106 protein-coding genes and 6 pseudogenes (1 of these 112 running past the window's edge) are annotated in these 111740 nt (G+C 71.9%); 46 read left to right on the top strand and 66 right to left on the bottom strand.

The window, feature by feature from the left end:
* Positions 1 to 377, top strand: partial view of a SpoIIE family protein phosphatase gene (locus LE548_RS16370; protein ID WP_225097582.1) — the 3' end only. The gene continues 2002 nt to the left of window position 1, outside the view; 377 of the gene's 2379 nt are visible here — the last part of the coding sequence; its start codon lies beyond the left edge, outside the window; its stop codon occupies positions 375 to 377.
* Positions 378 to 380: 3 nt separating this feature from the next.
* Here the strand turns inward: LE548_RS16370 and LE548_RS16365 are convergent, their stop codons facing one another.
* Positions 381 to 929, bottom strand: a complete 549-nt coding sequence (locus LE548_RS16365) for an RNA polymerase sigma factor (protein ID WP_225097581.1) — start codon at positions 927 to 929, stop codon at positions 381 to 383.
* 47 nt (positions 930 to 976) lie between these two features.
* Here LE548_RS16365 and LE548_RS16360 point away from each other — a divergent pair, with 47 nt between their 5' ends.
* The 5 genes from LE548_RS16360 to LE548_RS16340 all read left to right on the top strand — a co-directional run bounded on the left by LE548_RS16360 (position 977) and on the right by LE548_RS16340 (position 6544).
* Positions 977 to 2374, top strand: a complete 1398-nt coding sequence (locus tag LE548_RS16360; RefSeq protein WP_225097580.1) for a serine/threonine-protein kinase — start codon at positions 977 to 979, stop codon at positions 2372 to 2374.
* 151 nt (positions 2375 to 2525) lie between these two features.
* The gene (locus tag LE548_RS16355; RefSeq protein ID WP_225097579.1) at positions 2526 to 3227 is read left to right on the top strand and encodes a DUF4232 domain-containing protein; all 702 of its coding nucleotides are present in this window, start codon (positions 2526 to 2528) and stop codon (positions 3225 to 3227) included.
* Positions 3228 to 3427: 200 nt separating this feature from the next.
* Entirely contained in the window at positions 3428 to 4669 is a 1242-nt protein-coding gene (locus LE548_RS16350) for a hypothetical protein (protein ID WP_225097578.1), read from the top strand.
* 70 nt (positions 4670 to 4739) lie between these two features.
* Positions 4740 to 5993 carry an arsenic transporter gene (locus LE548_RS16345; protein WP_225097777.1) on the top strand — a complete coding sequence of 418 codons (1254 nt, stop codon included), beginning with the start codon at positions 4740 to 4742 and terminating at the stop codon, positions 5991 to 5993.
* Between the two features lie 32 nt (positions 5994 to 6025).
* Complete coding sequence (locus tag LE548_RS16340) at positions 6026 to 6544, top strand: universal stress protein (RefSeq protein ID WP_225097577.1); 519 nt, start codon at positions 6026 to 6028, stop codon at positions 6542 to 6544.
* 18 nt (positions 6545 to 6562) lie between these two features.
* On the opposite strand, the gene LE548_RS16335 is transcribed toward LE548_RS16340, so the two are convergent.
* Complete coding sequence (locus tag LE548_RS16335) at positions 6563 to 8974, bottom strand: ricin-type beta-trefoil lectin domain protein (protein WP_225097576.1); 2412 nt, start codon at positions 8972 to 8974, stop codon at positions 6563 to 6565.
* Positions 8975 to 9281: 307 nt separating this feature from the next.
* Entirely contained in the window at positions 9282 to 10181 is a 900-nt protein-coding gene (locus tag LE548_RS16330; RefSeq protein WP_225097575.1) for a helix-turn-helix domain-containing protein, read from the bottom strand.
* A gap of 65 nt (positions 10182 to 10246) precedes the next feature.
* Here LE548_RS16330 and LE548_RS16325 point away from each other — a divergent pair, with 65 nt between their 5' ends.
* Positions 10247 to 11056, top strand: coding sequence for a phytanoyl-CoA dioxygenase family protein (locus tag LE548_RS16325; protein WP_225097574.1), 810 nt, complete (start codon positions 10247 to 10249; stop codon positions 11054 to 11056).
* Positions 11057 to 11060: 4 nt separating this feature from the next.
* Here LE548_RS16325 and LE548_RS16320 read toward each other — a convergent pair whose 3' ends face one another.
* Complete coding sequence (locus LE548_RS16320) at positions 11061 to 12029, bottom strand: aldo/keto reductase (RefSeq protein ID WP_225097573.1); 969 nt, start codon at positions 12027 to 12029, stop codon at positions 11061 to 11063.
* A 141-nt stretch (positions 12030 to 12170) separates the two neighbouring features.
* On the opposite strand from LE548_RS16320, the gene LE548_RS16315 reads away from it, so the two are divergent.
* Together LE548_RS16315 and LE548_RS16310 are read left to right on the top strand one after the other, a co-directional pair.
* The gene (locus LE548_RS16315) at positions 12171 to 13040 is read left to right on the top strand and encodes an endo alpha-1,4 polygalactosaminidase (RefSeq protein ID WP_225097572.1); all 870 of its coding nucleotides are present in this window, start codon (positions 12171 to 12173) and stop codon (positions 13038 to 13040) included.
* 240 nt (positions 13041 to 13280) lie between these two features.
* Entirely contained in the window at positions 13281 to 14126 is an 846-nt protein-coding gene (locus tag LE548_RS16310; RefSeq protein WP_225097571.1) for a hypothetical protein, read from the top strand.
* Here LE548_RS16310 and LE548_RS16305 read toward each other — a convergent pair.
* Both LE548_RS16305 and LE548_RS16300 read right to left on the bottom strand, forming a co-directional pair.
* Positions 14123 to 14656 carry a flavoprotein gene (locus LE548_RS16305; RefSeq protein WP_225097570.1) on the bottom strand — a complete coding sequence of 178 codons (534 nt, stop codon included), beginning with the start codon at positions 14654 to 14656 and terminating at the stop codon, positions 14123 to 14125. The genes LE548_RS16310 and LE548_RS16305 overlap by 4 nt on opposite strands.
* Before the next feature lie 9 nt (positions 14657 to 14665).
* Entirely contained in the window at positions 14666 to 15124 is a 459-nt protein-coding gene (locus tag LE548_RS16300; RefSeq protein WP_225097569.1) for a nuclear transport factor 2 family protein, read from the bottom strand.
* 113 nt (positions 15125 to 15237) lie between these two features.
* On the opposite strand from LE548_RS16300, the gene LE548_RS16295 reads away from it, so the two are divergent.
* Complete coding sequence (locus LE548_RS16295) at positions 15238 to 15828, top strand: TetR/AcrR family transcriptional regulator (protein ID WP_225097776.1); 591 nt, start codon at positions 15238 to 15240, stop codon at positions 15826 to 15828.
* Here LE548_RS16295 and LE548_RS16290 read toward each other — a convergent pair.
* From LE548_RS16290 to LE548_RS16280, 3 genes are all read right to left on the bottom strand, one after another.
* Entirely contained in the window at positions 15803 to 16003 is a 201-nt protein-coding gene (locus LE548_RS16290) for a ferredoxin (protein ID WP_225097775.1), read from the bottom strand. The two genes, LE548_RS16295 and LE548_RS16290, sit on opposite strands and share 26 nt — an antisense overlap.
* An 18-nt stretch (positions 16004 to 16021) precedes the next feature.
* Complete coding sequence (locus LE548_RS16285) at positions 16022 to 17251, bottom strand: cytochrome P450 (protein ID WP_225097568.1); 1230 nt, start codon at positions 17249 to 17251, stop codon at positions 16022 to 16024.
* Between the two features lie 199 nt (positions 17252 to 17450).
* Positions 17451 to 17903 (bottom strand): nuclear transport factor 2 family protein, encoded by a 453-nt coding sequence (locus LE548_RS16280; protein ID WP_225097567.1) that lies wholly within the window; start codon positions 17901 to 17903, stop codon positions 17451 to 17453.
* Between the two features lie 192 nt (positions 17904 to 18095).
* Between LE548_RS16280 and LE548_RS16275 the strand changes: the two genes are divergently transcribed.
* Positions 18096 to 18545, top strand: a complete 450-nt coding sequence (locus tag LE548_RS16275) for a nitroreductase family deazaflavin-dependent oxidoreductase (RefSeq protein WP_225097566.1) — start codon at positions 18096 to 18098, stop codon at positions 18543 to 18545.
* A gap of 208 nt (positions 18546 to 18753) precedes the next feature.
* On the top strand, positions 18754 to 19059 hold the full coding sequence (locus LE548_RS16270; protein ID WP_225097565.1) for a DUF4235 domain-containing protein: 306 nt from the start codon (positions 18754 to 18756) through the stop codon (positions 19057 to 19059).
* 103 nt (positions 19060 to 19162) lie between these two features.
* On the opposite strand, the gene LE548_RS16265 is transcribed toward LE548_RS16270, so the two are convergent.
* Both LE548_RS16265 and LE548_RS16260 read right to left on the bottom strand, forming a co-directional pair.
* Positions 19163 to 19627 (bottom strand): pyridoxamine 5'-phosphate oxidase family protein, encoded by a 465-nt coding sequence (locus LE548_RS16265; RefSeq protein ID WP_225097564.1) that lies wholly within the window; start codon positions 19625 to 19627, stop codon positions 19163 to 19165.
* A gap of 44 nt (positions 19628 to 19671) precedes the next feature.
* A complete protein-coding gene (locus LE548_RS16260) occupies positions 19672 to 20391 on the bottom strand; it encodes a TetR/AcrR family transcriptional regulator (RefSeq protein WP_225097563.1) in 720 nt (239 codons plus the stop codon).
* 123 nt (positions 20392 to 20514) lie between these two features.
* Here LE548_RS16260 and LE548_RS16255 point away from each other — a divergent pair, with 123 nt between their 5' ends.
* Positions 20515 to 22017: an APC family permease gene (locus LE548_RS16255; protein ID WP_225097562.1), complete on the top strand. Its 1503-nt coding sequence runs from the start codon at positions 20515 to 20517 to the stop codon at positions 22015 to 22017.
* Between the two features lie 33 nt (positions 22018 to 22050).
* Positions 22051 to 23676 (top strand): amidohydrolase, encoded by a 1626-nt coding sequence (locus LE548_RS16250; RefSeq protein WP_225097561.1) that lies wholly within the window; start codon positions 22051 to 22053, stop codon positions 23674 to 23676.
* A gap of 12 nt (positions 23677 to 23688) precedes the next feature.
* On the opposite strand, the gene LE548_RS16245 is transcribed toward LE548_RS16250, so the two are convergent.
* Positions 23689 to 24657, bottom strand: a complete 969-nt coding sequence (locus LE548_RS16245) for a GlxA family transcriptional regulator (protein ID WP_225097560.1) — start codon at positions 24655 to 24657, stop codon at positions 23689 to 23691.
* Between the two features lie 71 nt (positions 24658 to 24728).
* On the opposite strand from LE548_RS16245, the gene LE548_RS16240 reads away from it, so the two are divergent.
* Positions 24729 to 25679, top strand: a complete 951-nt coding sequence (locus LE548_RS16240; protein WP_225097559.1) for an NADP-dependent oxidoreductase — start codon at positions 24729 to 24731, stop codon at positions 25677 to 25679.
* A 143-nt stretch (positions 25680 to 25822) separates the two neighbouring features.
* Positions 25823 to 26203 (top strand): anti-sigma factor antagonist, encoded by a 381-nt coding sequence (locus LE548_RS16235; RefSeq protein WP_225097558.1) that lies wholly within the window; start codon positions 25823 to 25825, stop codon positions 26201 to 26203.
* Between the two features lie 23 nt (positions 26204 to 26226).
* Here LE548_RS16235 and LE548_RS16230 read toward each other — a convergent pair whose 3' ends face one another.
* The 3 genes from LE548_RS16230 to LE548_RS16220 form a co-directional block, all read right to left on the bottom strand.
* Complete coding sequence (locus LE548_RS16230; RefSeq protein WP_225097557.1) at positions 26227 to 27171, bottom strand: ribose-phosphate pyrophosphokinase; 945 nt, start codon at positions 27169 to 27171, stop codon at positions 26227 to 26229.
* A 42-nt stretch (positions 27172 to 27213) separates the two neighbouring features.
* Entirely contained in the window at positions 27214 to 29562 is a 2349-nt protein-coding gene (locus tag LE548_RS16225; RefSeq protein ID WP_225097556.1) for a glycosyltransferase family 39 protein, read from the bottom strand.
* A 159-nt stretch (positions 29563 to 29721) separates the two neighbouring features.
* Entirely contained in the window at positions 29722 to 29967 is a 246-nt protein-coding gene (locus tag LE548_RS16220) for a hypothetical protein (RefSeq protein ID WP_225097555.1), read from the bottom strand.
* Between the two features lie 65 nt (positions 29968 to 30032).
* On the opposite strand from LE548_RS16220, the gene LE548_RS16215 reads away from it, so the two are divergent.
* Positions 30033 to 31073, top strand: a complete 1041-nt coding sequence (locus tag LE548_RS16215; RefSeq protein ID WP_225097554.1) for a PHP domain-containing protein — start codon at positions 30033 to 30035, stop codon at positions 31071 to 31073.
* Positions 31074 to 31294: 221 nt separating this feature from the next.
* Here the strand turns inward: LE548_RS16215 and LE548_RS16210 are convergent, their stop codons facing one another.
* The 4 genes from LE548_RS16210 to LE548_RS16195 all read right to left on the bottom strand — a co-directional run bounded on the left by LE548_RS16210 (position 31295) and on the right by LE548_RS16195 (position 37938).
* Positions 31295 to 32173, bottom strand: a complete 879-nt coding sequence (locus LE548_RS16210; protein WP_225097553.1) for an alpha/beta fold hydrolase — start codon at positions 32171 to 32173, stop codon at positions 31295 to 31297.
* A gap of 117 nt (positions 32174 to 32290) precedes the next feature.
* A complete protein-coding gene (locus LE548_RS16205; protein WP_225097552.1) occupies positions 32291 to 33580 on the bottom strand; it encodes an ROK family transcriptional regulator in 1290 nt (429 codons plus the stop codon).
* Between the two features lie 109 nt (positions 33581 to 33689).
* Positions 33690 to 34637, bottom strand: a complete 948-nt coding sequence (locus LE548_RS16200) for a phosphotransferase family protein (protein ID WP_225097774.1) — start codon at positions 34635 to 34637, stop codon at positions 33690 to 33692.
* Between the two features lie 124 nt (positions 34638 to 34761).
* On the bottom strand, positions 34762 to 37938 hold the full coding sequence (locus LE548_RS16195) for a cytochrome P450 (RefSeq protein WP_225097551.1): 3177 nt from the start codon (positions 37936 to 37938) through the stop codon (positions 34762 to 34764).
* A 264-nt stretch (positions 37939 to 38202) separates the two neighbouring features.
* Between LE548_RS16195 and LE548_RS16190 the strand changes: the two genes are divergently transcribed.
* The gene (locus LE548_RS16190) at positions 38203 to 38892 is read left to right on the top strand and encodes a PAS domain S-box protein (RefSeq protein ID WP_225097550.1); all 690 of its coding nucleotides are present in this window, start codon (positions 38203 to 38205) and stop codon (positions 38890 to 38892) included.
* Positions 38893 to 38922: 30 nt separating this feature from the next.
* Here LE548_RS16190 and LE548_RS16185 read toward each other — a convergent pair whose 3' ends face one another.
* Positions 38923 to 39834, bottom strand: coding sequence for a DUF3626 domain-containing protein (locus LE548_RS16185; protein WP_225097549.1), 912 nt, complete (start codon positions 39832 to 39834; stop codon positions 38923 to 38925).
* 108 nt (positions 39835 to 39942) lie between these two features.
* Here LE548_RS16185 and LE548_RS16180 point away from each other — a divergent pair, with 108 nt between their 5' ends.
* Positions 39943 to 40437: an FBP domain-containing protein gene (locus LE548_RS16180; protein WP_225097548.1), complete on the top strand. Its 495-nt coding sequence runs from the start codon at positions 39943 to 39945 to the stop codon at positions 40435 to 40437.
* A gap of 9 nt (positions 40438 to 40446) precedes the next feature.
* Here LE548_RS16180 and LE548_RS16175 read toward each other — a convergent pair whose 3' ends face one another.
* Positions 40447 to 41439 carry a zinc-binding dehydrogenase gene (locus LE548_RS16175; RefSeq protein ID WP_225097547.1) on the bottom strand — a complete coding sequence of 331 codons (993 nt, stop codon included), beginning with the start codon at positions 41437 to 41439 and terminating at the stop codon, positions 40447 to 40449.
* A gap of 166 nt (positions 41440 to 41605) precedes the next feature.
* Between LE548_RS16175 and LE548_RS16170 the strand changes: the two genes are divergently transcribed.
* From LE548_RS16170 to LE548_RS16155, 4 genes are all read left to right on the top strand, one after another.
* Positions 41606 to 42184: an ABATE domain-containing protein gene (locus LE548_RS16170; protein ID WP_225097546.1), complete on the top strand. Its 579-nt coding sequence runs from the start codon at positions 41606 to 41608 to the stop codon at positions 42182 to 42184.
* Positions 42185 to 42276: 92 nt separating this feature from the next.
* On the top strand, positions 42277 to 43530 hold the full coding sequence (locus LE548_RS16165) for an aromatic acid exporter family protein (protein ID WP_225097545.1): 1254 nt from the start codon (positions 42277 to 42279) through the stop codon (positions 43528 to 43530).
* A 35-nt stretch (positions 43531 to 43565) separates the two neighbouring features.
* On the top strand, positions 43566 to 44600 hold the full coding sequence (locus LE548_RS16160) for a hypothetical protein (protein ID WP_225097544.1): 1035 nt from the start codon (positions 43566 to 43568) through the stop codon (positions 44598 to 44600).
* Positions 44601 to 44709: 109 nt separating this feature from the next.
* Positions 44710 to 45882: a lactonase family protein gene (locus LE548_RS16155; protein ID WP_225097543.1), complete on the top strand. Its 1173-nt coding sequence runs from the start codon at positions 44710 to 44712 to the stop codon at positions 45880 to 45882.
* Here the strand turns inward: LE548_RS16155 and LE548_RS16150 are convergent.
* Both LE548_RS16150 and LE548_RS16145 read right to left on the bottom strand, forming a co-directional pair.
* Positions 45850 to 46575 (bottom strand): DUF2470 domain-containing protein, encoded by a 726-nt coding sequence (locus tag LE548_RS16150; protein WP_225097773.1) that lies wholly within the window; start codon positions 46573 to 46575, stop codon positions 45850 to 45852. The genes LE548_RS16155 and LE548_RS16150 overlap by 33 nt on opposite strands.
* A gap of 92 nt (positions 46576 to 46667) precedes the next feature.
* Positions 46668 to 47273: a TetR/AcrR family transcriptional regulator gene (locus tag LE548_RS16145; RefSeq protein ID WP_225097542.1), complete on the bottom strand. Its 606-nt coding sequence runs from the start codon at positions 47271 to 47273 to the stop codon at positions 46668 to 46670.
* 122 nt (positions 47274 to 47395) lie between these two features.
* Here LE548_RS16145 and LE548_RS16140 point away from each other — a divergent pair, with 122 nt between their 5' ends.
* A complete protein-coding gene (locus LE548_RS16140) occupies positions 47396 to 48961 on the top strand; it encodes a cytochrome P450 (RefSeq protein ID WP_225097541.1) in 1566 nt (521 codons plus the stop codon).
* Here LE548_RS16140 and LE548_RS16135 read toward each other — a convergent pair.
* The 3 genes and pseudogenes from LE548_RS16135 to LE548_RS16125 form a co-directional block, all read right to left on the bottom strand.
* Positions 48923 to 49756 carry a pentapeptide repeat-containing protein gene (locus LE548_RS16135; protein WP_225097540.1) on the bottom strand — a complete coding sequence of 278 codons (834 nt, stop codon included), beginning with the start codon at positions 49754 to 49756 and terminating at the stop codon, positions 48923 to 48925. The genes LE548_RS16140 and LE548_RS16135 overlap by 39 nt on opposite strands.
* 8 nt (positions 49757 to 49764) lie before the next feature.
* A pseudogene (locus LE548_RS16130) lies at positions 49765 to 49926 on the bottom strand (MerR family DNA-binding transcriptional regulator); the annotation flags it as partial.
* A 32-nt stretch (positions 49927 to 49958) separates the two neighbouring features.
* Positions 49959 to 51239, bottom strand: coding sequence for an RNA-guided endonuclease TnpB family protein (locus tag LE548_RS16125; RefSeq protein WP_225097539.1), 1281 nt, complete (start codon positions 51237 to 51239; stop codon positions 49959 to 49961).
* A 27-nt stretch (positions 51240 to 51266) separates the two neighbouring features.
* On the opposite strand from LE548_RS16125, the gene tnpA reads away from it, so the two are divergent.
* A complete protein-coding gene (gene tnpA, locus LE548_RS16120) occupies positions 51267 to 51683 on the top strand; it encodes an IS200/IS605 family transposase (RefSeq protein ID WP_225097538.1) in 417 nt (138 codons plus the stop codon).
* A gap of 101 nt (positions 51684 to 51784) precedes the next feature.
* Here the strand turns inward: tnpA and LE548_RS16115 are convergent.
* From LE548_RS16115 to LE548_RS16075, 9 genes and pseudogenes are all read right to left on the bottom strand, one after another.
* Positions 51785 to 52527: pseudogene (locus LE548_RS16115) on the bottom strand (PIG-L deacetylase family protein).
* Between the two features lie 135 nt (positions 52528 to 52662).
* On the bottom strand, positions 52663 to 53964 hold the full coding sequence (locus tag LE548_RS16110) for an alpha/beta fold hydrolase (RefSeq protein ID WP_225097537.1): 1302 nt from the start codon (positions 53962 to 53964) through the stop codon (positions 52663 to 52665).
* A gap of 98 nt (positions 53965 to 54062) precedes the next feature.
* Positions 54063 to 55088, bottom strand: a complete 1026-nt coding sequence (locus LE548_RS16105; protein ID WP_225097536.1) for a LacI family DNA-binding transcriptional regulator — start codon at positions 55086 to 55088, stop codon at positions 54063 to 54065.
* Between the two features lie 80 nt (positions 55089 to 55168).
* Positions 55169 to 56581 (bottom strand): BNR repeat-containing protein, encoded by a 1413-nt coding sequence (locus tag LE548_RS16100; protein WP_225097535.1) that lies wholly within the window; start codon positions 56579 to 56581, stop codon positions 55169 to 55171.
* A gap of 15 nt (positions 56582 to 56596) precedes the next feature.
* Entirely contained in the window at positions 56597 to 56917 is a 321-nt protein-coding gene (locus LE548_RS16095; protein WP_225097534.1) for an L-rhamnose mutarotase, read from the bottom strand.
* Between the two features lie 17 nt (positions 56918 to 56934).
* Positions 56935 to 58014 (bottom strand): rhamnose ABC transporter substrate-binding protein, encoded by a 1080-nt coding sequence (rhaS, locus tag LE548_RS16090; RefSeq protein ID WP_225097533.1) that lies wholly within the window; start codon positions 58012 to 58014, stop codon positions 56935 to 56937.
* Between the two features lie 13 nt (positions 58015 to 58027).
* Complete coding sequence (locus LE548_RS16085; protein WP_225097532.1) at positions 58028 to 59029, bottom strand: ABC transporter permease; 1002 nt, start codon at positions 59027 to 59029, stop codon at positions 58028 to 58030.
* Complete coding sequence (locus tag LE548_RS16080; RefSeq protein ID WP_225097531.1) at positions 59022 to 60092, bottom strand: ABC transporter permease; 1071 nt, start codon at positions 60090 to 60092, stop codon at positions 59022 to 59024. The genes LE548_RS16085 and LE548_RS16080 overlap by 8 nt, the downstream gene beginning before the upstream one ends.
* A 172-nt stretch (positions 60093 to 60264) precedes the next feature.
* The gene (locus LE548_RS16075; RefSeq protein ID WP_225097530.1) at positions 60265 to 61779 is read right to left on the bottom strand and encodes a sugar ABC transporter ATP-binding protein; all 1515 of its coding nucleotides are present in this window, start codon (positions 61777 to 61779) and stop codon (positions 60265 to 60267) included.
* Between the two features lie 274 nt (positions 61780 to 62053).
* On the opposite strand from LE548_RS16075, the gene rhaI reads away from it, so the two are divergent.
* The 8 genes from rhaI (at position 62054) to LE548_RS16035 (ending at position 72108) form a co-directional block, all read left to right on the top strand.
* On the top strand, positions 62054 to 63220 hold the full coding sequence (rhaI, locus tag LE548_RS16070) for an L-rhamnose isomerase (protein ID WP_225097529.1): 1167 nt from the start codon (positions 62054 to 62056) through the stop codon (positions 63218 to 63220).
* 137 nt (positions 63221 to 63357) lie between these two features.
* Positions 63358 to 65397: a bifunctional aldolase/short-chain dehydrogenase gene (locus tag LE548_RS16065; RefSeq protein ID WP_225097528.1), complete on the top strand. Its 2040-nt coding sequence runs from the start codon at positions 63358 to 63360 to the stop codon at positions 65395 to 65397.
* A complete protein-coding gene (locus LE548_RS16060; RefSeq protein ID WP_225097527.1) occupies positions 65394 to 66842 on the top strand; it encodes a rhamnulokinase family protein in 1449 nt (482 codons plus the stop codon). Before LE548_RS16065 ends, LE548_RS16060 begins: the two co-directional genes overlap by 4 nt.
* A gap of 88 nt (positions 66843 to 66930) precedes the next feature.
* Positions 66931 to 67686, top strand: a complete 756-nt coding sequence (locus LE548_RS16055) for a (Fe-S)-binding protein (protein WP_225097526.1) — start codon at positions 66931 to 66933, stop codon at positions 67684 to 67686.
* Entirely contained in the window at positions 67683 to 69161 is a 1479-nt protein-coding gene (locus tag LE548_RS16050) for a LutB/LldF family L-lactate oxidation iron-sulfur protein (RefSeq protein ID WP_225097525.1), read from the top strand. The genes LE548_RS16055 and LE548_RS16050 overlap by 4 nt, the downstream gene beginning before the upstream one ends.
* Positions 69158 to 69808, top strand: a complete 651-nt coding sequence (locus tag LE548_RS16045) for a lactate utilization protein C (RefSeq protein ID WP_225097524.1) — start codon at positions 69158 to 69160, stop codon at positions 69806 to 69808. The genes LE548_RS16050 and LE548_RS16045 overlap by 4 nt, the downstream gene beginning before the upstream one ends.
* Positions 69809 to 69896: 88 nt before the next feature.
* Positions 69897 to 70889, top strand: a complete 993-nt coding sequence (locus LE548_RS16040) for a zinc-dependent alcohol dehydrogenase family protein (RefSeq protein ID WP_225097523.1) — start codon at positions 69897 to 69899, stop codon at positions 70887 to 70889.
* A gap of 64 nt (positions 70890 to 70953) precedes the next feature.
* Entirely contained in the window at positions 70954 to 72108 is a 1155-nt protein-coding gene (locus tag LE548_RS16035) for an ABC transporter ATP-binding protein (protein WP_225097522.1), read from the top strand.
* 8 nt (positions 72109 to 72116) lie between these two features.
* Here LE548_RS16035 and LE548_RS16030 read toward each other — a convergent pair whose 3' ends face one another.
* The 4 genes from LE548_RS16030 to LE548_RS16015 all read right to left on the bottom strand — a co-directional run bounded on the left by LE548_RS16030 (position 72117) and on the right by LE548_RS16015 (position 75103).
* Positions 72117 to 73052, bottom strand: a complete 936-nt coding sequence (locus LE548_RS16030) for an ABC transporter substrate-binding protein (protein WP_225097521.1) — start codon at positions 73050 to 73052, stop codon at positions 72117 to 72119.
* Entirely contained in the window at positions 73049 to 73720 is a 672-nt protein-coding gene (locus LE548_RS16025; protein WP_225097520.1) for an ABC transporter permease, read from the bottom strand. The genes LE548_RS16030 and LE548_RS16025 overlap by 4 nt, the downstream gene beginning before the upstream one ends.
* Positions 73717 to 74397: an ABC transporter permease gene (locus LE548_RS16020; RefSeq protein WP_225097519.1), complete on the bottom strand. Its 681-nt coding sequence runs from the start codon at positions 74395 to 74397 to the stop codon at positions 73717 to 73719. Before LE548_RS16020 ends, LE548_RS16025 begins: the two co-directional genes overlap by 4 nt.
* A 127-nt stretch (positions 74398 to 74524) precedes the next feature.
* Positions 74525 to 75103, bottom strand: a complete 579-nt coding sequence (locus tag LE548_RS16015) for a TetR/AcrR family transcriptional regulator (RefSeq protein WP_225097518.1) — start codon at positions 75101 to 75103, stop codon at positions 74525 to 74527.
* Positions 75104 to 75225: 122 nt separating this feature from the next.
* Here LE548_RS16015 and LE548_RS16010 point away from each other — a divergent pair, with 122 nt between their 5' ends.
* The 3 genes from LE548_RS16010 (at position 75226) to LE548_RS16000 (ending at position 78500) form a co-directional block, all read left to right on the top strand.
* Positions 75226 to 76083 (top strand): MoxR family ATPase, encoded by an 858-nt coding sequence (locus LE548_RS16010; protein ID WP_225097517.1) that lies wholly within the window; start codon positions 75226 to 75228, stop codon positions 76081 to 76083.
* Positions 76080 to 77450: a VWA domain-containing protein gene (locus LE548_RS16005; RefSeq protein ID WP_225097516.1), complete on the top strand. Its 1371-nt coding sequence runs from the start codon at positions 76080 to 76082 to the stop codon at positions 77448 to 77450. Before LE548_RS16010 ends, LE548_RS16005 begins: the two co-directional genes overlap by 4 nt.
* A 75-nt stretch (positions 77451 to 77525) precedes the next feature.
* Positions 77526 to 78500 (top strand): pyridoxal-phosphate dependent enzyme, encoded by a 975-nt coding sequence (locus LE548_RS16000; RefSeq protein ID WP_225097515.1) that lies wholly within the window; start codon positions 77526 to 77528, stop codon positions 78498 to 78500.
* Between the two features lie 211 nt (positions 78501 to 78711).
* Here LE548_RS16000 and LE548_RS15995 read toward each other — a convergent pair whose 3' ends face one another.
* A complete protein-coding gene (locus LE548_RS15995) occupies positions 78712 to 79068 on the bottom strand; it encodes a cupin domain-containing protein (RefSeq protein WP_225097514.1) in 357 nt (118 codons plus the stop codon).
* A gap of 261 nt (positions 79069 to 79329) precedes the next feature.
* Between LE548_RS15995 and LE548_RS15990 the strand changes: the two genes are divergently transcribed.
* The 3 genes from LE548_RS15990 (at position 79330) to LE548_RS15980 (ending at position 80906) form a co-directional block, all read left to right on the top strand.
* Complete coding sequence (locus LE548_RS15990) at positions 79330 to 79803, top strand: hypothetical protein (protein ID WP_225097513.1); 474 nt, start codon at positions 79330 to 79332, stop codon at positions 79801 to 79803.
* Between the two features lie 72 nt (positions 79804 to 79875).
* Positions 79876 to 80568: an RNA polymerase sigma factor gene (locus LE548_RS15985; protein WP_225097512.1), complete on the top strand. Its 693-nt coding sequence runs from the start codon at positions 79876 to 79878 to the stop codon at positions 80566 to 80568.
* Positions 80565 to 80906 (top strand): hypothetical protein, encoded by a 342-nt coding sequence (locus tag LE548_RS15980; protein WP_225097511.1) that lies wholly within the window; start codon positions 80565 to 80567, stop codon positions 80904 to 80906. Before LE548_RS15985 ends, LE548_RS15980 begins: the two co-directional genes overlap by 4 nt.
* A 1-nt stretch (position 80907) precedes the next feature.
* On the opposite strand, the pseudogene LE548_RS15975 reads toward LE548_RS15980, so the two are convergent.
* The 7 genes and pseudogenes from LE548_RS15975 to LE548_RS15950 form a co-directional block, all read right to left on the bottom strand.
* Positions 80908 to 81228, bottom strand: a pseudogene (locus LE548_RS15975) (carboxypeptidase-like regulatory domain-containing protein); the annotation flags it as partial.
* Positions 81113 to 81367, bottom strand: a complete 255-nt coding sequence (locus LE548_RS46505; protein WP_374116113.1) for an SDR family NAD(P)-dependent oxidoreductase — start codon at positions 81365 to 81367, stop codon at positions 81113 to 81115. The pseudogene LE548_RS15975 and the gene LE548_RS46505, both read right to left, overlap by 116 nt.
* A gap of 36 nt (positions 81368 to 81403) precedes the next feature.
* Positions 81404 to 82975, bottom strand: coding sequence for a class I adenylate-forming enzyme family protein (locus tag LE548_RS15970; RefSeq protein ID WP_225097510.1), 1572 nt, complete (start codon positions 82973 to 82975; stop codon positions 81404 to 81406).
* A gap of 129 nt (positions 82976 to 83104) precedes the next feature.
* On the bottom strand, positions 83105 to 84406 hold the full coding sequence (locus tag LE548_RS15965) for an acyl-CoA dehydrogenase family protein (protein ID WP_225097509.1): 1302 nt from the start codon (positions 84404 to 84406) through the stop codon (positions 83105 to 83107).
* Positions 84407 to 84447: 41 nt separating this feature from the next.
* Positions 84448 to 85278, bottom strand: coding sequence for an enoyl-CoA hydratase/isomerase family protein (locus tag LE548_RS15960; RefSeq protein ID WP_225097508.1), 831 nt, complete (start codon positions 85276 to 85278; stop codon positions 84448 to 84450).
* A 31-nt stretch (positions 85279 to 85309) separates the two neighbouring features.
* Positions 85310 to 86533: a thiolase family protein gene (locus tag LE548_RS46060; protein ID WP_225097507.1), complete on the bottom strand. Its 1224-nt coding sequence runs from the start codon at positions 86531 to 86533 to the stop codon at positions 85310 to 85312.
* The gene (locus tag LE548_RS15950) at positions 86530 to 87654 is read right to left on the bottom strand and encodes a trans-acting enoyl reductase family protein (protein WP_225097506.1); all 1125 of its coding nucleotides are present in this window, start codon (positions 87652 to 87654) and stop codon (positions 86530 to 86532) included. Before LE548_RS15950 ends, LE548_RS46060 begins: the two co-directional genes overlap by 4 nt.
* 306 nt (positions 87655 to 87960) lie before the next feature.
* On the opposite strand from LE548_RS15950, the gene LE548_RS15945 reads away from it, so the two are divergent.
* Positions 87961 to 88860 (top strand): helix-turn-helix domain-containing protein, encoded by a 900-nt coding sequence (locus tag LE548_RS15945; RefSeq protein ID WP_263636170.1) that lies wholly within the window; start codon positions 87961 to 87963, stop codon positions 88858 to 88860.
* A 134-nt stretch (positions 88861 to 88994) separates the two neighbouring features.
* Here LE548_RS15945 and LE548_RS15940 read toward each other — a convergent pair whose 3' ends face one another.
* From LE548_RS15940 to LE548_RS15910, 7 genes are all read right to left on the bottom strand, one after another.
* Positions 88995 to 90008, bottom strand: a complete 1014-nt coding sequence (locus LE548_RS15940) for a zinc-binding dehydrogenase (RefSeq protein ID WP_225097504.1) — start codon at positions 90006 to 90008, stop codon at positions 88995 to 88997.
* A 235-nt stretch (positions 90009 to 90243) separates the two neighbouring features.
* A complete protein-coding gene (locus LE548_RS15935; protein WP_225097503.1) occupies positions 90244 to 91158 on the bottom strand; it encodes an alpha/beta hydrolase in 915 nt (304 codons plus the stop codon).
* Between the two features lie 21 nt (positions 91159 to 91179).
* Entirely contained in the window at positions 91180 to 92208 is a 1029-nt protein-coding gene (dmpG, locus tag LE548_RS15930; RefSeq protein ID WP_225097502.1) for a 4-hydroxy-2-oxovalerate aldolase, read from the bottom strand.
* The gene (locus LE548_RS15925; RefSeq protein ID WP_225097501.1) at positions 92205 to 93179 is read right to left on the bottom strand and encodes an acetaldehyde dehydrogenase (acetylating); all 975 of its coding nucleotides are present in this window, start codon (positions 93177 to 93179) and stop codon (positions 92205 to 92207) included. Before LE548_RS15925 ends, dmpG begins: the two co-directional genes overlap by 4 nt.
* A complete protein-coding gene (locus tag LE548_RS15920; RefSeq protein WP_225097500.1) occupies positions 93176 to 93973 on the bottom strand; it encodes a 2-keto-4-pentenoate hydratase in 798 nt (265 codons plus the stop codon). The genes LE548_RS15925 and LE548_RS15920 overlap by 4 nt, the downstream gene beginning before the upstream one ends.
* A gap of 5 nt (positions 93974 to 93978) precedes the next feature.
* A complete protein-coding gene (locus tag LE548_RS15915; RefSeq protein WP_225097499.1) occupies positions 93979 to 94917 on the bottom strand; it encodes a 3-carboxyethylcatechol 2,3-dioxygenase in 939 nt (312 codons plus the stop codon).
* A gap of 12 nt (positions 94918 to 94929) precedes the next feature.
* Positions 94930 to 95913 carry a zinc-binding dehydrogenase gene (locus tag LE548_RS15910; protein WP_225097498.1) on the bottom strand — a complete coding sequence of 328 codons (984 nt, stop codon included), beginning with the start codon at positions 95911 to 95913 and terminating at the stop codon, positions 94930 to 94932.
* A gap of 436 nt (positions 95914 to 96349) precedes the next feature.
* Between LE548_RS15910 and LE548_RS46055 the strand changes: the two are divergent.
* The 3 genes and pseudogenes from LE548_RS46055 to LE548_RS46500 all read left to right on the top strand — a co-directional run.
* Positions 96350 to 97570, top strand: a pseudogene (locus LE548_RS46055) (PAS domain-containing protein); the annotation flags it as partial.
* A gap of 77 nt (positions 97571 to 97647) precedes the next feature.
* Positions 97648 to 97740: pseudogene (locus LE548_RS46050) on the top strand (SpoIIE family protein phosphatase); the annotation flags it as partial.
* Positions 97703 to 98263: an ATP-binding protein gene (locus LE548_RS46500; RefSeq protein WP_225097497.1), complete on the top strand. Its 561-nt coding sequence runs from the start codon at positions 97703 to 97705 to the stop codon at positions 98261 to 98263. The pseudogene LE548_RS46050 and the gene LE548_RS46500, both read left to right, overlap by 38 nt.
* Before the next feature lie 8 nt (positions 98264 to 98271).
* Here the strand turns inward: LE548_RS46500 and LE548_RS15895 are convergent, their stop codons facing one another.
* The 9 genes from LE548_RS15895 to LE548_RS15855 form a co-directional block, all read right to left on the bottom strand.
* The gene (locus LE548_RS15895) at positions 98272 to 98772 is read right to left on the bottom strand and encodes a GNAT family N-acetyltransferase (protein WP_225097496.1); all 501 of its coding nucleotides are present in this window, start codon (positions 98770 to 98772) and stop codon (positions 98272 to 98274) included.
* A gap of 7 nt (positions 98773 to 98779) precedes the next feature.
* Positions 98780 to 100357: a long-chain fatty acid--CoA ligase gene (locus tag LE548_RS15890; RefSeq protein WP_225097495.1), complete on the bottom strand. Its 1578-nt coding sequence runs from the start codon at positions 100355 to 100357 to the stop codon at positions 98780 to 98782.
* A 50-nt stretch (positions 100358 to 100407) separates the two neighbouring features.
* Complete coding sequence (gene hcaB, locus LE548_RS15885) at positions 100408 to 101247, bottom strand: 3-(cis-5,6-dihydroxycyclohexa-1,3-dien-1-yl)propanoate dehydrogenase (RefSeq protein ID WP_225097494.1); 840 nt, start codon at positions 101245 to 101247, stop codon at positions 100408 to 100410.
* Between the two features lie 3 nt (positions 101248 to 101250).
* The gene (locus tag LE548_RS15880; protein WP_225097493.1) at positions 101251 to 102117 is read right to left on the bottom strand and encodes an alpha/beta fold hydrolase; all 867 of its coding nucleotides are present in this window, start codon (positions 102115 to 102117) and stop codon (positions 101251 to 101253) included.
* Positions 102118 to 102141: 24 nt separating this feature from the next.
* Positions 102142 to 102705 carry a 3-phenylpropionate/cinnamic acid dioxygenase subunit beta gene (locus LE548_RS15875; protein WP_225097492.1) on the bottom strand — a complete coding sequence of 188 codons (564 nt, stop codon included), beginning with the start codon at positions 102703 to 102705 and terminating at the stop codon, positions 102142 to 102144.
* A 95-nt stretch (positions 102706 to 102800) separates the two neighbouring features.
* A complete protein-coding gene (locus LE548_RS15870; RefSeq protein ID WP_225097491.1) occupies positions 102801 to 104021 on the bottom strand; it encodes an NAD(P)/FAD-dependent oxidoreductase in 1221 nt (406 codons plus the stop codon).
* Positions 104018 to 104365: a bifunctional 3-phenylpropionate/cinnamic acid dioxygenase ferredoxin subunit gene (locus tag LE548_RS15865; protein ID WP_225097490.1), complete on the bottom strand. Its 348-nt coding sequence runs from the start codon at positions 104363 to 104365 to the stop codon at positions 104018 to 104020. Before LE548_RS15865 ends, LE548_RS15870 begins: the two co-directional genes overlap by 4 nt.
* The gene (locus LE548_RS15860) at positions 104362 to 105720 is read right to left on the bottom strand and encodes an aromatic ring-hydroxylating dioxygenase subunit alpha (protein WP_225097489.1); all 1359 of its coding nucleotides are present in this window, start codon (positions 105718 to 105720) and stop codon (positions 104362 to 104364) included. The genes LE548_RS15865 and LE548_RS15860 overlap by 4 nt, the downstream gene beginning before the upstream one ends.
* 148 nt (positions 105721 to 105868) lie before the next feature.
* Positions 105869 to 106717 carry a 2-keto-4-pentenoate hydratase gene (locus LE548_RS15855; protein ID WP_225097488.1) on the bottom strand — a complete coding sequence of 283 codons (849 nt, stop codon included), beginning with the start codon at positions 106715 to 106717 and terminating at the stop codon, positions 105869 to 105871.
* A 173-nt stretch (positions 106718 to 106890) separates the two neighbouring features.
* On the opposite strand from LE548_RS15855, the gene LE548_RS15850 reads away from it, so the two are divergent.
* Complete coding sequence (locus LE548_RS15850; protein WP_225097487.1) at positions 106891 to 107742, top strand: IclR family transcriptional regulator; 852 nt, start codon at positions 106891 to 106893, stop codon at positions 107740 to 107742.
* Between the two features lie 336 nt (positions 107743 to 108078).
* On the opposite strand, the gene LE548_RS46045 is transcribed toward LE548_RS15850, so the two are convergent.
* The 3 genes and pseudogenes from LE548_RS46045 to LE548_RS15835 form a co-directional block, all read right to left on the bottom strand.
* Positions 108079 to 108690, bottom strand: a complete 612-nt coding sequence (locus tag LE548_RS46045; protein WP_225097486.1) for a helix-turn-helix domain-containing protein — start codon at positions 108688 to 108690, stop codon at positions 108079 to 108081.
* Positions 108691 to 108699: 9 nt separating this feature from the next.
* The gene (locus tag LE548_RS15840) at positions 108700 to 109512 is read right to left on the bottom strand and encodes an alpha/beta fold hydrolase (protein WP_225097485.1); all 813 of its coding nucleotides are present in this window, start codon (positions 109510 to 109512) and stop codon (positions 108700 to 108702) included.
* Positions 109513 to 109532: 20 nt separating this feature from the next.
* Positions 109533 to 110000 (bottom strand): annotated as a pseudogene (locus LE548_RS15835) (3-oxoadipyl-CoA thiolase); the annotation flags it as partial.
* A 30-nt stretch (positions 110001 to 110030) separates the two neighbouring features.
* Between LE548_RS15835 and LE548_RS15830 the strand changes: the two are divergent.
* Entirely contained in the window at positions 110031 to 110789 is a 759-nt protein-coding gene (locus LE548_RS15830; protein WP_308030186.1) for an MAB_1171c family putative transporter, read from the top strand.
* Positions 110786 to 111385 (top strand): phosphatase PAP2 family protein, encoded by a 600-nt coding sequence (locus LE548_RS15825; RefSeq protein WP_225097483.1) that lies wholly within the window; start codon positions 110786 to 110788, stop codon positions 111383 to 111385. The genes LE548_RS15830 and LE548_RS15825 overlap by 4 nt, the downstream gene beginning before the upstream one ends.
* Positions 111386 to 111740: the final 355 nt, after the last annotated feature.

Below are 111740 nucleotides of genomic sequence, written 5' to 3'. Positions count from 1 at the left end.
TGGCGACGTGGGACATCCCGGCCGACCCGGCGCTCGTCGCGCCGGTCCGCAAGCAGGTCGTGGAGCAGCTGGACACCTGGCGGCTCAGCGAGGCGTCGTTCACGGCGGAGCTGGTGGTCAGCGAACTGGTCACCAACGCCATCCGGTACGGCTCCCACCCCATCCGGCTCCGGCTGATCCAGGACGCGGGCACGCTGATCTGCGAGGTGTCCGACACCAGCCCCACCGCCCCGCATCTGCGCCGAGCCAAGATCTTCGACGAGGGCGGCCGGGGTCTGCTGCTGGTCGCCCAGCTCACCCAGCGCTGGGGCAGCCGGCACACCCCGGAGGGCAAGACGATCTGGGCGGAGCTGCCGGTGTACGAGGAGGACCGGTAGGGGTCAGGATCCGGCCAGCCAGGGCCGTACCTGCTTGCGGGCCTCGTGCAGACGGGACTTGAGGGTGCCCAGCGGGATGCCGACGCGCTCGGCGACCTCGGCGTACTCCAGCTGGCAGATGTCGCGGTAGACCAGCGGCGCGACCAGGTGCGGGTGGGTGCGCTCCAGGCGGTCCAGGGCCTCCAGCAGATCCACCCGGGAGCCGGCGATGACGCTGGTGGTGCGCGGGTCGACGGCGTACGCGGGCTCGATGGTGGCCGGCTGCTCGGCGGCGCGCCGCTTCAGCTCGCGGTACTTCTGTCGGCAGCAGTTGGCGACCACGGTGTACAGCCAGGTGCCGAAGCGGCTGCGGCCCTGGAAGGCCGCGATGTACCGGGCCACCTGGAGCAGCACGTCCTGGGCGGCCTCCTCGGCGTCCTCCCGGCAGGGCAGGAAGCGCCCGCAGCGCCGCACGACCTCCGGCCGGATCTCGGCCAGCAGACGGTCCAGCGCGGCACTGTCGCCCGCGGCGGCCCACCGGGCGAGGTCTTCCATCGGCGCCTGGTCCTGCACGGACGGGCCCCCCTTCGAGTCGATCTCAGGCCAGGCATGATAGTCGTATGCACTCCCAAGGGCGGATCGGCCGCTACCGCCTCGAACAGCCGCTGGGCAGCGGCGCCTTCGCCACGGTGTGGCTCGCGCACGACGAAGAGCTCCAGGCCCCGGTCGCGGTGAAGGTCCTCGCCGAGAACTGGACCCACCGGCTCGACATCAGGGAGCGCTTCCTGTCCGAGGCCCGGCTGCTGCGCCGGGCCGGCTCCAACCGGGTGGTGCAGGTCTACGACATCGGTCAACTCCCGGACGGCAGGCCGTACTTCGTGATGGAGTACGCCGACGGCGGCACCCTCGCCGATCTGTTGGCCGGCGGCCCGCTGCCGGTGCGGGACGCGCTGGCGCTGACCGCGGAGGCCGCGCGCAGTGCCGCCGCGCTGCACGAGGCGGGCATCGTGCACCGAGACATCAAGCCGACCAACGTGCTGCTGCACACCGCCCCGGACGGCACTCGCCGGGTGCTGCTGGCCGACCTGGGGCTGGCCAAGAGCCTCGCGCAGGCCTCGGTGCTGACGCTGGCCGCGGGCTCGGCGGGCTATCAGCCGCCGGAGCAGGCCGAGCCCGGTGAGGGCATCGACGAGCGGGCGGACGTCTACAGCCTGGGCGCGGTCGGCTACGAGCTGCTCACCGGGACCGTGCCGGGCTCCCCGGGCCGGGTCGTACCGCCCCGCCGGCTGCGGCCGGACCTCGGCGAGGACGTGGAGCGGGCGGTGCTGCGGGCACTGGAGCCGGACCGGGCGCGGCGCTGGCCCGGTGCGCAGGCGTTCGCGCACGAGCTGGACCGGCTCGCGGCGGCCTCGGCGACACCTCACACCACCCGGCGGCTGGACGGGGTGCGCGGACGGCTGAACATCGTGACGATGTCGCTGGCCGCGGTCCTCGCCGCCGCCGCCGCGGCGGCCGCGGTGACCGCCGTCCTCCACCACCGCGGCGGCTCCTCGGACGAGACGCAGGTGAAGGACGCGACCGGGCGGGTGGTCGTACGGGTGCCCGCGGGCTGGGGCCGCGAGCTGCGCGACTCCGGCTGGGACCCGGGTGTGCTGGGGCTGGCCAAGGGACACGAGCCGGGGCTGGTGGTCGCCGACGACCTGACCCGGTGGGCCGATCTGGGCAAGCCGGTGGACGGTGTCTTCGTCGGGGTGAGCGAGCACGGCGACCTCACGGCGAAGGTGTCGGTCCTCGCCCACTCCGGCTGCCGCTACTCCGGCAGCCGTACCTTCTCCGACACGGATTTCCGCGGCCTGGTGCGGGCCTGGAGCGGCTGCCCGGACGGCGGTTCGGTCACGGAGTCCGCGCTGGTTCCGGCGAACGACGGCACCGGTCAGCCGCAGGTGTACGTACAGGTGCGCGAGCGGGGAACCGGTGACGCCACGGACGGCATCCTCCGTTCGCTGCGGGTCGGGTGACGCCACGCCTGCCGGAGGCCGGCGCGGGGAAGGAACCCTGCGTGTGCCGAACTTCTCGGGCGCTGCGCGCATCGGAATGTGATGACGGCGCACTCGGCGCCGCAGGCACGCGTTCCCCGTGTGCCGTGATCATCCAGGAGTGGTGAGCGACATGGTGTACGCACCCCGGTCCACGCGGCACGGGGCCCTGCTCGTCGGTACGTTCGCCGTGCTGGGCCTCCTGACCGCCTGTGGCAGCAGCAGTCACGACGTCCACAGCAATCCGCCTCTCACATCGTCCGGTACGGCCGCGCCCGCGACGGGCGGCGCCGAGAGCCCGGCGCCCGGCACATCCGCGCCCGGGTCCGCCTCCGCCGGCACCGGCGCCGCCCCGTCGTCCGTGCCGCAGGCCACGGCGTCGCAGGGCGGCGGTACGACCACCACGACGGCCACGGGCTCCCGCTGCCACACCGCGCAGCTACGGGCCTCCGTGGGCCGCGACGACCCGGGCGCCGGACAGGAGAACTTCCCGGTCGTCCTCACCAACACCTCCGGGAAGGCCTGCACCCTGCACGGCTATCCGGGCGCGGCCTTCGTCAGCGCCGCCGGCGGACAGCTCGGCCCGAACCCCAAGCGCGAGTCGGGCTCGCCGGTGACCGTCACGCTCCGGCCGGGGCAGAGCGCCTGGGCGGGGCTGACGTTCTCCAATCCGGGGATCAGCGGCGCGAAGACGGCCACCCCGGCCGCGCTGCTGGTCACGCCGCCGGACGAACGCGACTCCCTGAAGGTCGCGTGGACGGGCGGCGCGGTGCCCGTGAGCGGGAACTCCTCGTCCGTCTTCCTGTCCGTGCTCGCCCCAGGAACGGCCCCCTGACCTGCGCAGAATCGGCCCCGAGAACCCCGCTGTGCCCCGCCGGGCCGGCGGGGTTCGTCATGAGCGCGCCACAACTGTCACAGGACGGCAACAGGCGCCGCCGGCCGCGATCTTTCTTCCGGCTCCCGCGATCGAACCCGTCGACCGCACGGTGAGCAGGCCCCGCAGAGGGCCGGGAGACGAAGGAAATCGGGGACAAGATGAGCGGGATCTCACGCAGGCGGATACTGACGGCGGGCGCGGCCGCGGGCGCCCTGGGCACGCTGGCCGCCTGCTCCAACGGCACCGGCCTGTCGGTCAGCGGTCCGGCCTCGGGCGGCAAGGACACCGCGCAGGCCCGGCCGGTGAAGCCGATCGGTGACGGCTCCACCGCCGACACCGGCGCCCAGCCGCACCAGCCGACGCCGGAGCGGCTGACGGCGGGCCAGAAGCCGCCGCAGTTCGTGGTGTTCTCCTGGGACGGGGCGGGCGAGCTGAGCAACCAGCTGTTCTCCCGGTTCCGCAAGGTGGCCGCCGACCACGGTGCCAAGATGACGTTCTTCCTCAGCGGCATCTACGCCCTGCCCGAGTCCAAGAAGCACCTGTACCGTCCGCCGCAGCACCCGGTCGGCGCCTCCGACATCGGCTACCTCGCCGACCGGCACATCCACGCCACCCTCCAGGAGGTCCGCTCGGCCTGGCTGGAGGGCCATGAGATAGGCACCCACTTCAACGGGCACTTCTGCGGGGCGAACGGGGTGCGCAACTGGTCCCCGGCCGAGTGGCGCAGCGAGATCGACCAGGCCATGAGCTTCGTGACGCAGTGGAAGACCAACACCGGCTTCACGGACCTCGAACCGCTGCCCTTCGACTACCACAAGGAGTTGATCGGCGGCCGCACCCCCTGCCTGGAGGGCCAGTCCAACCTGCTGCCCACCGCGGCCGCCCTCGGCTGGAAGTACGACGCCAGCTCCCCCGGCGGTCTGCAGATCTGGCCGGGCAAGGTGCAAGGCGGCAAGATCTGGGACTTCCCCCTGCAGTCCATACCCTTCCCCGGGCACAGCTTCCAGGTCCTGTCGATGGACTACAACATGATGTACAACCAGTCCGGCGGCAACCCGCTCGGCGACCGCACCCAGTTCGACGCCTGGCGCACCCAGGCCCGGGACGCCTATGTCGCCGGCTTCCAGCGGGCGTACACGACCAACCGCGCCCCCTTCTTCATCGGCAACCACTTCGAGCGCTGGAACGGCGGCATCTACATGGACGCCGTCGAGGAGGCGATCGGGAAGATGGCCGCGTACGGCGACGATGTGCGGTTCGTGTCGTTCAAGCAGCTCGTGCACTGGCTGGAGGTGCAGGACCAGGCGGTGCTGCGCAAGCTGCGCACCCTGGTGCCCGGACAGGCTCCGGCGGGCGGCTGGGCGGAGTTCCTGGGCGGGTCGGGCAGTCAGTCGTCCTGAGACGTTCACGATCGTCTGTTTTCATGGGCGGGCGCCATGTGATCGGTGACCGATTCCGGAAGGACCCGCCCTGAACACCCCGCTCGCCGAAGCCCTGTCCGCCCTGCTGCTCGTCGCGGTGCTCGCCTGGGCCGTCGTACGGCCCTTCGGCCTGCCGGAGGCCGTCATGGCCGTACCGGCCGCCGGGATCGCAGTCGCCACCGGCGCGATCTCCCTCGACCACGCCCGGGCGGAGGCGGAGCGGCTCGGGCCGGTGGTCGGGTTCCTGGCGGCGGTGCTGGTGCTCGCTCACTTCTGCGATGTGGAGGGTCTGTTCCAGGCGTGCGGGGCGTGGATGGCGCGGTGGGCGGCGGGCCGTCCGGTGCGGCTGCTGACGGCGGTCTTCGCGCTGGCGTCCGCCATCACCGCCGTGCTCAGCCTGGACGCCACGATCGTGCTGCTGACCCCGGTGGTCTTCGCCACGGCCGCGCGGACCGGCGTACGCCCCAAACCGCATGTCTACGCCTGTACGCACCTGTCGAACACGGCATCGTTGCTGCTCCCGGTCTCCAACCTGACGAACCTGCTGGCGTTCGCGGCGAGCGGGCTGAGCTTCACCCGGTTCGCGGCGCTGATGGCGCTGCCGTGGCTGGTGGCGATCGGCGCCGAGTACCTCGTGTTCCGGCGGTTCTTCGCCCGTGACCTCGCGGCGGCCGCCCCGGTGGGCACGGACTTCGGTGCGGCGCCCCGGCTGCCGCTGTTCGCCCTGGTCACGGTCGGCTGCACGCTGGCCGGGTTCGTGGTGGCATCGGCGTTCGGGGTGGACCCGGCCTGGGTGGCGGCGGCAGGCGCGCTGGTGCTGGCGGGCCGGGCGCTGGTGCGCCGCAAGGCCGGCCCGCTGACCGTCGTACGGGCGGCGGCCCCCGCCTTCCTCGCCTTCGTGCTGGCGCTGGGCATCGTGGTGCGGGCGGTCGTCGACAACGGGCTCGCCGACGTCCTCGGACATGCGATGCCGGGCGGCACGGGCCTGCTCGCCCTCCTGGGCATCGCCGCGCTGGCCGCCGTCCTGGCGAACCTGATCAACAACCTGCCGGCGGTGCTGGTGCTGCTCCCGCTGGCCGTGCCGGGCGGGCCGGGGGCGGTGCTGGCGGTGCTGCTCGGCGTGAACATCGGCCCGAACCTGACCTACGCCGGATCGCTGGCGACGCTGCTGTGGCGGCGGATCGTGCACCAGCACGAACACGAGGTGGACCTCGGGGAGTTCACCCGGCTGGGCCTGATCGCCGTGCCGTCCTCACTCGCGGTCGCGGTGGTGGCACTCTGGGGGTCGCTGCAGATCTTCTGAAAGTCCGTCCCAGGTCTGGGGAGGCCGACCGGATGCGTGTGATCGCCTGGCTCGTCGAGGGCACCTGGCCCGCCTGTGTGGACGCCGTGCACGCCCATGTGCCGCAGGGCGCGGAGGTGGTGCTGCTGCATGTCAGCGGGGCCGAGCTGCCGGGGCTGGCACACGGGGCGTTCGCCGGGCTGCTCGGGCGCGGGCATCCGTGGGGGCACCTCCCGGCCGAAGGCTGGGGGAGGGACCCGGGCGACCGGCTGGAGGCGCTCGGCGGGACGTCGGCGGCCGAACTGCTGGAGGCGGCGGCCGAGCGGCTGGGCCGGCCGTGTGTGCGCGAGGAGCGGTCGGGCCGGGTCGAGCGGGAGGTGGTGGCCGCCTGCGAGAGCGCCGATCTCCTGGTGCTGGCCCGCGACGGCGACCGCTCCCGGCTCGGCCCGCACAGCCTGGGCCCGGCGGTCCGCTTCGCCGTCGACCACGCACCCTGCCCGGTCCTCCTGGTATGGCCGGAACCACCCCCGCCCCTGGGCACGATCCCGCCGCCGCCTCCGCACCGTCCGTGATGCGACGGCGCCACCGGATCAGCGGCGCCACCCGCCTCCCCCGCCATAGCCCCCGCCATACCCCCCTCCGTATCCCCCACCCCAACCGCAGTAGTACGGGTACGCCGAGCAGGGGTCCTGCGGGGCGGTGGGCGTCGGTGTCGGGGTGGCCGTGGGGTGCGTGGGGGCCGGCGTGGGTGACGGGGCGGTCCTGGACGGCTGGGGAGTGGGTACCGGGGGCGTCGGGCGCGGGGTGGCGGGCGGCGAAGGGGCCACGGTGCTGCCCCAGTTGACGTTCTCCATCTGCAGCTCCGGCTTGGCGGTGTCGACGGACCAGCGCTGGTCCGTGCCGGGGGCCCGGTTCTTGGTGACCAGGGCGCCCGACCCGTCGGTGGCGGCCGGAGTGAGCGCCAGCTCCTGGTTCCAGCGCGGCACGAGGACGCCCTGGAGCGTGAAGTCGTAGCGGATGTTCCGGGCGGCCGCGCCGGTGGCCGAACACGGGGCGAGGCGGACCGAGTAGCCGAGGCTGGAGTCCAGACACAGGTCGGGCGCGGCGGAGTTGCGCAAGCGTCCGTCGGTCTCGTACGTCCACTGCTGGCTCGGCGTCGCGCCGCACGTGGCGAGTTCGGTCTCGGCGCCCTTGACGGCCTTGCCGCCGACGACACCGACACAGAGCCCGGAGGCGAGATTGCGCAGCCGGCCCTGCAGCGTGCCCTGCCCCGCGGCGCCCGCACCGGCCCAGGACGCACCGGGGCTCGACGCGCCCTTGCCCGGCGCCCGCGAGGAGGCTCCGTCACCGGCCGGGGCCGGGCCGTCGCCGGAGCCCAGCACCGACCACAGCACCAGGGGCAGCACGACCAGCCCGCTGACGGTCCCCACGGCCAGGGCAAGGGTACGGCGCCGGGCGCGCCGGGCGGCACGGTGGGCCGAGCGGCGGGAAGGGGCGGCGGGCTCGTCGGGACCCGCGGGCCCGTCGGCGGCAGCGGCTTCGGCGGATGCGGTGCCGCGGTGCCGGCGCGGCACCGCGACGGCACCGAGAGGTCTCGTCGACTCGGCGGAGCCGGACCGTCGTGCGGGGCCGGCGGGGCCGCGGCGGCGGACGGCCGGCGCGGGGCGCCGTCGGCTCGGCGGCACGACGTCGTCGTGCCCCGCCGGCCCGGCGACATGCTCGCGCCCGGCGGGCTCGGCGGGACGGGCGTGCCCGGAAGGCTCGGCGGGCCGACCGTATCCGGCGGACGCGGCAGGACCGCCGTACCCACCGCGCTCCCCAGGACCGCCGTACCCCGCAGAGTCGGCAGAACCGCCGCGGCCCGAAGGCTCAGCGAAGCGGCCGCGCCCCGCGGACTCGGCAGCACGGCCGTAGCCCTCGGACTCGGCAGCACGACCACGCCCCGAAGGCTCGGCGGCACGACCGTATCCGGCGGACGCGGCAGAGCTGCCGTATCCCACGGCGTCACCAGAACCGCCGTATCCCGCAGGCCCGGCGGAACCGCCGCGTCCGGAAGGCTGGGCGGAACCGCCGTATCCCCCGCGCTCGGCAGCACGGCCATGCCCCCGGCCCTCGTGCCCCTGGCCGGTGGGCTCGGGGGAGGTGAAGGACTCGCCGGACGGGGGTGCCACGGAGGCGGGGTCCGGGGCCGGGGCGGGGGGCTCCTCGGGGTGGGTTGTGCGGGACTCGACGTAGGCGCGGGCGCCCCAGCCGAGGACCGCCTCGGCGAGGGCGAGACCCAGGCCCGTGTTGAACGCGGCGAGCTGGTCGGCGGTCCGGCGGCAGTGGGTGCAGCGGGCCAGATGCCGGCTCAGGTCCGGGTCCAGGTCGACGCCGCCGCGCCGGAACGTCACGTCGAGCATGCGCAGATAGCGCTGGCACTCCTCCTCGGGGGCGAGCTCCCGGTGGACCTGGAGGCACTCCTCGCGCAGCCGTTCGCGGGCCCGCCGGAGCTCTATGTCTGTCTCCTCCTCGTCCAGCCCCAGCAGGGCCGCGGGCACGGCGAGCGGCTCGGCCTCGACCTCGGTGTGCCACAGCACCGCGCGTGAGATCTGGGGCACCCGCTGGAAGGCACGGGACAGCAGCCGCCGGCCGGGCGGGGGCAGCAGCCGGGCGGACGCGCGCTCACCGGTCTCGGCGGACCGCAGCGCCGGGTGCAGGAGTTCCTGTCGGCCGTCCGCGTCCCATTCGGCCGCGATCCGGCGGACGGTGACCAGCAGGTGGGGCCGCCATGCGGCGGACGGGCCGTTCTGCCGGAGCGAGGCGCCGAAGAGCCGGGTGAAGGCGGCGGTGGTGAGCATGCCGGCGGCGCGCGGGCTCGCCGTGCACAGGCGGGCGTAGGCGAAGGCCGCTTCCCAGTGCCGGTCGAGCAGTTCACCGACGGGATGGAGCGCGGGAGTCGCGCCCGTCCACTTCTTCAGTTCGGCACTGAGTTGCTCGTCCGACAGGCCTGCCTCATTCACGGCCGCATTCCTCCAGACGCGATACGGGAATTAGTCCATACCAACGGGTATGGGGAGGTGATGGGGCAGCTCTGACGTCCACCTGAGGCGGCTCTTTTGAAGCGTGAGGGGTGTACGGGGGAGCGGCCTGACGCATGCAGCGGGGAATGTAATTGTCTGCACGCCGACAGCGCACACTTTTGCACAGCGCGGCACAGAGGAACAAGGGATCTCACGTTCTCGACTATTCCGAACGCAAGACCTTCTGTTGACGATTTGTCAAAAACGCTCGGTCAAGGCAAACGCGATTCCCCCTTACCGCTCCCCCTTACCGCCGTTCACCCGCCCGGTAGGCGCCGGGCGGCACCCCGTGGTGTTCCCGGAAGACCCGGCTGAAGTGGTAAGGGCTCGGGAATCCGGAGGCCGCCGCCACCCGCTCCACCGTCAGGTCGGTGGCCTCCAGGAGCTGGGCCGCGTGCCGCAGCCGGGCCTCGCGCAGGGCCCGCATCGGGGAGCGGCCGGTGCGCAGGGTGAAGAGGTGCGCGAAGCGGGACGGCGACAGGGCGACGCTCTCGGCGAGCGAGCGGACACTGTGCGGGGCGCCGGGGTCGGCGGCGATCAGCTCCTCGGCACGGCACACCCGGTCATCACCCGCCGGCTCGGCGACCGGCTCGCGGGCACCGCGCGCGGCGAGCAGGACGACCTCCTCCAGCGCGCACAGGGCCAGCTCCCTCTCCAGGAAGCCCTCGGCCACGGCGACCGGCTCAGGCCCCCGCGGGGCATCGAGGCCCGGACCCCGGCCGTAGGCGAGCATGCGGGCGAAGGCCGCGTCGATCCGGTCGTGCAGGGCGGCGGGGACGCAGGGTACGGCGTACAGGCCGTCGGCCACGGCGTACGGGGCGAGCCACGGGGTCCAGGAGGGGCGGGCTCCGCAGTGGGTCCACCAGAACCGCCAGTGCGGGGCGCCGGGCGCGACGGTGTAGCGGTGTCCGGTGCCGGGTGCGAGCACCACCAGGTCCCCGGCGCCGGCCTCGGCACCGGCGGTGCCCTGGCGGAGCAGGCCGCGCCCGCCCGTGGTGAAGGTGAACAGCCAGCTGGCGGATCCCCCGGGCCGGTTGACCCCGTAGCCCGGACCCTGGTCGTAGCGGCCGGTCACCACCAGTCCGGGCGGCGGGGACGGAGCGCCGGCCGCAGCCGTCACGGGCAGTTCCTCAGCACGCACGGGCATCCTCCCTTCGGCTGTGCCCGCCTAGCGTGACGGACACAGGAGCACCGGACTTCAGGAGCGCACTCATGACAGCCACGGACAACAACGCCATCCTGCCCGAGACACTCCGGCAGCGGTTCGAGGAGGACGGATTCACCGTCGTACGCGCGCTGTTCGACCGGGCCGAGGCCGAGCGGCTGTGTGACGTCTTCGCGGCGCTGCACGCGGCCGGTCCGGTGCCGGGGCACTTCGAGCCCCGCCCGGCCGACCCCGACCCGCTGCGCCGCCATCCCCGGGTGATGCAGCCGCACGAATTCAGCGCCCCGGCACGGGAGTTGCTGCTGGACGCCCGGCTGCGGACCGTCCTGGAGGTGCTGTTCGGCGAGGAGGTACTGGCCGCGCAGAGCATGTTCTACTTCAAGCCGCCGGGGGCGCGCGGGCAGGCACTGCACCAGGACAACTTCTATCTGCGGGTCGAGCCGGGCACCTGCATCGCGGCCTGGGTGGCCTGCGAGCCGATCGACCGGGAGAACGGCGGCCTCGAAGTCGTCCCGGGCACCCACCGGATGGACCTGTTCTGTCCCGAACTCGCCGACGAGGAGCAGTCGTTCGCCCGCGAGTATGTCCCGCCGCCGCCCGGACTCGTGCCGGTGCCCGTCGATCTGGCGCCGGGGGACGTGCTGTTCTTCAACGGCAGCCTGGTGCACGGCTCCGGGCCCAACCGCTCCGCCGACCGCTTCCGGCGCTCGTTCATCGGACACTACGTGGGACGGTCGGCCGAGCGGATCGGGGCGTACTACCGGACGCTGGCGATGAGCGGGGAGCGGGTGCCGCTGGCGGAGAGCGAGGGGGCCGGTCCGTGCGGCACGGAGTTCGTACCGCACGGACCCCACTGACCGTTCAGTGACCGCTGATCGCCCGCGGCGTGTACGGCTGCTCCAGCTCCGCCAGCTCCTTCTCCGTCAGCTCCAGCTCCACCGCGGCCACGGCATCCTCGATGTGCCGGGGTTTGCCGGCGCCGACGATCGGGGCCGCCACCGTGTCCTGGTGGAGCAGCCAGGCGAGGGCCACCTGGGCGCGGGGGACGCCGCGGGCCTCCGCGACGCGGGTGACGGCCTCGACGATCGAGCGGTCGCTCTCCAGGTACAGCCGGCCGCCGAAGTTGTCGCCCGCGCTGCGCTCGGTGACCGTGCCCCAGTCGCGGGTGAGCCTGCCCCGGGCGAGCGGGCTCCACGGCAGCGCGCTGACACCCTGGTCGGCGCAGAGCGGCAGCATCTCCCGCTCCTCCTCGCGGTAGAGCAGGTTGTAGTGGTTCTGCATGGACACGAACTTCGTCCAGCCGTGCCGCTCGGCCGTGTACTGCGCCTTGGAGAACTCCCACGCGTACATCGAACTCGCCCCGATGTAGCGGACCTTGCCCACCTTGACCAGGTCGTGCAGCGCCTCCATCGTCTCCTCGACCGGGGTGGCGTGGTCGTAGCGGTGGATCTGGTAGAGGTCGACGTAGTCGGTGCCGAGGCGGCGCAGGCTGTGGTCGATCTCGGTCATGACGGCCTTGCGGGACAGTCCGGCCGCGTTGGGGCCCGGCCGCATCCGGCCGTTGACCTTGGTGGCCAGCACGATCTCGTCGCGGTTCGCGAAGTCGCGCAGGGCCTTGCCGACGATCTCCTCGCTGGTGCCGTCGGAGTAGACGTTGGCGGTGTCGAAGAAGTTGATGCCCGCCTCCAGCGCCTGCCGGATCAGCGGGCGGGACGCCTCCTCGTCGAGGGTCCACTCGTGGACGCCGCGGTCGGGCAGACCGTAGGTCATGCAGCCCAGACAGATCCGCGACACGTCCAGGCCCGTGGAACCGAGCTTCACGTACTGCATCGTTGCTGCTCCCGCCGTCGGAAAACGATGGACGTGACCGAGCGTACGACGGGACAGGGCGCCGACTTGACTATGAGAACGCGCGGGCGATTTGATCCTGACACGCGCCGCGCCGCCCGGCGTGGGCAGGATGGAGCGGACTTGCCCCCCACGGGTGTTCTTCGCGCCGCGGGTTCCCGGAGGACCGCGGGCGCCCTGGCAGCAGCCCTGATCGTCACCGTGTCGGCCCTGGCGGGCTGCGGCGAGGGGGGCTCCGGCGGCTCCGCCGACAAGGACACGAGCAGCTCGGCACCGCCGGCAGCCGTACGGCTGCCGCCGCGTCACGCCGGGTTCGACTACCAGATCGGCGGGGCCTATCCCCCGCCGAAGGACGTGCGGATCGTCAGCCGCGACCGCTCCGACTCCCCCGCGCCGGGCCTGTACAACATCTGCTACGTCAACGCCTTCCAGGCCCAGCCCCAGGAGCGTGGCTCGTGGCCGGCCGACCTGCTGCTGCGCGACGCGCACGGCCAGGTCGTCATCGACGAGGACTGGAACGAAGCACTGCTCGACATCGGCACCCCGGCCAAGCGCACCCGGGTCGCCGAGCGGGTGAACCAGTGGATCGACGGGTGCGCGCAGAAGGGCTACGACGCCGTCGAGCCGGACAACTACGACAGCTACACCCGCTCCCACCACCTGCTCACCGCGTCCGACGCGACCGCCTTCATGTCCCTGCTGTCCCGGCACGCCCACGCCCGGCACCTGGCCATCGGGCAGAAGAACACCGCCGACCTGGCCGGTGAGCGGGGGCGGGCCGGGCTGGACTTCGCGGTGACGGAGGAGTGCGGGCAGTACGACGAGTGCGAGGTGTACGCGAAGGCGTTCGACGACCGGGTCGTGGACATCGAGTACACCGACGGCGGTCTGCGCAAGGCGCTCGACCGCTGGGGCCGGCGGATCAGCATCGTGCGGCGAGACCGGGATGTGTCCAAGCCGGGCAGCTCTGAATACGTCCGAAAGACGAGGTAGCGCTGCGCCATCCGGGGTGCCACGAAATGCCGTCGCGCGTGTGCGGCGGCATCGTGGTTTCTCGGGCCCACGCGGCAAAGCCGCATATCGATACGGCCCCGCGCCCCTGACGGGGCGCTGTCGTTGCTGCCGTCAGGTGACCGACCGGCGTGGGACACGATGGATCGTCGTACTGTCGGCTCATTCTCGGCGGCAGACGACCGGCGTTCGGTCGGTCATGGCCGTCTTGGAGGAAACTTGGTGCCGAAACGTTCCACCACGCTCAGAGCCCTGGCCGGGGCAACGCTGCTGCCGCTGGCCCTCGTCACCCCCGCCTGGGGACACTCCGCGGCCGCGCCCGAGACGCCGGGCACGCTGTGCGCGGCCGCGGGCACTCTGCACGGCCCGCACGGCGAGCAGGCTCAGGTCAGCCTGTGTGCGGACACCGGCTCCCCGCGGCTGAACATCACGGCACCGGCCGCCTGTCAGGGCGCCGACACCAAGGTCCGGTACGCCTGCCGTACCGAGGGCATGTGGGAGGTGCGCCGGGCCGGCAAGTCGCTGGGCACCGGATCGCTGCCCGGCTCGCGGCTGTACGCCGGGCCGGGCGCGTACGACCTCTCCGCCACCGTGCGGGTGAGGTCGGTGCCCGCCGGAGTCGACCTGAAGGGCACGGTGCGGGCCACGCTGTCGCTGACCGCTCCGGCGGCGAAGGCCACGCACGTCGTCACCGTCGACAAGGCGGTACTGCGCCGCAACGCCACGACGACGGTGACGTACACGATCCACCGGAACAGCGACCAGGGCGACGGCAACGCGCGGCTGGGCATGATCGGTGAGGAGGGCACCGGCGTGCAGGTCCGCAGCGCCGACCGCCGCTGTGTGAACCCGCTGGTGGGCCGCTACCCGTCGAAGACCCGGCTGGCGCACTCGCTGGACTGCACCGTGACCGAGCTCCAGCCCGGCCACCCGGAGCAGATCACGGTCCGGGTCACCGTCGGCGCGAAGTGCTCCACGGTGGTCTCGAAGCTCGGCTACTGGGTGCCGCAGGGCCAGAGCATGTACACCGGGGCCATGCTGGAGGGGCCGAAGCTGACCTGCCGCTAGAGCGGCTCGATCAGGTCCAGGGCCCGCTCCCACCCGAAGTCCGGCCGGCTGCCATCCGGCCGGGCTTCGCCGTTGTACGGCTCGCCGAAGCGGACGCCCATCCCGCGCAGCCGGGCCACACTGTCCCGGTAGGCGGGGTGGGCGGCCAGGGCGCCGGCCACACAGGGCAGAGCCGCCACGGGTATGCCGAGGCCGGCGGCCTCGCACAGGGTGCCGAGGGCGAGCGTGTCGGCGATGCCGGCCGCCCATTTGTTGACGGTGTTGAAGGTGGCGGGGGCCACCGCGACGGCATCCGGCGGCGGGAACGGGCGCGGGTCGGCGGGGGTGCGCCAGGCCGAGCGGACGGGACGGCCGGTCTGCGCCACCACCGCCTCGGTGTCGAAGAAGCCGCCCGCGGCGACCGGTGTCGCGATGACACCGACCGCCCAGTTCCGTGCCTGCGCGGCCGTGATCAGCCCGCCGACGCCGGAGGCGATGCCGGCCGCGCAGACGACGACGTAGAGGAAGGGTTTCTCGGCCTGTTCGGTCATCCGGGAACCCTACTGAAGCGGGAAGGTCGCCCCTCGTTCGGCCTCGGGGCGGGGGCCGAAGATCCGGCGCTCGTGCTCCTCGATGGCGACGTCGTTGATGCTGGCCTCGCGGCGGGTCATCAGGCCGCGCTCGTCGAACTCCCACAGCTCGTTGCCGTACGAACGCCACCACTGGCCGTCGGCGTCGTGGGACTCGTACCGGAAGCGGACGGCGATGCGGTTGCCGTCGAAGGCCCACAGGTCCTTGCGCAGGGCGTAGTCCAGCTCGCGCTGCCACTTGGCGGTGAGGAACGCGACGATCTCGGCGCGTCCGGTGACGAACGTGCCGCGGTTGCGCCAGACGGAGTCCTCGGAATAGGCGAGCGCCACCTTGTGCGGGTCGCGGGTGTTCCAGGCGTCCTCGGCGGCCTGGACCTTCTGCACGGCGGTCTCGCGGGTGAACGGCGGCAGGGGCGGGCGGTCGGCCATGGTCTCCTCCTTGGCTCGGACACACCGGAGAACGAGCGTTCTCCGTGTGGCTGCTACCGTAGGAGAACGCCCGTTCTCACGTCAAGGATCGTCAAGGAGTGCCGATGCCGCCGATGGACACCGAGGCCGCCCGGGACAAGGCGCTCGACGCCGCGGAGCGGCTGTTCTACGCCCGCGGCATCCAGGCGGTGGGCATGGACGAACTCCGCGGCGCCTCCGGGCTCTCGCTCAAGCGGCTCTACCAGCTGTTCCCCACCAAGGAGCAGTTCGTCGCGGAGTATCTGGCCCGGCGGGACAAGCGCTGGCGGCGGCGGCTGGCCGAGCACGTCGCACGGCAGCGGGACCCTCGCGAGCGGATCCCGGCCGTGTTCGACTGGCTGGAGGAGTGGTTCGCCGAGGACGGCTTCCGCGGCTGCGCCTGGATCAACGCCTACGGCGAACTGGGCGCCACCTCCGCCCCGGTGACGGAGCAGGTGCGCGCACACAAGGAGGCGTTCCGCAGCTACCTGGCCTCACTGGTCGACGCCGCCGCACTGCCCGCCGCACTCACCGGCCCCCTGTTCCTGCTGGCCGAGGGAGCCATGGTCACGGCGGGCATCACCGGTGGCACCCGGCCGGCGGCTGAGGCCCGTGCGGCGGCGCGGGCACTGGTGGCGGCCGCCGGCCGCCCGGAGGGGGTCAGCCGGCCGGCTCCGACACCCTGATCGCGCCGACCGGGCAGGCGCGCGCCGCCTCCCTGACCATCGGGTCCCCCGCGCCGTCCTCTCGGCCGGGGAGCACGGTGCTGAAGCCGTCGTCGTCCTGGGTGAAGACCTTCGGGGCGGTCAGCGCGCACTGCCCCGCACCGATGCAGACGTCCGTGTCGATGTCGATCCTGATGTTCATGAGCTGAGCCTCTTACCAGGTCACGGGGAGTTCCAGCATCCCCTGGATCGTGTCGCCGCGTTTGATCGGGATCTCCTCGGCCGGGACGGCGAGGCGCAGGCCGGGCAGCCGGGACAGCAGACTGCCGAGGGCGATCTCCAGCTCCGCGCGGGCCAGGTTCTGGCCCAGACACTGGTGGATGCCGAAGCCGAACGCCACGTGGTGGCGGGCGGAGCGGTGGAAGTCCAGGGTGTCGGGGTCCGTGTACTGCCCCGGGTCCCGGTTGATGACCGAGGTCGAGAAGACCACGCCCTCCCCCGCCCGGATCGTGGCGCCGGCGATCTCGATGTCCTCCAGCGCCACCCGCATCAGCCCCTCCGCGATGGAGAGCATCCGCATCAGCTCCTCCACGGCGGCGGGCAGCAGGGCCGGGTCGGCGCGCAGCTCGGCCAGCCGGTCGGGGTGCTGGAGCAGGGTGAAGGTGCCCAGGGAGATCATGTTGGCGGTGGTCTCGTGACCCGCGACCAGCAGGATCAGGGCCAGCGACACGACTTCGGCACGGTCCAGGGCGCCGTCGCGCAGCTGATGGCGGACGAGTTCGTCGAGGATGCCGCCGCCGGGCTCGGTCGCCCTGGTCTTCTCGTCGATCAGCCCGCCGAGGTACTCCTCCAGGCGCTCACGGGCGGCCACGCTGTCGGCCGCCGTCGGGCCGCGCAGCAGGGTGCGGGACTGCTCCTCGAAGAACTCGTGGTCGGCGTACGGCACGCCGAGCAGACCGCAGATCACCGTCGACGGCACGGGCAGCGCGAAGGCGGAGACCAGTTCGGCCGGCGGTCCCTGGGCGGTCATCCGGTCCAGCAGCTCGTCCACGACCCGCTGGATCCAGGGCCGCAGCTCGGTGGCGCGCCGGACGGTGAACTCCGGGATCATCATCCGCCGCTGCCGGTTGTGTTCGGGGTCGTCCAGCCCGAGCAGGGCCACCCGGCGGTCCCGGACGCCCTGGAAGCGCTCGGTGGGCACGGGAAAGTCGGGGTGGCGGCGGTCGGAGGACAGCCGGGGGTCGGAGAGCAGGGCCCGGGCGGCGGCGTGTCCGGTGACCGCCCAGACCTCGCGGCCGTCGTAGAGGGTGACGCGGGACAGGGCTCGCCCGTCGCGCAGTGACCCGTATCCGGTGGGCGGGTGGTAGGGGCAGGTGCGGTCCTGCGGGAAGACGACGGGTTCGGCCGGAGTCCCCGGGGTGGTCATGTCCGTCAGTTCCGTCATGGAAAGACCTCGCAGACGAAGAAGTGCGTGGTACCGATCTTCATTAGATGCCCGAGGCACCTATGGGTCCACGCCAAGTTCGGCCACTTCGGTGATCCGCGGGATCTGGCCGAAGAAGGGGGTGCGAGGGAGGGGAACCGGCCGGATCCGGCGGCCTGAAGCCGTGCACCGGCCGACGGAGGTCCGCCCGGTTGGCCGGTCATGACTCCAGGGTACGGCTTGCGTCCGGCGCGAAGGCGCGGGCCACGGCGAGGCTGTCCTCGTACACGTGGTGCCGTACGACGAGGCCGTCCCGGATGGTGAGGTGCAGGGCGAACCGGGCCGTGTACGCGCGGCCGGTGGGTGCCGCCGTCTGCCGGATGACACCGAGGACCACCGCGTCCTCACCCTCGACGAGGATCCGCTCGACGCTCGTGTCCGCCTTCTCCGGCACATGGTGGGCGGCCAGTTCCCGGAAGTGGCCTGCGGCGTCGGCACGGGTGGAGCGGTGCCGGATCCACGGGGTGTCGGCGCGGCCGTGCTCCTCCTCCGGCCAGTCCAGCCGCCAGTCGCAGCCGTCCGCGTACAGCTCGGCGATCCGCTGCGCGTCGCCGGCGCCGATCCGGCTGAGCAGTTCCTGTACGACGGTGCGGGTCGTGAGGGTGGCGGACATGGGTGTTCTCCTCGCGGGGCGGCCTGGGCGGTGGGACGGGGACCACTGTGCCGCCGGCCGGCGGCAGGGGTCGATTACCTGTGAGGTAACGGCCGTTCGGGGGAAGGGATCCGCGGTGCGGATGATCCGTGCGGCCACCGGTGTTGGATCCGGTGGCAGACAGCCGTTGGACCGATGAAGGGGACGGATCCCATGCCTCTTGAGGGTGAGTACGAGCCCAGCCCGACGCAGTGGGTGCGCGAGCAGGTCGAGTTGTACGAGAGCTCCGGCGGGACGAAGGGGACGACGCTCATGGACACCGGGCTGCCGGTGATCGTCCTGACGACGCGGGGCGCGAAGAGCGGGAAGATCCGCAAGACACCGCTGATGCGGGTGGAGCACGACGGGACGTACGCGGTGGTCGCCTCGCAGGGCGGCGCGCCCAAGCACCCGGTGTGGTACTTCAACATCGCCTCCGATCCGCATGTCGAGCTCCAGGACGGGCCGGCCAAGCAGGACATGCGGGCCCGTGAGGTCACCGGCGAGGAGAAGGCGGTGTGGTGGGAGCGGGCCGTGGCCGCGTACCCGCCGTACGCCGACTACCAGAAGAAGACCTCGCGGGAGATCCCGGTGTTCGTGCTGGAGCCCTTCGACGGGAGCTGAATCGCGCCGGGCAGCGGCGGAATTCAGATAAATCTGCGCCGGGCAGGTGTGAACCCTTCTCGGCGCGGGCATTCGTGCCACAGGCCCCGCCGCGTTCCCCCGTCGCGGCGGGGCCCCTTTGTGCCCTCGTCCGCGGGCGTCCCGGCGAACGGGTGGCCCCCGAAGGGCGGCCCGCTAGGAGGGTGGTCCGGCGCGGAAGAAGTCACTCATGGCCAAGAAAAAGAAGAAGAAGCTCCCCTTCGTCTACCAGCCGATCGGTTTCGTGCTCGGCTGGGTGAGCGGCGCGGTGGCCGGGCTCGCCTTCCGGCAGACCTGGAAGGCACTCCGGCACGAGGAGGACACGCCGGACGCGCTGGACCCGGACCGCGGCTGGGGCGAGATCCTGCTGGCCGCGGCGGTGCAGGGGGCGATCTTCGCCGTGGTGCGCAGTGCGGTGGATCGTGCGGGAGCGAAGGCTATTGCGCGGTCCACCGGGGTTTGGCCTGTGGCCTCGGAGGAGGATGGGCGGGGTTGAGCCGCCGGCTCGCCATAGGGGTATCGGCCCTATGCGGCTGCGGCGCCGTCGTGGCCGATCTCGCCCACGCGGCGGCGCCGCATGTCGATACAGCCCCGCGCCCCTACGGGGCGCTGAGCCACTTCCCCTCTCTCATCAGCTCCCGGCCCCTCAGCTCGTTCGCCTCGCGCCAGGCCTGGACGCGCTGTGGGAGGACCTTGAAGTACAGGTAACGGGTGGCCAGTCGGCGGGGGTCGAAGCCGGTCTTGCCTGCGAAGACCTCGGCGTCCTCCTCGGGGAGGTCTTCCGGGGTGACCACCTGGACCGTGGCGTCGATCATGACGACGTCCCGGGTCGGGCCGAGGCCCAGGCGGGCGCGGCCGGTGGCCGCGAGGTTGCGGCCGGTGGGGCTCTCGGCCGGGGTGGCGATCAGCAGGGTGGCGCCGTCCCACACGAAGGACAGCGGTACGAGAAAGGGAGCGCCGCCGTCGGGGGCGGCCGTGGCGACCCAGACGTCGTCGTCGTTCTCCAGCCGGTGGAGGGTGTCTTTCTTGCGCTCTGCCAGGGTGCGGGCGGGCGGTGGGGTCATGGCGTACGGCCTCCTCGGGATAGCCATCCCCGCCAGTGTGACCGTCAGCCCGCCCCTTGCGCACGGTATTGATCAAGGCGTGTCCGTGCCGCCGTCAGGAGCAGGTCGAGGGCGGCCGGGTAGGAACTGGCCCGCATGGTGGCGACGAGGTGGCGGGACGTGGCCGCGATGTGCGGGTGGGTGGCGGCGGGCAGGCGGCCGTAGGTGGTGCGCCACACCTCCGCCTCGGCCTCGCGCGCGGCCCGGGGCAGGGCGGTGCCCGCGGAGTCCAGCGCGCCGAAGGCGAGGGCCTGGTCGACGAACGCGTGGTACAGCCGCGCCGCCTCCGGATCCGGGAACCCGGCCTGCCGCAGCACCCCGAGGATGCCCTCCACGGCCTGGATCTCGTGCGCCCGGCCGGTGACCCGGTGGGCGCTGAGCACCGCCGCCCGGGGGTGCGCGAGGGCGCCGGCGTGCATCCGCAGGCCCAGATCACGCAGGTCGGCCTGCCAGTCGCCGGTGGGCCGCCAGGTGCGCATGGTGTGGCCGATCAGTTCGTCGGCGATGGCCAGCATCAGATCGTCGGTGTGCCGGAAGTACCGGTACAGGGAGCTGGGATCGGCGCCCAGGGCCCGGCCGAGGCGGCGCACGGACAGGGCGTCGGCGCCGTGTTCCTCGATCAGCCGCAGCGCGGTGGCGACGATCAGCTCCTCGGACAGGACGACGCCCTGTTTGGTGGGGCGTCGGCGCTGCCGGCCGGCGGCCGGTACGACGCGTTCGCTCATGGGGCCTCCCTCGGATTGCCCGGCACCTTATGACAACACCGTTGACCTGTGAAGTGCACGGGCGGTTTCATCTCCGGTCACCGGGGCCGACCAGGCCCCCCGGTGCGAGCGGAGAGCCCGGCGATGAACCAGACCCCCTTCGGTGTGGATCCCCCCGCGCAGCCCGAGCTGCGCAAGTCCCTGAGCGTGCTGGACGGTGTCGCCGTGGCCGCGTCCAGTACGGCCGCGACCACGAGCATCGGCATCGGCCTCGGCGTGACGGCCGGGGTCGTCGGCCTGCATCTGCCGGCGATCATGCTGCTGGCGTTCCTGCCGATCCTCGGCATCGCCGGGGCCTACTCCCGGCTCAACCGGGTGGAGCCGAACGCGGGCAACGGCTATGTGTGGGTGGGCCGTTCACTCAGCCCCTGGCTCGGTTTCCTGGTCGGCTGGGTCAACTGCGTGGCGAGCGTGGCCTTCCTCGCCTACACCACCGCGGTCACCGGTTCCGCCCTGCTGCAGCTGGCCGGGGAGGCGGGGGTGCACCGGATCGGCTCGCTCGCGCTCGACCCGGGCTCCACGGCGCAGACGACGGCGCTCGGCATCGTCGTGCTGGCCGCGGTCACCCTGACCGCCGTGACCGGGGTGCGTACGGCGGCCCGGCTGCAGACCGGGCTGCTGCTGTTCGAGTACGCCGTCCTGCTGGGCTTCTGCGGCTACGGCATCGCCGTGGGCCCGCACCCGTTCCGGCTCTCCTGGTTCGACCCCTTCGCGATCCCCTCGGCGTCCGCCCTGGCGCAGGGGCTGCTGCTGTCGGTGTTCTGCTACTGGGGTTTCGAGGCCGCGTTCACCGTCAACGAGGAGGTGCGCGAGCCGCGCGACGCCTCTCGGGCCGGGACGATCACCCTGGTGACCATGCTCGGGCTGTTCCTGCTCGGCTCGGTCGCCTTCCAACGGGTGTTGTCCGGGCCGGAGTTGGCCGGGCACGGCGCCGAGGGCCTGGCGTACTTCGGGGACCGGCTGGCCCAGCAGCCGCTGGCCGCGCTGCCGTTGGTGGCGCTGATGTTCTCGGCGGTGGCCTCGCTCCAGGCGGGGGTCATCCCGACGGCCCGCGGGATGTTCGCGATGAGCCGGGACCGCACTCTCGGGCCGGTGTGGTCCAAGGTCAGCTCCCGGTACGGGACTCCGGCGGCCGGGACGCTGCTGATCGGGGCGGTGTCCGCGGTGGTGGCGTTGCTCGCGCTGGTGATCCCGCGTCTCGCCGACATGATCAACGCCACGGTGAACGCGGTCGGGATCGTCGTCTCGCTGTCGTACGCGCTGACCGCGCTCGCCGCCGCCGTACGCTTCCGGGCCGCGCTGCGCGAGGGCCTGCGCGAAGGACTGAGGGCGGTGGTGCTGCCCGCGCTGAGCGCTCTGGCGCTGCTGGGGCTCGGCGGGTATCTGGGGTGGTCCTTCTACCGATCCGCCGACCATCTGGAACTCCGCGCGGACAACGGCTGGTTCCTGCTGCTCATGCCGGTCGCGATGATCGCCTCCGGGTTCGTCGTGGCCGCGTGGGCGAAGTGGGGGCGCAGATCGCCGTACTTCCGCACCGGGCACGGCACCGACGCCGACGCCCCCGAGCTGCTCCCGAGCTCCAACTGAACTGTCGACACAGACCACTTCAGGAAAGGCATCATGCACGCTGATCTCCTCTTCACCGGCGGCCCCGTCCTCACCCCCGAGGGCCGTACGGCGAGTGCCGTGGCCGTCACCGGTGACCGGATCACCGCCGTCGGGCACGACGAGGTGCGCGAACTCGCCGGGCCCCGCACCGAGGTGGTGGACCTCGCCGGGCGGCTGCTGCTGCCCGGCTTCCAGGACGCGCACGTCCATCCTGTGCCGGCCGGGCTGGAGTTGAGCCAGTGCGATCTGACGGGCGCGCGGACGGCAGAGGAGTCCGTGGCCGCCGTACGCGCCTACGCCGACGCCCATCCGGACCGTGCGTGGATCCTCGGCGGCGGCTGGTCGATGGAGGCATTCGCGGGCGGTACGCCGACCAAGGAGCTGCTGGACGCTGCCGTACCGGACCGGCCGGTGTATCTGCCCAACCGGGACCATCACGGCGCCTGGGTGAACAGCCGGGCGCTTGAGCTGGCGGGCATCGGCCGGGACACACCCGACCCGGCCGACGGGCGGATCGAGCGGCACGCCTCCGGGGAGCCGAGCGGCACTCTCCAGGAGGGCGCGATGCAGCTGGTCGGCCGGCTGGCCCCGCCCGCGACCGCGACCGACCGGCTGGCGGCGCTGCTGCACGCCCAGCGGCATCTGCACGCGCTCGGCATCACCGCCTGGCAGGACGCGCTGGTCGGGGACTTCCTCGGCATGGACGACCCGGCCGAGGCGTACCGCACGGCCGCCCGGGAAGGGACGCTCACCGCGCGGGTGGTGGGCGCGCTGTGGTGGGACCGGGAGCGCGGCGCCGAGCAGATCCCCGAACTCGCGGAGAAGCGGCGGGAGTTCAGCCACGGCCGGTTCCGGGCGGGCACGGTGAAGCTGATGCTGGACGGGGTCGCCGAGAACGGTACGGCCGCCCTCCTCGACCCCTATCTGGACACGTGCGGCTGCGCCACCGCCAACCGCGGCAAGAGCTTCATCGACCCGGGCCTACTGCCGAAGTACGTCACGGAGCTGGACGCACTCGGCTTCCAGTGCCACTTCCACGCCCTCGGCGACCGGGCCGTACGCGACGCACTGGACGCCGTGGAGGCGGCGCGCGCCGCGAACGGGCCGAGTGACACCCGGCCGCATCTCGCGCACCTCCAGGTCGTGCACCCGGACGACGTGCCCCGGTTCGCACGGCTCGGCGCGACCGCCAACATCCAGCCGCTGTGGGCCGCCCACGAACCGCAGATGGACGAGCTGACGATCCCCTTCCTCGGGGCCGAACGGGCTTCCTGGCAGTACCCCTTCGGGGCACTGCTGCGATCCGGGGCGCGGCTCGCGGCGGGCAGCGACTGGCCGGTGAGCAGCCCCGATCCGCTCCAGGGCATCCATGTCGCGGTCAACCGGGTGGAACCGGGCGGCGGTGGACCGGTGTTCCTGCCCGGGGAACGGCTCGGCCTCGCGGACGCGCTGACGGCGTACACGGCCGGATCGGCGTACGTGAACCATCTGGACGACACCGGCCGGGTGGCCGTCGGGGCGCTGGCCGACCTGGTGGTGCTGGACCGGGATCCGTTCGCCGGTCCGCCGGAGGAGATCACGCAGACGGGCGTGGCGCTCACCTATGTGGGCGGGGAGCGGGTGTACGCGGCCGGGTGACCTCGGGGCGGCTCAGCGGGCCTGCTGGAACGTCCTTCGGTAGGCCTGCGGGGACACCCCGATGGCCGCGTGCAGATGCTGGCGCAGCGAGGCGCCGGTGGCGAAGCCGACCTCGGCGGCGATCCGGTCCACCGGAAGGTCGCTGGACTCCAGCAGATGCCGGGCCCGGGCGACGCGCTGCTGGATCAGCCAGCGGCCGGGGCTGAGGCCGACCTCGTCGCTGAAGCGGCGGGCGAAGGTGCGCAGGCTCATCCGGGCGTGGCCGGCGAGGTCGGCCAGGGTGAGCGGCTCGTCCAGGCGCTCCAGGGCCCACAGCCGGGTCCCGGCCGTGCTCGCCGCGCCGCTCTCCGGGACGGGCTGCTCGATGTACTGCGCCTGGCCGCCGTCCCGGAACGGCGGGACGACACAGCAGCGGGCGACGAAGTTGGCCAGCTCGCTGCCGTGGTCGGTGCGCACGATGTGCAGGCAGACGTCGACGCCGGCGGCGGCTCCGGCCGAGGTGAGCATGCGGCCGTCGGCGACGAAGAGGACGTCCGGGTCGAGGTCCACCTGCGGGAAGCGGCGCCGGAACGGCTCGGCACAGTGCCAGTGGGTGGTGGCCTTGCGGCCGTCGAGCAGGCCGGCCTGGGCGAGGACGAACGCGGCCGTGCAGATGGAGACGATCCGGGCGTCCGGGCGGATGCGGGCGAGCGCCGCGGCGACCTCGTCGGTCAGTTCGTCGGGGATGTACGCCGGCGGCATCGAGGTGACGACCACCGTGTCCGCCGTGTCCAGGATCTCCGGGCCGTGCTCGACGCCGATGGTGAAGTCGGCGCTGCTGCGCACCGGCAGGCCGTCGACCGAGCAGGTGAGCACCTCGTAGCGGCCGTCGGCGGCGCCGAGGATCCGGCTGGGGATGCCCAGTTCGAAGGGGTAGACGCCGTCCAGGGCGAGGACGACGACCCGCTCGGGGCGGCGGGTGCGCGGGAGCAGATCAGGCATGGCAGGATCTTATCGAAAGGTGGCCATCATGCCATTTTCCTGCCGCGCGAACCCGGGCAGGCTGGGTGACCATGACAGACGTGAACACGATGCGAGCCATCAGCCAGGACGTCCTCGGCGGTCCCGAGGTGCTGAAGGAAGTGCGGCTGGAGCGGCCGAAGCCGGGGCCGAACCAGGTGCTGGTCCGGGTGCGGGCCGCCGGGGTCAACCCCACCGACTGGAAGCACCGGGCCCTGGGTGTCTTCCTGGGCGAGCCGCCGTTCGTCCTCGGCTGGGACGTCTCCGGCGAGGTCGCCGAGACCGGGATCGGCGTGGCCGCCTTCCGCCCCGGCGACGAGGTCTTCGGCATGCTGCCCTACCCGTACGGGGCCGGCTCGCACGCAGAGTACGTGATCGCCCCGGTGCGTGCCCTCACGCACAAGCCGGCCTCCCTCGACCACACCCAGGCGGGCGCGCTGCCGCTGGTGTCCCTGACCGCCTGGCAGGCGCTGACCGAGCACGCGGACGTCCGGCCGGGGCAGCGGGTGCTGATCCATGCGGCGGCCGGCGGGGTCGGCCATGTGGCCGTGCAGATCGCCAAGGCGCGTGGCGCGTATGTGATCGGCACGGCGAGCGCCGGCAAGCACGGCTTCCTGCGCGAGATCGGCGTGGACGAGCCGGTCGACTACCGGACGACCGACGTCACCGAGGCGGTGCGGGACGTGGACGTCGTCCTGGACACGCTCGGCGGGGACACGTCCGTACAGTCGCTGAAGGTGCTGCGGCCCGGCGGGGTCGTCGTGTCGATCCTGCCCGTCGGCTCCTCGGAGTTCCCCGACGAGGCCGAGCGGCGCGGGGTACGGGCCGTGCGCATGCTGGTGGACGCCGACCGGGCCGGGATGGAGGCGATCGCGGGGCTGGCGGAGTCGGGGAAGCTGACGGCGGCGATCGCCGGGACGTTTCCGCTGGCCGACGCGGCGAAGGCGCACGCGCTGGGCGAGACCGGCCGGACGGCGGGGAAGCTGGTGCTGCTGGTGGACTGAGCGTGGTCGCCGGGCAGCTGACCGACACGCGCGAAACTCGACGACATATGTCAATCGAACATGCTCAAATTCCTTCCATCGAGGGTAACTTGGCGATCGGGGACTGACCCCGTGGCCGGGCGTGGGTGGGAGGTGAAGCGGCCGTGCGGGACGAGCGTGCACCCTTCCACCGCCATCTGCGCGTCTACGAACACCGGGGGCACACGGTGCTGGAGCTGCGCGGCGAGATCGACCTGGTCTCGGCCACGGAGATCGGCCCGCTGCTGGACCGGTTCACCGGCCGGCCCGGCGCCCGGGTGGTGATCGACCTGCGCCCGGTGGAGTTCTTCGACTGCTCGGGGCTGCGGCTGCTGCAGCGGGCCCGCGTCCGGGTGCAGGACGGCGGCGGACGGGTGTTCCTGGTGTGCACGCATCCGCTGACCCTGCGCGTCCTCAAGGTCACCGGGCTGTCCCGGCTGCTGCCCGCCCACCCCAGTCTGGACGCGGCCCTGGCCCGCTCCGAGGCCGCGTCCGGCTCGCTGTAGACTCCCGTTCCCCTCCGGGGCCGCTACGACTGCTCGAACAGGGCGCTCACCGACTCGCCGTCGTGAATGCGCCGTACCGCCTCGGCCAGGGCGGGGGCGATGGACAGCACCCGGAGTTTGTCCGTGTGTTCGTCCGCCGGCACCGGCACGGTGTTGGTGCAGACGATCTCCAGCACGTCCGGCTGCTCGCTCAGCCGCTTGACGGCACCGGCCGCGAACACGCCGTGCGTGCACGCCACCCGGATCGAGCGGGGCGACGACTCCCTGAGTCTGTCGAGGAGTTCGAGCACCGTGCTGCCCTTGGCGATCTCGTCGTCCAGCACGATGACATCCCGGCCGGCGACGTCGCCGATGACGGAGCTGATGGTCACCCGGTCGTCCGCGTACCGCTGTTTGGCGCCGGCCGCCACCTGGGCCCCGATCAGCCGGGCGAAGGCGGCGGCCTGCTTGGCGTTGCCGAGGTCGGGCGAGACGACCGTGGTGCGCGTCAGGTCGTACTGCCGGAAGTGCGCGGCCAGTTCGCGCAGCGCGTGCAGATGGTCCACCGGCACCGAGAAGAAGCCGTGCACCTGCGGGGCGTGCAGGGTCATCGCGAGGACCCGGCGGGCGCCGGCCGCCACCAGCAGATCGGCGACCAGGCGCCCGCCGAGGGAGATGCGCGGCGCGTCCTTCTTGTCCGAGCGGGCGTAGGAGTAGTGCGGCATCACGACCGTGATCCGGGCCGCCGAGGCGCCCCGGGCGGCGTCGCACATCAGCAGCAGCTCCACCAGGTGTTCCTGCACCGGCCGGACCAGTGGCTGGAGCAGGAACACGTCCCGTTCCCGGCAGTTGGACTGAAGCTGCACCTCCAGGCAGTCGTTGGCGAACCGGCTGACCCGGGTCGGGCTCAGCGGCACGCCGAGGTGGGCGCAGACCTCCTGGGCCAGTTCTGGATGGGCACTGCCGCTGAAGACGGCGATGTCTCGCACGATCCGCTCCTCGCATGACCGGCACCGGCTGCCGCGTTCATGCTACTGGGCCGGTCCGCACCGGTAGAGGACCTCCGTGCTCGCCATGGCCCCGGCGAGCCCCGGCAGGGACGAGCCCCCGGCGGCGACGTCCGTGCCGCCGTAGGCCGAGGCCGGCACCCTGGCGCAGGTGGCCCGCACCCAGCCGGTGATCTGCGCGGCGGCGGTCTGCCCGGTGCCGGCCGGTGGCGTCCCGATGGCGCCGCCCGGCTTCCGCGTGCCGTCGGCCGCCGTCCTGGTGCCGCCGGCCGTGAGGCTCGTGCCACGGCCGCCGCTCAGCAGCACGTAGCGCACCTTGCCGGTGGCGACCAGCTGCTGGAACCGGTCCTCGGTCGGGAACGGCACCCGGCCGCTGAAGCCGCCGATCGGCAGGACATGAGCGCCGGCCGCCAGGATGTACGGCGCGGCCGAGCTCCAGCCGGTGGTGGCGAACACATAGGCGGCGGAGCCCTGGTGCGCGCGGGTGTAGGCGAGCAGCCGGTTCTGGGCCGCGCTCAGTCCGCCGCCCGTCGCGGTGCCGCCGAAACCGCCCCCGAATCCGCCCCGGGCGCCGGAGCCGTCCCGGCTCATGCCGCGTGTGCCGCCGCTGATCCCCCGCCCGAACCCCCCTTCGCCGGCCCATGCCGTCCGCCCGAGCCGTGCGGCCCCGGGGCCCGTCGTGCCATGGCTGCGGGGCACGCCGTTCGGGCCGACCGAGCCCATGACGTTGGTGCGGTACGACGGAGCGAAGACCTGCACCGCCCACGCGCTCGGCGCGATGAGCAGGGCGGCCAGACAGGCGGCGAGACCGGCGAGCGCGAGCCTGCCGCCTGCGCGCGGCCGCCCCGGCCGGGCGACGAACAGCAGCGCCAGGCCGGCGAGGCCGAGCACGGCCACGGTGGGCGGCAACCACGGCACGAACGACGGGAACTGGCCGGCCAGGTACGCGGCCCAGACCGCCGTCGCCGCCACCGCGCCCGGCAGGGCCCAGGCGCGCGGCCCGCCGGCCCGGTGGGCGCGCCACATCAGCACGGTCCCTGCGCCGGTGAGCGCGGCGAGCGGCACCGCGATCACGCCCATGTAGTACGTGTGCCCGGCGACACTGCCCGCGCTGAAGACCAGGAAGTACAGGGCGAGCCAGGTGCTCCACAGCACGTACCCGGCGCGCAGCCGGTCGGTGCGCGGCCGGCCCCGGGACCACAGCAGTCCGCACACCGCGGCGATCGCGGCGATCGGGTAGAACCAGCCGGTCTGGGAGGCGAGCGCCGTGTCGAACATCTTCCCCCAGCCGTCCTGGCCACCGCCGGGCCCGCCGGCCGCCTGGGACCTGGCACCCGCCCCGGCGGCCGTGGGCTCAGCAGCCGCTGCCCCCGCGCCGGTCGAGCCGCGCGGGTCCCGGGCCGCCCCGGCGCCCTGCGCACCGCCCGTGCCGAGGTCGCGGTGACCGTCGTACGTACCGGCGCCGCCGTGACCGCCTCCGCCGAACTGGCTGCTGACGCTGCCCGTGGAGGCCGCGTCGATGCCGAGCGAGGAGAAACGGGTCAGGAAGTTGTAGCCGACCACCATGCTGAACGCCGAGTTGTTGGTGGTGCCATCCACATAGGGCCGGTTCTGGGCCGGAGTGAGGGTGACGGCGACCATCCAGGACGCCGACACGGCGGTCATCACCAGGGCGGAGACGCCGAGGTGCGCCAGCCGGCGGCGCAGCGGGAGCGGTGCGGAGAGCAGATGGACCAGCGCGAGTGCGGGCAGGACGACCCACGCCTCCAGCATCTTGGCCTGGAAGCCGACGCCGATCCACACACCGGCCATGACCAGCGGGCGCAGCCGGCCGTCCCGGGCGGCCCGCTGGGTGGCCTCGGCCGCCAGCAGCAGGCACAGCGTGAACATGGGGTCCTCGACCGAGGTGCGGAACAGCCCGATCGCGACGGGCGTCACCAGGAAGGCCGCGCCGGCGATGAGCGCCGCGTGCACCCCGGCCCAGCGGCGCACCAGGCGGTACAGCACCAGCAGGCTCGCCACCCCTTCCAGGACCTGGGGAAGGGTCACCGACCACGGATGGAATCCGAAGATCCGTGCAGAGAGCGCTTGCGGCCACAGGAATCCCGGCAATTTGTCGAGCGTGATGGAATTCCCGGGGTCGAAAGAGCCGTAGAAGAAGGCCTTCCAGCTCTGCGTCATGCTGCGGACCGCGCTCGCGTAGAACGTGTGGTACGTGCTGCGGTCGATGCCCCAGGCGAAGAGCACAGCGGCGAGCACGACGAGGACCAGCAGCACAGGGCGGGCGTATGCGGGCTCGCCGTGGGGTGATCGCCAGGGCGGGCGGCGGACGGCTCCGGTGGGGGCGGCTGTGTCGAGGACGTTCGTGGCCATGCGCAGCAGTCTTCGTCACCGAAGACGTGCGCACCGCCGGTGAAGCTCCCTTTCAAGGAAACTCTCACCGCCCCCAGGCCGATTCTTTAATCGCATGGGAGCGCGCTGACGCCGATCAGGTGAATTCCTTACCCAGGGCAGGGCATCGACGCTCAGTGGTCAGTGCAGCGTCCAGGTGTACTTGCCCCCGCCCACCCAGCGGACCATGTCCGGGTCGTCCAGGTCGTGGATGGTGATGCCGTACGAGGCGGCGGTCTCCAGTACGTCGGTGACGTTCCTGGCCTCACCGATCACCTGACCGTCGATCTCCATGATCCGGAAGGGGGGCTCGCCCGGTTTGCCCGGACACACGCCGAGTACCAGGACCCGCGGATGGGAGATGTGGGGCACTCCTTGTTCGGTCATGGAACAGAGCCTAGAACCGTGCCGTTCCTCGCGCTCCTTTCGTACCTCTGGTCCACCCTGGGTGCATGGAACCCGTCGCCGCCCTCGACCGGATCGCCTTCCTGCTGGAGCGGTCGCTCGCGCCCTCCTACCGGGTGAAAGCCTTCCGTACGGCCGCCCGGACGCTGGCCGCGCTGCCTGCGGGCGAGGTCGCCGAGCGGGCCGCGGCGGGCACGCTGGAGGCGCTGAAGGGGGTCGGGCCGAAGACCGCGCAGGTGGTACGGGAGGCGCTGGCCGGGGAGGTGCCCGGCTATCTGCGCAAGCTGGAGGAGGAGAGCGGGGGCGGGCCCGCCGAGGGCACCGGGGCCGGGCTGCGGGCGCTCATCCGCGGGGACTGCCACACCCACTCGGACTGGTCCGACGGGGGCAGCCCCATCGAGGAGATGGGGCGGGCGGCGGCCGCGCTCGGGCACGAGTGGACCGCCCTGACCGATCACTCACCGCGGCTGACCGTGGCCCGCGGCCTGTCGCCGCAGCGGTTGCGCGAGCAGCTGGAGGTGGTGGCCGGGCTGAACGCGCGCTGGGCGCCGTTCCGGCTGCTCACCGGCATCGAGTGCGACATCCTGGAGGACGGTTCGCTGGACCAGGAGCCCGAGCTGCTGGACCGGCTGGACGTGGTCGTGGTGTCCGTGCACTCCAAGCTGCGGATGGACGCCCGCTCGATGACCCGGCGGATGGTCGCCGCCGTCCGCGATCCGCACGCGGATGTGCTCGGGCACTGTACGGGGCGTCTGGTCACAGGGCGGGGGCGGCCGGAGTCGGAGTTCGACGCGGACGCGGTGTTCGCCGCGTGCGCCGAGTCCGGTACGGCCGTGGAGATCAACAGCAGGCCCGAGCGGCTGGATCCGCCCCGGCGGCTGCTGCGCCGGGCGGTGGCCGCGGGGGTGCTGTTCTCGGTGGACACCGACGCGCACGCGCCGGGCCAGCTGGACTGGCAGATCCTCGGCTGCGCCCGGGCCGAGGAGTGCGGGGTGCCCGCCGAGCGGGTGGTGACCACCTGGTCGGCCGAGGAGCTGCTGGACTGGACCCGGGCCGGCCGGGTCCCGGCCCGCGCGGCGAGCGCGTGAGGCAGGGGAAAGCCCCGGCCGTGACGGGGGAATCACGACCGGGGCGGTCGGGCGGTGGGCGCGGAGGGCGGTCGCCTCTCGGCGAAGGGCTCCACAGGGCTTCAGCCGAACGATCGTCCCTGTGGGCGGATGGTGAGGCCCGGGGACACTGTCCCTCCACACCCACGGTTGGTTCAACAGGCAACCACCCGTGGGTGTTCCGAGAGGGTACGTGACCTGCGTCACCGTCCAGCCGTGTCCGATCCGGCGAGCTCGGCGGTCCGTACGGCGCCTGCCTCGATGAAGTCCCGCAGGTCGGCGGTGAGCCGGGCGGCATGCGTGACGAACATGCCGTGGCCGCCGTGCTCGTACACCTTCAGGGTGCCGTCCGGCACCAGCCGGGCCACCCGCTCCCCGGTGAGGGCCAGCGGCGCCGAGGTGTCGTGGGTGCCGTGCAGGACCAGCACCGGGAGGTGCAGGCCGGGCAGCTCGTCGACGAGGTCCAGCTCGGCGACGGCGGCCCGGATCCCGGTGGCGGCGCGGGCCGAGGCGGACAGGCACAGGTCGATGAGGTAGCGGACGTAGTCCGGGGAGACCTGGTTCTCGGGGAACTGGACCGCGAAGAAGTCGTCCGCGAAGCGGGCGAACCAGGCGGCGCGGTCACTGCGGAAGGACTCCTCGTCGGCGCGCACGAGAGCGGGGTCGATACCCTCCGGCACATTCGGCGAGCGGACGATCCCCGGGCTGACCCCGGCGACCAGGGCGACGCGGTCCACGCGTGCGGTGCCGTGCCGGGTCACGCAGCGGATGACCTCGGCGGTGCCGACGGAGTGCCCGACGAGGGTGACCCCGCTGAGGTCGAGGTGGTCGAGCAGGCCGTACAGGTCGTCGGCGAGGGTGTCGAGGTCGTAGCCGGACCAGGTGTCGTCGGAGCGACCGTGGCCCCGCCGGTCCAGCGCCACGCAGCGGAAGCCCGCCTCCGCGAGCGGCAGGGTCTGGTACTCCCACATGTCATGGCCGAGATAGGCGCTGGCGACGAAGACGGCGACGGGGCCCGTCGCGGGGCCGTGGTCGATGTAGTGCAGGCGGGTACCGTCGACGGGGCTCTCGAAGTACGGCATGGGTGCCTCCTCGGCTGTCCGGACCAGGTGCGACGCTACTCGGTCGCGCTGACGTCACCGATACTCCCGGGATCTCGCGCACGGGTCGATTACTTATGAGGTCATGGCCGCACGCACTCAGCGCGCGGAGCGCTCCCGCAAGGCGGTGCGCCAGGCCGGCCCGGGGTCCTCGGGGACCGGTTCGGGGCGGCGGCCGCCACCGGCGAAGAAGTCGGCCAGCGGCAGGATCGCGGCGCCGACGGTCACCGCGTCGGGGCCGAGCCGGCCCAGGTCGATGGTGACCCGGTCGGCCGGGTGGCGCAGGGCGTACGTCGCCGCGTGCCGGCGTACGGCGGGCAGGAAGCGGCTGCCGAGCTGGAGGCCGGCCCAGCCGCCGACGATGATCCGCTCGGGCTGGAAGAGGTTGATCAGGTCGGACAGGCCCGCGCCGACGTACTCGGCGGTCTCCTCCAGGACGGCACGGGCCACCGGGTCGGGCGCGGTGCCCTCGGGCGGGTAGGCGGCGGCGAGCATCGCGGTGAGCCGGGTCTCCTCGTCGGTGCCCTCCGGCGGCCTGCCGCCCTCCTCGCACCAGCGGGCGAGCAGCGACTCGGCACCCGCGTAGGCCTCCAGGCAGCCCGGCGCCCCGCACCGGCAGCGGCGCCCGCGCACCCGTACCGTCAGATGCCCCCACTCCACGGCCCGCCCGTGCTCCACCTCCGGGGTGACCAGGCAGGCGCCGACGCCGGAGCCGAAGAGCACGACCACGGCGTTGCGGGCGCCACGTCCCGCGCCGAACCACATCTCGGCCTGGCCCAGGGTCTTGGCACCGTTGTCGATGAAGTACGGGATCTCGTCGGGGAGCCGGGAGGCCGAGCGGAGCAGCTGTTCCAGCGGTACGGCGTCCCAGCCGATGGTCTGGCCGTGGACGACGGCACCCCGGTCCGGGGTGTGCTCGACGATGCCGGGGACGCCGACACCGACGCCGAGCAGCCGCTCGGGCGCGGCCCGTTCGTCGCCGAGGACCTCGGCGACGGCGTCGCGGATGTGGCCGGCGATCACCTCGACGTCGTAGCCTTTCGGGGTCAACGGGCGTTCTGAGCGGGCGAGTTCGGTCAGGGTCAGGTCGAACAGCTCGACGCGGATCCGGGTCTCGCCGACGTCGACGCCGATCATCTGTCCGCTGTGCGGGGCGATGCGCAGCAGGGTGCGCGGCCGGCCGCCGTCGGAGTCGACGCTGCCGGCCTCCTCGACCAGGCCGTCGGCGACCAGATCGGCGACCACGTTGCTGACCGAGCCGGAGCTCAGGCCCGTCGCGGGTCCCAGCTCGAACCGGCTCAGCGGGCCCGCGAAATACAGCTTCTGGAGCACGGCCGTGCGGTTGCCCCGTCTGAGGTCGCGTACCGTGCGCCCGCTCCGCCCCGCCATGCCGCTCCCTTCACGAACCCCGCCCGACCTGCAACATACCCTTTCGGGCAGCCGGAACGCGACTTTCCAGCCGCCTTAGTTCACGCTATGAGCTAAGTCGTTGCGCCCGCTATGCGTCACGTGTGAGCCGGGCGATGTCGTCCAGCGCGGCGACGAGTTGCGGCGCGACCGTCTCCCGGACCCACCGGACATGCCCCTCCCCGGCCTGCCGCGGCACCGTCTCGACCAGCATGATCAGGTACAGATAGGCGCGGTACAGGGCGTATCGGATCCGCTCCGCGGGGCCGAAGACGGCCCGGCCGCCGCCCTCCCGGTAGCCGGCGAGAAAGTCCCGGTCCTTCTCGATGTCGTCCAGCAGGGCCAGGGAGACGAAGTCGGCGACCGGGTCGCCCCAGAACATGCGCTCGCCGTCGATGAGTCCGCCGATGCGGGGTCCGCCGGGGGCGCGGTGGACCAGGATGTTGCCCTGCCACAGGTCGAAGTGGACCGGGCGCGGGACGGTGACCTCGTCCAGTGCGCCGTACCCGGCCGCGAGCGCCTTCGCCACCTCGTCGGCGGGGAGCGGCAGTTCGGCGGCATAGCGGCGGGCGTCGTCCAGGACGGCGTCGAGCATCGCGGTGAACGCCGTACGCCAGTCGGGGGCGAGCGGGCCGAGCGCGCCGGACGGGTATCCGAAGGCGGGTCCGGTGATCTCGTGCAGCCGGGCCACCTGGGCGCCCAATTCCCGGCGCAGCGCTGCTCGTTCGGCCCCTGTCAGGGAGTCGTCCCAGGGGGTGCCGGGGCAGCGGGTCTGGAGGGTGTGGCGAACGCCGGGACCGTCGTCGGTGTGGAGGGCGCGCGGGGCGGGGACGCCGGCCTCGGCGGCGGCGCGGCAGAACTCCGTCTCGGCGGCGAGGAGCCGGGACTCGTAGCGGAGCCCCGGCCCGGTCGGCGCGGTCTTGAGAACGTAGCGGCCGCCGTCGGTGAGCCGCAGCTCCTCGACTTTGTTGTAGGTGCCGCCGCCGAGCGGGCGCACCCCGGCCAGCCGGTCCGGCGGCAGGCCCGCCGCGGCCAGGATCCGCCGGGCCCGCTCCTCGGAGACCTCGACCTGCGCGTCCCTGACCTGCGAGTCTCTGACCTGCGCGTCCCCAGCCTGCACACCTCCGGCCTCTGAGTCACCCACCGGGCCCCTCCCCCGCGGCTCAGCCGGCCGCGTACACGTCCTCGACGTAACGCCCGTCCGCCATCAGTGAGTTCAGCCAGTTCTCGGCCGCCGCCTCGTCAGCGTGGGAGCGTTCCCGGTACAGGGTACGGAACGCCTCGCGCACGCCGGGAGCCATCCGGGAGCCGTCGCCGCAGACGTAGACTCGGGCGCCGGAGTTCAGCAGGTCCCAGACTTCGTCGGCCTCTGCGGCGATGCGGTGCTGGACGAACATGGCGCCGTTCTGCGGGGCGGCGCTGAAGGCGGGGCGCAGCGAGACGGCGCCGGCGGTCTCGGCGGCCCGCAGTTCGTCCGCGTGCAGGAAGTCGGCGTCGGGGGCGTCACATCCGAAGTACAGGAGCGCGGGCGGGAGTTCGGCGCCCGCGGCACGGGCCGTGACACGGTCGGCCACGGCGCCGCGGAACGGGGCGAGTCCGGTGCCGGCGGCGATCATCACGACCGGCGCCGAGCCGTCGATCCGGAAGGCCTCGCGGCAGGGCTGGACGCGGGCGTACACGGTGTCGCCGGGCTTCAGGGCAGCCAGGTGGCCGGATCCGGTGCCCTGGTAACGGCCGCGGCCCGAGCGGGCGGGGGCGTCGAGCACGGAGACCATGAGGTCCGCCTGGCCCGGGGCCACGGCCGGCGAGGAGGAGACGGAGTAGTGGCGGGGCTTGAGCGGCGTCAGCAGGTCGAGCAGGAGCGGCCAGCCGAGGGCGCCGCGCAGGGCCGGGTTGTCCTCGACGAGCTCCAGGAGGGTGCGCGGGTCGTCCGGGGTGACGGCGGCGAGGGCGGCGCGCTCGGGCGGGCAGGGGTTGGCCTCGGCCAGCAGGGCCAGCTGCCGGGCGGTCGGCCGCTCCTGCAACTCGACGTGATGCGTGAGGAGTTGACGCACCGTCAGCGGTCGGTCCACGGCGAGGCTGTCGCGGCGCGGGCGGGTGGCCCGGATGTCCAGCACGGCGTCGGCGTCGAGGCCGAACGCGGCGAGCGCGCGGTCCACCAGCTCGGGGGCGTGGGCGGGGAGCACGGTCAGGTGGTCGGCGGTGCGGTAGGTGACGCCCTCGGGCAGGGCGACGCGCAGGAACCGCTTGGTGCGGGGGTGGTCCGGCGCGGTGAGGTCGTAGGCCTCGGTGACCGTCATCGGGACCAGCTCGTGGCGTTCGGCGAGGGCGTCCAGCGGGCCGCCGGTGAGGGTGCGGACCTCGTAGGCGTGGGCGGGCTCGTCCCCGGTCGGCCGCGTGGCGTCGGGGTCGCCGTACTCGGCGAGCAGGGCGGTGCGCAGCCGGGCGGTGAACTCCCGTACGGTGCCGGTGAGATCGCCGGAGGCGTCGGCGGCGGCCCGCTCGGTCAGCCGGATGGCGCCGAGTCCGGCGAGGCGGGCGTCGACCCGGGTGGGGACCTGCTGGTAGGTGGCGGCCCAGTTGCGGTCGCCGACACCGAGGACCGCGTAGGTGACGCCGGTCAGGTCGGGGGTGCTGTCCAGCCAGGCGGTGAAGGCGCCGGCGTCGTCGGTGGGGCGGCCGTTGTAGGAGGCGGCGGTGATGACGACGGGGCGGTCGGTGGGCAGTCCGTCCGCGTACGCGTCCAGGGCGGCGACCTCGGTGGCGCAGCCGACGGCGGCGGCCTCGTCGGCGAGCTGGGCGGCGAAGGCGCGGCAGGTGCCGTAGTTGCTGCCGTGCAGGAACAGGGCGCCGGTGCCGGGGCGGACGCGGGCCGGGAGGGTGTCCGGGTCCGTGGTCTGCTCGGTCCGCGCCGGGAGGGCGCCGGGCAGCGGGGCATGGACGCGGTCGGCGGGGGTGCGCGGGGTGAGCGTGAGGGTGAAGCCCTCGGGCTTGAGGGTGAGGGTCTCCTTGATGTGGAGCCGGTAGTCGGCGTGGTCGTGCAGCCGGTAGCGGTGGACCAGCATGGCGAGCAGCATGGTGGCCTCGTGCAGCGCGAACTGCCGTCCGATGCAGGCGCGTTCGCCGGTACCGAAGGGTTTGAAGGCGTGCACCGGGCGGGCCGCCTCCGCCTCGGCGGTGAACCGCTCGGGGTCGAAGTGCTCCGGGTTGTCGCCCCACACGGGCTGGCGGTGCAGCATCGGGGCCATGACGGTCACGGCCTGTCCGGCGCGCAGCGGGATCCGGCCGCCGAGCAGGGTGTCCTGGCGGGCCTTGCGGGTGAAGGCGGCGGCCGTCGGCCACAGCCTGAGGGCCTCGTTGAGGACCTGGCGGGTGTAGGTGAGCCGGCCGATCTCGTCGTACGTCGGCTCCGGGTCGGGGTCGTCGCCCCACAGGGCGTCGGCCTCGCGCTGCACCAGCCGGAGCACGGCCGGATGCTTGGCGAGGTAGTACAGGGCGAAGGACATCGCGCCGGAGGTCGTCTCGTGGCCGGCGATCAGGAAGGTGATGACCTGGTTGCGGATGTTGGCCGCGTCCAGGGTGGTGCCGTCGGCGGGGTGCGGGGCGCTGAGCATCAGTCCGAGCAGGTCCTCGGCGCCGCTCTGGTCGGTGCCGGCGCGGGAGGCGATGACGTCGTCCACGACCTGGGCGAGGTAGTCCGCGTCCTGCCGGAAGGCCGCGTCGGCGGCGGAGTGGTCCTGGCCCGGGGTGCGGGCCAGACGGGTCATGCTCCACTCCAGGCAGCGGACCATCGACTCCACGAAGGGGTGCGGCTCGGCCCGCTCGAACGACCCGAAGTCGTAGTCGAACCCGGCCAGTCCGATGGTGTCGAGGGTCATGCGGGTCATGTCGTCGGGCACGTTCACGGCCTGCCCGTCCCGGGCCGCGCGGTCCCAGGCGTCGATGAGCCGGCGGGCCACCTTGAGCATGACCGGGTGGTAGGTGCGCATCGAGCCGAGCGCGAAGGCGGGCATCAGGATGTCGTGCGCCTTGGCCCAGTTGGGTTCGTCGTTGTACGCCGTGAACAGGCCGTCGGCGGCGAATGCGCGCACGTTCTCCAGGGCGGGCCCGATGTGCTTGGCGAACCGCTCCTCGTCGGCGAGGTCCGCGACCAGGTCGGCGTCGGCGACGAACGTCACGTCCCGCCCGTGCAGCCGGCGCACCAGCACCGGCCCGTGCGTGCGCATCAGCTCCATGACCTGCTGGATCGGGGTGCGGCCGGGACCGGTGGCGGTGATGTCGACGACGGGGACGCCGGGCAGGGTTCCGGCCGGGTCGGGGTGCGGAGCGGTGGGGGTCATGGCGCGCCAACTGCCTTTCGCGGTAACGGAGTACTCGGGGTAACGGAGTACTGCGTTCCAGGGTGGGTGAGCGGCGGCGCGGGCCCGGGCCCCGGCACTACACGATTCCGCAGTCAAAACTTGGTTGCGGGTCTTGCGCCGGCCGCGCGTCCGGGCTCGCGGTCGCGGTGCAGGGTGCGGGCGGTTTGCCGCTGACCTGGATCTTCGTCTTGGATGAACGATGAACAAGGATGAGGGGGCGGCTCGACACCTCGGGAGGTGGGCATGGACCTGCGGCGGGCCGACGCGGTCGTCTGGCGCAACCGGGCCCTGATGGTCTTCGACCGGGTGTCGGTGCCGGTCGCGGTGTGCGATGTGTACGGCAAGGTGGTGCTGGCGAATCCCGCGATGGCCGCGGAGTGCGGTACGACGCCGGGGCGGCTGCGCGGGCGGGACGTGCTGGAGCTGTTCCGCCCGCAGGAGACCGGCCAGGTGGAGCGGATCGCCGAGGCGCTGCGGCTGCGGCACCGCTCGCGCTACCAGGTGTCGGTGCGCTGGCAGGCGCCCGGCGGGGTGGAGCGGTTCGGGGAGCTGACGGCGGACCCGGTGAGCGACAGCGTGGACGAGACACCGTCCCTGCTGGTGATGCTGCGGGTGCAGGGCGAGTGCGGGCCGCCGCCCACGCCGGAGCCGACCCCCGTCACTCCGGTCGAGGGCCAGGTCCTGGCACTGCTGGCGGGCGGCGCCGACACGGCCGCCGCCGCCCGCGCACTGGGCCTCAGCAAGGACGGTGTCACCTATCACCTGCGCCGCCTGTCGGCCCGCTGGGGTGCGGCGAACCGCACCGAACTGGTGGCCCGCGCCTATGCGTCGGGGGTTCTTGTGCCGGGGTTGTGGCCGCCGGAGGCGAGGGTCCCGGAGGCGAGGATGCCGGAGGGGGAACAGGGCCGGGGCGGAGCGAGCCACCGTTGTTGACTCCGGGTGCGCGGGGGCGCGCCCACGTTGTCAGCCGGCCGCCCCGGAGCCGGCCACCGTCGCGTCACCCGCCGCCGTCGCCGCGTACGCCGTGCCCGCGCCCTCCGATGCCCCGAAGCGGGCCAGGATGTGCCAGACCATCTTCAGGTCCTGGAGTGCGTAGCGTCCGCTGCGGGCCGCGTCGCCGAGGACGCGGGGGGTGAGCAGTCCGCGCTCGGCGACGGACGCGCCGAGGTCGGCGTACTGCGGACCCCGGTATCCGGCGTGGCGGCGCAGTGCGGTGACGGTGAGCCGGTAGCCGGGGTGCCAGTCGAGCGGGAAGGGCAGGCGCCGGGCCGCCGTCTCGACCGGGGTGCCCCGGTAGCTCGCGTCGAGGACGAGTGCCTCGACGTCCCTGGCCAGCAGGACACCGGCGTGGACATGGCTCTCGATGTAGTCGTTCAGCGGGTCCTGCTCGTCGGCCTCGGCGAGCGCGATCAGCGGCATCGCCGCGGCCACCCCGAAGTCGGCGGGCTCGGCCGCGCTGTCCGGATAGCAGAAGGTGGCCCGCTCCAGGACCGCCCCGGTGAGCCGGAGGTGCGAGGAGCCGAAGCGCGGGGCGGCGCCGACGACCTGGTGGCGGAAGTCCAGCGCACCGTACACCGGCCGCTCGGCCGGGGGCGCGTCGTCGTACGCGCCCCCGAAGATCCGGCTCTCCCAGCGTGTGCGGTCGCCGCCCGGGTGCGCGGTGAGGCCGCCGTTGCTGGTGCCCGTGACGTACTGCGAGTGGTACGCGCCGTCCTGGGCGAGCGCCGCCAGGATGGGCAGTCCGGCGGAGATCCGGTCGGGGTGGAAGTTCAGGGTGATGCGCAGTGCGGGGTCGAGCGGTGGGCCGGACACCCCGGCCGCGACATGGTCCAGCGCCCGCCGGGCGCGCGGCGGCAGCCCGCACCGGAAATCCATTGGCCCACCCTCCCCTTGGCTACGTACGCTAGCCGTGAACCTAGACCCCCTAGGTATACGCCCGACGACAATCCATTGTTTCCCCGACGCATCCAGAAGGACTCCCCCATGAAACCGCTCACCGAGCAGGACATCCGCAATTCCTTCGTCAACTGCTCGAAGGGTGAGGCCAAGCGGCTGGCAGTCCCGCGCGATCTCGGTGAACGCCCGTGGGACGACCTGGACTTCCTCGGCTGGCGGGATCCGGGCGCGCCCGACCGCAGCTATCTGGTCATCGAACGGGACGACCGGCTCGTGGGCGTCACCCTGCGCTTCCAGGCCGCGCAGCGCGGTTTTCTGCACCGCAGCATGTGCTCGGTGTGCCTGACCACGCATCCGCGCGGCGGGGTGACGCTGATGACCGCACGGAAGGCGGGACCGGCGGGCCGCGAGGGCAACTCGGCCGGCCTGTACATGTGCACCGACCTGGCGTGTTCCCTGTATGTGCGGGGGCGGAAGATCCCGGAGTCCGGGATCCGGATCGAGGAGAGCCTGACGGTCGATGAGCAGATCGCCCGCGCTACGGCCAACGTGCACGCCTTCCTCGACAAGCTGGACGCGTGACACCGCCGTTCACGCCATGCTGAGCACGATCTTGCCCCGGTTGCCCCGGCTCTCCAGCCGCTCGTGCGCCTCCCGCGCCCGCTCCAGCGGCAGTACCGTCTCGACCGGCACCCGGTAGCGGCCCGCGGCCACGCGCTCGGCGAGTTCGCGCAGGTCGGGGCGGGGATCGTAGCCGTGGATCTGCAGGTTGGTGAGCTGGAAGCCGAGGATCGCGATGTTCTTGGGGTAGAAGTCGCGGGTGTCCAGGGTGGTCGGCGCCAGAGCCACGTTGGCGAGGGAGACGACCCGGCCGCCGTGCGCGGTCTCGCACAGGCTCCGCCGCAGGGACGGGCCGCCCACGGTGTCGAGGACGACGTCGGCGCCGCGCCCGCCGGTCAGCCGCAGCACCTCCTCGACCTCCCCGTCGTCGGTGTGCCGGGACGTGTCGACGACGTCGGCGGCCCCGAACTCCCCTGCCCACGCGGACCGTTCGGCCGAGCCCGCGAGGGCGACGACCCGGGCGCCGGCCTCGGCGGCGATCTGCACGGCCGCGGTGCCGACCCCGCTCGCCGCGGCCTTGACCACGACGGTCTCCCCCGCGGTGACCTGGGCCAGCCTGCGCAGGCAGTACCAGGCGGAGAGCCAGGCGATGGGCAGGGTCGCCGCCTCGACCGGGTCGAGCCCGTCGGGCCGTGCGGCCACCTGCCGGGCGGAGACCGCGGCCGACTCGGCGTAGTAGCCGGGCGATTCGGCGCCGCCGAACGCGATCACCGGCTGCCCGACACGGAATCCGGTCACACCCTCGCCCAGCGCGGCCACCGTGCCGGCCGCCTCCGCGCCCGGGATCAGCGGGGGCCGTCCCGCCCGGTGATAGGAACCTGCGCGCAGCAGCGCGTCCGCGCGGTTCACGCCGGCCGCCGCGATCCGCACCAGCACCTGTCCCGGACCGGGCACCGGGTCCGGCACCTCCACCGGCACCAGCACCTCGGGCCCGCCGAACTCCTCGATCCGCACCGCACGCATGACACACCCACCCTGCTCGGAGGACTCCGGCGCACAGCACGGGCACCGGCGGGCGAGGCCGTCGGCACCGATACTGACACCGGTTGAAGTGGTGTCACTCTGCGACACTGGTTCAACCAGTGTCAAGACACCATATGAAACGGTGTCCCACGCTAGGCTTGCCCGCATGACCCAGCCAGCGGATCCCGCACTCGCCTTTCCCTTCGTCGGCGGCCGTCCCTGCCTCGACTTCGTCGCCACGCTCGGCAAGCGGCACGCCACCCCCGTGGAGCGGATCCCCGACCCCGCCGCTCTGGCCCGCTGGATCACCGAGGCGGGCCTGGCGGTCGCGGACGAGCCGGCCCCGGTCGCCGTACGGGACCTCGCCGAGGCCCGCGCCCTGCGCGAGGCGGTGTACCGCGTGCTGCGGGCGGCCATGGCCGGGCGGGAGCCGGAGACGGCCGACGTGGCGCTGGTCAACGAGGTCGCGGCCCGGCCCGACCTCGCGCCCCAGCTGGGCCGCCGGCGCTGGGCGGCCCGCCGGCCGGCCCGAGCCGCTCTCGCCACCGTGGCCCGCGACGCCGTCCTGCTGGTCGGCGGCCCGCTGCTGGAGCGGGTCAAGGAGTGCGGCAACCCGGACTGCTCCCTGCTCTTCCTCGACGACTCCCAGGCCCGCCGGCGCCGCTGGTGCTCCATGGAGCGCTGCGGCAACCTGGCGAAGATCGCCGGCTACCGCTCACGCAACCGGGCGGCGACCGGGCCGTAGCACCCGGATGCCCGGCCCCGGACGAGCGGCGGCCTCGCGTCACCCCGACCGGGCGCGTTCGACAGGTCCGGGGAACGGGAACAGGCCAAGGGATGTACGTCGTACGGAAGTGGTCCGCGGGGCTGCTGCGTCTGCTGGAGCGTCGCCGGGAGCCGGTGGTCGTCCAGACGCTGCGGTCGGCCGCGGCTGCGACGATCGCCTATGTCATCGCCCTGCGGCTGAGCCCGGAGCCGGCGCCGCTCACCGCGCCGCTGACCGCGCTGCTGGTCGTCCAGGTGACCTTCTACGCCACCCTCACCAACGGCATCCGGCGGGTGAACTCGGTGGTGGCCGGGGTGCTGGTCGCCATCGCCTTCAGCGTGCTGGTGGGGCTGACCTGGTGGAGCCTCGCGCTGCTGATCGTGGCCTCGCTGGCCGTCGGGCACCTGGTGCGGGTCGACGAGTACGTGGCCGAGGTGGCGATCAGCGCCATGCTGGTGCTCGGGGTCACCACCGTCGGCTTCACCGCCTGGGCGCGGATCGTGGAGACGCTGATCGGCGCCGTCGTCGGCACGGCCTGCAATCTGCTGCTGCCACCCCCGGTGTGGGTGGACGAGGCGGGCCGCTCGATCGAGGACCTGGCCCGCCGGCTGCGGCAGCTGATGCTGCGGATGGGTGAGGAGGCCGCGGGCGGCACCCCCTGGCAGCGGGCGGCCGAGCGGCTGCACGAGGCGCGGCGGCTGGATGCGCACATCGCCCAGGTGGACGCCTCGCTGCGGCAGGCCGAGGACAGCCTGCGGCTCAACCCCCGCGTCAAGGAGGGGCTGCTGCACCGGGTGGTGCTGCGCACCGGACTCGACACACTGGAGATCTGCACGGTGGTCCTGCGGGTGCTGGCCCGGTCCTTCACGGATCTGGCGAAGGCCCGCGGGTCGGAGGAACTGTTCCCGTCCGGCATCGGGCCGACCGTGGGGCAGCTGCTGTCCGAGATCGGCGACGCCGTCGTCAGCTTCGCGGTGCTGGTCACCACGCATCTGAGCGAGAACGCCGAGTCGGCCGAGGCGCGCCTGTCGGCCGAGCTGCACACGGCGGCCGGCACCCGGGACCGGCTGGCCGAGCTGCTGCGCGAGGAGGTCCGCCGGGACTGGGCGAACTGGCAGCTGCTGGGCGCCGTGCTGACCGAGGCGAACCGGATCATCGATGAGCTGAACACCGAGCACCGCACCCGCCGCCTGCTGGAGGAGCTGGACCGGGTCTCCCGGGAGCATCGGGCCAAGCTGCCGCGCATGACCCGGCTGCGCGAGCGCCTCGGCGTCCAGGAGGAGCTGTGGCGGAACCGTGCCGGGTTCGGCGAGCGTTCTCGCTGAAAGAGCACGAAGAACACGGCAAGGGGGACGACCGGATGACCGGTTCCGGAGTACGGATCGACGGGAACACGCTGCGCCTGCCGGGCGGGGCGGCGGTGCGGTTCATCCGCACCCTGCGGCTGCCCGAGACGGGCACGCATCCGCTGCCGCCGGGACTGGGCGAGTTCCCCGTCCGGCGGATCGCCGACTACGCCGACCGGGTGCCCGAGCAGTGGCGGGTGCGCGGCGGTGTGATGCTGCCGATGTATCTGCGCGAGGCGATGTGGCTGAGCTTCTCCGGGACGACCGAGCCGGCCGCACTCCAGGTGGGCGTCGGCAAGGTGTGCGCGGTCTCCGGCAAGCCGTGGAGCGACCGTCTCGGCCGGGATCCGCAGAACTACGTCGTGCTGCCCCGCCAGCCCTGGCTGGACGGCCTCAACTCCGGGAAGGGCACCGTCCGGCAGTTCGTCGCCGTGCCGCTGGGGCTCGGCGCGACGGTGGAGGGGCAGGTCAGCGGCGAGGAGGTGTGGGGCGGGGTGCAGCTCCAGTCGTTCCAGCTGCGCGACGACCTGCTCGCCGAGTGGCGGCGCCATGAGCAGGAGAAGGAGGCGGCCCGGCGCAGGGCCCTGGCGGCCGGGCCGTCGGGCGGGTACGGCGCGCCGATGATGATGTCCGCGCCGGGAGCGGCCGCACCCGGTGCTCCCAGGGCCGCCGCCCTGGGGCTGGGCGTCGGCGGTTCGATGCGCCAGGAGGTGTACCGGGACGACCGGCCGCTCACCGACTGGTCCGAGCGGCCCGCCGGGCGCGTGTTCGTGCACCTGGTCACGCCGCCCGACTGGCGGCGCATCACCGGCGAGGCGCCCCCGCCGTCACCGGTGGACCGGGCGGCGTACACGAGCGCGGGCCTGCCCTGGTACGACTACTACGACGACGGTGCCGCGGATCTGGCCCCGGCCGAGAACCTCCAGGAGGTCAAGCCGGTCGGCGACTGGCTCGGCGACGACCTGGACCCGTGGCAGGCGCCGTCCGCCGGTCAGGTGAAGCCGCTGAAGGACGCCCCGGGCAAGCCGGTCGAGGACGGCGAATGGTGACACATCGGCGTGGCACCGTGCGCAACTGCCGTTGCGGTGCTTGCCGTTGGCGGCCGGCCGGGCCAAGGTGGCTGTCACGACCAGGGCGAGCGACGACCTGAGGTGCGGGATGGACACGGAGGCAGCGGCGGGGAGCGGGCGCTGGAGCAGGCGCCGGTTCGTCGGGGCGGTGGCGGGTACGGCGGCCGTGGTGGCGGTGCCCGCTCCGGCGCCGGCCCCCGGGGAACCCGCCCCTGACGGCCCGCCGACCCGGACCCGCCCGCTGTACGTGGGCACCTACACCTCCGTCGACGGCGGCGGCGCCGGCCTCGGCCTGGCCGCGTACGACCCGGTGACCGGCCGGATCTCCGGGTCCGGCACGCTCACCGGGGTCCCCGACCCGTCGTATCTCGCCGTGCATCCGGACCGGCGCACGCTGTACGCGGTGGACGAGCGGGACGACGGCGGCGTGACGGCCGTACGCCTCGCGGACCGGCGGATCCTCGGCACCCGGAGTACGGGCGGCGCGGGCCCCTGCCATCTGTCGGTGCATCCGTCCGGGCGCTGGCTGCTGAGCGCGAACTACGGGTCGGGCAGCGTGGCCGTGCACCCGATCGACGCCTCGGGTGCCCTCGGCGAGCGCACCGACCTGGTCACGCACAGCTCGCCGGCCCCGGGACCGGGTCAGCAGGGGCCGCACGCCCATCAGTTCGTCACGAGCCCGGACGGCGGCCATGTCCTCGCGGTCGATCTCGGCACCGACACCGTCTACACCTATCGTCTGGATCCGGCGCAGGGCACGCTCACGGAGGTGGCCCAGGCGCACACCCGGCCCGGGGCGGGGCCGCGCCATCTGGCCTTCCATCCGGACGGGCGGTACGCGTACCTGGCCAACGAGGTGGACGACACGGCCGCCGTCTGCGCCTACGACCCCGGCTCCGGGCGGCTGACGATCGGCGCGCCGCAGTCCACGGGGTCGGACGGCGGCACCGCCAACCACCCGGCGCAGTTCGTGGTGACGGCGAACGGCCGGTACGCGTTCCTCGCCAACCGGGGCCACAACTCTCTCGCGCGGTACGCGGTCGAGGCCGGCGGGTCCGGGCTGCGCCTGCTCGGCACGGTGCCGGTCGGCGGCGACTTCCCGCGGCAGATCGCCCTCTCGCCGGACGGCGCCCTGCTGTTCGCGGCGAACCAGCGTTCGGGCACGGTCACCGTCTTCCACGTCGACTCCTCGACCGGCGAACTCGGTCCGGCCGGCGAGCCGTTCGCCTCACCGGTCGCCGTCTGCGCGCTGCCGCTGTAGCGCGCGGGGGCAGCCGGCAGCGCTCGCCCGGGCGAGCAGGGCGTGCATGCGCTCGGTGAGCTGGGCGACGTCGTCGGCGGGCGTGTGGAAGGGCAGGCGTACGTCGCCGTGGGCGCGGGTGCGCTCGATGCGCAGGGTCAGTCCGTGCCGGTCGACGGCGAGGGGCAGCACCCGGGTCGCGGCGTGCAGGCTCTCGGGGCGCACCAGACGGGTGAGCCGTTCGACGGCGTCCGGGTGGGCGTCGGCGAGGTGGGTCAGCAGCCGGGCCTCGGCGGTGGCGAGGGGGTCGGGCCGGGCGGCGGCGAACTCGTCGAGGCCGACGACCACGGCCCCGGAGGACTGCCGCAGCACCACCCGGGTGGGCCGGAAGAGCAGCTCGCCGGCGTCGGCGGCGAACCAGCCGGCGAGGTAGAGGCGGGCCCGGATCCGGCCCCGCACCGGGACGGGGGCCACGTCGGCGAACTCCAGCACGGCGGACGGCTCCTGGCGCGGGGCGCAGACGGCTGCGGTGAGCAGGGCGCTGTCGTCGGGCACCGCGAGCCGCACCGCGCCCTCGTCGGTCACGGTGTGCGCGCCGACGTACTCCTCGTGCGCGCCGTCCGCGGTCACCGCGCACGACCAGGCGGCGGCCAGCACCGACCGCGCCCGCTCCGCCGCGCCGGGTGCGGCCGTCCAGTCCTGTGTGTCGCCCATCCCGTCACCCATCCCGAGACCTCCTTAGGTAAGCCTTCCCTAACTTATCGGAGATCAGGGCGTGCGCCAACCACTCCCCGCCGGGGCACGGCTCAGGCGATGACCCCCAGCAGCGCCCGTGCGCACAGATCGCGTACCTGCTCCTGGCTCACCTCCCCCTCGCGCAGCCACTCCAGGCACACTGCCGTGGTGAAGGCGAGCCAGCCGCGCACCGCCAGCCGCACCTGGGGAGCGGCCTCGAAGACGGGCCCGAACTCGGGGTCGGCGGCCAGCGCGGCCAGGATCTGCTCCTCCTGGGCGGCCAGGGCCCGCTGGTAGACCCGGCGCACGGCCTGGTCACCGGCCGCGTCGGCGCGGTGGAAGGCGCGGAAGCCGTGGGCGTGGGCCTGGACATAGCCGAGGTAGGTGTCGAGGCCGGCGGCGAGCTGCTCGCGCACCGGGACGCCCGGCACGGCCGCCGTCATGCGCAGCATCCGCTCGCTCTCGCGCTCCACGACCGCCGCGAAGAAGTCCCGTTTGGTCGGGAAGTAGTGGTACAGCAGCCCACGGGAGACCCCGGCGATCTCGGCGACCTGCTCGATCCACACCTCGTCGTAGGGGCTCTCCGAGAACAGCTTCGCGCCGACCGACAGCAGCTGTTCACGGCGTTCCCCGGTGCTGAGCCGGCGCCGGGCTCGCTCCCCCTGGTTGGCGGACATGCCGTCACTTTACTTGACGTCGGTTCAACAACCGGATCAGACTGGAACCGGCTATTGAACTCACGTATAACACGTGCGCGGAAACGGCTCGGCAGTTCGCTGGATCAAGGGAGATCGGCGTCATGGCGGATACGACGGACACCGGGGAAACCGGTCTGCCAAGGGGTTTCCGGGGTGCCGAGCTGGGCTGGCCGGAGCTGGACCGCATCCCGCATCCGCCGCGCCGGGTGCCGCTGCTCGGCGACGTCCTCGGCGTGAACCGGCGCACGCCCGTGCAGGACTCCATGCGCTTCGCGCGCGAGCTGGGCCCGATCTTCCGGCGGCGGGCCTTCGGCAAGGAGTTCGTGTTCGTGTGGGGAGCCCGGCTCGCCGCCGACATCGCCGACGAGTCCCGGTTCGCCAAGCACGTCGGGCTCGGCGTGGCCAATCTGCGGCCCGTAGCCGGGGACGGGCTGTTCACCGCCTACAACCACGAGCCCAACTGGCAGCTGGCCCACGACGTCCTCGCGCCCGGCTTCAGCCGGGAGGCCATGGCGGGCTACCACGGGATGATGCTGGCGGTCGCCGACCGGCTGACCGCGCACTGGGACCGGGAGGCGGCCGCCGGGCGCACGGTGGACGTGCCCGGGGACATGACCAAGCTGACCCTGGAGACGATCGCGCGCACCGGGTTCGGGCACGACTTCGGCTCCTTCGAGCGGGACCGGCCGCACCCCTTCGTCACCGCGATGGTCGGCACCCTCACCTACGCCCAGCGCCTGAACAGTGTGCCCGCGCCGGTCGCCCCGCTGCTGCTGCGCGCCGCCGCCCGGCGCAACGCGGCCGACATGGCCCATCTCAACCGCACGGTCGACGATCTGGTCGCGGCCCGGCGCCGGTCCGGGCGGGGTGACGGCGACCTGCTGGACCGCATGCTGGAAACGGCCCACCCGGAGACCGGCGAGCGGCTGTCGGCGGAGAACGTCCGCAAGCAGGTGATCACGTTCCTGGTGGCGGGTCACGAGACCACCTCGGGCGTGCTCTCCTTCGCCCTGTACTACCTCGCCCGGCACCCGGAGATCGCCGCCCGTGCCCGTGCCGAGATCGACCGCGTCTGGGGCGACACCGCACACCCTGCCTACGACCAGGTCGCCAAGCTGCGTTACGTCCGCCGGGTCCTGGACGAGTCGCTGCGTCTGTGGCCGACCGCGCCCGCCTTCGCCCGCGAGGCCACGCAGGACACCGTGCTCGCCGGCGAACACCCGATGCGCCGGGGCGCCTGGGCCCTCGTCCTGACCCCGATGCTGCACCGCGACCCGGAGGTGTGGGGCGAGGACCCCGAGCGCTTCGACCCGGACCGCTTCGACGCGGGCGCCGTACGAGCCCGCCCCCCGCACACGTTCAAGCCCTTCGGCACCGGCGCCCGCGCCTGCATCGGCCGCCAGTTCGCCCTGCACGAGGCGACCCTGGTCCTCGGCCTGCTGCTCCGCCGCTACGACCTGAGGGCCGACCCCGCTTACCGATTGAGGGTCACTGAGCGGCTGACGGTGATGCCGGAAGGATTGAGGCTGGGTCTGGATCAGCGCCCCGAAGGCGCGCGGGGCTGTGCTGAATCCGCGGCTGCCGCCGCGCGGGCGCGCGCAACCACGACGACGCCGCAGCCGAACGCCTCACCCGCTGGTTGCCCAGTGCACCGGCCGGCTGACTGACCCCGGCAACCGAGTACCGGCACTGCCCCGCGCAGCATTCACCTGCGGCTGGGTGAGAAAGAACGCACCGGTGAGGTCCGCGTCGGTCAAGTCCGCGTCCCGCAGATCCGCGCCGATCATGTCCGTATCGCGCAGATCCGCACCGGTGAGGTCCGCGGCGATGAGATACGCGCCCCGCAGACTCGCCCCGCGCAGGTCGGCGCCGCGGAGCCGGGCCCCGATGAGGTCCGCGCCCCGCCGGTCCTTCCTCTTGCCCTTCTTGCCGCCCTCGCGGGCCAGTTCGCTGGTGCGCAGCAGGAGCACATTGACCCGCTGCCGGTGCGCGGCCACGTCCAGCGCGGCCAGCTCCTCGGGGGTCTGCCGGGTCAGCCGTTCGGTCTCCTCCAGGGCCTCGCGCAGGTCGGCGTGGACGGGCCGGGCGGCGGGCAGGCCGAGCGCCTCGGTCAGGTACCAGAGCAGCTCGTGCAGCTGCCGTACGACCGGGAAGGTGTCGAACATCCGACGGGTGTGCTCCTTGGAGCCGGTACGCCAGTCCTGACCGGCGAAGGTGACCTGCGAGACCTTCTGGCCGGCGCCGAAGCAGTCGTAGACCGTGCAGCCAGTGAAGCCCTTCGTCCGCAGCTCGGCGTGGATGCCGCAGCGGTGGTCGCCCTGGAGGTTCGGGCACGGCGTGCCCGCAGGCTTGTTCAGGGCGAAGTCGGCGGACGTGGCGAAGGGCAGGGCGACACAGCACAGCCCGAAGCACTGGGCGCAGTCACCGCGCAGATCGGCGAGGTCGGCTATCAGTTCCGGCATGGCAGCAAGCCTACTGACCTGCGGAAGCGCTGCTGGAGCCGGGCCAGGTCGGCGTCGCCGTACGAGCGGTATCCGGCGGGACTGCGGTCGCTCGGCGAGAGCAGCCCCGCCTTGTCGTCGTGGTGCAGCGTCCGCACGGTCACCCCCGCGAACGCGGCGACCTGCGCCACCGAATACCCCGTGTGCCCGCCCTCTCGTCCGCTCACAGCATCGAGCCTGACTTGACGTGCTCCCTGGCCTGAAGTCCAGGGATTCCGGCCCGGGTCGTCTGACCCTTCCGGGGGCTTCCTGCTTCACCGCGCTGTGCGGGCACGTGTGCCCGTCTTACCGGCACTCCACAGGCGTTTAGCGTCTCCACCCGTCCGGTGGCGACGATTCGGCGCCCTTCGAAGAGGACGTTGCGGCTTGCGTTGTGGTCGCGGTCGTGCACGGTGCCGCATGCGCCGCACGTCCACTCGCGGACGTGCAGGGGCTTGGGACCGTCCCGGAATCCGCAGGCCGAGCAGACCTGAGAGGACGGGAAAGCCCGGTCTACCTTGGCGAAGGTGCGGCCGTGTTTGACCGCCTTGTACTCCAGCATGCCGACGAACGCGGACCATCCCGCGTCGTGCACGGCCTTGGCGAGCCGGGTGCGCCCGAGACCGGACACCGCGAGGTCCTCCACGTACACCGCTTGGTTGTCGCGAATGATCTGTGTGGATGCCTTGTGGTGGAAGTCCCGGCGCCGGTCCGCCACCTTGGCGTGCTGGCGTGCGACCTTGATGCGGGCCTTGGCCCGGTTCTTCGATCCCTTGGCCTTGCGGGACAGCTCCCGCTGAAGGCGCTTGAGCTTCTTCTCCGCCCGGCGCAGGAAGCGGGGGCTGTCGATCTTGCGGCCGTCGGACAGGACGGCGAAGGCGGACGGGCCGAGGTCGATACCGGCCTCGGTCTCCACGCCGGGGAGGATGTCCGGCTCGGTGTCCACGACGAAGCTGAGGAAGTACCGGCCGGAGCTGTCTTTCGTGATGGTCAGGGACGTGGGTGCGGCCGGAAGCGGGCGGGACCACTTGACCTTGAGGTTGCCGACCTTGGCCACGTACACCGTGCTGTTGCCCTGGAGGGAGAAGGCGTTGGTGTTCAGGCGGATCGACTGCCGGGTGTCCTTCTTCGATTTGTACCGGGGCGGGCCGACCTTGCGGCCCTGCCGCTTGCCCTTGAGGCTGTCGAAGAAGTTCTTGTAGGCGGTGTCGAGATCCCGAAGGGACTGCTGCAGGACGACGGCCGAAACGTCGGCGAGCCAGGCGCGTTCCTCGGTGCGTTTGGCCTGGGTGATGCGAAGCCGGGACAGCTCGGCCGACTTCACATACGGCAGCCCCGCCGCGTGCGCTTCTTTGCGATCACGCAGGCAGTCGTTCCACACCACCCGTGCGCACCCGAACGCGCTCGCCAGCGCACGGCGCTGGGTGGCATCCGGGTAGGCCCGGTAGTTGTAGCGGAGCTGCATGACAAAGACATTACTACGATTGGTCTCATGGATGGAGAGAATGACTACAGACGTGGCAGGCATGTTGTTTCGGCGATGCATGTGCACTTGGTCTTCGTGACGAAGTACCGGCGCGGGGTGTTCGACGACGAGATGCTGACGCGCTGCGAAGAGATCATGCGTAAGGTCTGCGAGGACTTCGAGGCGGAGCTGAAGGAGTTCAACGGCGAACGCGATCATGTCCACCTTTTGGTGCACTACCCGCCCAAGGTCGCCGTCTCGAAGATGGTCAACAGCCTCAAGGGCGTCTCCGCTCGCCGGATACGGCAGGAGTTCACCGGACGGATCAACCGCGCCCTCATGCACGGGCACCTGTGGTCACCCTCGTATTTCTCGGCATCGTGCGGCGGAGCACCGTTGGCGATCGTGCGCCAGTACATCGAGCAGCAAAAACGTCCGCTCTAAGGTGCACTTCAGAGCTGCCTTGAGATGCATTCATCCCCGGCGTGAACGCCGGGGCTCTCTGCAAGACTACCGATAAGGGGAGGGTCAACTCGGGCCGCGCGCTAGCGGCTGAAGACCTCGAAGACCACCGCGGGTGTGCCGCCGAAGCGTACGGCGTTGGCGGTGGTCCGCGTGGTCAGGAAGTCACGGACGTACGTCTGCGGGTCCTGCGGGGTCAACGCCTCGATGTACGTGCGGTGTTCGAGCAGCGAGCGCACCGCCCGCTCCAGGCCGGGACCCGCGTCGACGGCGTGGGTGGGCCGGCTGGAGCCCGCGATCGCCACCCAGCGCACGCCGTTCCAGGGCTCCAGGCCCTGTTCGGTGAGTTCCGGGAAGATCCACCGGTTTCCCGCGTCCGCCGCGGCGTCGAGGGTGGCCCGGCCGACCGCGACGTGATCCGGTGTGTTCCACTCGACCTCGCCCCAGGTGTCACGGTGGTTGAGGGTGATGACGAGTTCGGGGCGGTGACGGCGGATCGCGGCGGCGATGTCGCGGCGCAGCGGGGGGCCGTACTCGATGACGCCGTCCCGGTGGTCGAGGAACTCCACGGTGCTGACGCCGACCGCCGCCGCACCGGCCCGCTGCTCGCGCTCACGCAGCGCGCCGCAGACGGCGGGGTCGAGGGTGTCGACACCGGCCTCGCCGCGGGTCGCCGGCACATGGGTGACGTCGCGGCCGCCGTCGGTCCAGCCCGCTATGGCGGCGGAGCGGCCGTACTCCAGGTCATCGGGGTGGTCACGACGCAGCGGGCGCGGTGCCGGTCCGTCGGCACGGGCTGGAGTCGGGTGATCTTCGGCTCGGTCATGGGCTGCACCATGTTCGTCTGTCCTCGTCCGCCGTCCGGCAGCTGCGGGTTCCTCGTGCTTTCTCGCCGGCGCGGCGGCAGCCGCACGTCGGACACGGCCCCGCGCCCCTTTGGGGCGCTGCCCCACCCGTCGCTTCACACCTCGTCGCGCGTCAATACCAGCAACCTGTCCAGCACCCTCGGCGCCCCCGTCCGCAGCCCGTCGTGCTCGAACTCATCGGTGACCCACGTCCGCAGACCCCGGATCGCGCGCGCCGTCTCCAGGGAGTGCGCCGTGTCGACGTACATGTCGTCGTGGTAGATCGCGGCCGCCACCGGTACCTCATTGGCGGCGAGGCGGGCCGGGTCGTACAGCGGGTGCCAGTCGGTGCGGGCGGCGAGGAGGCCGGCCGTGTCGCGCAGGGGGCGCAGGGCGGGGTCGGCCTCGAACATCCAGGGGTGGACGGTCTCGCCGGTGAAGAGCACCGGGGCGTCGCCCGCGAGGGCCTTCGCCGCGTCGAACTGGGGGAACTCGGCGCGGATCCGCTCGGCGGCCCAGGCGGTGGGGCGGCCGCCCTGGGCGTAGATCGACTCGTGGACGAGGGCGTAGAGGGGGTGGCCCGCGTACGACAGCAGGGACTGGGCCTGCTCCTGGAAGGCGTCGGACAGCTCCAGGCCGGCCGGGGTGCGCACGAAGGCGTCCTCCAGGAGGTGGTGCAGGCGGTGGCTGCCGTCGCTGGTGCCGAGCATCAGGCCCAGGGACTGGAAGGCCTCGGCCGTGAACCGGTAGCCGTTCGGGAGGACCACGTCGTGGGTGAGGAGGTGGTCGGCGATCCGGCGGGCCCGCTCGACGTCCTGCGGGTAGCGGGCGTAGTGCGCGGTGACCTTGCGCTCGACGCGCGGGTAGGCGGCGCGGTACACGTCGTCGGCGTGGGCGTGCAGGGAGGGCAGGCCACCGGTGATGACGGCGGCGGCGAGACCCTCGGGGGCGAGGGAGAGATACGACACCGTGCAGAAGCCGCCGAAGCTCTGGCCGAGCACGGTCCAGGGGGCGCCGCCGGTGACCTCGGGGCGGATGGCCTCGCAGTCTCGGACGATGGAGTCGGCGCGGAAGTGGGTGAGGTAGGCGGCCTGCTCGGCGGGGCCGCCGCGCAGCGGGAGCGTCTGCCGGGTGGCGGGCGTGGAGCTGCCGGTGCCGCGCTGGTCGAGGAGGAGGACGCGGTAGTCCTTCAGGGCCCGGTCGAGCCAGGCCTGACGTCCGACGAAACGATTCGCCCCGAAGCCGGGACCGCCCTGGAGATAGAGGAGCCAGGGCAGGTCCTGCCCGGCCTTGTCGCTCGCGACCGCCTCACGGGCGTACAGCTCGATGGTCTCGCCGCCCGGGTCGGCATGGTCGAGGGGCACGGCGAAGCGGCGGTCGGTGAGGACGACACCAGGCTGGCGGTAGCTGAGGCTCAACGGGGCTCCCGGGACGGACGGTACGGACGCGACCCAGTTCAGCACATGACCGGGCGCGAGCCGAGTCCGGGGATCACCGTTTCTTACTGACCCTCGGGTCAGCGCGCGGCGAGGCTGGAGCGGCGCACGACCAGCTCCGGCTGGAGCACCACGCGCCGGTGCTCGTGCGCCCGCTTGCCCTCGCCCTCCTCGGTCTCCTCCAGCAGCAGCTCGGCGGCGAGCGCGCCCATGGTGACGGCAGGCTGCCGTACGGAGGTCAGTGGTACGGCCGCCGCCGCCGCGAACTCGATGTCGTCGTAGCCGACGATCGCCAGGTCGTCCGGGACGGTCACGCCCGCCGCGTACATGGCCTGGAGCACACCGAGGGCGAGCAGGTCGTTGGCGCAGAACACGGCGGTGGGGCGGTCGGCGAGGCCGAGCAGGCGGGCGCCCGCGTCCCGGCCGGCGGCCACGTCGAGGCGTTCGGTGGGCAGTTCGCGCAGCGCCTCGGGGCCGAGCCCGGCCTCGGCGAGCGCGTTCAGCGCGCCGGTGCGGCGGTCGCGGACCTGGTTCAGGCCGGGCGGCCCGCTGACGTAGGCGATCGAGCGGTGTCCGGCGTCCACCAGATGGCGCACGGCGAGGGCGCCGCCGGCGACGTCGTCCACGGAGACGGAGCACTCGGTGGTGCCCTCGGCGACCCGGTCGACCAGCACGAACGGGATGCTGTGCCGGCGGAAGGTCTCGATGTTGCGGCCGGTGGCGTCGGCCGGGGTGAGCAGCACGCCCCGCACCCGCTGCTCGGCGAACAGGGAGAGGTACTCGGCCTCCTCGGCGGCGTTCTGTGCGCTGTTGCAGACCATCACGCCGACCCCCGCCTCCCGGGCCGCCCGCTCGGCGCCGCGCGCCACGTCCACGAAGAAGGGGTTGCCCATGTCGAGGACGAGCAGGCCCATGATCCGGCTGCGGCCGGCGCGCAGCTGGCGCGCGGACTCGCTGCGGACGTAGCCGAGCCGGTCGATCGCGGACAGCACCCGGGCCCGGGTCTCACTGGCGACGGTGTCCGGGCGGTTGATGACGTTCGACACCGTGCCCACCGACACTCCGGCGGCGCGGGCGACGTCCTTGATACCCACCGACTGGGTCATCGGGCGAGGACCTCCAGGTGAACGAGGGGCGGCGGGCAGGGCTTCACATTACCGTCATCGCCCTGCCCGGCCCCGACCGGTCAGACGGGCAGGGCGAAGTCGACCACGTGGAGCGCCGAGGGGGTCGTTCCGGTCGACTTCTCCTGGTACATGAACGACAGCACGCCGTCCTGCGCGATCCGCGTCTCGTCGATCACGACCTCGCCGAAGGCGTTCAGGTCGCCGCCGTCGTACAGCAGTGCCCAGTCCGTGTGGCCGGAGGCCTTCGAGGCAGCGGCGATGCGTCCGTACGGGAACACCGCGTAGGCGTTGTCGTAGCGGTCGAGGACGAGCTTGGTGCGCTGGCTGGAGTTCAGCGGGACGGGGATCTCGGTCTTCTGCCAGGTGCCCGCGGCGTTCTTGCGGACGTGGAAGGCGCGGCCGCCCGCGGTGCGGTCGGCGACGTAGTCGGTGGTGCACCGGCCGAAGCGGCCGGGGACGTAGCTGATGATCGCGTGCGGGAGGCCGGCCGAGTCGGTGAACTGGCTCTCCTGGTTCATCAGCGAGTGGTCGGGGTCGAGGGGATCCACCACGAGCCCGCTGTCCGTGACGGCCACGGTGTCGGATCCGCCCGTGGTGCCCACGACGGTGCCCGCGTCGTTGCGCCAGGTGCGGCCGCGGTCGGTGGAGTGGACGTAGCCCGTGTCGTGGTTGGTGATCCCGCCGCTGTTGCACATCACGGCGGCGTTCTGTTCCCGCCAGGTGAAGAAGGCGTGCAGCCGGCCGTTAACGTCGTAGTCGATGCCGTGCAGATACATGTTGCGGGCGGTGCTGGAGCCGTGCTCGCTGGTGTAGGTGCCGGTCGAGCTGGTCCACTCCCCCAGCGTCGCCCAGGTCGAACCGTCGTACTCCGCCAGCGCGTTGCGGCCGTTGCCGGAGATGCCGGCCCGGTAGCTGAGCTGAAGCCTGCCCTCGGGGGTGGCGATGAACTGCGGGTAGGTGAACTGGGAGGTGAGGGCCAGCCCGTCGAGGGAGGTCTGTACGGCGCCGAAGACGGACGAGGTCCAGGCGGTCGACGCGGGGTTGTCCATGAGCCCCGCGACCGATTTGACGTAGAAGTAGCCGTCGCTGTGGGAGTCCATGTTCAGGTGCAGCCGGCCGTCGGTCTTGGAGACGCCCATCGAGATGACGTTGTGGGAGTCGTCGCTCTTGAGCTGATGGGAGAGGGTGACCGTGGACCAGGTGGATCCGCCCAGGACGCGGCGGGCGACGACGGCGTTGCGGGTGGCGGTGTACCAGACCGCGTACTGGTAGCCCTTGTAGGTCAGCAGCCCGTTCTTCTGGAACGAGTTGTTGTTGATCAGGCCGTCGTAGGAGACGAAGTAGACGGCCTGGGCGTCGAGTCGAGTGCTGCCCCGCTCGGCGACCGACGGGCCGGGGGTGGCCGCCCGTGCCGTGCCCGGGGCGGCCGCCGCTGCCGCGAGCGCGGTGGCCAGGACAGTGCGTCTTCTCATGGGTGCGTCTCCGGGTCAGGCGAGGTGGAAGACTTCGGTGAGCGGTTTCATGGCCTCGTCGGGCCGGGCGCCGTCCAACGACTCGAAGAACGGCGCCATCTCGGCCTGCCAGCGGGCGTTGACGTCGGTGGCCTCCATGCCGGCCTGGGCGGCGGCGAAGTCCTCGGTCTCCAGATAGCCGACGAGCAGGCCGTCCTCGCGCAGGAACAGCGAGTAGTTGTGCCAGCCCGTCGCCGTCAGGGCGTCGAGCATCTCCGGCCAGACGGCGGCGTGCCGCTCGCGGTACTCGTCGAGCCGGTCCGCCCGGACCTTCAGCAGGAAACACACGCGTTGCATCAACACCCCCCGCATTCCTAGAAGTTGAACTGGTCGATGTTCTTAGCGTCGAACACGGTCGGCTTGCCCAGGGAGATCACACCGTCCTTGCCGATGGTGTACGACGCCCCGCCGGCCTGGAAGGTCTCGCCCTCCTTGCCGGAGATCTGCCCCGAGGCGAGGGCGACGGCGGTCCGCGCGGCCAGGTCGCCCAGCTTGGCCGGGTCCCACAGCTCGAAGGCGTCGACGGTGCCGTTCTTGACGTAGGTGCGCATGTCGTTCGGCGTGCCGAGACCGGTCAGCCTGACCTTGCCCTTGTACTTGGAGCCGGACAGGTACTGTGCCGCCGCCTTGATGCCGACGGTGGTCGGGGAGATGATCCCCTTCAGGTCCGGGTACTCCTGGAGCAGGCCCTGGGTCTGCTGGAAGGACTGCTGGGCGTCGTCGTTGCCGTACGCGATCTTGACGAGCTTGACGTTCTTGTACTTGGGGTCCTTCAGCTCTTCCTTCATGTAGCCGATCCAGGTGTTCTGGTTGGTCGCGGTCTGCGCGGCCGACAGGATCGCGATCTCGCCCTTGTACCCGATCTGCTGCGCGAGCAACTGCACCTCGGTACGGCCCAGGTCCTCGGCGGACGCCTGCGAGACGAAGGCGTTGCGGCAGCCGGGGCTGGTGTCGGAGTCGTAGGTGACGACCTTGATGCCGTTGCTCATGGCCTGCTTGAGCGCGGTGCACAGCGCTCCCGGGTCCTGCGCGGACACGGCGATCCCGTTCACCTGCTGCTGGGTGAGCGTGTTGACGTAACTGACCTGCCCGGCGGTGTCGGTGGCGCTGGAGGGACCGACCTCCTTGTACTTCGAGCCGAGTTCGGTGAGCGCCTTCTCGCCGCCCTTGTCGGCGGTGGTGAAGTACGGGTTGTTCACCTGCTTGGGCAGGAATCCGACCGTGAGCCCCTTCTTGGTGGCGGCGTTCGGGTCGGCCTTGCCGGCGGAGGCAGCCGCGTTGTTGTCGTTCTTGACGTCGTTCTTGGTGGTGCCGCCGCAGGCGGTCAGGGCGAGGGCGAGGGAGGTACCCGCGGCGAGGGCGGCGCAGGTGCGGCGGAGGGACGGCTTGCGCATGGGAGGGGGTCCTTTACGAGGAGGGTACGGGTGTCGGATTCGAGGCCGCTCTACGGCCCGCCCTCGCGACGGAGATCTGGCGCGCGACCCGGGGGCCGAGCACGGAGACGACGAGCAGCACACCGGTGACGACGATCTGCGACTGCGCGGAGACGTTCAGCAGGCTCATCACGTTCTGCAGCGCCCCGAGCAGGAACACCCCGGCGACGGCCCCGCCGAGCGTGCCCCTGCCGCCGTCGAAGTCGATGCCGCCCAGCAGCACGGCGGCCACGACGGAGAGTTCGAGCCCGGTCGCGTTGTCGTACCGGGCACTGGCGTAGTGCAGCGCCCAGAACACGCCGGTGAGCGCCGACATGAAGCCGGTGGCCACGAACAGCACCAGCTTGGTCCGCTTGACCCGGATACCGGCGAACCGCGCGGCCTCCTCGCTCGCCCCGACCGCGAAGAGCGACCGCCCGAACGGGGTGGCGTGCAGGACGACCACGGCGATGGCGAGCAGCACCACGAAGGGCAGGAACGCCTGGGGCAGGAAGGTGTTCCCGAGCCGGCCGGAGGCGAAGTTCAGGTACGGGGAGGGGAAGTCGGTGACCGCGTCGGAGCCGAGCACGATCTGTGCGATGCCCCGGTAGGCGGCGAGGGTACCGATGGTGACGGCGAGGGAGGGCAGCCCGAGCCGGGTGACGAGCAGCCCGTTGACCAGCCCGCACACCACGCCCAGCAGCAGGCACAGCGGGATGATCGTCTCGATGGTCATGCCCTGGTTCCAGAGCTTGCCCATCACCGCGCCGGACAGCCCGGCCGTGGACGCCACCGACAGGTCGATCTCGCCGGAGACGACCAGCAGGGTCATCGGCAGGGCGACCAGCGCGATCGGCAGGGTGTTGCCGATCAGGAAGGACAGGTTGAGGGAGTTGCCGAAGCCGTCCACGAATCCGAACGACAGCAGCAACAGGACGATCAGGAGTGCGCCGACGACCGTGTCCCAGCGGACGGCGCGGGTCAGTGACTCAGACACCGGCGTTCTCCTTCGGCAGAGCGGCCTTGTGCCGGTCCGACTTCTTCTTCAGGGCGGCGGCCACCCGCAGCGCGACGATCCGGTCGACGGCGATCGCGAGGAGCAGCAGGACGCCGTTGATGGCGAGCACCCACACCGAGCTGACGCCGAGCGCGGGCAGCACGCTGTTGACGGAGGTGAGCAGCAGGGCGCCGAGGGCTGCGCCGTAGACGCTGCCCGAGCCGCCGGTGAAGACGACACCGCCGACCACGACCGCGCTGACGACGGTGAGTTCGTAGCCGTTTCCGGTACCGGAGTCGACGTTGCCGAACCGGGCCAGGTACATCGCCCCGGCGAGTCCGGCGAGCGCGCCGCAGAAGGTGTAGGCGGCCAGGATCCGCCTGCGCACGGGGATACCGGCCAGCCGGGCGGCCTCGGGGTTGGAACCGAGGGCGTACAACTCCCGTCCGCTGCCGAAGTGTTTGAGGTAATAGGCGGTGGCGACGAGGACGACGAGCGCGATCATGGCGAGCCAGGGGATCGCGGAGACTCCGCCGGAGCCGAAGTCGACGAAGCCGCCCGGCAGGTCGGCCGCAGTGATCTGCCGGGAGCCGACCCAGATGGAGTCGACGCCCCGGATGATGTAGAGGGTGCCGAGCGTGACGACCAGCGCGGGCACCTGCCCGAGGCTGACCAGCAGCCCGTTGAGCAGCCCGAAGCCGATGCCGAGCAGTACGGCGAGGAGGACCGCGACGACGGGGTTCCCGCCGCCGTGCAGACAGGTGCCGGCGGCGAAGGCGCTGATGCCGAGCGTGGAGCCGACGGACAGATCGACGTTGCGGGTGATGACGACGAGGGACTGGCCGGTGGCGACCAGCACCAGGATCGTGGCGTTCAGCAGCAGGTCCTTGATGCCCTGCTCGGACAGGAACTCGCTGTTGCCCGCCTGGGTGACCGCGATCATCACCAGGAAGACGACGAGGATGGCGAGCTCACGCATCTTGAAGACACGGTCGACCAGCCGGGTCCCGCTGGAGCGGGGCGCCTCGGAGAGGGGGGTCTGCTCCGGTGTGGTGGCCGTCATGCGCCTCTCCTTCCGTTCTCCCCCAGCCTTCGGCCGGGGGCACCCCCGTCTCCGCCCGCGCGGCGCAGAGGTGCGGCCATCGTCGTTGTCTGCGGCCCGGCGTTCCGCCCGTCTCCCGCCACCGCCCTCAGGCGACTGCGCTGCGCGCAGGCTGTTTCCCTACGTGCGTCGCTCACGCGGCCCTCCCGGTGGCTGCGGCCATCACGGTTTCCTCGGTGGCTTCGGAGCGGGGGATCTCGGCGGTGAGCCGGCCTTCGTGCATCACCAGCACGCGGTCGGCCATGCCGAGGATCTCGGGCAGGTCGGAGGAGATCATCAGCACCGCCACCCCGTCGGCGGCGAGCTGGGACAGCAGCCGGTGCACCTCGGCCTTCGTACCGACGTCGATCCCGCGCGTCGGCTCGTCGACGATGAGCACCTTCGGGCCGGTGGCGAGCCACTTGGCGAGGACGACCTTCTGCTGGTTGCCGCCGGAGAGCGTGGAGACGGCGTCCGCGATCCGGGCGTACTTCACCTGGAGCTTCACCGCCCAGTCCAGCGAGCTGCTGCGTTCGGCGCCCCGGTCCATCAGGCCGGCCTTCACGGTCGACCGCAGCCCGGTCAGGCCGATGTTCCGCTCGATGGACATGTCCATCACCAGGCCCTGGGCGCGCCGGTCCTCGGGGACGAGGGCGAGTCCGGCGGCCATCGCCGTGGACGGAGCGCCGTTGGTGAGCCGGCGTCCGTCGACCTCGACCTCGCCCGCGTCCCACCGGTCGACCCCGAACACCGCGCGGGCCACCTCGGTGCGGCCGGCGCCGACGAGTCCGGCGAGACCGACGATCTCGCCGCGCCGCACCTCGAAGGAGACATCGGTGAAGACGCCTTCGCGGGTCAGCCGGCGCACGGTGAGCGCGGGCTCGCCAGGAGTGACGTCCTGCTTCGGGTACAGCTCGTCCAGGTCGCGGCCGACCATCCGGCGGACCAGGTCGTCCTCGGTCATGCCGTCGAGGGACTCGCCGGCGATCCAGGCGCCGTCCCGCAGGGTGGTGACCCGGTCGCAGATCCGGAAGATCTCCTCCAGGCGGTGCGAGATGAACAGGACGGCGGCGCCCTGTTCACTCAGGGTGCGGACGACACCGAAGAGGCGGGCGACCTCGCTGCCGGTCAGGGCGGCGGTCGGCTCGTCCATGATCAGGACCCGGGCGTCGAAGGAGAGCGCCTTGGCGATCTCCACGATCTGCTGGTCGGCGATGGACAGTCCCCGGGCGGGGCGGTCGGGGTCGAGATCGACGCCGAGCCGTTTCATCAGGGCGGCGGTGGCCGCGCGGGTGGCCTTGTGATCGATCCGGCCGAGGGCCCTGCGGGGCTGGCGGCCCATGAAGATGTTCTCGGCGATCGACAGGTCGGGAAAGAGCGTGGGCTCCTGGTAGATGACGGCGATCCCGGCGTCGCGGGCGTCGCCGGGGCCGTGGAAGACGACGGGCTCGCCGTCGAGCAGCACCTGGCCGGTGTCCGGCCGGTGCACTCCGGCGAGGGTCTTGATCAGCGTCGACTTGCCCGCGCCGTTCTCTCCGGCAAGGGCGTGCACCTCGCCGGGCAGCAGCTCCAGGGAGACGTCCCTGAGGGCGCGTACGGCACCGAAGGACTTGGAGACGCCCTTCAGCGCCAGCACCGGCGCCGGTCCCGTGTCGGGCGGGTGGGTCATGTGAGGCTCCTCGACGACACCGGCAGATCGGCCGCAAGGCCCCCATCGGCGTCGTGAAAGGTTTCAACTGGATTGCCGGGACCGTAGGCACCACAGCCATGTCACGTCAATGGGTCCGTATCGAAAAAATTTCGATAGACCAACGTCACGGCGTGGTCACGGAAAAGTGGGTTGGCCGGAACGCTTGACACCCCTCGGAGGGGCCCCTAGCTTGCGGTTCTGAATCGTTTCACATGCGTTGCCGTTCCGACCGACCTCACCCAGGAGCCCTGCAGTGACCGACCTCGCCGCGGTGAAGGCCGCGCTCAAGACCCAGGCCGTCGAGACGCCGTCGTGGGCGTACGGAAACTCGGGGACCCGTTTCAAGGTGTTCGCCCAGGCCGGCGTGCCCCGCGATCCCTGGGAGAAACTCCAGGACGCGGCCAAGGTGCACGAGTTCACCGGCGTGGCCCCGACCGTCGCCCTGCACATCCCGTGGGACAAGGTCGAGGACTATGCGGCGCTGGCCAAGTACGCCGAGGAGCGCGGACTGAGGCTGGGCGCGATCAACTCCAACACCTTCCAGGACGACGCCTACAAGCTCGGCAGCATCTGTCATCCCGACGCGGCGGTGCGCAGGAAGGCCGTCGATCATCTGCTGGAGTGCGTCGGCATCATGGACGCGACCGGCTCCGCCGATCTCAAGCTGTGGTTCGCCGACGGGACGAACTATCCCGGCCAGGACGACATCCGGGCCCGGCAGGACCGGCTGGCCGAGGGGCTGGCCGAGGTGTACGAGCGGCTGGGCGAGGGGCAGCGGATGCTGCTGGAGTACAAGTTCTTCGAGCCGGCCTTCTACACCACCGACGTGCCGGACTGGGGGACTGCGTACGCGCATTGCGTGAAGCTGGGGCCGAAGGCACAGGTCGTGGTCGACACCGGTCATCACGCGCCGGGGACCAACATCGAGTTCATCGTCGCCACGCTGCTGCGGGAGGGGAAGCTCGGGGGGTTCGACTTCAACTCGCGGTTCTACGCCGACGACGACCTCATGGTGGGGGCCGCCGACCCGTTCCAGCTGTTCCGGATCATGTACGAGGTGGTGCGCGGGGGCGGGCTCTCGGCCGGGGCCGGGGTCGCGTTCATGCTCGATCAGTGTCACAACGTCGAGGCAAAGATTCCGGCGATCATCCGGTCGGTCATGAACGTGCAGGAGGCCACGGCGAAGGCACTGCTCGTCGACCGGGCGGCGTTGGCCGAGGCCCAGGCCGCGGGGGATGTGCTGGGCGCCAATGCCGTGCTGATGGACGCGTACAACACGGATGTGCGGCCGTTGCTGCGTGACGTGCGCGAGGAGATGGGGCTGGACCCGGATCCGCTCGCCGCGTATGCCCGGTCCGGGTGGGCCGAGAGGATTGTCGCCGAGCGAGTCGGGGGGCAGCAGGCCGGCTGGGGGGCGTGAAGCGTCTGCTACGTAAGCGCCGTTGCGGGGTGCGGGATGCGTTGTGGTTGATCGCGCCCACGCGGCGGAGCCGCACATCGATACAGCCCCGCGCCCCTGATTCACCTCCCTCTTCTTCAAAAGGACTGGAATTTCGCATGACCACCAACCCCGAAGCCGCCGCCCTCCTCGCCCGCTCCCATCGGCTCGGCTCCGATCCCCGTAACACCAATTACGCCGGCGGCAACGCCTCCGCGAAAGGCGTCGAAACCGATCCGGTGACCGGTGGTGACGTCGAGCTGATGTGGGTCAAGGGATCGGGCGGTGATCTCGGCACCCTCACCGAAGCAGGGCTCGCGGTGTTGCGGGTGGACCGGTTGCGGGCGCTCGTCGAGGTGTATCCGGGGGTCGAGCGTGAGGACGAGATGGTCGCCGCGTTCGACTACTGTCTGCACGGCAAGGGCGGGGCGGCGCCGTCCATCGACACCGCCATGCACGGGCTGGTGGACGCCCCGCACGTCGATCATCTGCATCCGGACTCCGGTATCGCGCTCGCCTGTGCGGCCGACGGGGAGAAGCTGACCGCCGAGTGTTTCGGGGACAGCGTGGTCTGGGTGCCGTGGCGGCGGCCCGGGTTCCAGCTGGGGCTCGACATCGCCGCGATCAAGAGGGAGCATCCCCAGGCCATCGGGTGTGTGCTCGGCGGGCACGGGATCACTGCCTGGGGCGACAGCTCCGAGGAGTGCGAGCGCAACTCGCTGCACATCATCCGCACGGCCGAGGCGTTCCTCGCCGAGCGTGGCAGGGCGGAGCCCTTCGGGCCCGTCGTGGCGGGGTACGAGGCGCTGGCCGACAGCGAGCGGAGGGAGCGGGCGGCGGCACTCGCGCCGTATGTGCGGGCCCTCGCCTCCCAGGACCGGCCGCAGGTCGGTCACTTCGACGACTCCGATGTCGTCCTCGACTTCCTCGCCCGCGCCGAGCACCCCCGGCTCGCCGCGCTCGGCACCTCCTGTCCCGATCACTTCCTGCGGACGAAGGTACGGCCGCTGGTGCTCGACCTGCCGGCGACCGCTCCCCTCGACGACGCCGTCGCCCGGCTGAAGGAGCTGCACGCCGCGTACCGGGAGGAGTACGCCGCCTACTACCAGCGGCACGCCACCGCCGGCTCCCCCGCCATGCGCGGTGCCGATCCGGCGATCGTGCTGATCCCCGGCGTGGGCATGTTCTCCTTCGGCAAGGACAAGCAGACCGCCCGCGTGGCCGGCGAGTTCTACGTCAACGCCATCAATGTGATGCGAGGCGCCGAGGCCGTTTCGACGTACGCGCCCATAGAGGAGTCGGAGAAGTTCCGGATCGAGTACTGGGCGCTGGAGGAGGCCAAGCTTCAGCGGATGCCGAAGCCGAAGCCGCTGGCGACCCGCGTCGCGCTCGTCACCGGCGCCGGCAGCGGGATCGGCAAGGCGATCGCGCAGCGGCTCGTCGACGAGGGGGCGTGTGTCGTCGTCGCCGATCTGAACGGGGAGACCGCGGCGGCCGTCGCGCAGGAACTGGGCGGGGCCGACAAGGCCGTCGCCGTCACCGTGGACGTCACCGACGAGGAGCAGATCGCCGCCGCGTTCCGGGCGGCCGTGCTCGCGTTCGGCGGGGTCGACCTCGTCGTGAACAACGCCGGAATCTCCATCTCCAGGCCGCTGCTGGAGACGTCCGCGCAGGACTGGGACCTCCAGCACGACATCATGGCCCGCGGGTCCTTCCTCGTGTCGCGCGAGGCGGCGCGGGTGATGATCGCGCAGGAGCTGGGTGGGGACATCGTCTACATCGCGTCCAAGAACGCCGTGTTCGCCGGGCCCAACAACATCGCCTACTCCGCCACCAAGGCCGATCAGGCGCATCAAGTGCGGTTGCTGGCAGCCGAGCTGGGCGAGCACGGGATCCGGGTCAACGGGGTCAACCCCGACGGGGTGGTGCGCGGGTCCGGGATCTTCGCCGGCGGCTGGGGTGCGCAGCGGGCCGCGGTGTACGGGGTGCCGGAGGAGAAACTGGGCGAGTTCTACGCGCAGCGGACCATCCTCAAGCGGGAGGTCCTGCCCGAGCATGTCGCGGGCGCGGTGTTCGCGCTCACGGGCGGAGACCTCACGCACACCACCGGGCTGCACATCCCGGTCGACGCGGGTGTGGCGGCCGCTTTCCTGCGATGAGCGCGGGTGTGAAGCCGTACGCCGCCGTCGATCTCGGCGCCTCCAGCGGGCGGGTGATGGTCGGCTCCGTGGGCCCGGACTCGGTGGAGCTGAGCGAGGCGCACCGGTTCCCGAACCGGCCGGTGCGCGTCCCGGAGGGGCTGCGCTGGGACGTGCTCGCGCTGTACGGCGGTGTCCTGGACGGGCTGCGGGCGGCCGGGCAGGTGGCTTCCGTCGGCATCGACAGCTGGGCCGTCGACTACGGTCTGCTGGATGCCGACGGGGCTCTGCTGGGCAACCCGGTGCACTATCGCGACGCCCGTACCGAGGGAGTCGCCGAGAAGGTGTGGGCCACCGTGCCGGCCGAGGAGCTGTACGCCGCGACCGGCATCCAGTACGCGCCGTTCAACACCCTCTACCAGCTCACCGCCGCCCGGGCGTCGAAGCAACTGTCCTACGCCCAGCGGCTGTTGCTCATCCCCGATCTGCTGACGTACTGGCTGACCGGTGAGCAGGGCACGGAGCTGACCAACGCCTCCACCACGCAGCTGATCGATCCCCGGACCCGGACGTGGTCGTACGGCGTCGCCGAGCGGCTGGGCATCGACCTCGGGCTGTTCGCGCCGCTGCGGCAGCCGGGGGATCCGGCGGGGGTGCTGCGGCCGGAGGTGCTGGAGGAGACGGGGCTGACCGGGCCGGTTCCGGTGACGGCCGTCGGCTCGCACGACACGGCCTCCGCGGTGGCGGCCGTGCCGGCGGCCGGTGAGCGTTTCGCCTACATCTGCACCGGCACCTGGTCCCTGGCAGGGCTGGAGCTGACCGCTCCGGTGCTCAGCGAGGAGAGCCGGGCCGCGAACTTCACCAATGAGCTGGGCCTGGACGGCACCGTCCGGTATCTGCGCAACATCATGGGGCTGTGGCTGCTCCAGGAGTGCCAACGCGCCTGGGACGAGCCCGACTTGGGGCTGCTGCTGCGCGAGGCGGGCACAGCGCCGGCGCTGCGCTCGGTGGTGGACGCCGGGGACGAGGCGTTCCTCGTGCCGGGCCGGATGCCGGAGCGGATCGCCGCGGCGTGCCGGGCGTCGGGACAGCCGGTGCCCTCCTCGCGCGGCGAGATCACCCGGTGCATCCTCGACTCCCTCGCGCTCGCCCACCGGCGGGCCGTCGCGGACGCGCAGCGGCTGGCCGACCACCCGGTGGACGTGGTGTACATCGTCGGCGGCGGGACCCGCAACGCGCTGCTGTGCCAGTTGACGGCCGATGCCTGCGGGCTGCCCGTGGTGGCCGGGGCTACGGAGGCGGCGGCCCTCGGCAATGTCCTGGTGCAGGCCCGCGCCCACGGCCTGGCCGGGGATCTCGCCGCGATGCGCCGGCTGCTCACCCGGACCCAGCCGCTGACCCGGTACGCGCCGCGCGGCGACGAGGCCCGCTGGCGGGCGGCCGAGGCCCGGCTCGCCGCGCGGTGAGAGCGCCGCGCGGTGAGTCGCCCTCTCCCCTCGGCGGTGTGCGCCGACTACCCTGCACTCGTCCGATGACCGACCCCGAGGAGCCGCGATGCGTGTCGCCCTGTTCCTGACCTGTGTCAACGACACGCTCTATCCGGACACCGGCCGGGCCGTGGTGAAACTGCTGACCAGGCTGGGTGTCGACGTCGACTTCCCGATGGCCCAGACGTGTTGCGGGCAGGCGCACTACAACACCGGGTACCGGCATGAGACGGAGCCGCTGGCCCGGCACTTCTCCGATGTCTTCGGCGGGTACGAGGCGATCGTGACCCCGTCCGGTTCGTGCGCGGCGATGGTGCGGGAGCTGTATCCCCGGATGGGCGAGCGGGCGCGTGCCGAGGGGCGCGGGGACTCGCTGGCGCGGACGCTGGCGCCGGTGGTGCCGAAGACGTACGAGCTGACGGAGTTCCTGGTGGACGTGCTCGGCGTGACGGATGTGGGGGCCTGGTTCCCGCACAAGGTCACCTACCATCCGACCTGTCACGGGCTGCGCGGTCTCGGTCTGGGCGACCGGCCGCGCCGGCTGCTGGAGGCGGTCAAGGGCCTTGAGCTGATGGAGCTGCCGGGGGCCGAGGAGTGCTGCGGGTTCGGCGGCACCTTCGCGCTGAAGAACGCGGACGTCTCGGCCGCCATGGGCGCGGACAAGGTGCGCGCCGCCGAGTCGACGGGCGCGCAGGTGCTGTGCGCGGCCGACAACTCGTGCCTGATGCACATCGGCGGCACGATGAGCCGGCTGCGCACGGCCATGCGGCCGGTGCACATCGCGGAGATCCTGGCGAGCACGGAGGAGGAACCGGCCGTATGAGCGGGACGTTCGTCGGCATGCCGGCTTTTCCCGAGGCGGCCCGGGAGGCCGTCGGCAACGCGACCCTGCGCGGCAATCTCCGGCACGCCACGCACACCATCCGTGCCAAGCGGGCCAGGGCGGTGGCCGAGCTGTCGGACTGGGCCGAGCTGCGGGAGGCGGGCCGGCGCATCAAGGACCACACGCTGCGCCATCTCGACCGGTATCTGGAGCAGTTGGAGGAGTCGGTCACCACGGCGGGCGGTACGGTCCACTGGGCGGCCGACGCCGAGGAGGCCAACCGGATCGTGACGCGACTGGTCCAGGCGACCGGTGAGTCGGAGGTCGTCAAGGTCAAGTCGATGGCCACCCAGGAGATCGGCCTCAACGAGGCCCTGGAGGCAGCGGGCGTCCGGGCCTACGAGACCGATCTCGCCGAGCTGATCGTGCAGTTGGGCAAGGACCGGCCCTCGCACATCCTGGTCCCGGCCATCCACCGCAATCGGGGCGAGATCCGGGACATCTTCACCGAGGAGATGGGCACGTGGGGCCGGCCGGCCCCCGAGGGGCTGACCGACACGCCCGCCGAACTCGCCGAGGCCGCGCGGCTGCATCTGCGGGAGAAGTTCCTGCGGGCCAAGGTCGGCATCTCCGGCGCCAACTTCATGGTCGCCGAGACCGGCACGCTCGTGGTCGTGGAGTCCGAGGGGAACGGCCGGATGTGCCTGACCCTGCCCGAGACGCTGATCTCGGTCGTGGGCATCGAGAAGGTGGTGCCGTCCTGGCGGGACCTGGAGGTGTTCCTGCAGACGCTGCCCCGCTCCTCCACCGCCGAGCGCATGAACCCGTACACCAGCATGTGGACCGGGACCACCGACGGCGACGGCCCGAGCACCTTCCATCTGGTGCTGCTCGACAACGGCCGCACCGACACCCTCGCCGACACCGTCGGCCGCCAGGCCCTGCGCTGCATCCGCTGCTCGGCCTGCCTGAACGTCTGCCCGGTCTACGAGCGCGCGGGCGGGCACGCGTACGGCTCGGTCTACCCGGGCCCGATCGGCGCCATCCTGAGTCCTCAACTGCGGGGCACGGCAAGCGAGATCGACGCCTCGCTGCCGTACGCGTCGAGTCTGTGCGGGGCCTGCTACGAGGTCTGTCCCGTCGCCATCGACATCCCGGAGGTGCTGGTGCACCTGCGGGAGCGGGTGGCCGAGGGCGGTCCGGCGGTACGGCAGGGCAACCGGGTGCTGCTGAAACCGGCCAAGGGGCATGCGGCCGAGCGTGCGGCCGTACGGGCGGCCCGCTGGGCGCTGGCCCACCCCGCCGCCCTGCGCACCGGCCAGCGCCTCGCCTCCCGCACCCGCAGGCTGCACCCCCGCACCCTGCCGGGCCCGGGCCGGGCCTGGACGGGCACCCGGGATCTGCCGCCGGTGCCGGCCGAGCCCTTCCGGGACTGGTGGCAGCGCACCCACGGTGGAAAGGACACTTCCAAGTGAGCAGCAGGGAACGGGTGCTGGGCCGGATCCGGCGGGCGCTCGCCGATGTGACGCCGGACGGGCGGCCGTACGAGGAGGCCGTGGGCCGGGGCTATCTGCGCGAGCACGGACACCGTACGTCCGAGGAGACGGTGGAGCTGCTGGCCGAGAACCTGGCGGACTACCGGGCGATCGTGCACCGCGTCGGCGTCGACGACGTACGGATGCTCGTCATGCGGCTGCTGGCCCGGCGCGGCTCGCAGGAGATGCTCGTGCCGCCCGGGCTGCCGCCGGACTGGCTGGCCGCCGCCGACCCGGTATGGATCCACGACCGGGCGGCGAGCACCCCGAGGCAACTGGACCGGGTGGGCAGTGTGGTGACGGGGTGTGCGGTGGCGATCGCCGAGACCGGCACGATCGTCCTGGACGGCTCCCCCGACCAGGGCCGGCGCCGCATCTCGCTGATCCCGGACCACCACATCTGTGTCGTACGCGTCCCCGACCAGGTCGTCTCCTCCGTGCCGCAGGCCCTCGAACGGCTCGATCCGACGCGCCCGTTGACGTGGATCTCGGGTCCGTCGGCCACCAGTGACATCGAGCTGGACCGGGTGGAGGGGGTGCACGGTCCGCGCACGTTGGAGGTGATCCTGGTCAGCGGGACCGCATGACTTGATTACGACAGCCATCAATATTTGACAGCCATCGAACTTTCTCGCAGAGTGGTCCGTGATCACCGAGCGAGCAGGGGGAGTCGAGATGGCGAAGACGGTGCGCTTCCACGAGGCCGGCGGGCCCGAGGTGCTGCGGCTGGAGGAACGGGAGCCGGGTGAGCCGGGTCCCGGGGAGGTGCGCCTGCGCATCGAGGCGATCGGACTCAACCGGGCGGAGGCCTTGTTCCGCCGGGACGTCTACATCGAGCCGGTGAAGCGGTTTCCCGCGCGGCTGGGCAACGAGGCCTCCGGAGTGGTGGAGGCGCTCGGACCGGACGTGACCGGTCTCGACGTCGGACAGGCCGTGAGCGTGCTGCCCAGCTTCTCCCCCAACGAATACGGGGTGTACGCCGAGCGGGCGCTGGTGCCGGCCGCCGCGCTCGTGCCCCGGCCGGACGGGGTGGACGCGGTCACCGGGGCCGCCGTGTGGATGCCGTACCTCACCGCGTACGGGGCGATGGCGGAGACCGGCGGAATACGGGCGGCGGACGTGGCGGTCGTGAACGCGGCCTCCAGCAGCCTCGGGCTGGCCGCGATCCAGACGGCGAACCGGCTCGGCGCCACGCCGATCGCCGTCACCCGGACCCGGGCCAAGCGGGAACGGCTGCTCGAAGCGGGCGCTGCGCAGGTGATCGTCTCCGACGAGGAGGACGTGACCGGCCGGGTACGGGAGCTGACCGGCGGCCGGGGCGCCGAGTTCGTCCTCGACGCCGTGGCCGGACCGGGCGTGACGGAGCTGGCCCGGGCGGTGGCGGCCGACGGGACGCTGCTGCTGTGGGGCGCGCAGAGCGGGCAGCCGACGCCGTATCCCGGGTTCGAACTGAACATGCCGGCGCTGAACATGCGGACGTTCACCATGCTGGAGATCACCCGCGATCCCGCGCGGCTGCGGCGCGCGAAGGCGTTCATCACCTCCGGGCTGCGCACCGGCATGCTGCGGCCGGTCGTGGACCGGCTCTTCCCGCTCCAGGACATCGTGGCGGCCCACCGGCACCTGGAGTCGAACGAGCAGTTCGGCAAGATCGTCGTGACCGTCTGACGGCGCATGCCCCGTTCCGCCGCACCGGCGAGCACGGCTCGGACAGCGCCGTTAGCGTGGGGGAATGATCCGGTTCGAGCAGGTCACCAAGCGGTATCCGGACGGTACGACGGCCGTGGACGACCTGTCCTTCGAGGTCGCCGAGGGCGAGCTGGTCACGCTCGTCGGGCCGTCCGGCTGCGGCAAGACGACGACCATGATGATGGTGAACCGGCTCATCGAACCGACCTCCGGCCGGATCCTCGTCGGCGGCGAGGACATCGCCGGTGTCGACCCTGTGCGGCTGCGCCGCCGGATGGGCTATGTCATCCAGCAGGTGGGCCTCTTCCCGCACCGCACCGTCCTCGACAACACCGCGACGGTGCCCGCGCTGCTCGGCTGGCAGCGGGCCAGAGCCCGGGCGCGGGCGGCCGAGCTGCTCGAACTGGTCGGGCTCGACCCGACGACATACGGCCCGCGCTACCCCGAACAGCTGTCCGGCGGGCAGCGGCAGCGGGTCGGGGTGGCGCGGGCGCTCGCCGCGGATCCGCCGGTGCTGCTGATGGACGAGCCGTTCGGCGCGGTCGACCCGGTGGTGCGCGAGCAGTTGCAGGACGAGTTCCTGCGCATGCAGGCCGCGGTGCGCAAGACGGTGCTGCTGGTCACCCACGACATCGAGGAGGCCGTCCGGCTCGGCGACCGGATCGCCGTGTACGGGCAGGGGCGCATCGAGCAGTTCGACACGCCCGGCGCGGTGCTGGGGGCGCCCGCCACGCCGTACGTCGCCTCCTTCGTGGGCGCCGACCGGGGGCTGAAGCGGCTGTCGGTCACCGCGGTCGAGCCGGACGATCTGGAACAGCCACCGGTGGCGCAGCCGGACGAACCCGCCGACCGGGCCCGGGAGCGGCTGCGGGCCGAGGACGCGCGCTGGGCGGTCGTCCTCGACCCCCGGGGCGACCTGCACGGCTGGGTCGGCATCGAGGCCCTGGCGGCGGGCGGCACGGTCGGGGACCACACCCACCGGATGACCGCGTGGGTGCCGGTCGGCGCGCCGCTGAAGCAGGCGTTCGGGGTGATGCTCCAGTACGACGCCGCGTGGGTCGCGGTCCTGGACGGCGCGCGTTTCCTCGGCGTGCTCACCCCGGCGAAGCTGCACGAGGCGCTGCGCCGCTCGGTGGACGCGGACGCGCGGGGCGTGGCGCGCGGACAGGTGCCGTTCGACTCGGTGTCGGACGCCTGATCCCGCGGTCAGGGCAGCAGGCCCTGCTCCTTCAGATAGGTGCGGGCCACGTCGGCGGGCAGCCGGCGCCAGCTGTCGACCTGCTGGTTCATGGCCGCCAGGTCGGCCGTCGTGAGGACGTCGTTGAGCTTGCCGAGCGCCTTCGCCACGCCCTCGCTGCCCGCCCGCGCGCGGTTGACGACCGGGACGATGTAGTCGGCGTTCTGCAGATGCCTGTCGTCGGCGAGCAGGACCAGGCCGAAGGAGTCCAGGGTGGCGTCCGTGGTGGTGGTCAGCACCATCTGGTCCCGGCCCTCCTGCACGGCCCGCTTGGCCTGGGTGGTGCCGACGCCCTTGGGATCGACACCGGTGATGTCGATGCCGTACACCTTCTTCAACCCCGGTGCGCAGTATGGCCGTCGGACGCACTCGTCGCCCGCCGCGAGCCGCACCCGCAGCCCCGAGGCGCCCAGGTCGCCGAGGGTCCGCAGGCGGTGTTCGCGGGCATAGTCGGCGCGTACGGCGAAGGCGTTCTGGTCGACGGCCCGGCCGGGCGGCAGGACGGTGAGGCCGCGGGGTGTGGCCAGGCGGCGCAGCGCCTTCATCGTCCTGCCGAGGTCGGGTGAGCCGACGGGCTCGGCGTTGGCGCCGTGGGCCTTGGCGTTCAGCCAGTCGGCGAAGGTTGCCGCGTACTCGGGCACGACGTCGATCTGGCCGGACTCCAGCGCCGGTTCGTACAGTTCCCGGTTGGCGACCGTGATCATCGAGGTCCGGTAGCCGGCCCGGTTCAGCAGCTGTGCGTACATCTGGGCGAGCAGGTCGCTCTCGGTGAAGCCGGCCGAGCCGATGGTGAGGTGGTGGCTGTCGCCGGGCGGTGCGGTGACCTCGCCACGGTTCTCCAGGGCGGGGCCGGTGGTGCAGGCGGTGAGGGTGAGGAGGGCGACGGCCGGCAGGGCTCTTCTCATCGGCCGCCCCGGGCACGTGCCGGCGCCAGCCGTTCGGCGACCTCGAAAGCCCCTTCCACGACGAGCGCGAACACGGCCACCAGGATCGCGCCGGCGACCACCTGGGGCGTGCTGGCCAGGTTGAAACCGGCGGTGATGATCCGGCCGAGGCCGCCGCCGCCGGCGAGCGCGGCGATGGTGGCGGTGGCGACCAGCTGGACGGCGGCGATCCGCACCCCGGTCAGGACCAGCGGCAGCGCCAGCGGAAGTTCCACGCGCAGCAGCATCTGCCGGCCCGTCATCCCCATGCCACGCGCCGCCCGCACGACGCTGCGGTCGACCTCGCGCATGCCGACGTAGGCGTTGGTGAGCAGCGGGGGGACGGCGAACAGCACCAGGGCCACCACCGTCGGACCCTCGCCCCACCTGCCGACCGGGGTGAGGAGCAGCAGCACCAGGACGGCGAAGGTGGGCACGGCCCGGCCGGCGTTGGAGACGTTCACGGCGAGCGCGCCGCCCTTGCCGAGGTGGCCGAGGACCAGGGCGACCGGCAGCGCGATCACACAGCTGACGGCGAGACAGACCACGGTGAGGACGAGGTGCTGAAGCAGCCGGTGCCGGATGCCGTCGTCGCCGGACCAGTGCGCGGGGTCGGTGAGCCAGTGCCATGCGGCGGCGAGCGTGCTCATGCGCGGCCCGCCCGGGTCCAGGGGGTGATCAGCCGCTGCACACCGAGCAGCAGCAGGTCGGCGAGGACGGCGATCAGCACGCACAGCGCGGACGCGGTGAGCACCTGGGCCTTGAAGTAGGTGTTCATGCCCGCGTAGATGAGGTTCCCCAGGCCGCCGAAGCCGACGATCGCGCCGACCGTGACCAGGGAGACCGCCGAGACGGTGGCGATGCGCAGCCCGGCCATCGCGGCGGGCAGGGCGAGGGGCAGCTCCACGGTGAGCAGCAGCCGGATCGGGCCGTAGCCGAGGCCGCGTGCCGCCTGCCGGGTCTCCTCCGGGACCGCGCGCAGGCCCGCGAGGATGTTCCGGACCAGGAGGGTGAGCGAATACAGCACCAGTCCGGCGACGACGAGGCCGGCGGACAGGCCGTAGACCGGCAGCAGCAGGGAGAACATGGCCAGGGACGGGATGGTGTAGAGGATCGTCGTCACCGCGAGCACGGGCCCGGCCGCCCAGCCCCAGCGGCGCGCCAGCACCGCGAGCGGCACGGCGACGACCAGTCCGATGAGCACCGACAGGGCGGTCAGCCGGACGTGCTGGACGACCGCGTCGAGCAGGATCTGCCGGCGCGTGGTCAGGTAGGCGCCGCAGATCCAGTCGTTGCGTGCGAGGCAGTCGTGCGGCGGGGTGGTCACCGTTTCATTGGACCGGGAGGGAGATCAGGGGGCCGCGTCGGGTTGGGCCGTACGGGGGCAGCGCCCCGAAGGGGCGCGGTCATCTGCGCGATCAGCCACGACGGACCCGCAGACGACCGGCGGCCCGTCACGCTCGATCCATCCCGGCCGCGTCCATCAGCGCTGTCACCGTCGTCACGGCCAGTCCGTCCGCCAGGTCTTCCACCTTCGCGCCGGCCCGCGCGCTCGCACCGTCGAAGACGAGCACGAGCTGGCGGGCCAGGAGTTCGGGGTCGCGGGCGCCGCCGCGCTCCGCCTCGGTGCGGAAGGTCCGCGTCAGATGGTCCTTGACACCGCGGGCGACGACGCTCGCCGGGTGTCCGGGGTCCTTCAGCTCGACGAGGACGGCCAGGTAGGGGCAGCCGTGATAGCCGGGGTCCGCGGCGGCCTTCGTCACCTGCTCGAAGACGTGCAGGATGCGCTCGCGCGGGGTCACGGTCTCCGGGTGGGGGTGGGTGAGCTGGGCCTCGTACCACGCGGCGCGCCGCTCCAGGCTCGCGGCCAGCATCGCGTCCTTGCTGTCGAAGAGCTGGTACATCGACCGCTTGGAGACGCCGGCCTGCCGGCACAGTGCCTCGATGCCGATTCCGACGCCGTCGCGGTAGGAGAGTTCGGCGGTGGCGTCGAGCAGCCGCTCACGGGAGGACGCCTTGTCGGTGGTGGCCATACGGCGAGGTTACCGCGGCGCGGGCAACGGGGAAACCGATCGGTGTATACACGTGACAGGGATGGTGAACAAGCGCTTAGATAGGAGCCCGGACACCTGTTCCCGATCCGCCGGAGGCCCCGTTGTTCACGTCCGTCGACGACGTCTCCGCCCGCCTCGCCGAGACCGGCTACCTCGCCTCGCCCGCCGTCGCGACGACCGTGTTCCTCGCCGACCGGCTGGGCAAGCCGCTGCTGGTGGAGGGTCCCGCCGGGGTGGGCAAGACCGAGCTGGCCAAGGCGGTCGCCCAGGTGGCCGGGGCGCGGCTGGTCCGGCTCCAGTGCTACGAGGGCGTGGACGAGTCCCGCGCCCTGTACGAGTGGAACCACGCCAAACAGCTGCTGCGCATCAGCGCGGGCCGCGACGAGAGCTGGGACGAGACCCGCACCGACATCTTCAGCGAGGAGTTCCTGCTCCCCCGCCCGCTGCTCACCGCCATCCGCGGGGACGAGCCGACCGTGCTGCTCATCGACGAGACCGACAAGGCCGACGTCGAGATGGAGGGGCTGCTGCTGGAGGTGCTCAGCGACTTCCAGATCACGGTCCCTGAGCTGGGCACGGTCACCGCGACCCGCCGCCCGTTCGTCGTCCTGACCTCCAACGCCGGCCGGGAGCTGTCCGAGGCGCTGCGCCGCCGCTGCCTGTTCCTGCACATCGGCTTCCCCGAGGAGGAGCTGGAGCGGCGGATCGTCCGGCTGAAGGTGCCGGGCCTCACCGAGGCGCTCGCCGAGTCGGTGGTCCGGGTGGTCGGGGCGCTGCGCGCGATGGACCTGCGCAAGGCTCCGTCCGTCGCCGAGACGGTCGACTGGGCGCGCACCCTGCTGGCCCTGGGCGCCGGTGCGCTGGACGAGACGGTCGTACGGGACAGTCTCGGAGTGATCCTCAAGCACCAGGACGACATCCAGAAGGCGGCGGCGAAGCTCGACCTGGACGCGCTGTGACCGAGGTCGCCGAGCGGATCACCGGCCTGGTCGGGGCGCTGCGCGCGCACGGGGTGCGGATCGGCACGGGTGAGACGGTGGACGCGGCCCGCGCGGTGGAGGCACTCGGGCTCGCGGACCGGGAGCTGCTGCGGGAGGGGCTGGCCGCGACGCTGCTGCACGGCCCGGGACAGCGGGCGGTGTTCGACCCCGTCTTCGACCTGTACTTCCCGCGCGCGGTGGGGGGACCGGACGGCGCGGGCGCGGGCCGTGACGAGCTGCGCGACCGGCTGGCTCGGGCGCTGGCCGCGGGCGACCAGGCCATGATGGCCCGGTTGGCGGCCGAGGCGGTGGACGGCATGGGCGGATACGGCAGTTCACCGGGGTCGGACGGCTTCTCCGCATACCAGACCCTCGAACGGCTGCGCCCGCAGACCCTGTTGGCGCGGGTGCGTTCGGATGTGCGCGGACGGGACGGGGGCGGAAGCGGGAACGGCGACGGTACGGACTTCGCGGACCGGCTGCTGGACGACCAGATCCGGCGCCGGATCGAGCAGTTCCGGCGGATGGTCGGGGCGGAGGCGCGGCGCCGGGTCGCAGAGCGGCGCGGGCGGGACGAGATCGCCCGGCGCGGTGTCGTACCGACCGCCGACCGAGTGGACTTCCTGTTCGCGGGCCGGGACCAACTGGCCGAACTGCGCAGGGCCGTATCGCCGCTCGCACGCAAGCTGGCCACCCGGCTGGCCGCGCGCCGGCGCCGGGCCGCGCGCGGCACGGTCGACCTGCGCCGCACCCTGCGCTCCTCGCTGTCCACGGGCGGGGTGCCGATGCGGCCGGTGCTGCGCCGGCGCCGGCCGGTCCGCCCCGAACTGGTCCTGCTGTGCGACGTGTCCGGCTCGGTGTCCGGCTTCTCCGACTTCACGATGCTGCTGGTGCAGGCGCTGCACGACCAGTTCAGCAAGATCCGGGTGTTCGCCTTCGTCAACCGGCTGGACGAGGTGACCGGCCTGCTGGAGCACGGTCGTGCCGACCCCGACGGGCTGAGCGCCCGCATCCGCGCCGAGGCCACGCTGACCGGCTGGCACGGCAGCAGCGACTACGGCGTGGCGCTGGGCGAGTTCGCCGAGCGGTACGGCGACGCGGTCGGCCCGCGCACGACCGTGTTCGTCCTCGGGGACGCCCGGACCAACATGAGCGACCCGAACCTGGCCGCCGTACGCGAGGTCGCCCGGCGGGCCCGGCGCGTGTACTGGCTGAACCCGGAGCCGCGCGGCCAGTGGGGCACCGGTGACTCAGCCGCGCCCGCCTACGCGGACCTGGTCGAGATGCACGAGTGCCGTACAGCCCGTCAGCTCAGCGCGCTGATCGCCCGGCTGCTTCCGGTGTGATCGACTGCTCCCGAACGACCGCGGTCCGCGGCTGATCCGGACCGAGCCGCACTGATCTGTACAAGGACGTACGCCATGGGCCACTCCCCCGTCTCGCTCGGCACCTTCCCCACGCCCGTCGAACCGGCGCCCCGGCTCGCCGCCGTGCTCGGGCTCGGCCCGGACGATCTGTGGATCAAACGGGACGACCTGACCGGTCTGGGCGGCGGCGGGAACAAGATCCGCAAACTGGAGTGGACGGTCGGCGCGGCGCTCGCCGAGGGCGCGGACACGCTCGTGACCACGGGGGCTCCGCAGAGCAACCACGCCCGGCTGACCGCCGCCGCGGCCGCCCGGCTGGGTCTGGCCGCCGTCCTCGTCCTGCGCGGCGCGCCGGGCGCCTCGCGGTCCGGGAACCTCGCCCTGGACGGACTCTTCGGGGCGCGCATCGCCTGGGCGGGCGAGGTGGACCAGGCGGGGCTGGACGACGCGGCGGCCGAGGTGTGCGCGCGGCTGCGGGCGGACGGTGCCCGGCCCGCGCCGATCCCGTTCGGGGGGTCGGGCGTGCCGGGTGCCCGGGGCTATGTGCGCTGCGGCGAGGAGCTGGACGAGCAACTGCCCGAGCTGCGCACCGTGGTGGTCGCGCTCGGCTCGGGCGGCACGATGGCCGGCCTGGTCGCGGCCCTGGGCACCGGCTCGGTGCTCGGTGTCGACGTGGGCGCGCTGGCCGACCCGGCCGCGGCGGTGGCACGGTTCGCGGCGCCGCTGACGACGGAAGAGGTCACGGCCGAGGGCCTGCGGGTGCGCCGCGACCAGGTGGGCGCCGGCTACGCGACGCTGACCGGACCCGCGGCCGAGGCACTCCGGCTCGCCGCCCGTACCGAGGGCCTCGTCCTCGACCCCGTGTACACCGCCCGGGCCCTGGCCGGCCTGCGCGCGGCCGTCGCCGACGGTGACGTCCGGCCGGGCGAGAAGACGGTGTTCGTCCACACCGGCGGCCTGCCCGGCCTGTTCGGGCACGCGGACGCGGTGGCGTTCGCGGAGGCGGGGGCGGCCGTCTTCGAGGGATGACGGTGGCGGGCCGTACGGCCCCGCACATGCGACCGGGTCGCACGCCGTACGACCCGGAACGACGGAGGCGGCCCGGTACGACGGAGGCGGCCCGGAACGACGGAGACGGTCCGGAACGACGGAGGCGGCCCGGAACGACGGAGACGGTCCGGAACGACGGAGGCGGCCCGGAACGACGGAGACGGTCCGGAACGACGGGGCGGCCCTTCTCTCAGCCCTTCGCGTACTCCTTGGCCATGGTCCCGGCGAAGTCGTAGACCACGAACTGCTCGTCCCCCACGACCCAGGCGTCATGGCCGGGCGGGCACACGAAGACGTCGCCGGGGCCGACCTCGCCCTCGCCGCCGTCGTCCATGCGGATGTGCATGCGCCCCTGCACCACGTAGCCGTTGTGGTGGACCATGCAGCTCTCGGTGCCCGCGATCGGCTTCACGGACTCCGACCAGCGCCACCCCGGTTCGAAGGTGCCCACCGCGAAGTCGAGCCCGGTCAGGTGCAGGGCTTCGAGGTGGCCGCGGGGGAAGTCGCGCCGTTCGTCCGGCTTCTCGACCGTCTTCACTTCCAGCATGACGGCGTCCTCCTTCCGGCCGCTGACCGCGGCCGGGGCCGGCCTGTCGTCGCCTGGCGGCCTCGGACGGCGCCGGCGCTGCGGCGGCGGCCGTACCCCACGCCTCCATCGTCGGCCCCGCGCCGTGGCAACGCCATACGGTGGCAGGCGCCCCTGAAAATTCTTCGGTCGTCACCCGCAACCTCGCCCGGGGCCGGACGTCTGTCGAGGTGGAGGCCTCCACTTCGACCAGTTGTCCGACCCGAGCGAGCGAAGGAACCCATGACCGCACACCGTGTCCCCCGCCCCAGCCATGTCCGCAGGCTGCGGGCCGCCCTGGGGGTCTCCGCCGTAGGCGCGGCCCTGGCCGTGGCCGGCACCATCACCGCCCAGGCGGCCCAGAGCGGCAGCCACTCGCCCGCCCACGCCGGCGTCACCGCCACCCCGGAACCGGCGGGCGGCCACGCGACACCGTCCCCGGTGCCCTCCCCGGTCCGCACGGCCACCCCGTCGCCCGTACCCTCCACGGCGACACCGTCCCCCGTGCCCACCCCGGTCCCCACGGCGACACCGTCCCCCGTGCCGTCGCCGGTCCGCACCGCCACCCCCAGCCCCGTGCCCTCCCCCACGCGCGCCACCCCCACCCCGGTGCCGTCCACCGCCGCACCGGTGCCCGTGCCGGTGCCGAGTCCGGTGCCGGGGCACGGTCCGCATCGCGTGCACCCCGCGCCGGCGCCGGCCGCGCCGCGGTACTGAGCCACACGCACCACCTAGGCAGGGCAGGGCGGGGAAGCAGGATCCGCTTCTCCGCCCGGCTCCGGGAGATCCATGACGACAGCCACACCACCGGCGGTGACCCTGCCCCGGGACCGGTCCGGCACCCCGCGCCGCCCCGCGTCCCCATGGCGTTTGGGGAGGCGGCTCCTGTCTCCTCTGCGGGACCGTGTCCTCGCCCGCGCCGCCCGGACGGAGACCCCCGCCGGCCCGACCGCACCCGGCGCCGGTACGACGGCATACCCCGTCGGCCGCGAACAGCCTCCCGGCATCGAGGAGTTGTACCACCACCGCCGGCTGTCCCTGGTCCGGCTGGCGGTGCTGCTGGTGGACGATCTGCCCACGGCCGAGGACGTCGTCCAGGACGCCTTCACCGCACTCCTGCGCCGGCACGGTCACCGGCTGGCCGCGCTCGACGATCCGGAGGCGTATCTGCGCACCAGTGTCGTCAACGCGGCCCGTTCGGTGCTGCGCCGCCGCAGGACCGTACGGGCGCACACCCCCGCGCCCGAGGAGCACGCGCCCGCCCCCGAGGAGGACGTCCTGCTGCACGAGGACCACCGGGAGGTGCTGGCGGCGCTGCGCACCCTGACCCGGCGCCAGCGGGAGGTACTGGTGCTGCGCTACTGGTCCCATCTGACCGAGGCCGAGATCGCCGCGACCCTCGGTCTGTCCCGGGGCACCGTCAAGTCCACGGCCAGCCGGGCCCTGGACGCCCTCGGCCGACGTCTGGAGGGGCTGCGATGAACGACTCCGGTACCGGTACGGCCCCCACGGCCGTCGAGGAGCGGCTGCGGGCCGCCCTGGCCGCGCGGGCGCACTCCGTCGGCCCGGCCGACCTGCGTCCGCTGCGCCCGCCGACCGCGCCGGTACGGTCCGGCCGGGTGCTGCTGCGCCGGGCCGTGGCGAGCGCGCTGGTCCTGGCCGCGGTGGCGGCGCTGGTGTTCCTCGCGGTGCGCGGCGGGCCGTCCCGCCCGGCCGAGCCGGCCCGTTCGCCGCGGCCGGGCACCGGCACGCCGTCCGCGGTCCCGAGCCCGCTCGCCCCGACCACGGCCGAGCCCTCCCCCAGCCCAACGGCGCCGTGAACTACGTCCCGGGATGGGCGAGTTCCATGTCATGGCCCTCGACGTCGGCGCCGGGCAGCGTCACCCCGGCGGCCCGGGGCGGGTGACCGGCGGCGATCAGCATGTACCGGCCGCCGTCCAGGTCGGAGAAGGTGTACGCCCCGTCGTCGCCGGTGGTGGTCGTGGCGACGACGTCGCCCGCCGCGTCCACCAGGGCCACCCGGGCGTCACCGAGCGGCCCGCCCGCACCGCGTACCGTGCCCCGCACCCGGGCGCCTGACCGCGGGTCGGCCGCGACGCGGGTGACACCGGTGCCGGAGATCTCCACGGGCAGCGCGAGCGGCCAAATCCCTTGCGGCCTGCCGAACCGCGTCACCGTCGATGTCCAGCAGCGCGACCCGGTGCGTGCGCGCCAACCGCCGCGTCACAGCGAGGCCGATTCCACTGGCCGCGCCCGTGATCACCGCCACAGGTCGGGCCATCCGTTGATCCTTGCCTGTCGGGTCCGCCATGGCCGGTCAGATCCTCCGCTCGTGCCCGCGCCAGAAGGGCTCGCGGATGTCCTTCTTGAGCACCTTCCCGTTGGCGCTGCGGGGTAGGGCGTCGACGAACACGATCTTCTTCGGTGTCTTGATCCCGCCGAGCTTCGGCCGGCAGTAGGCCACCAATTCCTCTTCTGTCAGCTGTGCGCCGTCGTTCAGCTCGACGACAGCGGTGACGGCCTCGCCCCAGTCAGGGTGCGGTGTGCCGATCACAGCGCAGTCCTGCACCGCCGGATGCGTCCAGATGACCTGCTCCACTTCGCTCGGGTAGACGTTGAACCCGCCCGAGATGATCATGTCCTTCTTGCGGTCGGTGATGTGCAGGAAGCCCTCGTGGTCGAGGTAGCCGACGTCGCCTGTGTGCAGCCACCCGTCGATGATGGTCTCCGCGGTCTTGTCCGGGGCCTTGTAGTACCCCTTCATCACCAAGTCGCCGCGCACGCAGATCTCGCCCGTCTCTCCGGGGGGCAGGATGTTGTTGGTGTCATCGAGGATCTCGACGCGCACCAGCGGTGCCGGCCGCCCTGTGGCTGACAGCCTGGTGTCGTCGGCGATCTCACCGTTACGGAAGTGCTCCTCGGGGCGCAGGAAGGCGATCGCGGTGGGGGCCTCAGCCTGGCCGTACCCCTGGAACATCACAGGTCCGAAGACCTCGATCGCGCGGCGCAGTTTCTCGGTGGACATGGGAGCCGCGCCGTACGTGAAGTACCTCAGGGAGGAGAAGTCGCGTTCTTCGATGCCCGGAGTCTCCAGAAGCCGGTAAATGACGGTCGGCGGCAGATACAGCTCCGTGACCTGGTGCTTCTCGATGAGGTCGAGCAGCACGAGCGGGTCGGGGCGGCTCATCACCACGACCGTGCCGCCACGGGCCGTGACCGGCAGCGTAAGGGTGCCCGCAGCGTGAGTCATCGGTGCGGCGACGAGGTGCACGATCGGCTCGTCCCCGGCGTAGGGCGCGGCGAACATGTGGTGCAGCGCGCTCACGGACAGGCTCCGGTGCGTGTTCATCGCACCCTTCGGTGCCCCAGTGGTCCCTCCAGTAGGCATGATCCCCGCCAGGGAATCCTGCTCCGGAATGTAGTCGGGAAGCGCGTTGGACGCTCCCTCGGTGAAGGACTGGAGAACGATCGCGTCCGCCGCCGGCACGGCTTGCGTGTCCGCGCCCAGTGAGACGACGGTGTGCAGTTGCTTCAGTTCGGGGCGCAGTTTCTCCACGATCGGGAGGAACTGCTCGTGGCAGAACAGCACTTCGCAGTCGAAGCTGTCCAGCAGGCGCTGGATCTCCTCCTCCGGATAAGCGGGGTTGACCGGGACCCAGGCCATGCCCGCCCGCCACATGCCGAGGACGCAGGCCCACGCAAGGGGGTCGTTGCCCGCGAGTACCGCACCCTTGGCCTCGGGCTTGATGCCGCGTCCGAGCAGCGCGTTGCCCACACGGCAGGAGAGTTCACCGATCTCGGTGTAGGTGAAGGCCCGCTCGCCGGCGATGAACGCGGCCCTGTCCGGGTGAGCGCGCCAGCCTCGGTCGAAGAAGTCGGTCACAGCCATGCTGGTCATTCCTTGTCTGCGAAGTCGATCTCCCAGCTTGGGGATCGGTCGGTCGTACTGGTTCGTCGGTCTCGTCGACAGCCCGCGGCAGCGGGAGTCCGCGAAGCGGGCCGTGCCGGTGCCGAGGGGTCAGGCCCCGACCCGTCCGCCCTGGTACAGCAGCGTGTTGAGGTAGCCGAACTTCATGTTCAGCAGGTGGTTCTCGCCGTCCTCGATACGGGCAGCCCGGGCGTCCCGGAAGAGCTTCTCCATCGGGTACTCGCGAGTCAGTCCGTAGCCGCCGAACAGCTGCAGGGCCTCATCGGCCACCTCGAAGGCGAGATCGGTACAGGTGACCTTGGAGCCGCCGGTGTAGTAGGGGTGTTTGGCCGGCGAGAGCGCCGTGTACTCGGCGGCCCTCCGGGCCACCGCGCGCATCATCTCCACCTTGCGGGCCATCGCCCCCAGGCGGCTCTGCACCATCTGGTGTTCGGCCAGCAGCGCGCCGCCCTGGCGGCGCTCGTGGACATACTCCAGCGCGTACTCAAAGGCCCCCCGGGCCAGCCCCGTCATGAGCTGGCCCATCGCCACGCCCGCCGTGGACCAGGTGGACGCGTGGCCGTGCCAGTAGTCCTCGCCGAGCGAGACGGCGTAGCGCACGGGGACTCTGACGTCATCGAAGTACAGCTCACCCTGTGGGAGGGCCCTCTTGCCCAGCTTCTCCAGCGGCTTGCCGTGGCTCACTCCGGGCAGGTCGAGGGGAACGATGACCTCGATGCCGTGCGGATGCCCCTCGCCGTCGAAGAATCCCTCGCCGTAGTCGGCGACGATGGAAAGGATCGCGACCTGGGCGACCGGGCCGTTGGACACCCAGGCGGAACTCTGCCCGTTGATCACGATGTCGCCACCGCTGATCTTCGCGGTCAGGTTGCCCTTGTTGCCCTGCGGGGCGAGGGCGTGGCGCTCGGCGGGGTAGAGCATCGTGCCGTCCGAACCGCGGTCCGGCTGGGAGGCGACCCAGGCGCCGATCTTGCCCGCCGTCAGCTCGACCAGTTCCTGGTTGCCGGCTCGCTTGGCCATCATGTTCGGGAAGGCGGCGGCCGCCAGCGAGACCGCGAGGCCCGCGTCACCCCACCCGAACTCCTCGACGACGATCGCCTGGATCCGGGCCAGCTCGCGTGGCGGCACGTCGTCGGAGGTCGCGTCGAACTCGATTCCCGACGAGGCGGCTGTCGCCATGAACTCCCAGTACGGAGAGCCCGGTGCGATCGCTTCCTCGGCGCTCAGCCTGTCGATGGCGATGCCCGCCGGACGCATCACCTCCCGCGCGAACTTGTGCATCGCCTGCTGGATGGCGCGCTCCTCGTCGCCGAGGATCTCGAAACCACTCTGTTCCACGTACGGCAGCCCCGGCCGAACCGAAGATGTCGCGGCGTCCTTGCGTTGTGTCATGACTTCGTCGTCCTTGATCCGAGTGTTTCCTGCGGCTGGTGTTACTGCGCGGAGGCGATCGCAGCGGGAAGATGCCGTTCGTGCTCGGCGTCCTGCAGGCCCGCCATCGTCTGGAGCCCCTCCTTGGTGCCGGGGATCTGGAGGAGTTCCCTCAGTGCGGTGTTCTCCGCGGCGAAGCCGGCGAACTGGGCGTCGGCCAGGGCGCCGTAGACGTTCTTGAACACCTCGTTCACCGCGGCGATCGTGCTCGCCGGGCGCTTGGCGATGTCGCGTGCCAGGGTGTCGGTGTAGGGGTTCAACTCCTCGCGCGGCAGCGCGCGGCTGACGATTCCGTAGGCCGCGGCCTCCTCCCCGGTGAAATCACGGGCCTGGAGGATCACCTCACGGGCGCGGGCCGGGCCGATCTGCATGGCCAGCCGTGTCGTACCGCCGCCGGCGGGGAGGATGCCGCCGCTCGTCTCGGGCAGGCAGAACCGGCTCTCCGGCGTGGCGAACCGCAGATCCGTCGCGAGCAGGAACTCCAGTCCGGCGCCGCGGCAGATCCCGTCGACCACACAGATGGTCACCTGCGGCAGGTTCTGCCACATAGTCGTCAGAGCCTGCAGGGCGTTGATGTCGTCGTAGCGGCTCTGCGGAACCGATGGGTCGTTGTCCATCCGCAGGATGTCGTCCAGGTCGAAGTGGGCGATGAAGAACTCCGGGTCGGCACTGCCGAAGACCACCACCGTCGTCTCCCGGTCGAAGGCGAGGGACCCACCGAGATCGAACAGCTCGCCGACCATCTGGAAGTTCATCAGGTTCACGGGCGGTTGGTTGAAGTCGACGTAGAGGATCCGGCCGTCACGCCGGACGTCGAGGGTCTGATAGGTCATCGCTGACTCCTGGGTTGGTGCGGGTGGACGGTCAGATGCTGAGGATGGTGATCGCGGCGGCGGCTTCCTCGCCGGCGTACAGGCCGCCGCCGTTTTCGGCGAGGGCGATGCGGGCGCCGGGCACCTGCCGGGCTCCGCATGTGCCGCGGAGCTGGTGGACGAGTTCGTGGATCTGCGCGAGCCCGGAGGCGCCCATGGGGTGGCCCTTGGACTCCAGGCCTCCGGACGGGTTGACGGGAAGGCGGCCGCCGAGCCGGGTGGCGCCGGACTCCGCGAACTCGCCGCCGGCGCCGATCTCGCAGAACCCCATCAGCTCGGTCTGCAGCAGTTCGCCGAACGCCGACGCGTCGTGGACCTCAGCCACCGACACGTCCTGCGGCCCGACGCCTGCCTGCTCGTAGGCCCGCCCAGCGGCGAGCCGGGTAGCCGAGCGGTCCCAGGCCGAGAGAGGACGCACCGTTCCCGTGCCCAGTACCGCGGCCAGCACCCGGATCGGGTGCCGGGCGGCCAGCCGTCGCAGGCCTGCGGCGTTGCAGACGACCGCCGCCGCGGCGCCGTCAGTGAGCGGCGCGCACATCGGGACCGTGAGCGGTCCCGCCACGGGCCGCGCCGCGAGGATCTCCGCGGCCGACATCTCCTGTCGGTAGTGAGCGAGCGGGTTGTGCACCGCGTGCGCGTGGTTCTTCTCGGCGATGACCGCGAGCTGCTTCTGCGTCGTGCCGAAGGCGTCCATGTGTGCCTTGGCCAGTGCCGCGTAGATGTCCATGAACATGCTGTGCGGCTGCCCGTGGTCGGGAAGCTCGCCACCGAGTTCGGTCAGTACGGCGCTCACTCCCCCGGGATCCGCGACGTCCACTCCTCCGTCGAAGACGCCAAGGGCCTTGCGCTTGTCGCCGATGCTCAGCTTCTCGGCGCCGACCGCGAGCGCGATGTCGGCCGCGCCGGAGCGCACGTGCATCACCGCCTGATGTAGCGCGGTGGCACCGGTGGCACACGCGTTCTCGACGTTGACCACCGGAATGCCCTCGAAGCCCATCGAGCGCAGCGCCATCTGGCCGGCGACGACGACCTGCCCCTCCAGAACGTCCTGGCACGTGTTGCCGAAGTACGCGGCCTCCACGGCGCCTAGTGCGGCACCGGCGTCGGCGAGGGCCTCGGTCACCGCCTCCCTGGTCAGGTCCTTGACCGAGGCCTCCGGCCGGACACCGAACCGGGTCATGCCGACACCGGCGATCCACACCTGCGAACCGGTCACGCGAAGCTCTCCTCGGTGACGCGAGCCAGCCCGTAGGCCTCCAGGGCCCCCATGAGCTCACGGTGTCCCACCAGCTGCGCGGGCGAGCGGAACCCGACCCCGTTGAAGGTTTTGCCCAGCAGCCGCATCGCGGCGTAGGCCTGGACCAGGCCGGTGATCTGGTATCCGGACGTGCCGTGGATGACCGCCCGTGCCGTGACGTTGTTGCCGCGGCCCGTGCACCAGTCGACCGAACGATTCACCTGCCGGTTCTCACGGGCCGGTGTATTCGGCGTCATGGTGGCAGCCACCTTGTCGAGCGCCGGGTAGAGCTTCTCCTCGGGCAGCCACTGGAAGAGGACCTTGAACATGCGCTCCGCTTCGCGTACCCGCTGGGGGATGTCACCCTTCTCGTTTTGCATCGCCACGAACATGCGGCAGTTGCGTACGCGGCGGTCGTCCCGGAAGAACACCGGCATGGCGGTGCCGCCCCAGTTCAGGCCGGGGACCACCAGGGTGGTGCCGGGCACGACCATGTCCTGCTGGACGATGCCGTCGTACTTCTTGAGGAGGTTGTCTTCCAGGTAGTAGGCGTCCTTGCGGATCACGTCGAACATCGACTGCGTCGATCCGACCGTCGGGATGTTCCGGGTGTACTGGCCGATCTCAAGCGTGTCGATGCCGGGGGTCTCCAGGACGATGCGGGCGACGATGTCGGGAACCGCGTACTGCATGGAGACGGCGGTGGACACGGCAAGTCCGGCTGCTGCGTACTTCGGGCCCCACTCGTCCAGGACCGCGAGCTGGTGGGACTGCTCACCGGCGGTGTCGAGATAGTGACAGCCCGCGCGCAGCGCGGCCTCAAGTACTGCGGGCGCGTGCCGCAGAAAGGGGCCGACCGTGTTGCAGACGACCTTCCTGCCTTCGAAGAGCGCGGCCAGGGACTCGACGGAGCCGTCGACCTCGGCGATCTCGTAGTCGGCCGTCTCGATGCCCGGGACGGCGTTCATGATCTCCTGCAGCCTGGCCTTGTTCCGGCCGGCTGCCACGAACGGAATGCTGTACTCGCGCAGGTATTCGGCCACCAGGCGGCCGGTGTAGCCGCTGGCTCCATAGATGACAACCGGTCGGCGGTCGCTCACGGCTGCTTCCCTTCCGTGATGAGTCGAGGCGCCGTGGCGCCGCGGCTCTACGCTTTTTACGTTGCGGCAAACTCTGGGCAACATCCGGCCACCGTGCTTCCGTGAGAGCGCACTCCGGGTTCCGCATTCGTGCATCCCGCGCCCGACGGCTGGTCCGTCAGACGGCACGGGCGCTTGTCAAGACCCGGCGGAACGGGTTTCACTCGATTCATCCGCCGACGAAGGTGATGGCGCATGACAGCAGCCCTGACCTGGTCAACCCACGGGTCCCCACAAGATCACGTCCCGGACGCCTGGAGCAGCACGATGTCCCAGCTGCACCTGGGCTGGGCACTGTCGTTCTCAGAGCCCGAACCCTTCGGCGTGTCAGTGCGGTACCGGAGGCTGGACCAGCTGACCGTCGGAGAACTCCGCTGCGGCCGAATCACCGGCCGACAGGCAGCCACGAGCGAGGGCCCGCTCGTGGGCGTCCTCGTGACCCTCTCCGGACGGCTGATGTGCCGGTACGTCGGCGGCAGCGAGGTCGAACTCGGTCCCGGCGACCTGCTGGTCTGGGACAGTGAACTGGCGCACGACTTCGAGGCCGTGGGGGACCACCGTGAGCTGTACCTGCTCCTGCCCCGCGAGCGGCTGCCCCAGGCGATTGCCGGAAGTGCCTCCCGCGCCGGCGGTGTCGTTTCCGTGCGGCCAGGCTCAGGGCTCGCCTCGATCGCTGCCGCTCAGCTACAGGCCATCACGCGCGAGTTCGACCACCTGTCCGACACGGATCTGGCCATTGCCTCCCAGACCTTCTTCGACACCCTCGAAACGGCCCTCGTCCCCGCTCCGGAGCAGCCTGTTTCCAGCAGCGCCCGCGAGGCGCTGGTCATACGGACCCGCCGGTACATCGAGGATCACCTGGATGATCCGGACCTTTGCGCTTCCTCCATCGCCGAGGCGTTCGACATCTCCGTTCGCACGCTGCATCTCGCTCAGGCCGGTACGGGCGCAACAGTGGGTCGCTGGATCCGGGAGCGTCGCCTGAAGGCCTGCTACCGGGACCTCTCACGTGCGCATGGCGGCACGACGGTCACCGACGTTGCCTTCCGCTGGGGCTTCAGCAACATGGGCCACTTCAGCACAGCCTTCAAGCAGGCCTTCGGGGTGACACCCAGCAGTGTCCTGCTCCAGGGGCACCACAGCGGGACCACCCCGGGCGACAGCTGATTCCTCACCCGGGCGCAGCACAGCCCCGGACAGCCACCAGACAGGTATGACGACGCAAGCTTCGGTGCCCTTCCCAGGGGCACCGAAGCTTGCGCCGTGCAAAAGGTCAGACGCGTCCGACCGTCATGTGCAGGTCAGGGCTGAAGGACCAGCCTGATCGGATTGCCTTCCTTGGTGTGCAAGCGCTGCACGGCCACGTTCGCCTGCTCCAGGGGCAGCACCTCCGTGACGGAAGCGGAGAAGTCGAGGCGCCCGCCTGCCACCAGGTCCACGAGCCGCGGCACCGAGTCGAGTTCCGTGCCGAAGTGCCCCCTGACCTGGTGCTTCAGGTAGCTGAAGGTGGTGCTGTCGCTGAAGGCGAGGGGACGCCCGGACAGCCCGACCAGGACGAGGCGGCCCCCCGGCCCCAGAACGGTCAGCGCCTGCTCGTGCACCGCCGAGACACCGGCGAAGTCGAAGGCGGCGTTCAGTCCGCTGCCCTTGGTGATGTCGAGCACCTGCTCCCGGAAGGTGGGGTCGGCGGAGTCGACAACGAGGTCTGCCCCCATCCGCCGGGCGCGCTCACGCGCCGCCGGGGCCGGGTCGGCCGCCACGATCGGGAAGGCGCCGACAGCCCGCAGCAGCTGCACCGCGTGGATGCCCAGACCTCCGACCCCCCACACACCCGCTGCCTCGCCCGGCCGGATGTCCGCGGTGCGGACGATGGCGTCCCAAGGAGTCGACACGGCATCGGGGATGATCGCCGCCTGCTCGAACGGGATCGAGTCGGGCAGGGGGACGACGCCCCCCGCGCTCACCAGGGCGTACTCGGCCCACCCACCGTCGAAGTCGACCCCGCGCGTGTGCATCTGGCCGTCCTTGATGTCCCCGCCCTGCAGGACCACGCGCTGACCGACCTGGCAGGCGGTCACCTCGGGGCCCAGCTCGACGATGGTGCCGGAGACCTCATGCCCGAGGGTGACGGTGTCACCCCTGAGGTGCGGCGGGAGGCCGAGGGTGCCGTCGATGAGGTGCACGTCGGACATGCACACCCCGGCCGCGGCTACCTTGATCAGCACCTGTCCCGGGCCCGGGACAGGCTTGGGAACATCCTCGACGGTCAGCGTGTGGGTGGGGAAGTGCAAGCGAGCAGCTCGCATGAGCTCCATGGAATGTTCTCCGTCGCAACAGTCGTCATTGTCTTTGCGGTGCCGGTTTCGAGCGCACGGCCGAGGACAGCACCCTGCGTGAGGCGGCACGGCGAGTGTGGCGTTCCCTCGGCACGTCGATCGCCGCATTCGGGCCGTCGATCACAGGGTGATCGCCTCGCACCGAGTGCGTGCGACACCGGCGCCGGCGAGGGAGCGGTCCCCGCCGACGCGCCGGTGAGGGTGCGCCGCACCGTCACCGAGCGGCTGGAGCCCCGAGAGTCCGCTTGAGGAAGGCGATCTGGTCGGGAACCACCTGGTCGAAGCCCTTCCCGACGTAGGGGTCCCAATGGCCGCCGGGGTAGGCGAGCAGCTCGCCGTGCGGAGCCGCGGCCGCGAGAGCGGCAGCGGGGCCCGGCGGCGTGAGGTCGTCGTGGTCCATCACCTGGACCAATAGGGGGCAGGTGAGCCGGGGGGCGGCCACGACGGCGCGGAAGAAGGGCAGCGACAGGATCACGCGCGCGCTGACCTCGTTGTCGTAGGGCACTTCCGCCGGAAGGAGGCGCAGCATTCCCTCGTAGGCGTCCGGAGTGGCCAGCACGGCGCCATGCTCACCGCGGCGGCCCACGGCCTTCACGGTGTACGGCTCACGGCCGAGGCGAGCCCCGAGGGCGTCCCGGACGCCCGCCACGCCCAGGCCCAGCACATGGGTCGCCGACCTCTTCACCATGCGCACCAGCGCGGCCCGGCCGTCGGCGAGGGGCGCCTGCGACACCACTGCGCCGATGCTCGGGTCCTCCGCGGCGACCAGCACCACGGTGCCGCCCGACATGGAGCTGCCCCACACGGCCACACGCCTGGAGTCGACCTCAGGACGGGACCTCGCCGCGGAGACGGCGGCGTGATAGTCGGCGACCAGCCGCTTGATCTCGATCAGGTTGCGCGGACGCCCGCTGGATTCGCCGAAGGACCGGTAGTCGAAGACCAGGGCGCCGAGCCCCTCGGCGGCGAACCGCTCGGCGTAGGCTGCGAGCCGCATCTCCTTGATGCCGCCGAAACCGTGCGCCAGGACGACGCAGGGGGCGGGTCCGTCGACGCCTTCGGGGGCGTACCACCAGGCGTCCAGTTCGTCTCCGTCGATCGGGATCCGTATGGGCAGACGTTCACCCATGGGCTCTCTCCTTACTGTGTGTCAGTTCACAGGGCTGGTAGCCGAGTTGGACAGCAAGTCGAGTGCGATGTCCACGATCATGTCCTCCTGGCCTCCGACCAGGCCGCGCCGGCCGACTTCCAGCAGGAGGGTGCGGGCGTCGACGCCGTAGCGCTCGGCGGCGATCTCCGCGTGGCGCAGGAAGGAGGAGTAGACGCCGCCGTAGCCGAGGGTGAGCGTCTCGCGGTCGACTTGTACGGGGCGGTCGCGCAGGGGGCGGACCAGGTCGTCGGCGGCGTCCTGGAGGTCGAACAGGTCGCAGCCGTGCTTCCAGCCCTGGATGTTCGCCACGGCGATGAACGCCTCGATGGGGCAGTTTCCGGCACCCGCTCCTTGTCCGGCCAGGGAGGCGTCGACGCGGGTGACGCCCTCCTCGACGGCGACGACACTGTTGGCGACCGACAGGGAGAGGTTCTCGTGCGCGTGGATGCCGATCTGAGTGCTCTCGTCGAGTACGTCGCGGTAGGCGCGGACCCGTTCGCGTACGCCGTCCAGGGTGAGGCGGCCGCCGGAGTCGGTGACGTAGACGCACTGGGCGCCGTAGGACTCCATGAGCTTTGCCTGCACGGCGAGTTGGGGCGCCTCGGCCATGTGGCTCATCATCAGGAAGCCCGAGACGTCCATGCCCAGCTCGCGCGCCTTGGCGATGTGCTGGGCCGAGATGTCGGCCTCGGTGCAGTGGGTGGCGATGCGCACCGAGCGGACGCCGAGGGCGTAGGCGCGCTCCAGTTCGGCGATGGTGCCGATGCCGGGCAGGAGGAGGGTGGTGAGGACGGCGTTGTCGATCGCGTCCGCCGCGGCCTCGATCCACTCCCAGTCGGTGTGGCTGCCCGGGCCGTAGTTGAGGGAGCCGCCGGCCAGGCCGTCGCCGTGGGCGACCTCGATGGCGTCGACGCCGGCTGCGTCGAGGGCGGCCGCGATGCGGCCCACGTCGGCAGGATCGATGCGGTGCCGGATGGCGTGCATGCCGTCCCGCAGGGTCACGTCCTGTATGTAGAGCTGGTGAGTCATCGGCTGGCCTCCGCGGTGACGGTGGTGCTGTGCCGGGCGATCGACTCGGCGGTGCGCAGGGCGGCCGAGGTCATGATGTCGAGGTTTCCGGCGTAGGCGGGCAGGTAGTGGGCGGCTCCCTCGACTTCGAGGAACACCGAGACACGGGTGGTCACCGGGCCCGCGCCCTCGGGGAGCAGGGTGTGCACGGGCTCGCCTTCCGCGATCGGGGTGAACTGCACCTCCTGCTTGAGGCGGTAGCCCGGCACGTACTGGGCGACCCGCTCGGCCATCTCCTTGACGGAGGCTCGGATGGCGTCGTGGTCCGCGTCCCCGATGAGGCAGAAGACGGTGTCTCGCATGATCAGCGGGGGTTCGGCAGGGTTGAGGATGATGACCGCCTTGCCGCGGGCCGCTCCGCCGACGCTCTCGATGGCGTGGGAGGTGGTCTCGGTGAACTCGTCGATGTTGGCGCGCGTGCCCGGCCCCGCCGACTTGGAGGCGATGGAGGCGACGATCTCCGCATAGTGGACGGCGGTCACCGCGGAGATCGCCGCGACCATGGGGATGGTGGCCTGGCCGCCGCAGGTGACCATGTTGAGGTTGTCCGCGCCGACCTCCAGGTGCTCGTCGAGGTTGACGGGCGGGACGACGAACGGGCCGATGGCGGCGGGGGTGAGGTCGATGAGCCGCTTTCCGAAGGGCGCGAGCCGGTGGGCGTTGGCCAGGTGGGCCTTGGCCGAGGTCGCGTCGAAGACGATCTCGATGTCGTCGAAGTGCGGCATTGCGATCAGGCCCTCGACGCCCCCGTGGGTCGTCGGAACCTTCAGTCGGGCGGCGCGGGCGAGGCCGTCGGACTCCGGGTCGATGCCCACCATGGCGGCCACTTCGAGGGTGTCCGACAGGCGGAGGATCTTGATCATCAGGTCGGTGCCGATGTTGCCCGACCCGATGATGGCGACCTTGGTCTTTGACGTCTTGGGGGAAGTCATGCGTCCCTCTTCTCGGAGAATGCGGCGGTGACCTCGCCGAGCGAGCTGATCTCGGCGCGGATCCGGGTGCCGGGCGGGGCCGGGACCATCGGGCCCAGCGCGCCGGAGAGGACGACCTGTCCGGCGCGCAACGGGTCACCCAGGTCACGGGCCGTCCGGGCGAGCCAGGCCAGCGCGTTCAGGGGGCCGCCGAGGCAGGCGGCGCCGTTGCCCTCGGAGACGAGGACGTCGTCGGCGTACAGCCGCATCACGGTCTCGCGGGGCTCGAACTCGTCCAGCGTGAGGCGGCGTTCCGCCAGCACGAACAGTCCGCCGGAGGCGTTGTCGGCGACCGTGTCGGTGAGGGAGATGTCCCAGTCGGCGATACGGCTGTCGACGATCTCCAGCGCGGCGACGGCGTAGTCGACCGCAGCGTGCACCTGCGCCGGGTCCAGGTCGCCGTCGGCCAGGTCCTCCTTGAGGACGAAGGCGATCTCCGCCTCGGCCTTGGGCTGCAGCAGCCTGCCGGAAGGGACCTCGGCCTCGGCGGAGACGTCCATGTCGGCGAAGAGCACCCCGAAGTCAGGCTGGTCGACGCCGAGTTGGCGCTGGACGGCCGGGGAGGTCAGGCCGATCTTGCGGCCGACGACGACCGCACCGCTGTCCACTCTGCTGCGGGTGAGTTCCTGCTGTACGGCGTACGCGGCGTCGATGTCCTGTGTACCGAGCAGATCACGTACCGGGGCCACGGGCCGTCCCTCGGCGAAGGCGGCGGCGAGCCGGGCGGCCGCCAGCTCGACGGGTGTGACTGCCATGCCGGTCACCGCCCTTCCGCCGTGGTCACCGCGAATCCGGCGATCCAGGCGGGGATGGCCTCGTAGAAGCGAGACGTCATCTCGTACTTGCCGGTGGCCGCGAGGGAGGCGTACCCCGCGATCCAGGTGCGGACCTCGTGGGCGGAGCCGCCGCCCTGTGCGGCCATGTCATCGACGGTCCAGGAGTCGAACTCCGCGAGGTCGCCGCGCTCCAGGTGGTCGAGGAGGAGGTTGTCCCAGGCGGGGTTGATCGGGATCATCTTCGTCGACCCGGCGGCGTAGTCGCGGCCGGCCTGGACGACCCGCTCCTCGCCCTTCGCACGCTGCTCCCGGGTGGGCGGGTTTCCCTCGATGAGCGCGTCGGCGACCCGGGGCGGTGCGCCCTCAAGCACCGGCACCGGCGGGTCGTGGGACAGACCACCGGAGGCGACGAACAGCACCCGCTTGTCCAGGGCGGCCGCGGCCTGACCAACCGCGGTGCCGAGAGCGCGGATACGGCTGACCGGGCCGAGCGGGGTCGCCACGCCGTTGACGAAGACGGGCACCACCGGCACGCGGTCGATACCGCCGAAGAGCACCTCCAGGGGCTGCGCGAAGCCGTGGTCCACGGTCATCCGGGCCGAGACGGTGAGATCGATGCCGCGGTCGAGCACCCCCTTGGCCAGAGTCTTGGCGGCGTCGGTGTCGACCGACAGCGGCCCGCCCTGGGAACCGAAGTCGCCCACCGCGTGGGCCTCGGTGGCCAGGCAGAACGGGGGCATCTCCTTGTAGAAGAAGCCGTTGTAGTGGTCGGGCGCGTAGAGGACGACGAGCTCCGGGTCGAAGCGGCGGACGAAGGCCCTGGCGCTCTCGACGGCCTCGTCGACGCGGGCCAGAACCTCGGGCTCGGGGTCGTTCTTGCCGATCAGGGGCGAGTGCGAGAGCCCGACGACAGCTGCGGTCATGGGAGAGGGTCCTTAACTCTGGGGGGCCGACGGGTGGATGACGAGCTTCCCGGTCAGACCGCCGTCGATCATGAGCTGGAAGCCCTTGTGGATGTCCGTGAGGGGCAGGGTGCGGTCGATCACAGGGCGGACTCCGGTGGCCTCCATCAGCCGGAGCAGCGCGACGAGCTCGCCACGGGTGCAGCCGGTGGAGCCGAGGACACGTCCCTGGAGGTAGAAGATGCGGGCCAGGTCTGCGGGCGGGTTGGCGCCGCTCGTCGCTCCCGCGATCACGACCGTACCGCCGCGCCGCAGCGACTTCAGCGAATGGGACCAGGTCGCCTCGCCGACCGTCTCGATCACGACGTCCACCCTCTCGGGCAGCCGCTCACCAGGGGCCAGCGCGGCGCGCACCCCCCAGGTGAGGGCCTCGGCACGCTTGGCCTCGCTGCGGCTGGTGGCGTAGACGACGGCCCCGGCGGCCACCGCGAGCCGGATGGCGGCGGAGGCGACCCCGCCGCCCGCGCCCTGTACGAGCACCCTGTCGCCGGCGGTGATCCGGGCCTGGGTGAAGAGCATGCGGTAGGCGGTGCCCCAGGCGACCGGCAGGCAGGCCGCCTCGTCGAAGGACAGCCACGCGGGCTTCGGCACCAGGTTGCGGGTGGGCACGGTCAGGTACTCGGCGAAGGCCCCGTCGTGCTGTTCGGACAGCAGCGCACGGTTCGGGTCGAGCGTCTCGTCGCCCCGGCCCGCGTCCGGGTCGCCGATCACCGGATGCACGATGACCTCGTTGCCGTCCTCGTCGTATCCGGCCGCGTCGCAGCCGAGCACGATGGGAAGGCGCTCCGGGGGATGGCCCACGCCACGCAGCGTCCACAGGTCGTGCATGTTCAGGGAAGAGGCCACGACTCGTACCCGGGACCAGCCGGGCTTCGGGTGAGGTACCGGTACGTCGCGCAGCACCAGCCCGGACAGCGGGTCGGCGGCGCTCTGGGAGATGGCGGTTGCTGCAAGCACGCAGCCACGGTCACCCGCACCCGGAGGCAGGACCTAGCCCGTGTGCCACGGTGCAGCACACGTCCGGGCTCCTGTTGAAACCTGCCGCCCTCAGGGGGATCGTGAACATGGTCAGCAAGTCCGGCGACAAGGCCACTCAGGACACGACAATGACGTCCGACGAGCCGCCCGGCCGACTCCCTCCGGCGTCGACAGGGGCCTTCCTCGGCACGGCTGCGGCCATCGCGGTCACGAACCCGGACGGCCGGGTGACCCATTGGAGCAGCGGCGCCCAGACGCTGTGGGGCTATGCCCCGAGGAGGTCGTCGGCAAGCCTCTGGCCGATCTGTTCACCGCTGACTGGGCAGTGCTGAGGCACCGGGACGGCAGGCTGTCGGACGCTCAGGTGCGCCTCTATCCGCTGCCGTCCGACAAGCGGCCGACCGGGTGCCTGGTGATGGTCGTACCCAGGACGGACTCCCCGGACGAGTGCTCACTCATGCGACGGATGTTCGAGAAGCAGCCCCTCGCCCTTTCGATCTATGACCGCGAGGGACGCATACTGTTCGGCAACAAGGTGTTGGAGGAGGCGGCGGGCCTCTCCGAGCACGACGTCCGCGGCCGGTTCGTGGCCGAGATCCTTCAGGGCCCCGTATACGAGGAAGTCGAGCAGCGGATCCGCCGGGTTCTTCAGACCGGGAAGCCCGAATTCACCGAGCCCTTCGTGAGGCTTCCGGGCGAGCCGAAGGCGCACGCCTGGGCTCTCGACATCTTCCCGCTCACGGACGAAGCCGGCCAGGTGCACGGGGCGGGTCTGTCGGCGTACGACTACTCCCAGCAGTACGAGTCCCGGGAGCGGCTGGCCCTCCTGAGTGAGGCCCGGACCCGCATCGGCGCCGGCCTGGACGTGGTGGGCACCGCACGCGAGCTCACCGAGGTCGCCGTACCCCGCTTCGCCGACCTCGTCAGCGTGGACCTGCTCGACCCCGTCTTCCAGGGCGATGTGCCCGCACCTGTCCTGTCCGGTCCCGTCCCGCTGCGCCGGGCGGCATACGGGGTGGCGTCCGTCTCGTCCGGAGAGCATCCGGCCCCGGACGAGATCAGTGACCATGTTGCTTCTTCGCCGATCGCCCGGTGTCTGGCCGGCGGCCGGGCGGAACGGCACCACGTCAACGACTCCCAGGTCGTCCACTGGTTCGCCGACGACCCTGTCCAGGCGGCGCAGGCCCGCGCGTGCGGGGTGCATTCGCTGATCGCAGTACCCATCCGCGCCCGTGGCACCACCCTCGGAGCAGTCATGTTCGTCAGATGCTCATCTCGCGAGCCATTCGGCCCTGACGATCTTGCCGTCACCGAGGACCTGGTCGCGCGGGCCGCGGTCTGCCTGGACAACGCCCGCCGGTTCACCCGCGAACGCGGCATCTCGCTGGCGCTGCAACGCAACCTGCTGCCGCACGGCCCGACCACGCATCCTGCCGTGGAGACGGCTTCCCGTTATCTCCCTGCGGGCGGCGGCGCGCAGGCGGGCGGCGATTGGTACGACGTGATCCCGCTGCCCGGCGCCCGCGTCGGCCTGGTCGTCGGCGATGTCGTCGGCCACGGCATCACCGCCTCAGCCACCATGGGCCGCCTTCGTACGGCGGTGCGCACCCTCGCCGACATCGACCTCCCGCCCGATGAGCTCCTCACCCACCTCGACGACATCGTCACCCACACCGAGGACGACACAGTCGCCACTGGTGAGATCCCCGCGCCATCGGAGCTGGTTGCCTGTACACGGTCTACGACCCCCTCTCCGGCATCTGCTCCCTTGCCCGGGCCGGCCATCCCCCGCCGATTCTGGTACACCCGGGCGGCACCAGCACGGTCATCGAGCTGCCCGCCGGCCCGCCTCTGGGTCCGCGGGACCGTCCTGGGCACCCTGAGCCCCGAAGCGCGCACCGACGACATCGCCCTGCTCCTGGTCCGCACCCGTCGCTTCGGCGAGGACCGCGTCGCCTCCTGGGACGTTCCCGTCGATCCCGCGGTCGTCGCCGAGTCCCGCCGCCGCGCCTGCGACCGGTTGGTCGCATGGGGCCTGGAGGAAACCGCGTTCGTCACGGAACTGGTCATCAGCGAGCTGGTGACGAACGCCATCCGGTACGCCAGCGGCCCGATCCGCCTCAGGCTGATCAAGGACGAGGCACTGATCTGCCAAGTCTCCGACGGCAGCAGCACCAGTCCGCATCTCCGCCGTGCCCGGGTGTTCGACGAAGGCGGCCGCGGCCTGTTCATGGTCGCCGAGCTCACCCGAAGGTGGGGTACGCGCTACACCCGCACCGGCAAGACCATCTGGGCCGAGCTTGCCCCTGGCCACCTCTCCACGCGGTGAGACGGTGGTCAGTGGGGCATGTCGTCGAGGGCGGTGGACATGTCGGCGAGGTCCGGCGGTTCGGCGACGAACAGGACCACGCTGGCGTCGGGCAGGTCGGCCTCGGTGACCCGGAGGAGTCCGCCCGCCTCAAGGGCGGCCTGGGTGACGGTGTCGCTCTCGTCCGGTGCGGCGACGATGCGGCGGCAGCGGGGGTCGGCGAGGAAGAGTGCGGGGACGAGGGCGCACAGCAGTTTCGCGGCAAGCGCCGCGCCGGACGGCCCGAGGTCGGGGAGGACCAGGCCCAGGGCGAGGTCGTGGGTGCCGTACGGATAGCAGCTGTGCAGCGGGTGGTGCGCGACGCGGTGGACGCGCAGGAGCAGCGTCGGACCGCCGTGGGCCTCGGTGACGGCATACGTGCGCGCCGTCTGCGGGGTCACCGTGGCGGGCTCGTCGACCGGGCGCAGCGTCCAGTCGGTACCCAGGACGGGTTCGGGCGGTGCCGGTACGACGGCGGTGTGGATGCTCATGGCCGGCTCACGGTGTCTCGGCGGGCCGCTGGGTCTCGACCCAGCTCCGCAGTTCGGACTTGACCAGCTTGCCGCTGCCGTTGCGGGGCAGCTGTTCGGCGATCAGCACCTGGGTGGGCAGCTTGTAGCGGGCCAGGTGCCGGCCGGTGAAGGCGCGCACCTCCTCCAGTGTGGGCGTGGTCCCGGGCTCGCAGGTCAGCACGGCGAGCACGGTCTCGCCCCACTTCGGATGCGGGACGCCGATGACGGCCGCCTCCACGACACCAGGGTACGCGGCGAGAACGCGCTCGACCTCGGCCGGGTACACGTTCTCCCCGCCACTGATGATCATGTCCTTGAGGCGGTCGACGATGTAGTAGAAGCCGTCCTTGTCCCGATGCGCGATGTCGCCGCTGTGGAACCAGCCCGCCTCGTCGAAGGCGGCACGGGTGGCCTCGGGGTTGTTCCAGTAGCCGGGCGTGACGTTCGGGCCGCGCACGCAGATCTCCCCGCGCGTGTCCGCGTCCTGCACGCCGGCCCCGGTGACCGGGTCGACGATGCGGATCTCCGTGTACGGCATGGGTGCGCCGGCCGATCCGGCCTTCTCCGCCGTGAGCCCGGCCGGGAGGTAGGCGGCGAAGGGCGCGGTCTCGGTCAGCCCCCACGCCTGCTGGAGCAGGATGCCACGCTCTTCGTAGTTCCTGATCAGCTGGGGCGGGACGGGGGCGCCCGCGACGATCGCGGATCGCAGGGCGGAGAGGTCGGCCGCGGCGAAGCCGGGCACGCGGGTCAGGGCGCTGTACATCGCGGGGACCGCGAACAGGGTCGTCACGCGGTGCTGGACGAGGTCCTCCAGGCACTGGGCGGGGTCGAAGCCGCGGCGCACGACGACGGTGCCGCCGCGCACGAGGGTGCGCAGGGTGAGGGCGTTGAGGCCGCCGATGTGGAAGAGCGGGGCGACGGCGAGGTTCACGTCGTCCGGGCGGGTGTCCACGACACTTTCGACGTTGACCGCGTTCCACCAGAGGTTGCCGTGGGTGAGCATGACACCCTTGGGTCGGCCGGTCGTGCCGGACGTGTACATCAGCGCCGCCAGGTCGTCGTCGTACAGCGCCACCGGCCCCGTGCCCCGTCGGTCGGCTCCGAGCAGCTCCGAGAGCGGTGTCCAGACGGCGGCGGGCGCCGTCGCCGCGGGGCACCGCGGATCTGTGTCGACCAGCACGTGGAAGCGGGCGGGTATGTCGCTCATCACCGACTCGACGAGTGCGCGATGGCCCTCCTCGACGACCAGGGTGTGCGCACCGCTGTCGCTGAGGATGTGGCGCACCTCCTCGGCCGCGAGCCGGAAGTTGACCGGCACGAAGACCGCCCCGAGGTGGGCCGCGGCCAGCAGCGTCTCAAAGAAGGTCACGCTGTTGAGGCCGAGGTAGGCGACCCGGTCGCCGCGCCGCAGTCCACGTTCGGCCAGCCCGGCGGCCAACTCGGCCGTCCTGCCGCTGAGTTGGGCGGCAGAGATCTCCTGGCCCTCGTAGACGAGTGCGCAGGCGGTGGGGTACTGGGCTCTGCGGTGCAGTGCCGCGGCGGGGCTGATGTCGACGGCGGCCATGCGGCGGCTCCTTCGATGGCTGTCGTGCGGAAGGGAGAAGGGGAGACGGTTCAGAGGCCGGCGCCGCCGGCCGGGGAACGGAATCCGCGGACGGCGATGCCGCCGTCGGCGGGGATCACGGCGCCGGTGACGGTGCCGCTGTTGGCGCGGGAGGCAAGCAGGACGTACGGGCCGGTGAAGTCCTCCGGCTCGACGCTGGAGTCGTACAGCGGGATGAGCGGTTGCTGCTCCTGTCCGGACGCCTCGTTCTTGGCGAACGACGCGGCCAGCGTGCGGTCCTGAAGGCCCAGGCTCTGCGGGCCGCGCAGCTTGGTGCGCATGCCGCCGGTGGCGACGCCGTTGACCCGGACCTTCGGCGCCAGCTCGTAGGCGAACTGCCGGAGCAGGCCGAGGCAGGCGTGCTTGCTGGCGGTGTACAGGGGGCCGCCACCGTCGGTGTGGAAGGAGGCGTTGGACAGGGTCATCACGATGCTGCCACGCGTGGCGACGAGTTCCCGCCAGGCCGCCTCGACGGCGAGGACGTAGCCCTTGACGTTGATGCCGAAGACCTCGTCGAACGCCTCGGACAGCTCCTTGCCGTCGAGCTTGGTGACGCTGCGGTGGTAGTCCCAGATCCCGGCGTTGGGGACGAGGATGTCCAGCTTGCCGAACCTCTCGACGGTCGCGTCCACCGCCCGGTGCAGATCGTCCGGGGAGCGTACGTCGCCGGTGAGGGGCAGCACCCGGTCGGAGAGGTCGCCCGCCGCGGCGACGACCTCCTCCAACTGCGCGGCCCCACGGCCGAGGACGGCGACGCTCGCGCCTTCGGCGAGGTAGCGCAGGGCGACAGCGCGACCGATGCCGGAGCCCCCGCCGGTGATCAGGGCGACCTCGCCCTCCAACCAACCCATGATTCAGTGCTCCCCGAGGAAGTCGGTGACCAGGCGCTCGAACTCGGCCTGCCGCTCCAGCTGGACCCAGTGGCCGCAGCCGCCGAAGACGTGCAGCTGGACGTCGCGGATCTGCTTGAGCATGAGCTGGGCGCCGTCGAGGGTGATGGTGCGGTCGTCGCGGCCCCACAGCAGGAGGGTGGGCGCCTTGATCTTGTGAACGCGCTGCCACAGCGGGTCCATGCCGTGCCGCTTGGCGAAAGCGGCGTTGTAGGCGTGGTAGAAGGCGATGTGGGACTCGTCGAGGGACGCCTCGTAGCGGGCCTGCGCGGTGTCGGCCCAGCGCTTGGGCTCGGCGGTCATCACACCGATGAACTCCCGCATCTTCTTCAGGGTGGGGCCCTCGCCGTTGTAGTAGCGGAACATGGCCTTCTGGCCCTCGGTCGGGGTCGGTCCGAAGGGCAGCCAGCCTCCTCCCGGCGCCATCAGAACCAACTTCTCGACTCGGTCCGGGACTTCGAGTGCGGTGGCGATCGCGGCGGCCCCACCGAGGCTGTTGCCGAGCAGGTGGAAGCGGTCGATGCCGAGGGCGTCCAGGGTCTGCAGCAGGGCGTCGACGGTGATCTCGGTGATGCTGCGGGCGTCGAGGTCGGCCTCGGTGGGGCGGTAACTGCCGCCGAAGCCGGGCTGGTCGGGCAGGATCACGCGGAAGTGCCCGGTGAGCGCGGGGAGGTTCTGGCGGTAGTTGGCCACCGCGCTCGCGCCGGGGCCGCCGCCGTGCAGCATCACCAGCACCGGGCCCTCGCCGGCCTCGCTGACCGCGATGGGACCGAGCGTGGTCTGCACGGTGTGCTCGACGAGCTTCACCTCTGTGGTCTGTTCAGTGGTCACGAGCGGGCTCCGGTTCACAAGGGCTTACAGGAAGGTGCTGATGTTCTTGGCGAGCAGGACGTTCTGGTCGATCAGGATGGTGCGGCGCGCGATCAGCAGCCGTCCGTCGTCCGGGTCGCGGCGCAGCTGGTCGGTGCGGCCGCCGGCGTAGAGGTCGACCTCACGTTCCAGGCGGTTGCGGTAGCAGAGGAATGACGACTCGGCGACGTACTCGCCGGGCTCGTCGGCCGGCCGGACCAGGATGTTGGTGATCAGATGCCGGGTCCGCGACGGCGGGTCCTCGGCCCAGGCCATGCCCGAGTCGAACCGGCGGATACGCCAGGCCAGGCTCGCCTTGGTCTCGTCGAAGATGGCGACCTCGCCGGGCGAGCCGTCGGCCAGGGCCTGCTGGCGCCGCAGGCGGTTGGTGCGTACCGGCGCCCAGTAGTGCAGGTCGTCGGTGAACAGTTCCAGCCAGTCGGCGTAGCGGTGCTGGTCGAGCAGCTGTGCCTCGACGGCGTACAAGCGCTGTACCTCGAAGTGGAGCCGCATGTCCTCGTCGACGGCGGGTGCGGTCGTCCGGGGGGTCTCCGGGGGGTGGATGCTCATCGGGGGTCCTCCTGCGGGCCGCGCCGGGTGGTGCCATTCCAGCGCGGAGGGGGCGGTTCGGGGAGCGCGTGTGCCACAAGGCGGCACGTGGCGGTTCAGCGCTTCAGCAGCGTGCGCAGATCCGCACTCTCGTCGGACAGGAGGGCCGCGTAGACAGCGACACCGCGATCGATGATCCGCCGGGCGGCCTTGATGTCGCGTGGTCGGTCGATGGCGGCCGCGGCCACCAGCCGGTCGCCCAGCAGCCCGAAGACGGTGAAGGCGCCGTCGTCCGGAGCCCCGCGCAGCACGGCGCGCTCGGCGTCTGCCATGGTGCCGACCGCCTCCAGCCGGGAGCCGTGCCGGTCGGACCAGAACCAGGAAGCGCCGAAGGACGGCAGGGGGCTGCCGAGGATGCCGTGGGCGGCGGCCTCGCCGTCGCGCTGGGCGGCCTCCCAGTGCTCATGACGGACCTTGTGCCCCTCGGGGCGGGCGACGTCGCCGACGGCGAAGACATTGGGGTGGGAGGTGCGCTGACCGGGGTGGACGACCACACCGTTGTCGACGTTCAGCCCCGCGGCCTCGGCCAGTTCCGTGGCCGGACGCATGCCGATGCCGACCACCACGGTGTCGGCGAGCACGGGTGCCCCGTAGCCGGTGAGGTGCAGCAGGACTCCAAGATTGCCTGGACGGCGCTCGATGCATTCGACGCCGGCGGTCAGGACGCCGATGCCTTCGGCGGAGTGCCTCAGATGCAGTGCGTTCGCGATGTCCTCCCCGACCGCTGCGGACAGTGGCACCGGTAGCGGGTCGATGAGGGTGACGCGGCAGCCCAGGGCGTGGGCGACGGCCGCGGTCTCCGCACCGATCAGCCCGGCACCGATCACCGCCACCCGGGCGCCGGGCAGCAGGCGCTCCCGCAGGCGTTCGGCGTCCTCCCAGGTGCGCAGCAGGTGTACGGCCGGGTCGTCGCCGCCCGCCACCGGCAGGGGGCGCGCGGTGCCGCCGGTGGCCAGCACGATCCGGTCGGCTGCGGCAAGCTCGCCGTCGGCCAGCTCCAGTCCGCCCTCGTGCGGGCGGATCGCCCGGACCGGGGCGCCCTCGCGGAGTTCTATGCCCTGCTCGTCGTACCACTGCTCGGGCCGCAACAGGATGTTCTCGCGGCGGGACTTGCCGAGCAGGACGTCCTTGCTGAGTGGCGGGCGGTCGTAGGGCAGCCCGCGCTCGGCGGAGTACAGCACGAGCTCGCCGTCGTAGCCCTGGGCGCGCAGCGCGTCGCAGGTCGAGACGGCGGCCAGGCCCGCGCCGACGACGGCGATACGCCGTGGCCCGCTCATGCGTCGGCCTCCTCGCCGGGGTGCAGCCAGACCTCACCCTCGCGCACCTCGACCCGGTGGGTGCGCTGGGCGAGGGTGGCGGGCATGCACTGCGGTTCGCCGGACTTGAGGCAGAAGCGGGCGCTGTGCAGCGGGCACTCGACCTCGCCGTCCTCGATCCAGCCGTCGGCGAGCGATGCCTGGCCGTGGGTGCAGGTGTCGTCGAGGGCGTAGTAGGCGCCGCCCTCGTGGAAGACGGCGATGGCGTCGATGTGGCCGGTGGTCTCGGCGGGCACCTTCAGCGCCTCGCCCTCCTCGATGTCGCCGACGGCGGCGACCCGGATGCCGGTGCCGGTGGTGCTCATGGGGTGTCCTCGGGGTTCTTCTCGGTGTTCTTCTCGGTGTTCTTCTCGTGCCAGGCGGGCGTGTTCATCAGGTCGCGCCAGCGGGCGTAGAAGCCGCGGGCGGCGCCGTCGCTGTAGAGGCGGCCGGTGGTGCCGGGGTGGACGCCGTCCTCGGACTGAAGCCCCAGTCCCATCTGGTAGTTGAGCGTCATGGAGCCGGCCACGAAGCCGTGCGCGGTGGACTGGCACTCGCTCCAGTTCTCGCCGTCGTCCTGCTCGAAGATGCCGCTCGGCCCGAACGTGCGCAGGTTGTAGATGCGTTGGGCGTTCTTGACCTCGTCCGGCATCGACTTGTCGACGATGGTCCAGGCCCAGACCTCCATCTTGTCCGGGCCCTTGGGGTGCCACACGCGGATGGAGCCGTTGACCGGCAGGTAGGAGAAGTTCGGGAAGACGGTGCCGTGCCCGGTGGTCATCGGCCCCTCGACCCGGGCGTCACCAAGCCGTTCGCGCAGCGCCTCGTAGTCGGTCCACTCGTGTACGACACGGTCGTCGAAACGGCTCTTGGGGTGCGTCGGAAAGCCGTGCCCGTGCCCCAGCGAGTCGGTGTACTGCCGGCCCGGCGTCTGCACGATCTCCGTCTTGGGGCCCTTGCCGGTGGGTGACATGACCATCAGCGCGGAGGCGTGCGAGATGTTGACGTGGTACCAGTCGGAGGCGAACTGCTCGGCGGCGAGCTTCCAGTTGCCCTCCAGCACCCACTTGTGCACCCCGCCGACGGCCTCGGTGCCCTCCGGGTCGTGGTCGAGCATCGCGTCCAGGTACCAGGTCAGTCCGCCGAGCGCCTCCACCAGGGGCGGGGCCTCGGGGTTCCAGGTCGCGAAGACGAGTCCCTTGTACGTGTCGAGTTGCGCGACCTCGATCAGTCCCCACTGGTCCTGCTCGAAGTGGGCGGGGTAGTCCCCTCCGTTGGGGACGTTGATCAGCTTCCCGGAGGTGTCGTAGGACCAGCCGTGGTAGCTGCACGTGAACGCCTTCGTCGCCCCCGCGTCGGCGCGGCACACCCGCATGCCGCGGTGGCGGCAGGCGTTGAGGAAGGCACGCAGTTTCCGGTCCTTGCCCATGGTGACGATGACCGGGTCCTCGCCCATGTAGGTGGTGAAGAAGTCACCGGGCTTCGTGAACTGGCTCTCGTGCGCGAGGAACAGCCAGCTGGGCGCGAAAACGCGGCGCAGCTCCTGCCGGTAGACGGCCTGGTCGCTGAAGATCGTGCGGTCGACCAGACCGCGGTCGAGGTCGAAGTAAGGGCTGACGTCGACGGCCGGCTCGGGTACGCGAGCCAGGCGGTCTGCCGGCCGGGCGGGCGTGGTTGTCATCGCTGGGCCTCCTCGGGCCGGATCGGGCGCGCGCTGCGCCGCCCTCGTGGGCTGGTGGTTCGGCGTGCGTTCAGGTGCACACCCGAAGGGTCGGAGCGCTCCGGTTCACGCGGTGGCATGGCGGCTCCCCCGCTTCCTCGCTGGTGGTTCATCGGACGGTGACGGTCAGTTCGGGCAGGCGGCCGGTGCCGGACCGCACGCAGAGCCGAGAGCCCGGTGTCAGTGGGACGCTGGCGTGCACAGACCCGGTGAGCAGCAGCTCGCCCGGGTGGAGAGCGCTGCCGTGCGCGTGGAGCGTCCGGGCCAGCCACGCCACCGCTTCCAGGGGGTCACCGAACACCTCGGCGCCCAGGCCCATCGCGACGCGCCTGCCGTCGGCGTACAACTCCAGGCACTCGTCCCGGAGGGACCTGAGCAGCTCTGGCGTGGCATCGACGGGCTGGCCGACCACGATCCGCCCGGCGCTGGCGTTGTCCGCCACGGTGTCGACCAGCCCGATCCGCCAGTCGGCGATCCGGCTGTCCATGACCTCCGCCATCAGGAGCACCTGGGCCACGGCCGCGTTCGCGTCGTCTACCGTCACTGCTGAGCCCGCCAGTGCCCTGCCCATCACGAAGCCGATCTCGGCCTCGACCCGGGGCGCAATCAACTCGCCGGACAGGACAGTGCCGCCGTCGTTGACGACCATCGACTGGTAGAGCACACCGGAATGCGGTTCACGCACGCCCAGCTGCTGCTGCATGGGCAGAGAGGTGAGGCCTGTCTTGAGCCCCACCATCCGGTCCCCGCGCGCCAGCCGCTGCCGGGTGTTGATGGCCTGCACGGCGTAGGCGCCGTCCCGATCCAGTCCTGCGCACAGCTCAGTAAGCGGTGGAAGGGGTGTTCGGGTGGCCTCGGCCTGCCGCAGCAGCGCGGCCAGCTCACTGAGCCCCACGTCGGAGGGGGGACGCGAGGCGGGCAGGACGGCGGCCGGGGCCGCGGTGTCGTGACGCTGCATGCACACAGCAGACGCTGTCGGAGACCGATCCGCCCACTGCCCGTGCCGTGGAGCGGCACGCGATCAGGAGGCGCCCGCCACACTGCGCGCCGGACGTTTACAACCACGAAATGTGCACTTACAGTGGACGCACGTCCAATTTAATGGCTCTCCACGGATCACCGGAGCCCGCTATGCCAGTCCAGTCCTCCTCTGCCGACACCGCCGCACACGCACCACACGGCGCGCCGGCCGACGGCCAGCAGACCGCGGTCGACAAGGCGTTGGTTCTTCTGAAGTCGCTCGCCTCGATGGAAGGGGAGATCGGCGTCAGCGAACTGGCCCGCCGCTCGCAGCTGACCAAGTCGACCGCCTTCCGTCTGCTGGGCATCCTCCAGCGCAACGATCTCGTCGAGCGGGTCGGCAGCAACTACCGACTGGGCAGCGAGCTCTTCACCATGGGCGAGCGAGTGTACGGTGCGACGCCAGTGCTGCTCCGCGATCAGCTGCTGCCGCATCTCGTGGACCTGTACGAGCTGACGCACGAGACCGTGCACCTGGCTGTCCTGCGTGGCACCGACATCGTGTACGTCAACAAGATCCACGGCCACCGGGCCGCCCGCTCCCCCTCCAAGATCGGCGTCCGGCTGCCCGCGTACTGCACCGGCGTCGGCAAGGCCCTGCTGGCCTTCGACCACGACGCGGCCGAGGCTGCCGTGTCGGCCGGCCTCCCGGCCCGCACCGAGTACACCCTCGCCGACCCGCGACGGTTCCGGGAGGAGCTGCGGCGCATCCGCCAGGACGGCATCGCATACGACCGGCAGGAAGCCGCCCCCGGTCTGACCTGCGTCGCAGTGCCGATCATGGGTGCCTCTGGACGTCCGGTGGCGGCGCTCTCGGTCGCCGGCGCCCACCACCGCTTCGAGCCGTCCCGATACGCCCCGGCCCTGCGCCGCGTGGCCTTCGAGGCGGCACGCGCCCTCACCGCAGCGAAGGGACGCCAAGCGGCAGCGCCGTACGACGTGAGCAGGCCGCCGGCGGCCTGAGCGGACCGCCGGTGCCCCCGGCATGCGCGGCACCGAGGTCACCGAGCCGGCGGATCGGACACGCCGACCCGGCCGATCCGCGTGCCATGCCGTCGCGGACTGTCCGGCCCCACCCGTTTGTGGATGGATCCCGGTCTCCGACATGACCACCCCTGGTCCGGACGCGGAGAACGGTGGCCGGCCAGGCGTGCGCGCAAGAGCACCACGGTATAGCCCGGACGCTCACGCCTGGCGGCCCCGGACCGCCCTGACGAGCGGCCAACGCCAGATTCCGCCCTGTCCCGGGGGTGGGCCAATCGGTTGTGCCGAGATGCGGCACACCAGGTGCGGCGAAGCTCAGCGTCGTTCGTTCCCGTGGGTCCGCGCCAGGTTCGTACCGCCGGTGCCAGGCTGGACGCGCGGCACGCTCACCACGATGTGCACCAGGCTCTCGTCCGCCAGTGACTCGTACACGTGGGGCCGGTCGCCCGGATAGCGCGCGAAATCCCCCTCGTCAAGCTCCAGCGGGCTGTCGACAGGCCCCACGCGTACCTTGCCGCTGATGACGTAGAGGTGCTCCAGCGTGCCCACCGGGTGCGGTTCGGACGGCATGTCCGCACCGTCGCTGTGCCGGCCGATGCGCACCACGTAGTTCTCGATGACACCTGAGCCGTAGATGTGGTCGAGCGACCGTGACTCGTACCTTCCGTGCTGCTCCCAGACAACCTCGTCGCCCCGCTGCACGGTGATGACCTGTTCCCGCTCGGCGACCAGCCGGGTCACCGGCACGCCGAGGGCCGTGGCGATGGAGAACAGGGTGTCGACCGTGGGGTTGCCCGTGCCCTGCTCCAGATTCGACAGTGTCTGCTTGGCCAGCCCCGCCCGGCGGGCCAGCTCGGCCAGGGACAGGCCGCGCTGCTCCCTGAGAAGGCGCACATTGCGCGCGACGACGGCGTTTCCTTGTGACACACAGCCACTCTACGAGCTCCGGTCGGCGTCCTCCGCGCCGCCCGCCATTCGGAGATGGGCCAGCAACGCCGCCCCGACGGCCTGTGGCTCTTCCACGGCGAGATGACCCGTATCCACCGTCACCGACTTCGCCCCGGAAATCCCCTCGGCGAGTTCCCGGGCATGTGGCAGGGGTGTGGCGGTGTCCTGGGAGCCACCGAGCACGAGCGTGGGGGCGGCGATCCTTCTCAGGTCGCGCCGAACGTCGTAGGCGGCAAGGGCGTCGCAGCAGGCGGCGTAGCCGATCGGGTCGGCGGTAGCGAGGTCCTGCAGGAACGTCTTCCCGAGGGAGGTCGCGGCTGTGCCGGGATCGGCGAACCAGCGGCCGGGCATGGCGTCGAGCAGGGCGCCGGTTCCCTCGCGTCGTACGAGAGCGGCGCGCTCCTGCCAGAACTGCGGCGGGCCGAAGTACGCCGAGGAACAGACCAGCGCCAGCGAGGCGATGTGGTCCGGCTGATGCAGTGCGAGGTGCACCCCCACACCGCCGCCGAGCGAGATGCCGGCGTAGTGGAACCGGTCCCGGCCGTGGTGGGCGACGAGGTCCAGGACCATGTGGGCAAGGTCGCCGACTGTCGTACGGCCGGGCTTGTGATCCCGGACGAGATCGCTCGGCGAGCCGCCGTGCCCTGGAAGGTCGTAGCACAGCACGCGGTGGCTCTCGGCAAGCACCGCCACATGGGGGTCCCATACGGTCGTCGACGTGCCGAGCGAGTGTCCCAGGACGAGCAGCGGCGCGTCGATGGGACCGAGCACCCGGTGATGCAGCAGAGGGCGGCGTTTCACTGCGGCTCCTGTGAAGGTTCTCAGCGTTCGAGGAGGAGGGCGAGGCCCTGGCCTACGCCGATGCAGAGGGTTGCGATGCCGGTGCCACTGCCCCGGCGGGCGAGCTGGTGGGCGACGGTGCCGGCGAGGCGGGCGCCAGAGGCGCCGAGGGGGTGGCCGAGGGCGATGGCGCCGCCCTGGGGGTTGAGGACCGCCGGGTCGAACTCGGGCCATTCGGCGAGGCAGCCGAGGACCTGGGCGGCGTAGGCTTCGTTGAGTTCCAGGACGTCGAGGTCGGCGAGGGTCTTGCCGGCCTTGGTCAGGGCGCGGTTGACGGCCTCGACTGGGGCAAGTCCGAAGTGGTGCGGGTCAATTGCCGATGTGCCGCTGCCGCTCACGCGGGCGAGCGGCTCGCGACCGGTGGCTTTCAGGCCCTCCTCGTCGACCAGCAGTAGGGCTGCCGCGCCGTCATTGAGGGGTGAGGCGTTGCCCGCGGTGATCGTGCCTCCCCCAGCCTCCGGCCGGGGGGACCCCCCACCCTGTACATCGGCATCTCCATGGTCTTCACCACGATCCTCTTCGCGACCGCGGCCCGGCACTCCAAGGACCGATGGGTTCGCGCCGGCCACTCGCTGCTGCTCCTGGGCGGAGCACTCGGTGTTCTCTACGCAGTCCAGCGGCTGCTTCACCTCATCCGCATCGCGCCCGGAACAGCCACGGCGGCAGACATCCAGCATTCGACCACCGTCTCGACCGACCTCAAGGCTGCTGCCCTCACCGCCATCATCCTCGGCAGTTCCCTCTCCCCCGTCTCGGTCGCGTCGGCAGCCTGGCGCGAACAACGAGCACTGCGTCATATCGAACCGCTGTGGCAAGGACTTACCGAGGCGGTTCCAGCGGTCAGGCTCACACTCGACATCCCACGCAAACGTAGACATCTACTCCTGCATCGGCGGCTGGTGGAGATCAGCGACGCCACACTCGTGCTGCGTGAGTACCTGCCCGCGGAGGTGCAGCATCGAGCACACGAGATGGCGAAGCGAGCAGGCGTTCGCCCCCAAAAGCGTGCGGCAGTCGCGGGAGCCGCCTGGTTGAAGACCGCCACCCTCACCATCGCCAGCCGCGGGCCCTACGAGGGAGATCGCCCCCAGCCGGGCGGTGCGGGACTGAGCCCGTCGGAAGAACTTCGTTGGATTCGGCAGGTCAGCGCCTCCTACGAGCGTAGCCCCGCTGTCTCCGCCTTCGCGACGGCGGAAGCAGCGAAGTTGCGAGACGAGAACCGGAAGCAGAACGCATGAGTTCCATACAGATCCCCGAAACCGGCATCCAGCGCACCGCTCGCCTGATCAGCGACCGACTCCACCCCAAGACGTGGATCGTCGCCGTATGCCTCATGATCGGCTGGAAGGCGGATCACCTGCAAGGTGTGATGTGGAGCCTCGTCGGAGTGCTCTTCGCAGCAGTTATTCCGATGCTCTTCATCGATCACGGCATCAAGCGAGGGCGGTGGGGAGACCGCAACGTGGGCGCCAGGAAGGCGCGACTGCTGGTCATGATCGTCATCCTCCTGTCCGTCCTGACGTGCTTCACTCTCATGACCACCCTCGACGCTCGGCGCGTTCTCAGTGCCCTCATCGCCAGCATGCTGGTCACCCTTGCCGCGTTGGCTCTCGTCACCCTGGCCTGGAAGATCTCGGTCCACCAGGCCGTTTCGGCGGGCGCCGTCATCATGCTCGCCCAGACGTACGACCCCTGGGCGCTCCTGGGCTACGTCCTGGTCGCCGTCGTCGGTTGGTCTCGGATCGAACTCCGGGACCACACGCCGGCCCAGGTGATTGCTGGCACTCTGCTTGGGACAGCAGTCGCGGCTGCTACCTTCGCGGCACTCCGTTGATGATGGGATGAGGCGTGCCACCGGCGCGTCTAGCCACTTCAGCAGCTGATACCGGTTGCGGGTGTCGTCCTGGTACGCCTGTCAGGCCAGGGACATCACCATGCCGGGCCCGCCGACGGAGAACACCGCACCCAGTCCCACGTCCTGATCTCCCGCATCAGCAACGCGGAAGCGCGCACGGCATGCGAAAGCGGTAGCCGGCATACCCTGTGGACCTTGGACGACTTGCACCGTCACCGCAGACGGGTGACCCCTCAGGGGGTCATCGCTCTTCTCGCCGGTGAGCTGTCCCGAGTTTCGTAGAGTCCGGTGATCTTGTTTCAGGCGGACTGCAGGGCTTGCTCCTGGCTTCGCC

Origin of the sequence: Streptomyces sp. CoH27 (genome assembly GCF_020181035.1) — a bacterium.
Classification (GTDB): Bacteria; Actinomycetota; Actinomycetes; order Streptomycetales; family Streptomycetaceae; genus Streptomyces; species Streptomyces camelliae.
The sequence above is the reverse complement of the archived record's forward strand: the minus strand, read 5'-3'. Positions and strand labels throughout refer to the sequence as shown.

Coding starts and splice junctions, on each gene's coding strand:
- LE548_RS16140 (WP_225097541.1), top strand. CDS start 47,396: ATGGCGGATACGACGGACACCGGGGAAACCGGTCTGCCAAGGGGTTTC.
- LE548_RS15865 (WP_225097490.1), bottom strand. CDS start 104,365: ATGAGCACCACCGGCACCGGCATCCGGGTCGCCGCCGTCGGCGACATC.
- LE548_RS16105 (WP_225097536.1), bottom strand. CDS start 55,088: ATGACCCAGTCGGTGGGTATCAAGGACGTCGCCCGCGCCGCCGGAGTG.
- LE548_RS16250 (WP_225097561.1), top strand. CDS start 22,051: ATGCACGCTGATCTCCTCTTCACCGGCGGCCCCGTCCTCACCCCCGAG.
- LE548_RS15870 (WP_225097491.1), bottom strand. CDS start 104,021: ATGAGCGGGCCACGGCGTATCGCCGTCGTCGGCGCGGGCCTGGCCGCC.
- LE548_RS16025 (WP_225097520.1), bottom strand. CDS start 73,720: ATGAGCACGCTCGCCGCCGCATGGCACTGGCTCACCGACCCCGCGCAC.
- LE548_RS16305 (WP_225097570.1), bottom strand. CDS start 14,656: ATGACCGAACAGGCCGAGAAACCCTTCCTCTACGTCGTCGTCTGCGCG.
- LE548_RS16075 (WP_225097530.1), bottom strand. CDS start 61,779: ATGACCCACCCGCCCGACACGGGACCGGCGCCGGTGCTGGCGCTGAAG.
- LE548_RS15970 (WP_225097510.1), bottom strand. CDS start 82,975: ATGGCTGTGACCGACTTCTTCGACCGAGGCTGGCGCGCTCACCCGGAC.
- LE548_RS15895 (WP_225097496.1), bottom strand. CDS start 98,772: ATGAGCATCCACACCGCCGTCGTACCGGCACCGCCCGAACCCGTCCTG.
- LE548_RS16150 (WP_225097773.1), bottom strand. CDS start 46,575: ATGGGCGACACACAGGACTGGACGGCCGCACCCGGCGCGGCGGAGCGG.
- LE548_RS16220 (WP_225097555.1), bottom strand. CDS start 29,967: ATGACCGAACAAGGAGTGCCCCACATCTCCCATCCGCGGGTCCTGGTA.
- LE548_RS16255 (WP_225097562.1), top strand. CDS start 20,515: ATGAACCAGACCCCCTTCGGTGTGGATCCCCCCGCGCAGCCCGAGCTG.
- LE548_RS16165 (WP_225097545.1), top strand. CDS start 42,277: ATGTACGTCGTACGGAAGTGGTCCGCGGGGCTGCTGCGTCTGCTGGAG.
- LE548_RS16275 (WP_225097566.1), top strand. CDS start 18,096: ATGCCTCTTGAGGGTGAGTACGAGCCCAGCCCGACGCAGTGGGTGCGC.
- LE548_RS15825 (WP_225097483.1), top strand. CDS start 110,786: ATGAGTTCCATACAGATCCCCGAAACCGGCATCCAGCGCACCGCTCGC.
- LE548_RS16280 (WP_225097567.1), bottom strand. CDS start 17,903: ATGTCCGCCACCCTCACGACCCGCACCGTCGTACAGGAACTGCTCAGC.
- LE548_RS16350 (WP_225097578.1), top strand. CDS start 3,428: ATGAGCGGGATCTCACGCAGGCGGATACTGACGGCGGGCGCGGCCGCG.
- LE548_RS15960 (WP_225097508.1), bottom strand. CDS start 85,278: ATGACCTATCAGACCCTCGACGTCCGGCGTGACGGCCGGATCCTCTAC.
- LE548_RS16215 (WP_225097554.1), top strand. CDS start 30,033: ATGGAACCCGTCGCCGCCCTCGACCGGATCGCCTTCCTGCTGGAGCGG.
- LE548_RS15860 (WP_225097489.1), bottom strand. CDS start 105,720: ATGACAACCACGCCCGCCCGGCCGGCAGACCGCCTGGCTCGCGTACCC.
- LE548_RS16295 (WP_225097776.1), top strand. CDS start 15,238: ATGGACACCGAGGCCGCCCGGGACAAGGCGCTCGACGCCGCGGAGCGG.
- LE548_RS16240 (WP_225097559.1), top strand. CDS start 24,729: ATGACAGACGTGAACACGATGCGAGCCATCAGCCAGGACGTCCTCGGC.
- LE548_RS15995 (WP_225097514.1), bottom strand. CDS start 79,068: ATGCTGGAAGTGAAGACGGTCGAGAAGCCGGACGAACGGCGCGACTTC.
- LE548_RS16320 (WP_225097573.1), bottom strand. CDS start 12,029: ATGCAGTACGTGAAGCTCGGTTCCACGGGCCTGGACGTGTCGCGGATC.
- LE548_RS15940 (WP_225097504.1), bottom strand. CDS start 90,008: ATGGAGCTCATGCGAGCTGCTCGCTTGCACTTCCCCACCCACACGCTG.
- LE548_RS46505 (WP_374116113.1), bottom strand. CDS start 81,367: ATGGCCCGACCTGTGGCGGTGATCACGGGCGCGGCCAGTGGAATCGGC.
- LE548_RS16300 (WP_225097569.1), bottom strand. CDS start 15,124: ATGGCCGACCGCCCGCCCCTGCCGCCGTTCACCCGCGAGACCGCCGTG.
- LE548_RS15850 (WP_225097487.1), top strand. CDS start 106,891: ATGCCAGTCCAGTCCTCCTCTGCCGACACCGCCGCACACGCACCACAC.
- LE548_RS16000 (WP_225097515.1), top strand. CDS start 77,526: ATGGGCCACTCCCCCGTCTCGCTCGGCACCTTCCCCACGCCCGTCGAA.
- LE548_RS16245 (WP_225097560.1), bottom strand. CDS start 24,657: ATGCCTGATCTGCTCCCGCGCACCCGCCGCCCCGAGCGGGTCGTCGTC.
- LE548_RS16185 (WP_225097549.1), bottom strand. CDS start 39,834: ATGGATTTCCGGTGCGGGCTGCCGCCGCGCGCCCGGCGGGCGCTGGAC.
- LE548_RS16145 (WP_225097542.1), bottom strand. CDS start 47,273: ATGTCCGCCAACCAGGGGGAGCGAGCCCGGCGCCGGCTCAGCACCGGG.
- LE548_RS16065 (WP_225097528.1), top strand. CDS start 63,358: ATGACCACCAACCCCGAAGCCGCCGCCCTCCTCGCCCGCTCCCATCGG.
- LE548_RS15890 (WP_225097495.1), bottom strand. CDS start 100,357: ATGGCCGCCGTCGACATCAGCCCCGCCGCGGCACTGCACCGCAGAGCC.
- LE548_RS16260 (WP_225097563.1), bottom strand. CDS start 20,391: ATGAGCGAACGCGTCGTACCGGCCGCCGGCCGGCAGCGCCGACGCCCC.
- LE548_RS16265 (WP_225097564.1), bottom strand. CDS start 19,627: ATGACCCCACCGCCCGCCCGCACCCTGGCAGAGCGCAAGAAAGACACC.
- LE548_RS16285 (WP_225097568.1), bottom strand. CDS start 17,251: ATGACGGAACTGACGGACATGACCACCCCGGGGACTCCGGCCGAACCC.
- hcaB (WP_225097494.1), bottom strand. CDS start 101,247: ATGGGTTGGTTGGAGGGCGAGGTCGCCCTGATCACCGGCGGGGGCTCC.
- LE548_RS15855 (WP_225097488.1), bottom strand. CDS start 106,717: ATGCAGCGTCACGACACCGCGGCCCCGGCCGCCGTCCTGCCCGCCTCG.
- LE548_RS15875 (WP_225097492.1), bottom strand. CDS start 102,705: ATGAGCATCCACCCCCCGGAGACCCCCCGGACGACCGCACCCGCCGTC.
- LE548_RS15980 (WP_225097511.1), top strand. CDS start 80,565: ATGAACGACTCCGGTACCGGTACGGCCCCCACGGCCGTCGAGGAGCGG.
- LE548_RS16175 (WP_225097547.1), bottom strand. CDS start 41,439: ATGCGTGCGGTGCGGATCGAGGAGTTCGGCGGGCCCGAGGTGCTGGTG.
- LE548_RS16060 (WP_225097527.1), top strand. CDS start 65,394: ATGAGCGCGGGTGTGAAGCCGTACGCCGCCGTCGATCTCGGCGCCTCC.
- LE548_RS16180 (WP_225097548.1), top strand. CDS start 39,943: ATGAAACCGCTCACCGAGCAGGACATCCGCAATTCCTTCGTCAACTGC.
- LE548_RS16340 (WP_225097577.1), top strand. CDS start 6,026: ATGCGTGTGATCGCCTGGCTCGTCGAGGGCACCTGGCCCGCCTGTGTG.
- LE548_RS16205 (WP_225097552.1), bottom strand. CDS start 33,580: ATGGCGGGGCGGAGCGGGCGCACGGTACGCGACCTCAGACGGGGCAAC.
- LE548_RS16030 (WP_225097521.1), bottom strand. CDS start 73,052: ATGAGAAGAGCCCTGCCGGCCGTCGCCCTCCTCACCCTCACCGCCTGC.
- LE548_RS16100 (WP_225097535.1), bottom strand. CDS start 56,581: ATGAGAAGACGCACTGTCCTGGCCACCGCGCTCGCGGCAGCGGCGGCC.
- LE548_RS16040 (WP_225097523.1), top strand. CDS start 69,897: ATGGCGAAGACGGTGCGCTTCCACGAGGCCGGCGGGCCCGAGGTGCTG.
- dmpG (WP_225097502.1), bottom strand. CDS start 92,208: ATGACTCACCAGCTCTACATACAGGACGTGACCCTGCGGGACGGCATG.
- LE548_RS16080 (WP_225097531.1), bottom strand. CDS start 60,092: ATGACGGCCACCACACCGGAGCAGACCCCCCTCTCCGAGGCGCCCCGC.
- LE548_RS16195 (WP_225097551.1), bottom strand. CDS start 37,938: ATGACCCCCACCGCTCCGCACCCCGACCCGGCCGGAACCCTGCCCGGC.
- LE548_RS16055 (WP_225097526.1), top strand. CDS start 66,931: ATGCGTGTCGCCCTGTTCCTGACCTGTGTCAACGACACGCTCTATCCG.
- LE548_RS16155 (WP_225097543.1), top strand. CDS start 44,710: ATGGACACGGAGGCAGCGGCGGGGAGCGGGCGCTGGAGCAGGCGCCGG.
- LE548_RS16355 (WP_225097579.1), top strand. CDS start 2,526: ATGGTGTACGCACCCCGGTCCACGCGGCACGGGGCCCTGCTCGTCGGT.
- LE548_RS16330 (WP_225097575.1), bottom strand. CDS start 10,181: ATGCCCGTGCGTGCTGAGGAACTGCCCGTGACGGCTGCGGCCGGCGCT.
- LE548_RS16270 (WP_225097565.1), top strand. CDS start 18,754: ATGGCCAAGAAAAAGAAGAAGAAGCTCCCCTTCGTCTACCAGCCGATC.
- LE548_RS16360 (WP_225097580.1), top strand. CDS start 977: ATGCACTCCCAAGGGCGGATCGGCCGCTACCGCCTCGAACAGCCGCTG.
- LE548_RS16015 (WP_225097518.1), bottom strand. CDS start 75,103: ATGGCCACCACCGACAAGGCGTCCTCCCGTGAGCGGCTGCTCGACGCC.
- LE548_RS16170 (WP_225097546.1), top strand. CDS start 41,606: ATGACCCAGCCAGCGGATCCCGCACTCGCCTTTCCCTTCGTCGGCGGC.
- LE548_RS16125 (WP_225097539.1), bottom strand. CDS start 51,239: ATGCAGCTCCGCTACAACTACCGGGCCTACCCGGATGCCACCCAGCGC.
- LE548_RS16035 (WP_225097522.1), top strand. CDS start 70,954: ATGATCCGGTTCGAGCAGGTCACCAAGCGGTATCCGGACGGTACGACG.
- LE548_RS16190 (WP_225097550.1), top strand. CDS start 38,203: ATGGACCTGCGGCGGGCCGACGCGGTCGTCTGGCGCAACCGGGCCCTG.
- LE548_RS15965 (WP_225097509.1), bottom strand. CDS start 84,406: ATGACACAACGCAAGGACGCCGCGACATCTTCGGTTCGGCCGGGGCTG.
- LE548_RS16210 (WP_225097553.1), bottom strand. CDS start 32,173: ATGCCGTACTTCGAGAGCCCCGTCGACGGTACCCGCCTGCACTACATC.
- LE548_RS16050 (WP_225097525.1), top strand. CDS start 67,683: ATGAGCGGGACGTTCGTCGGCATGCCGGCTTTTCCCGAGGCGGCCCGG.
- rhaS (WP_225097533.1), bottom strand. CDS start 58,014: ATGCGCAAGCCGTCCCTCCGCCGCACCTGCGCCGCCCTCGCCGCGGGT.
- LE548_RS16225 (WP_225097556.1), bottom strand. CDS start 29,562: ATGGCCACGAACGTCCTCGACACAGCCGCCCCCACCGGAGCCGTCCGC.
- LE548_RS15945 (WP_263636170.1), top strand. CDS start 87,961: ATGTCCCAGCTGCACCTGGGCTGGGCACTGTCGTTCTCAGAGCCCGAA.
- LE548_RS16160 (WP_225097544.1), top strand. CDS start 43,566: ATGACCGGTTCCGGAGTACGGATCGACGGGAACACGCTGCGCCTGCCG.
- LE548_RS15920 (WP_225097500.1), bottom strand. CDS start 93,973: ATGGCAGTCACACCCGTCGAGCTGGCGGCCGCCCGGCTCGCCGCCGCC.
- LE548_RS15935 (WP_225097503.1), bottom strand. CDS start 91,158: ATGGGTGAACGTCTGCCCATACGGATCCCGATCGACGGAGACGAACTG.
- LE548_RS16325 (WP_225097574.1), top strand. CDS start 10,247: ATGACAGCCACGGACAACAACGCCATCCTGCCCGAGACACTCCGGCAG.
- LE548_RS15925 (WP_225097501.1), bottom strand. CDS start 93,179: ATGACTTCCCCCAAGACGTCAAAGACCAAGGTCGCCATCATCGGGTCG.
- LE548_RS16135 (WP_225097540.1), bottom strand. CDS start 49,756: ATGCCGGAACTGATAGCCGACCTCGCCGATCTGCGCGGTGACTGCGCC.
- tnpA (WP_225097538.1), top strand. CDS start 51,267: ATGGATGGAGAGAATGACTACAGACGTGGCAGGCATGTTGTTTCGGCG.
- LE548_RS15985 (WP_225097512.1), top strand. CDS start 79,876: ATGACGACAGCCACACCACCGGCGGTGACCCTGCCCCGGGACCGGTCC.
- LE548_RS16095 (WP_225097534.1), bottom strand. CDS start 56,917: ATGCAACGCGTGTGTTTCCTGCTGAAGGTCCGGGCGGACCGGCTCGAC.
- LE548_RS15915 (WP_225097499.1), bottom strand. CDS start 94,917: ATGACCGCAGCTGTCGTCGGGCTCTCGCACTCGCCCCTGATCGGCAAG.
- LE548_RS15990 (WP_225097513.1), top strand. CDS start 79,330: ATGACCGCACACCGTGTCCCCCGCCCCAGCCATGTCCGCAGGCTGCGG.